This window comes from Microbacterium sp. Leaf320 (assembly GCF_001423485.1).
Taxonomy (GTDB): Bacteria; Actinomycetota; Actinomycetes; order Actinomycetales; family Microbacteriaceae; genus Microbacterium.
The window spans coordinates 1-110,043 of record NZ_LMOD01000003.1 but is presented as its reverse complement, the minus strand read 5'-3'; the positions used below and the strand labels follow the sequence as shown (position 1 = coordinate 110,043).

The 110,043-nt window shown below is 67.6% G+C and carries 128 protein-coding genes, 1 tRNA gene and 1 riboswitch (1 of these 130 only partly in view); of the genes, 102 read left to right on the top strand and 27 right to left on the bottom strand.

Features of this window, described 5'->3' with window-relative positions; translation table 11 throughout:
• Positions 1-1,177 carry the 3' portion of an ROK family transcriptional regulator gene (locus ASF63_RS10390; RefSeq protein ID WP_056513318.1) on the top strand. 23 nt of this gene lie to the left of the window's left edge, so the window shows 1,177 of its 1,200 coding nt (coding positions 24-1,200); its start codon lies off the left edge, out of view; its stop codon occupies positions 1,175-1,177.
• A 213-nt stretch (positions 1,178-1,390) separates the two neighbouring features.
• Here the strand turns inward: ASF63_RS10390 and ASF63_RS10385 are convergent, their stop codons facing one another.
• The 5 genes from ASF63_RS10385 to ASF63_RS10365 all read right to left on the bottom strand — a co-directional run bounded on the left by ASF63_RS10385 (position 1,391) and on the right by ASF63_RS10365 (position 5,941).
• Complete coding sequence (locus ASF63_RS10385; protein WP_082478057.1) at positions 1,391-1,636, bottom strand: acyl-CoA carboxylase subunit epsilon; 246 nt, start codon at positions 1,634-1,636, stop codon at positions 1,391-1,393.
• On the bottom strand, positions 1,633-3,222 hold the full coding sequence (locus ASF63_RS10380; RefSeq protein WP_396653427.1) for an acyl-CoA carboxylase subunit beta: 1,590 nt from the start codon (positions 3,220-3,222) through the stop codon (positions 1,633-1,635). Before ASF63_RS10380 ends, ASF63_RS10385 begins: the two co-directional genes overlap by 4 nt.
• Before the next feature lie 103 nt (positions 3,223-3,325).
• The gene (locus ASF63_RS10375; RefSeq protein WP_056513315.1) at positions 3,326-4,327 is read right to left on the bottom strand and encodes a hypothetical protein; all 1,002 of its coding nucleotides are present in this window, start codon (positions 4,325-4,327) and stop codon (positions 3,326-3,328) included.
• Between the two features lie 80 nt (positions 4,328-4,407).
• Positions 4,408-5,100 (bottom strand): NTP transferase domain-containing protein, encoded by a 693-nt coding sequence (locus tag ASF63_RS10370; protein WP_056312247.1) that lies wholly within the window; start codon positions 5,098-5,100, stop codon positions 4,408-4,410.
• A 280-nt stretch (positions 5,101-5,380) separates the two neighbouring features.
• Positions 5,381-5,941: a hypothetical protein gene (locus ASF63_RS10365; protein WP_157534311.1), complete on the bottom strand. Its 561-nt coding sequence runs from the start codon at positions 5,939-5,941 to the stop codon at positions 5,381-5,383.
• Between ASF63_RS10365 and ASF63_RS19440 the strand changes: the two genes are divergently transcribed.
• Genes ASF63_RS19440 through ASF63_RS10350 form a run of 3 tightly spaced genes read left to right on the top strand, consistent with a single transcriptional unit; the run spans position 5,901 to position 9,017 of the window.
• Complete coding sequence (locus tag ASF63_RS19440; protein ID WP_235560768.1) at positions 5,901-7,169, top strand: ABC transporter ATP-binding protein; 1,269 nt, start codon at positions 5,901-5,903, stop codon at positions 7,167-7,169. The two genes, ASF63_RS10365 and ASF63_RS19440, sit on opposite strands and share 41 nt — an antisense overlap.
• Positions 7,145-8,710, top strand: coding sequence for a hypothetical protein (locus ASF63_RS10355; protein WP_056513309.1), 1,566 nt, complete (start codon positions 7,145-7,147; stop codon positions 8,708-8,710). Before ASF63_RS19440 ends, ASF63_RS10355 begins: the two co-directional genes overlap by 25 nt.
• Before the next feature lie 40 nt (positions 8,711-8,750).
• Positions 8,751-9,017 carry a DUF3039 domain-containing protein gene (locus ASF63_RS10350; RefSeq protein ID WP_046013003.1) on the top strand — a complete coding sequence of 89 codons (267 nt, stop codon included), beginning with the start codon at positions 8,751-8,753 and terminating at the stop codon, positions 9,015-9,017.
• A 22-nt stretch (positions 9,018-9,039) separates the two neighbouring features.
• On the opposite strand, the gene ASF63_RS10345 is transcribed toward ASF63_RS10350, so the two are convergent.
• Positions 9,040-10,365: a nicotinate phosphoribosyltransferase gene (locus ASF63_RS10345; RefSeq protein ID WP_056513308.1), complete on the bottom strand. Its 1,326-nt coding sequence runs from the start codon at positions 10,363-10,365 to the stop codon at positions 9,040-9,042.
• Between the two features lie 75 nt (positions 10,366-10,440).
• Between ASF63_RS10345 and murI the strand changes: the two genes are divergently transcribed.
• The 5 genes from murI (at position 10,441) to ASF63_RS10320 (ending at position 14,292) form a co-directional block, all read left to right on the top strand.
• The gene (gene murI / locus ASF63_RS10340) at positions 10,441-11,274 is read left to right on the top strand and encodes a glutamate racemase (RefSeq protein WP_056513305.1); all 834 of its coding nucleotides are present in this window, start codon (positions 10,441-10,443) and stop codon (positions 11,272-11,274) included.
• Positions 11,275-11,323: 49 nt separating this feature from the next.
• Positions 11,324-12,058: a ribonuclease PH gene (gene rph / locus ASF63_RS10335; protein ID WP_056513302.1), complete on the top strand. Its 735-nt coding sequence runs from the start codon at positions 11,324-11,326 to the stop codon at positions 12,056-12,058.
• Entirely contained in the window at positions 12,058-12,651 is a 594-nt protein-coding gene (gene rdgB / locus ASF63_RS10330) for an RdgB/HAM1 family non-canonical purine NTP pyrophosphatase (RefSeq protein WP_056513299.1), read from the top strand. Before rph ends, rdgB begins: the two co-directional genes overlap by 1 nt.
• Before the next feature lie 61 nt (positions 12,652-12,712).
• A complete protein-coding gene (locus tag ASF63_RS10325) occupies positions 12,713-13,288 on the top strand; it encodes a dihydrofolate reductase family protein (RefSeq protein WP_056514836.1) in 576 nt (191 codons plus the stop codon).
• Positions 13,289-13,371: 83 nt separating this feature from the next.
• Positions 13,372-14,292 carry a cation diffusion facilitator family transporter gene (locus tag ASF63_RS10320; RefSeq protein WP_056513296.1) on the top strand — a complete coding sequence of 307 codons (921 nt, stop codon included), beginning with the start codon at positions 13,372-13,374 and terminating at the stop codon, positions 14,290-14,292.
• Positions 14,293-14,296: 4 nt separating this feature from the next.
• Here ASF63_RS10320 and ligD read toward each other — a convergent pair whose 3' ends face one another.
• A complete protein-coding gene (ligD, locus tag ASF63_RS10315; RefSeq protein WP_056513291.1) occupies positions 14,297-16,306 on the bottom strand; it encodes a non-homologous end-joining DNA ligase in 2,010 nt (669 codons plus the stop codon).
• A gap of 59 nt (positions 16,307-16,365) precedes the next feature.
• Between ligD and ASF63_RS10310 the strand changes: the two genes are divergently transcribed.
• The gene (locus ASF63_RS10310) at positions 16,366-17,220 is read left to right on the top strand and encodes a Ku protein (RefSeq protein WP_056513288.1); all 855 of its coding nucleotides are present in this window, start codon (positions 16,366-16,368) and stop codon (positions 17,218-17,220) included.
• 33 nt (positions 17,221-17,253) lie between these two features.
• Here ASF63_RS10310 and ASF63_RS10305 read toward each other — a convergent pair whose 3' ends face one another.
• Together ASF63_RS10305 and ASF63_RS10300 are read right to left on the bottom strand one after the other, a co-directional pair.
• Entirely contained in the window at positions 17,254-18,024 is a 771-nt protein-coding gene (locus ASF63_RS10305; RefSeq protein ID WP_056513283.1) for a DedA family protein, read from the bottom strand.
• Between the two features lie 66 nt (positions 18,025-18,090).
• Positions 18,091-18,172, bottom strand: a tRNA-Leu gene (locus tag ASF63_RS10300).
• A 119-nt stretch (positions 18,173-18,291) separates the two neighbouring features.
• Here ASF63_RS10300 and ASF63_RS10295 point away from each other — a divergent pair.
• The 3 genes from ASF63_RS10295 to ASF63_RS10285 are packed head-to-tail and all read left to right on the top strand — an operon-like array spanning position 18,292 to position 21,268.
• Positions 18,292-19,479 carry a CpaF family protein gene (locus ASF63_RS10295; RefSeq protein WP_056513280.1) on the top strand — a complete coding sequence of 396 codons (1,188 nt, stop codon included), beginning with the start codon at positions 18,292-18,294 and terminating at the stop codon, positions 19,477-19,479.
• Positions 19,476-20,333, top strand: a complete 858-nt coding sequence (locus ASF63_RS10290; RefSeq protein ID WP_056513277.1) for a type II secretion system F family protein — start codon at positions 19,476-19,478, stop codon at positions 20,331-20,333. Before ASF63_RS10295 ends, ASF63_RS10290 begins: the two co-directional genes overlap by 4 nt.
• Positions 20,330-21,268 carry a type II secretion system F family protein gene (locus ASF63_RS10285; RefSeq protein WP_056513274.1) on the top strand — a complete coding sequence of 313 codons (939 nt, stop codon included), beginning with the start codon at positions 20,330-20,332 and terminating at the stop codon, positions 21,266-21,268. Before ASF63_RS10290 ends, ASF63_RS10285 begins: the two co-directional genes overlap by 4 nt.
• 152 nt (positions 21,269-21,420) lie before the next feature.
• On the opposite strand, the gene ASF63_RS10280 is transcribed toward ASF63_RS10285, so the two are convergent.
• The 3 genes from ASF63_RS10280 to ASF63_RS10270 are packed head-to-tail and all read right to left on the bottom strand — an operon-like array spanning position 21,421 to position 23,702.
• Positions 21,421-22,809, bottom strand: coding sequence for a recombinase family protein (locus tag ASF63_RS10280; protein WP_268770563.1), 1,389 nt, complete (start codon positions 22,807-22,809; stop codon positions 21,421-21,423).
• Positions 22,810-22,865: 56 nt separating this feature from the next.
• Positions 22,866-23,324: an ImmA/IrrE family metallo-endopeptidase gene (locus tag ASF63_RS10275; protein ID WP_056513269.1), complete on the bottom strand. Its 459-nt coding sequence runs from the start codon at positions 23,322-23,324 to the stop codon at positions 22,866-22,868.
• Positions 23,325-23,702: a helix-turn-helix domain-containing protein gene (locus ASF63_RS10270; RefSeq protein ID WP_056513266.1), complete on the bottom strand. Its 378-nt coding sequence runs from the start codon at positions 23,700-23,702 to the stop codon at positions 23,325-23,327.
• 56 nt (positions 23,703-23,758) lie between these two features.
• Here ASF63_RS10270 and ASF63_RS10265 point away from each other — a divergent pair, with 56 nt between their 5' ends.
• The 12 genes from ASF63_RS10265 to ASF63_RS10215 all read left to right on the top strand — a co-directional run bounded on the left by ASF63_RS10265 (position 23,759) and on the right by ASF63_RS10215 (position 30,535).
• On the top strand, positions 23,759-24,016 hold the full coding sequence (locus tag ASF63_RS10265) for a transcriptional regulator (protein ID WP_056513263.1): 258 nt from the start codon (positions 23,759-23,761) through the stop codon (positions 24,014-24,016).
• The gene (locus ASF63_RS19225) at positions 24,013-24,177 is read left to right on the top strand and encodes a hypothetical protein (protein ID WP_162238882.1); all 165 of its coding nucleotides are present in this window, start codon (positions 24,013-24,015) and stop codon (positions 24,175-24,177) included. The genes ASF63_RS10265 and ASF63_RS19225 overlap by 4 nt, the downstream gene beginning before the upstream one ends.
• A gap of 32 nt (positions 24,178-24,209) precedes the next feature.
• Entirely contained in the window at positions 24,210-24,458 is a 249-nt protein-coding gene (locus ASF63_RS10260) for a hypothetical protein (protein WP_157534310.1), read from the top strand.
• Complete coding sequence (locus ASF63_RS10255; RefSeq protein ID WP_056513257.1) at positions 24,455-24,688, top strand: hypothetical protein; 234 nt, start codon at positions 24,455-24,457, stop codon at positions 24,686-24,688. The genes ASF63_RS10260 and ASF63_RS10255 overlap by 4 nt, the downstream gene beginning before the upstream one ends.
• Positions 24,685-25,422, top strand: a complete 738-nt coding sequence (locus tag ASF63_RS10250) for a phage antirepressor KilAC domain-containing protein (protein WP_056513254.1) — start codon at positions 24,685-24,687, stop codon at positions 25,420-25,422. Before ASF63_RS10255 ends, ASF63_RS10250 begins: the two co-directional genes overlap by 4 nt.
• 65 nt (positions 25,423-25,487) lie before the next feature.
• Positions 25,488-25,778: a hypothetical protein gene (locus tag ASF63_RS10245; protein WP_056513249.1), complete on the top strand. Its 291-nt coding sequence runs from the start codon at positions 25,488-25,490 to the stop codon at positions 25,776-25,778.
• Positions 25,775-26,752, top strand: a complete 978-nt coding sequence (locus ASF63_RS10240; protein ID WP_056513248.1) for a hypothetical protein — start codon at positions 25,775-25,777, stop codon at positions 26,750-26,752. Before ASF63_RS10245 ends, ASF63_RS10240 begins: the two co-directional genes overlap by 4 nt.
• Positions 26,739-27,551, top strand: a complete 813-nt coding sequence (locus ASF63_RS10235) for a hypothetical protein (protein ID WP_056513244.1) — start codon at positions 26,739-26,741, stop codon at positions 27,549-27,551. Before ASF63_RS10240 ends, ASF63_RS10235 begins: the two co-directional genes overlap by 14 nt.
• Complete coding sequence (locus tag ASF63_RS10230) at positions 27,551-27,985, top strand: hypothetical protein (RefSeq protein ID WP_056513241.1); 435 nt, start codon at positions 27,551-27,553, stop codon at positions 27,983-27,985. The genes ASF63_RS10235 and ASF63_RS10230 overlap by 1 nt, the downstream gene beginning before the upstream one ends.
• Complete coding sequence (locus ASF63_RS10225) at positions 27,982-29,619, top strand: DNA cytosine methyltransferase (protein ID WP_056513239.1); 1,638 nt, start codon at positions 27,982-27,984, stop codon at positions 29,617-29,619. The genes ASF63_RS10230 and ASF63_RS10225 overlap by 4 nt, the downstream gene beginning before the upstream one ends.
• Positions 29,616-30,128 (top strand): DNA N-6-adenine-methyltransferase, encoded by a 513-nt coding sequence (locus ASF63_RS10220; protein WP_056513236.1) that lies wholly within the window; start codon positions 29,616-29,618, stop codon positions 30,126-30,128. Before ASF63_RS10225 ends, ASF63_RS10220 begins: the two co-directional genes overlap by 4 nt.
• Positions 30,125-30,535: a hypothetical protein gene (locus ASF63_RS10215; protein ID WP_056513234.1), complete on the top strand. Its 411-nt coding sequence runs from the start codon at positions 30,125-30,127 to the stop codon at positions 30,533-30,535. The genes ASF63_RS10220 and ASF63_RS10215 overlap by 4 nt, the downstream gene beginning before the upstream one ends.
• A gap of 91 nt (positions 30,536-30,626) precedes the next feature.
• On the opposite strand, the gene ASF63_RS19535 is transcribed toward ASF63_RS10215, so the two are convergent.
• Positions 30,627-30,761, bottom strand: a complete 135-nt coding sequence (locus tag ASF63_RS19535) for a hypothetical protein (protein WP_268770562.1) — start codon at positions 30,759-30,761, stop codon at positions 30,627-30,629.
• 191 nt (positions 30,762-30,952) lie between these two features.
• Between ASF63_RS19535 and ASF63_RS10210 the strand changes: the two genes are divergently transcribed.
• The 6 genes from ASF63_RS10210 to ASF63_RS10185 are packed head-to-tail and all read left to right on the top strand — an operon-like array spanning position 30,953 to position 33,917.
• Positions 30,953-31,474 (top strand): hypothetical protein, encoded by a 522-nt coding sequence (locus ASF63_RS10210; protein ID WP_157534309.1) that lies wholly within the window; start codon positions 30,953-30,955, stop codon positions 31,472-31,474.
• Positions 31,461-31,685, top strand: coding sequence for a hypothetical protein (locus ASF63_RS10205; protein ID WP_056513227.1), 225 nt, complete (start codon positions 31,461-31,463; stop codon positions 31,683-31,685). The genes ASF63_RS10210 and ASF63_RS10205 overlap by 14 nt, the downstream gene beginning before the upstream one ends.
• The gene (locus ASF63_RS10200) at positions 31,682-32,077 is read left to right on the top strand and encodes a hypothetical protein (RefSeq protein ID WP_056513224.1); all 396 of its coding nucleotides are present in this window, start codon (positions 31,682-31,684) and stop codon (positions 32,075-32,077) included. The genes ASF63_RS10205 and ASF63_RS10200 overlap by 4 nt, the downstream gene beginning before the upstream one ends.
• Entirely contained in the window at positions 32,077-32,550 is a 474-nt protein-coding gene (locus ASF63_RS10195) for a single-stranded DNA-binding protein (RefSeq protein WP_056513221.1), read from the top strand. Before ASF63_RS10200 ends, ASF63_RS10195 begins: the two co-directional genes overlap by 1 nt.
• Positions 32,528-32,983: a hypothetical protein gene (locus ASF63_RS10190; protein ID WP_056513217.1), complete on the top strand. Its 456-nt coding sequence runs from the start codon at positions 32,528-32,530 to the stop codon at positions 32,981-32,983. Before ASF63_RS10195 ends, ASF63_RS10190 begins: the two co-directional genes overlap by 23 nt.
• The gene (locus ASF63_RS10185) at positions 32,976-33,917 is read left to right on the top strand and encodes a hypothetical protein (protein ID WP_200934010.1); all 942 of its coding nucleotides are present in this window, start codon (positions 32,976-32,978) and stop codon (positions 33,915-33,917) included. Before ASF63_RS10190 ends, ASF63_RS10185 begins: the two co-directional genes overlap by 8 nt.
• 206 nt (positions 33,918-34,123) lie before the next feature.
• Here ASF63_RS10185 and ASF63_RS10180 read toward each other — a convergent pair whose 3' ends face one another.
• Positions 34,124-35,017: a hypothetical protein gene (locus ASF63_RS10180; RefSeq protein WP_056513214.1), complete on the bottom strand. Its 894-nt coding sequence runs from the start codon at positions 35,015-35,017 to the stop codon at positions 34,124-34,126.
• Between the two features lie 81 nt (positions 35,018-35,098).
• On the opposite strand from ASF63_RS10180, the gene ASF63_RS10175 reads away from it, so the two are divergent.
• The 3 genes from ASF63_RS10175 (at position 35,099) to ASF63_RS10165 (ending at position 36,793) form a co-directional block, all read left to right on the top strand.
• Complete coding sequence (locus ASF63_RS10175; protein ID WP_056513211.1) at positions 35,099-35,920, top strand: hypothetical protein; 822 nt, start codon at positions 35,099-35,101, stop codon at positions 35,918-35,920.
• Positions 35,921-36,209: 289 nt separating this feature from the next.
• Positions 36,210-36,515, top strand: coding sequence for an HNH endonuclease signature motif containing protein (locus ASF63_RS10170; protein WP_056513208.1), 306 nt, complete (start codon positions 36,210-36,212; stop codon positions 36,513-36,515).
• Between the two features lie 2 nt (positions 36,516-36,517).
• Entirely contained in the window at positions 36,518-36,793 is a 276-nt protein-coding gene (locus ASF63_RS10165) for a hypothetical protein (RefSeq protein WP_056513206.1), read from the top strand.
• 51 nt (positions 36,794-36,844) lie between these two features.
• On the opposite strand, the gene ASF63_RS10160 is transcribed toward ASF63_RS10165, so the two are convergent.
• On the bottom strand, positions 36,845-37,084 hold the full coding sequence (locus ASF63_RS10160; RefSeq protein WP_056513204.1) for a DUF2188 domain-containing protein: 240 nt from the start codon (positions 37,082-37,084) through the stop codon (positions 36,845-36,847).
• Between the two features lie 223 nt (positions 37,085-37,307).
• On the opposite strand from ASF63_RS10160, the gene ASF63_RS10155 reads away from it, so the two are divergent.
• The 24 genes from ASF63_RS10155 (at position 37,308) to ASF63_RS10040 (ending at position 56,489) form a co-directional block, all read left to right on the top strand.
• Positions 37,308-37,844, top strand: coding sequence for a hypothetical protein (locus tag ASF63_RS10155; RefSeq protein WP_235560767.1), 537 nt, complete (start codon positions 37,308-37,310; stop codon positions 37,842-37,844).
• A gap of 76 nt (positions 37,845-37,920) precedes the next feature.
• A complete protein-coding gene (locus ASF63_RS10150; RefSeq protein ID WP_056513198.1) occupies positions 37,921-39,501 on the top strand; it encodes a hypothetical protein in 1,581 nt (526 codons plus the stop codon).
• Between the two features lie 14 nt (positions 39,502-39,515).
• Positions 39,516-39,725, top strand: coding sequence for a hypothetical protein (locus ASF63_RS10145; protein ID WP_056513195.1), 210 nt, complete (start codon positions 39,516-39,518; stop codon positions 39,723-39,725).
• Between the two features lie 13 nt (positions 39,726-39,738).
• Complete coding sequence (locus ASF63_RS18835; protein WP_082478047.1) at positions 39,739-41,889, top strand: phage portal protein; 2,151 nt, start codon at positions 39,739-39,741, stop codon at positions 41,887-41,889.
• An 8-nt stretch (positions 41,890-41,897) separates the two neighbouring features.
• Positions 41,898-42,659 (top strand): HK97 family phage prohead protease, encoded by a 762-nt coding sequence (locus ASF63_RS10135; RefSeq protein ID WP_056513192.1) that lies wholly within the window; start codon positions 41,898-41,900, stop codon positions 42,657-42,659.
• 38 nt (positions 42,660-42,697) lie between these two features.
• Positions 42,698-44,005 carry a phage major capsid protein gene (locus tag ASF63_RS10130; protein ID WP_056513189.1) on the top strand — a complete coding sequence of 436 codons (1,308 nt, stop codon included), beginning with the start codon at positions 42,698-42,700 and terminating at the stop codon, positions 44,003-44,005.
• Between the two features lie 118 nt (positions 44,006-44,123).
• Positions 44,124-44,414: a hypothetical protein gene (locus ASF63_RS10125; RefSeq protein WP_056513187.1), complete on the top strand. Its 291-nt coding sequence runs from the start codon at positions 44,124-44,126 to the stop codon at positions 44,412-44,414.
• A 15-nt stretch (positions 44,415-44,429) separates the two neighbouring features.
• The gene (locus ASF63_RS10120) at positions 44,430-44,960 is read left to right on the top strand and encodes a hypothetical protein (protein WP_056513185.1); all 531 of its coding nucleotides are present in this window, start codon (positions 44,430-44,432) and stop codon (positions 44,958-44,960) included.
• The gene (locus ASF63_RS10115; RefSeq protein ID WP_056513182.1) at positions 44,948-45,298 is read left to right on the top strand and encodes a hypothetical protein; all 351 of its coding nucleotides are present in this window, start codon (positions 44,948-44,950) and stop codon (positions 45,296-45,298) included. The genes ASF63_RS10120 and ASF63_RS10115 overlap by 13 nt, the downstream gene beginning before the upstream one ends.
• Complete coding sequence (locus ASF63_RS10110; protein ID WP_056513179.1) at positions 45,298-45,549, top strand: hypothetical protein; 252 nt, start codon at positions 45,298-45,300, stop codon at positions 45,547-45,549. Before ASF63_RS10115 ends, ASF63_RS10110 begins: the two co-directional genes overlap by 1 nt.
• A gap of 2 nt (positions 45,550-45,551) precedes the next feature.
• The gene (locus ASF63_RS10105) at positions 45,552-45,983 is read left to right on the top strand and encodes a hypothetical protein (protein WP_157534307.1); all 432 of its coding nucleotides are present in this window, start codon (positions 45,552-45,554) and stop codon (positions 45,981-45,983) included.
• A 64-nt stretch (positions 45,984-46,047) separates the two neighbouring features.
• On the top strand, positions 46,048-46,629 hold the full coding sequence (locus tag ASF63_RS10100) for a hypothetical protein (RefSeq protein ID WP_056513173.1): 582 nt from the start codon (positions 46,048-46,050) through the stop codon (positions 46,627-46,629).
• Positions 46,630-46,712: 83 nt separating this feature from the next.
• Positions 46,713-46,976, top strand: coding sequence for a hypothetical protein (locus ASF63_RS10095; protein ID WP_056513170.1), 264 nt, complete (start codon positions 46,713-46,715; stop codon positions 46,974-46,976).
• Between the two features lie 95 nt (positions 46,977-47,071).
• Positions 47,072-47,338 carry a hypothetical protein gene (locus ASF63_RS10090; protein ID WP_056513168.1) on the top strand — a complete coding sequence of 89 codons (267 nt, stop codon included), beginning with the start codon at positions 47,072-47,074 and terminating at the stop codon, positions 47,336-47,338.
• Between the two features lie 15 nt (positions 47,339-47,353).
• Positions 47,354-49,495 (top strand): phage tail tape measure protein, encoded by a 2,142-nt coding sequence (locus ASF63_RS10085; RefSeq protein WP_056513165.1) that lies wholly within the window; start codon positions 47,354-47,356, stop codon positions 49,493-49,495.
• The gene (locus ASF63_RS10080; protein ID WP_056513161.1) at positions 49,492-50,328 is read left to right on the top strand and encodes a hypothetical protein; all 837 of its coding nucleotides are present in this window, start codon (positions 49,492-49,494) and stop codon (positions 50,326-50,328) included. Before ASF63_RS10085 ends, ASF63_RS10080 begins: the two co-directional genes overlap by 4 nt.
• Positions 50,319-51,458 carry a hypothetical protein gene (locus ASF63_RS10075; RefSeq protein WP_056513158.1) on the top strand — a complete coding sequence of 380 codons (1,140 nt, stop codon included), beginning with the start codon at positions 50,319-50,321 and terminating at the stop codon, positions 51,456-51,458. The genes ASF63_RS10080 and ASF63_RS10075 overlap by 10 nt, the downstream gene beginning before the upstream one ends.
• Positions 51,459-51,467: 9 nt before the next feature.
• The gene (locus ASF63_RS10070) at positions 51,468-52,007 is read left to right on the top strand and encodes a hypothetical protein (RefSeq protein ID WP_056513155.1); all 540 of its coding nucleotides are present in this window, start codon (positions 51,468-51,470) and stop codon (positions 52,005-52,007) included.
• 11 nt (positions 52,008-52,018) lie between these two features.
• Positions 52,019-53,221 carry a hypothetical protein gene (locus ASF63_RS19220; protein WP_056513154.1) on the top strand — a complete coding sequence of 401 codons (1,203 nt, stop codon included), beginning with the start codon at positions 52,019-52,021 and terminating at the stop codon, positions 53,219-53,221.
• 1 nt (position 53,222) lies between these two features.
• On the top strand, positions 53,223-54,173 hold the full coding sequence (locus ASF63_RS10060) for a M23 family metallopeptidase (RefSeq protein WP_056513151.1): 951 nt from the start codon (positions 53,223-53,225) through the stop codon (positions 54,171-54,173).
• Positions 54,173-54,496 (top strand): hypothetical protein, encoded by a 324-nt coding sequence (locus tag ASF63_RS10055; protein WP_157534306.1) that lies wholly within the window; start codon positions 54,173-54,175, stop codon positions 54,494-54,496. Before ASF63_RS10060 ends, ASF63_RS10055 begins: the two co-directional genes overlap by 1 nt.
• A complete protein-coding gene (locus tag ASF63_RS10050) occupies positions 54,489-55,091 on the top strand; it encodes a collagen-like protein (protein WP_056513144.1) in 603 nt (200 codons plus the stop codon). Before ASF63_RS10055 ends, ASF63_RS10050 begins: the two co-directional genes overlap by 8 nt.
• Positions 55,088-55,351, top strand: a complete 264-nt coding sequence (locus tag ASF63_RS10045; RefSeq protein WP_056513141.1) for a hypothetical protein — start codon at positions 55,088-55,090, stop codon at positions 55,349-55,351. The genes ASF63_RS10050 and ASF63_RS10045 overlap by 4 nt, the downstream gene beginning before the upstream one ends.
• 91 nt (positions 55,352-55,442) lie before the next feature.
• The gene (locus ASF63_RS10040; RefSeq protein WP_056513138.1) at positions 55,443-56,489 is read left to right on the top strand and encodes an acyltransferase family protein; all 1,047 of its coding nucleotides are present in this window, start codon (positions 55,443-55,445) and stop codon (positions 56,487-56,489) included.
• Here the strand turns inward: ASF63_RS10040 and ASF63_RS10035 are convergent.
• Positions 56,479-56,802, bottom strand: coding sequence for a hypothetical protein (locus ASF63_RS10035; protein ID WP_056513135.1), 324 nt, complete (start codon positions 56,800-56,802; stop codon positions 56,479-56,481). The two genes, ASF63_RS10040 and ASF63_RS10035, sit on opposite strands and share 11 nt — an antisense overlap.
• 56 nt (positions 56,803-56,858) lie before the next feature.
• Between ASF63_RS10035 and ASF63_RS19640 the strand changes: the two genes are divergently transcribed.
• Together ASF63_RS19640 and ASF63_RS10025 are read left to right on the top strand one after the other, a co-directional pair.
• Positions 56,859-57,119: a DUF3263 domain-containing protein gene (locus ASF63_RS19640; protein WP_056513132.1), complete on the top strand. Its 261-nt coding sequence runs from the start codon at positions 56,859-56,861 to the stop codon at positions 57,117-57,119.
• 95 nt (positions 57,120-57,214) lie between these two features.
• Positions 57,215-58,156: a TIR domain-containing protein gene (locus tag ASF63_RS10025; protein WP_056513130.1), complete on the top strand. Its 942-nt coding sequence runs from the start codon at positions 57,215-57,217 to the stop codon at positions 58,154-58,156.
• 163 nt (positions 58,157-58,319) lie between these two features.
• Here ASF63_RS10025 and ASF63_RS19045 read toward each other — a convergent pair whose 3' ends face one another.
• Positions 58,320-58,784 (bottom strand): hypothetical protein, encoded by a 465-nt coding sequence (locus ASF63_RS19045; RefSeq protein WP_157534305.1) that lies wholly within the window; start codon positions 58,782-58,784, stop codon positions 58,320-58,322.
• Positions 58,785-59,131: 347 nt separating this feature from the next.
• On the opposite strand from ASF63_RS19045, the gene ASF63_RS10015 reads away from it, so the two are divergent.
• Genes ASF63_RS10015 through ASF63_RS10005 form a run of 3 tightly spaced genes read left to right on the top strand, consistent with a single transcriptional unit; the run spans position 59,132 to position 60,367 of the window.
• Positions 59,132-59,542 (top strand): TadE/TadG family type IV pilus assembly protein, encoded by a 411-nt coding sequence (locus tag ASF63_RS10015; protein WP_056513124.1) that lies wholly within the window; start codon positions 59,132-59,134, stop codon positions 59,540-59,542.
• A complete protein-coding gene (locus ASF63_RS10010; RefSeq protein WP_235560766.1) occupies positions 59,535-59,966 on the top strand; it encodes a TadE family protein in 432 nt (143 codons plus the stop codon). Before ASF63_RS10015 ends, ASF63_RS10010 begins: the two co-directional genes overlap by 8 nt.
• Positions 59,963-60,367 (top strand): hypothetical protein, encoded by a 405-nt coding sequence (locus ASF63_RS10005; RefSeq protein WP_056513118.1) that lies wholly within the window; start codon positions 59,963-59,965, stop codon positions 60,365-60,367. Before ASF63_RS10010 ends, ASF63_RS10005 begins: the two co-directional genes overlap by 4 nt.
• A 28-nt stretch (positions 60,368-60,395) precedes the next feature.
• Here the strand turns inward: ASF63_RS10005 and ASF63_RS10000 are convergent, their stop codons facing one another.
• Positions 60,396-60,950: an NUDIX hydrolase gene (locus ASF63_RS10000; protein ID WP_082478041.1), complete on the bottom strand. Its 555-nt coding sequence runs from the start codon at positions 60,948-60,950 to the stop codon at positions 60,396-60,398.
• Positions 60,940-62,178 carry an MFS transporter gene (locus ASF63_RS09995; RefSeq protein WP_056514828.1) on the bottom strand — a complete coding sequence of 413 codons (1,239 nt, stop codon included), beginning with the start codon at positions 62,176-62,178 and terminating at the stop codon, positions 60,940-60,942. Before ASF63_RS09995 ends, ASF63_RS10000 begins: the two co-directional genes overlap by 11 nt.
• Before the next feature lie 108 nt (positions 62,179-62,286).
• Here ASF63_RS09995 and prfB point away from each other — a divergent pair, with 108 nt between their 5' ends.
• Positions 62,287-63,396 (top strand): peptide chain release factor 2, encoded by a 1,110-nt coding sequence (gene prfB / locus ASF63_RS09990; RefSeq protein WP_056312213.1) that lies wholly within the window; start codon positions 62,287-62,289, stop codon positions 63,394-63,396.
• A gap of 7 nt (positions 63,397-63,403) precedes the next feature.
• Here prfB and ASF63_RS09985 read toward each other — a convergent pair whose 3' ends face one another.
• Entirely contained in the window at positions 63,404-64,555 is a 1,152-nt protein-coding gene (locus tag ASF63_RS09985; RefSeq protein WP_056513115.1) for a DUF2510 domain-containing protein, read from the bottom strand.
• A 23-nt stretch (positions 64,556-64,578) separates the two neighbouring features.
• Positions 64,579-66,045 (bottom strand): DUF2510 domain-containing protein, encoded by a 1,467-nt coding sequence (locus tag ASF63_RS09980; RefSeq protein ID WP_056513112.1) that lies wholly within the window; start codon positions 66,043-66,045, stop codon positions 64,579-64,581.
• A gap of 138 nt (positions 66,046-66,183) precedes the next feature.
• Here ASF63_RS09980 and ftsE point away from each other — a divergent pair, with 138 nt between their 5' ends.
• The 3 genes from ftsE (at position 66,184) to smpB (ending at position 68,734) form a co-directional block, all read left to right on the top strand.
• Positions 66,184-67,245, top strand: coding sequence for a cell division ATP-binding protein FtsE (gene ftsE / locus ASF63_RS09975; protein WP_056513109.1), 1,062 nt, complete (start codon positions 66,184-66,186; stop codon positions 67,243-67,245).
• On the top strand, positions 67,242-68,156 hold the full coding sequence (gene ftsX / locus ASF63_RS09970; RefSeq protein ID WP_056513106.1) for a permease-like cell division protein FtsX: 915 nt from the start codon (positions 67,242-67,244) through the stop codon (positions 68,154-68,156). The genes ftsE and ftsX overlap by 4 nt, the downstream gene beginning before the upstream one ends.
• 101 nt (positions 68,157-68,257) lie before the next feature.
• Positions 68,258-68,734 carry an SsrA-binding protein SmpB gene (smpB, locus tag ASF63_RS09965; RefSeq protein ID WP_056312202.1) on the top strand — a complete coding sequence of 159 codons (477 nt, stop codon included), beginning with the start codon at positions 68,258-68,260 and terminating at the stop codon, positions 68,732-68,734.
• On the opposite strand, the gene ASF63_RS09960 is transcribed toward smpB, so the two are convergent.
• A complete protein-coding gene (locus tag ASF63_RS09960; protein WP_056513103.1) occupies positions 68,735-70,594 on the bottom strand; it encodes a prolyl oligopeptidase family serine peptidase in 1,860 nt (619 codons plus the stop codon).
• A gap of 45 nt (positions 70,595-70,639) precedes the next feature.
• Positions 70,640-71,326, bottom strand: coding sequence for a transcriptional repressor LexA (gene lexA, locus ASF63_RS09955; RefSeq protein ID WP_056513101.1), 687 nt, complete (start codon positions 71,324-71,326; stop codon positions 70,640-70,642).
• A 282-nt stretch (positions 71,327-71,608) separates the two neighbouring features.
• Here lexA and ASF63_RS09950 point away from each other — a divergent pair, with 282 nt between their 5' ends.
• The 4 genes from ASF63_RS09950 to hisH all read left to right on the top strand — a co-directional run bounded on the left by ASF63_RS09950 (position 71,609) and on the right by hisH (position 74,391).
• The gene (locus ASF63_RS09950) at positions 71,609-71,971 is read left to right on the top strand and encodes a LysM peptidoglycan-binding domain-containing protein (RefSeq protein WP_056513098.1); all 363 of its coding nucleotides are present in this window, start codon (positions 71,609-71,611) and stop codon (positions 71,969-71,971) included.
• A 73-nt stretch (positions 71,972-72,044) separates the two neighbouring features.
• Complete coding sequence (locus ASF63_RS09945) at positions 72,045-73,139, top strand: histidinol-phosphate transaminase (protein ID WP_200934009.1); 1,095 nt, start codon at positions 72,045-72,047, stop codon at positions 73,137-73,139.
• Positions 73,136-73,753 (top strand): imidazoleglycerol-phosphate dehydratase HisB, encoded by a 618-nt coding sequence (gene hisB, locus ASF63_RS09940; protein ID WP_056513091.1) that lies wholly within the window; start codon positions 73,136-73,138, stop codon positions 73,751-73,753. Before ASF63_RS09945 ends, hisB begins: the two co-directional genes overlap by 4 nt.
• Positions 73,750-74,391, top strand: a complete 642-nt coding sequence (gene hisH / locus ASF63_RS09935; protein ID WP_056513088.1) for an imidazole glycerol phosphate synthase subunit HisH — start codon at positions 73,750-73,752, stop codon at positions 74,389-74,391. Before hisB ends, hisH begins: the two co-directional genes overlap by 4 nt.
• 27 nt (positions 74,392-74,418) lie before the next feature.
• Here the strand turns inward: hisH and ASF63_RS09930 are convergent, their stop codons facing one another.
• Positions 74,419-75,219: a MinD/ParA family protein gene (locus ASF63_RS09930; RefSeq protein ID WP_056513086.1), complete on the bottom strand. Its 801-nt coding sequence runs from the start codon at positions 75,217-75,219 to the stop codon at positions 74,419-74,421.
• A 307-nt stretch (positions 75,220-75,526) separates the two neighbouring features.
• Here ASF63_RS09930 and ASF63_RS19035 point away from each other — a divergent pair, with 307 nt between their 5' ends.
• The 4 genes from ASF63_RS19035 (at position 75,527) to ASF63_RS09915 (ending at position 78,426) form a co-directional block, all read left to right on the top strand.
• Positions 75,527-75,889, top strand: a complete 363-nt coding sequence (locus ASF63_RS19035) for a hypothetical protein (protein ID WP_157534304.1) — start codon at positions 75,527-75,529, stop codon at positions 75,887-75,889.
• A 550-nt stretch (positions 75,890-76,439) separates the two neighbouring features.
• Positions 76,440-77,186, top strand: coding sequence for a bifunctional 1-(5-phosphoribosyl)-5-((5-phosphoribosylamino)methylideneamino)imidazole-4-carboxamide isomerase/phosphoribosylanthranilate isomerase PriA (gene priA / locus ASF63_RS09925; RefSeq protein ID WP_056312186.1), 747 nt, complete (start codon positions 76,440-76,442; stop codon positions 77,184-77,186).
• On the top strand, positions 77,170-77,994 hold the full coding sequence (locus ASF63_RS09920; protein WP_056513083.1) for an SseB family protein: 825 nt from the start codon (positions 77,170-77,172) through the stop codon (positions 77,992-77,994). The genes priA and ASF63_RS09920 overlap by 17 nt, the downstream gene beginning before the upstream one ends.
• A 39-nt stretch (positions 77,995-78,033) precedes the next feature.
• Positions 78,034-78,426, top strand: coding sequence for a hypothetical protein (locus ASF63_RS09915; protein ID WP_157534303.1), 393 nt, complete (start codon positions 78,034-78,036; stop codon positions 78,424-78,426).
• 103 nt (positions 78,427-78,529) lie between these two features.
• On the opposite strand, the gene ASF63_RS09910 is transcribed toward ASF63_RS09915, so the two are convergent.
• Entirely contained in the window at positions 78,530-78,928 is a 399-nt protein-coding gene (locus ASF63_RS09910; RefSeq protein ID WP_056513077.1) for a DUF1844 domain-containing protein, read from the bottom strand.
• 232 nt (positions 78,929-79,160) lie between these two features.
• Between ASF63_RS09910 and infC the strand changes: the two genes are divergently transcribed.
• From infC to argH, 23 genes are all read left to right on the top strand, one after another.
• On the top strand, positions 79,161-79,811 hold the full coding sequence (gene infC / locus ASF63_RS09905) for a translation initiation factor IF-3 (protein WP_082478039.1): 651 nt from the start codon (positions 79,161-79,163) through the stop codon (positions 79,809-79,811).
• 73 nt (positions 79,812-79,884) lie between these two features.
• Positions 79,885-80,079 carry a 50S ribosomal protein L35 gene (rpmI, locus tag ASF63_RS09900; protein WP_017828564.1) on the top strand — a complete coding sequence of 65 codons (195 nt, stop codon included), beginning with the start codon at positions 79,885-79,887 and terminating at the stop codon, positions 80,077-80,079.
• A gap of 32 nt (positions 80,080-80,111) precedes the next feature.
• A complete protein-coding gene (rplT, locus tag ASF63_RS09895) occupies positions 80,112-80,498 on the top strand; it encodes a 50S ribosomal protein L20 (protein WP_029262486.1) in 387 nt (128 codons plus the stop codon).
• A gap of 102 nt (positions 80,499-80,600) precedes the next feature.
• Positions 80,601-81,413 carry a TrmH family RNA methyltransferase gene (locus ASF63_RS09890; protein WP_056514825.1) on the top strand — a complete coding sequence of 271 codons (813 nt, stop codon included), beginning with the start codon at positions 80,601-80,603 and terminating at the stop codon, positions 81,411-81,413.
• Positions 81,414-81,487: 74 nt separating this feature from the next.
• Complete coding sequence (locus tag ASF63_RS09885; protein ID WP_056513073.1) at positions 81,488-82,156, top strand: response regulator transcription factor; 669 nt, start codon at positions 81,488-81,490, stop codon at positions 82,154-82,156.
• Between the two features lie 6 nt (positions 82,157-82,162).
• Positions 82,163-83,539 (top strand): sensor histidine kinase, encoded by a 1,377-nt coding sequence (locus tag ASF63_RS09880; RefSeq protein ID WP_056513070.1) that lies wholly within the window; start codon positions 82,163-82,165, stop codon positions 83,537-83,539.
• Positions 83,536-84,516: a TAXI family TRAP transporter solute-binding subunit gene (locus ASF63_RS09875; protein WP_056513067.1), complete on the top strand. Its 981-nt coding sequence runs from the start codon at positions 83,536-83,538 to the stop codon at positions 84,514-84,516. Before ASF63_RS09880 ends, ASF63_RS09875 begins: the two co-directional genes overlap by 4 nt.
• A 356-nt stretch (positions 84,517-84,872) precedes the next feature.
• A complete protein-coding gene (locus ASF63_RS09870) occupies positions 84,873-85,619 on the top strand; it encodes an amino acid ABC transporter ATP-binding protein (protein ID WP_056514823.1) in 747 nt (248 codons plus the stop codon).
• Between the two features lie 46 nt (positions 85,620-85,665).
• Positions 85,666-86,574, top strand: a complete 909-nt coding sequence (locus ASF63_RS09865) for a glutamate ABC transporter substrate-binding protein (protein WP_056513064.1) — start codon at positions 85,666-85,668, stop codon at positions 86,572-86,574.
• Between the two features lie 60 nt (positions 86,575-86,634).
• Positions 86,635-87,291, top strand: a complete 657-nt coding sequence (locus tag ASF63_RS09860; protein ID WP_056513061.1) for an amino acid ABC transporter permease — start codon at positions 86,635-86,637, stop codon at positions 87,289-87,291.
• Positions 87,288-88,229 (top strand): amino acid ABC transporter permease, encoded by a 942-nt coding sequence (locus tag ASF63_RS09855; RefSeq protein ID WP_056514819.1) that lies wholly within the window; start codon positions 87,288-87,290, stop codon positions 88,227-88,229. The genes ASF63_RS09860 and ASF63_RS09855 overlap by 4 nt, the downstream gene beginning before the upstream one ends.
• 48 nt (positions 88,230-88,277) lie before the next feature.
• Entirely contained in the window at positions 88,278-89,318 is a 1,041-nt protein-coding gene (gene pheS / locus ASF63_RS09850) for a phenylalanine--tRNA ligase subunit alpha (protein ID WP_056513056.1), read from the top strand.
• Positions 89,318-91,822: a phenylalanine--tRNA ligase subunit beta gene (pheT, locus tag ASF63_RS09845; protein WP_056513053.1), complete on the top strand. Its 2,505-nt coding sequence runs from the start codon at positions 89,318-89,320 to the stop codon at positions 91,820-91,822. The genes pheS and pheT overlap by 1 nt, the downstream gene beginning before the upstream one ends.
• 128 nt (positions 91,823-91,950) lie before the next feature.
• Positions 91,951-92,667, top strand: coding sequence for a DUF402 domain-containing protein (locus ASF63_RS09840; RefSeq protein ID WP_056513051.1), 717 nt, complete (start codon positions 91,951-91,953; stop codon positions 92,665-92,667).
• Positions 92,668-92,731: 64 nt separating this feature from the next.
• Positions 92,732-93,697 carry an NAD-dependent epimerase/dehydratase family protein gene (locus tag ASF63_RS09835; protein ID WP_056513048.1) on the top strand — a complete coding sequence of 322 codons (966 nt, stop codon included), beginning with the start codon at positions 92,732-92,734 and terminating at the stop codon, positions 93,695-93,697.
• A gap of 23 nt (positions 93,698-93,720) precedes the next feature.
• Positions 93,721-93,814, top strand: a riboswitch (TPP riboswitch).
• On the top strand, positions 93,805-94,653 hold the full coding sequence (thiM, locus tag ASF63_RS09830) for a hydroxyethylthiazole kinase (protein WP_056513046.1): 849 nt from the start codon (positions 93,805-93,807) through the stop codon (positions 94,651-94,653). Its footprint overlaps the riboswitch before it by 10 nt.
• Positions 94,650-96,800: a bifunctional hydroxymethylpyrimidine kinase/phosphomethylpyrimidine kinase gene (gene thiD / locus ASF63_RS09825; RefSeq protein ID WP_056513043.1), complete on the top strand. Its 2,151-nt coding sequence runs from the start codon at positions 94,650-94,652 to the stop codon at positions 96,798-96,800. The genes thiM and thiD overlap by 4 nt, the downstream gene beginning before the upstream one ends.
• Before the next feature lie 274 nt (positions 96,801-97,074).
• Positions 97,075-98,127, top strand: coding sequence for an N-acetyl-gamma-glutamyl-phosphate reductase (gene argC / locus ASF63_RS09820; protein ID WP_056513040.1), 1,053 nt, complete (start codon positions 97,075-97,077; stop codon positions 98,125-98,127).
• A complete protein-coding gene (gene argJ / locus ASF63_RS09815; RefSeq protein ID WP_056513037.1) occupies positions 98,124-99,281 on the top strand; it encodes a bifunctional glutamate N-acetyltransferase/amino-acid acetyltransferase ArgJ in 1,158 nt (385 codons plus the stop codon). Before argC ends, argJ begins: the two co-directional genes overlap by 4 nt.
• On the top strand, positions 99,278-100,195 hold the full coding sequence (argB, locus tag ASF63_RS09810; protein WP_056513034.1) for an acetylglutamate kinase: 918 nt from the start codon (positions 99,278-99,280) through the stop codon (positions 100,193-100,195). Before argJ ends, argB begins: the two co-directional genes overlap by 4 nt.
• Entirely contained in the window at positions 100,192-101,403 is a 1,212-nt protein-coding gene (locus tag ASF63_RS09805) for an acetylornithine transaminase (protein ID WP_056513031.1), read from the top strand. The genes argB and ASF63_RS09805 overlap by 4 nt, the downstream gene beginning before the upstream one ends.
• A complete protein-coding gene (gene argF / locus ASF63_RS09800) occupies positions 101,400-102,329 on the top strand; it encodes an ornithine carbamoyltransferase (protein ID WP_056312147.1) in 930 nt (309 codons plus the stop codon). The genes ASF63_RS09805 and argF overlap by 4 nt, the downstream gene beginning before the upstream one ends.
• Positions 102,329-103,759 (top strand): argininosuccinate lyase, encoded by a 1,431-nt coding sequence (argH, locus tag ASF63_RS09795; protein WP_056513028.1) that lies wholly within the window; start codon positions 102,329-102,331, stop codon positions 103,757-103,759. Before argF ends, argH begins: the two co-directional genes overlap by 1 nt.
• A 111-nt stretch (positions 103,760-103,870) precedes the next feature.
• Here argH and ASF63_RS09790 read toward each other — a convergent pair whose 3' ends face one another.
• Positions 103,871-104,458, bottom strand: a complete 588-nt coding sequence (locus tag ASF63_RS09790) for a DUF1349 domain-containing protein (RefSeq protein WP_056513027.1) — start codon at positions 104,456-104,458, stop codon at positions 103,871-103,873.
• A gap of 59 nt (positions 104,459-104,517) precedes the next feature.
• Between ASF63_RS09790 and ASF63_RS09785 the strand changes: the two genes are divergently transcribed.
• The 4 genes from ASF63_RS09785 (at position 104,518) to ASF63_RS09770 (ending at position 108,290) form a co-directional block, all read left to right on the top strand.
• A complete protein-coding gene (locus ASF63_RS09785; RefSeq protein WP_056513024.1) occupies positions 104,518-105,162 on the top strand; it encodes a SatD family protein in 645 nt (214 codons plus the stop codon).
• Positions 105,159-106,034, top strand: coding sequence for a hypothetical protein (locus tag ASF63_RS09780; protein ID WP_056513021.1), 876 nt, complete (start codon positions 105,159-105,161; stop codon positions 106,032-106,034). Before ASF63_RS09785 ends, ASF63_RS09780 begins: the two co-directional genes overlap by 4 nt.
• Positions 106,035-106,095: 61 nt before the next feature.
• Entirely contained in the window at positions 106,096-107,397 is a 1,302-nt protein-coding gene (gene tyrS / locus ASF63_RS09775; RefSeq protein WP_200934008.1) for a tyrosine--tRNA ligase, read from the top strand.
• Between the two features lie 95 nt (positions 107,398-107,492).
• The gene (locus ASF63_RS09770) at positions 107,493-108,290 is read left to right on the top strand and encodes a DUF4184 family protein (protein ID WP_056513015.1); all 798 of its coding nucleotides are present in this window, start codon (positions 107,493-107,495) and stop codon (positions 108,288-108,290) included.
• On the opposite strand, the gene ASF63_RS09765 is transcribed toward ASF63_RS09770, so the two are convergent.
• Entirely contained in the window at positions 108,275-109,609 is a 1,335-nt protein-coding gene (locus ASF63_RS09765; protein WP_235560765.1) for a CoA transferase, read from the bottom strand. The two genes, ASF63_RS09770 and ASF63_RS09765, sit on opposite strands and share 16 nt — an antisense overlap.
• Positions 109,610-110,043: the final 434 nt, after the last annotated feature.

Genomic DNA, 110,043 nt, shown 5'->3' with positions numbered 1-110,043 from the left:
GATCCTCGAGGCCATCCGTCGCTCGGTCGAGGGGCTCAGTCGGATCGAGCTCGTCGAGGCGACGGGGCTCTCTGCCCAGACGATCACGAACATCACCCGGCGGCTGCTCGACGACGGCTTCATCGCCGAGGCGGGGCGGACGATCAACGGACCCGGCAAGCCCCGTGTCACTCTCCGCCTGGTGGCGGAGAGCCGCTTCTCGGTGGGTGTGCACCTCGACCCGGCGGTGATCACCTTCGTTCTGCTGAACATGTCGGGCGGCGTGGTCCACCGACTCGTGGTTCGGACGCCGGACAAGGATCCTCGCCGCATCGTCGAGACCATGGCTCAGACGATCGATGCGCTGATCGACGAGGCCGGAGTCGACCGCGCTCTCGTCGCGGGTGTAGGGGTGGCCGCTCCCGGTCCGCTCGACGCGCAGAAGGGCACGGTGATAGACCCGCCGAAGCTGCATGGCTGGCATCGAGTTCCGCTGCGTTCGGTTCTCGCCGAGGCCACCGGGTTCGACGTCACTCTCGAGAAGGACACGACGGCCGCGGCCGTGGGCGAGCTCTGGATGGGCACCGATTCCACCGAGGGCTCGTTCCTGTTCATCTATCTCGGAACGGGTCTCGGAGCCTCCGTGGTGCGCGAGGGCGGTGTCATCACGGGCAGTTCTCATAACTTCGGCGAGATCGGTCACATCATGGTCGATCCGGAGGGGCCGGCGTGCTCGTGCGGATCACGCGGGTGCGTGGAGGTGGTGTGCACACCGCAGGCGATCGTCGAGCAGGCGGAGACTGCGGGAGTGTTCGATGATGATCGAGACGCTGACGACGAGCATGCCGTAGAGGCGCGTTTCACCCTCCTCTGCGAGCGAGCCGGTGCCGGCGATTCGCCTGCGCTCGCGGTGCTGCGCCGGGCGGCGGGCCACCTCGCGGTCCTGATCTCGGCGCTGACCAACGTGCTCGACGTCGACCGTGTCGTGTTGGGAGGGCCGTTCTGGGGGCGCCTGGCCGAGGTCTATCTGCGCGAGCTCCCCGAGCAGCTGAACAGGCGAAGCGCCACGCGCGCAGTGCACCTTCTCCCTGTCGAGGGCACCGTGGTGGGAGACGATGTGGGTGCGGTCGGTGCTGCATGCGTCGTTCTCGACGCCGTTCTCACCCCGAGGGCATCCGATCTCTACCTCGACGACTGAACGATCCCCGAACTGCCATACCGGTATATCGGTTTTCGAAGTGGGTTGATAATTCCAATCGATGTACTATCGAAGGGATGCGCCGACTGGGGTGCTCCGATTGCTGGGACGACGGTCCCGCGTCGACCGGGGGAGACTGTCTGCGTGGCCCGGAAGCTGGGGGGCTCCGGGTCTCGCAGGCGCCTCACCCGCCTCGCGTTCAGCGACGAGCGATCAGCCCGAGAAACGGCCCCACGGGATGTCCCGTCGAAGAGGTCTCCGCAGCGGACGCTGCGTGCGAGTCCACGCGGAGACGCGGGGTACGTCGGCGACAGCATCCGCCGACTCCTGCGCGTACGCGTCGCTCACGACCGCGATGAGCGCGGCGAGCTCCTCTTCCGTGGCGGAGCCGCGCGTGATCTCGATCGTCGGCGGACGCTCTGCCCCCGCCGGCGTCTCCGGTGCGTCCTGCGCGCTCACAGGGGGATGTTCCCGTGCTTCTTGGGCGGCAGCTCCGCCCGCTTGCCGCGCAGGGCGCGGAGGGCCTTGGCGATGGAGACGCGGGTGTTCGCCGGTTCGATGATGCCGTCGATCTCGCCGCGCTCGGCCGCGAGGAACGGTGAGGTCACGCTGTACGTGTACTCGTTCGCGAGGCGCGTGCGCACGGCTGCGACGTCTTCGCCTGCCTCTTCAGCGCGCTTGATCTCGCCGCGATACAGGATGTTGACCGCACCCTGTCCGCCCATGACGGCGATCTCGGCGGTGGGCCAGGCGAGGTTCACATCGGCGCCGAGCTGCTTCGAGCCCATGACGATGTAGGCGCCGCCGTAGGCCTTGCGGAGGATCACGGTGACCAGCGGCACCGTGGCCTCGGCATACGCGTAGATGAGCTTCGCGCCGCGGCGGATCACACCGGTCCACTCCTGGTCGGTGCCTGGCAGGTAGCCGGGCACATCGACGAGCGTCACGATCGGGATCGAGAACGCATCGCAGAAGCGCACGAACCGGCTGGCCTTCTCGCCGGCTTCGATGTTGAGGGTTCCTGCCATCTGCGACGGCTGGTTGGCGATGATGCCGACCGAGCGGCCCTCGACGCGTCCGAAGCCGATCACGATGTTGGGCGCGAAGAGCGGCTGGACCTCGATGAAGTCCCCGGCGTCGACGACGTGCTCGATGACCGTGTGGATGTCGTACGGCTGATTGGGGGAGTCCGGGATGATCGTGTTCAGCGTGCGATCGGCATCCGTGGTCTCCCACTCGAAGCCGCTCTCGTAGCCGGGGATCTCCGCCATGTTGTTGTCGGGCAGGAAGCCCAGAAGCGTGCGCGCATAGTCGATCGCATCGTCCTCGTCTTCGGCGAGGTAGTGCGCGACGCCGGAGCGGGTGTTGTGCGTGAGGGCGCCACCGAGCTCCTCCATGCCGACGTCCTCGCCGGTGACCGTCTTGATCACGTCGGGGCCGGTGACGAACATCTGGCTGGTCTTGTCGACCATGATGACGAAGTCCGTCAGGGCGGGGCCGTACACGGCACCGCCGGCGGCCGGGCCCATGATGATCGAGATCTGCGGGATGACACCGGACGAACGGGTGTTCAGACGGAAGATCTCGCCGTATTTGCTGAGCGCGAGCACCCCCTCCTGGATCCGCGCGCCGCCCGAGTCGAGGATGCCGATGATCGGCATGCCGCCGGAGAGCGCGAACTCCATGATCTTGATGATCTTGTCGCCCGACACCTCGCCGAGCGAGCCGCCGAACGTGGTGAAGTCCTGCGAGTACACCGCGACTGTTCGTCCGTGGATCGTGCCGACGCCCGTGACGACCGAGTCTCCGTATGGCCGGTTCTTGTCCATCCCGAAGGCCGTGGTGCGGTGGCGCACGTACTCGTCGAACTCGACGAAGCTTCCTGGATCGACGAGCAGCTCGATGCGCTCGCGGGCGGTCATCTTGCCCTTGGCGTGCTGCTTGTCGTGCGCGACCTTCTCAGCGTCGACAACGGCTTCGTTGTAGCGAGCGCGGAGGTCTGCGATTCTGCCGGCGGTGGTCGAGAGTTCGGGCTTGTCCGTCACGGATTCCACCCTATCGTCGGCTCGGCCCCGTCCGTTGGATGCTCGCCACAACGGGTCGCCGGATCCTTTGGCGGCTCTCTCGGGTCCGGTGATCCACGCGGAGTCAGTCGCTCCGGCCGGGACGCGCGTCTGTGCCGAGCTCGCCCGACAGGTCATGGGTGCCCGACCGCTCGCCCGCGCCGCTTTCGATCTCGGACGTTCCGTGCTTGCGCCCACGACCCACCGACGTGATCTTCCGTCCGGCCCAGCCGACACCGCGCGCCGCGGAACCAGCCGCTCCCGCGATGGCCCCGCCGACGAATTGCGCGCCGTGCAGCATCCGCAGTTCGAGCTTCTCGGCACCGTCGACCGGTTCTAGGTCGAGGGGCAGATCCATGGGAGCCGCGCCGAACGCGCGGTGCGAGGTGGTGAGCACGCGGCGTCCGAGGATGTGGTTGCCCGCCCCGCCGACGGCTGCGCCGACACCGAACGGCAGTGCTTTGCCGATGAAGGAGGCGCCTCCCTTGGCGGCGAACTGCTTCACGAACATGCTCTTGAGCTGGTCGACCAGCGGTCCGACCGCGGCCCGGGGGAGCGACTTCGTCACCATCTCGCCCCAGTAGGACGAACGGGTGCCGCCCTTGCCCGTCGCCTCTCCGGCGAGCTGACCGACCAGCGCCACGCCCTCCTTGCCGAGCATGAGCGTCATGACGAGAGCTCGGGCCCTGTCGGGATTCGAGACCGCGATGCCGTGCACCTCGGCGACCGACTGAGCGAAAAGGGCGGTCGACTCGACGAAGCCGACGGTCTCGACGCCGGAGAGGGCGAGCGTGATGCCCGTGCCGATGCCGGGAACGACAGCCGTCGCACCGACGGCTGCGCCGCCCGTGGTGACCGCCGCGAGATAGCGGCGTTCGAGGATGCGGATGATCTGCTCGGGCGATGCGTGGGGGTTGCGCAGACGGATGCTGCGGATGTGCGCGAGCACGAGCGGTCGTTGGATCGCGAGGACGCGATCGAGGCCCCGCACCATGAACGGATGCTCGGTGGAACCCACCGGCGGCACGCCCCTGTCCCACGGGGAGTCATCGGGGAGCGAGTGGATCTTGTGCACCTTGGGGGCCATGGATCGATCCTAGGAACACAGCCCGCGAAAACGCCGAAAGCCCGGCACCCTTGACGGGGCCGGGCTTTCGTGAAACGAGATCAGACGAACAGGTTCGCCCGCTCCAGGTCTTCGGCGAAGTCGACCTCGACCGCGTAGAGGTCGGAGACGTCCATCGGCTCGAGCAGGAGGCCGTCCTCGGCGATCGCGAGTTCGAGTCCGCGCTCGAAGTAGTCCTGGTCCTCGACGCGCTGCAGCTGGCGCATGAACGCCTTCTTGTTCGCGGAGGAGATGTAGTTGATGCCCACGGCCTCTCCGAGTCCGCCCTTGACGGTCTTGGAGAGCTCATTGATGAAGCCCTCGGCCGTGACCGTGTACTTCACCTCTTCGTCGCTCACCTTCGAGGTGTTGACCGTGACGAACGACTGGTCGCGCTCGATGTAGGCCGCCGCACGGCCCAGGATCATCGGGTCGAAGACGACGTCACCGTTCATCCAGAGCACGCCGGACTTGCCGGTCGCGCCGAGCGCGCGCAGCAGGCTCTTCGACGTGTTCGTCTCGTCGTAGCGCTCGTTGTGCACGTAGTTGACGTTCGGGAAGGCCTCGATGATGGTCTCGGCGCGGTAGCCGACGACGGAGGTGATGCGTGCGTCGGTGCCGAAAGCGGCGCGGATGTTGTCGTGCTGCTGACGCATGATCGTGCGGCCGTCGCTGAGCTCGGTGAGCGGCTTCGGCAGCGCGCGGCCCAGGCGTGAGCCCATTCCTGCTGCGAGGATGACGGTCTGAAGAGTCACGAGTGCTCCTAAAGGAAGTATGTGTTCACGGTCGGTTCACCGACCAGACACTTCGTCGTGCCGAGAGCCATGCTAGCGATCCAGCCTGGGAACCCCCGGGGGTTGTCGCCCCTGTTGCCAATTCGTGATCCAGTACACACCCAACACTCAGATTCGTCCAGATCGGCCCTGTGCGGGGTCCGATCTGTGATTCCGGGGCCAATTGTTGCGGCGACCCTAAGAAAGTGGGTACCCGTTGATACCGTAGGACGGTGACTGCTTCCCCCGACGACCGCACCGATCAGGTGGCCGACGCCGCGCCCTCGACCGCCGAGAAGACGCCGGCTCGGAAGACGCCCGCCAAGAAGGCGACGAGCGCGCGAACGCCCGCGAAGTCAGCCGCAGACAAGGCTGCAGCGACGATCGAGGTGGTGGCGGAGCCCGCGCTGAAGATCGACCGGAGTGTCGAGGCTGCGGCGTCGCGTTCCACCGCGCCGAAGAAGACCACGTCGGCCGCGGCACGCACTGCCGCAGCGAAGAACTCGGCTCGCCCGACGAGCGCTCGAGGTGCTGCCGCGAAGACCACCGCAGCGCGATCGACGACGGCCAAGTCGAGTGCCGCGAAGACGACGGCTGCGAAGACGACGACCTCGAGGACGACTGCCCCGAAGACGACCGCGGCGAAGACGACCGCGGCGAAGACGACGGCCGCGAAGACGACCGCCGCGAAGACGGCTGCGGCGAAGGCCGCGGCCGAGAAGAGCGCCGCGGCGAAGTCCACTGCCCGCACGTCTGCCGCAAAGACGGCTTCGGCCAGGACGGTGGCTGCGAAGACCGCCGCTGCGAAGACGGCTGCGGCCAAGGCCGCCGCTGCGAAGGCTGCTGAGGCTGAGGCCGCGGAGGCGAAGGCCGCCGAAGCTCGGGCCGTGGAGGAGGCGGCGGCTGCGAAGGCCGCTGCGGAGGCGAAGGCCGCTGCGGAGGCGAAGGCCGCTGCGGAAGCGAAGGCCGCTGAAGCGACCGTGCCCGCTCCCGCCGTGACTGACCCCGTGGCGGGCGGCGCGGATGACGTTTCTTCCTTCATCGAGCGACCCCGCATCGACGACGTCGACGCGCCGTCGATCGAGTCCTCCACGGCTGACGCCGCTTCGATCGAGTCCCCGACAGCTGACGCCGCTTCGACCGATGGCGCGACCTCCGACGTCGTCGAGGTCCTCGAAGACGCTGCAGCGGATGAGCCCGCAGACGAGAGTCCGGCGTCCGACGTCGTCGACGCCGTCTCCGATGCGGATGCGACGGAAGAGGCCGTCAGCGGTGTCGAGGCGGCATCCGCCTCTGAGGCGATCCGCATCCGCGGCCTGGTGAAGAGCTTCGGCGACCACACGGCGGTCAACGGCATCGATCTGACCGTGCCCGCCGGGTCGTTCTATGGAATCGTCGGGCCCAACGGCGCGGGCAAGACGACGACGCTCTCGATCGTCGCGGGGCTTCTGCGCGCCGACGAGGGGAACGTCGTGATCTGCGGCATCGACCAGGCGGCCAAGCCGCTCGCGGCGAAGCGGATGATGGGTGTGCTGCCCGACCGGCTGCGCACGTTCGATCGCCTCACCGGCCGTCAGCTCCTCTACTACTACGGCCTGCTGCGAGGTCTCGCATCGAACGTCATCGAGAAGCGCGTCGGCGACCTCGCGCGCGCCTTCGACCTCGGCGAGGCGCTGAACCGCGTCGTCTCCGACTACTCGGCCGGTATGACGAAGAAGATCATGCTCGCGGGAGCGATGATCCACTCGCCGCGCGTCCTGGTGCTCGACGAGCCCTTCGAAGCGGTCGATCCCGTGTCGTCCGCGGTCATCCTCGACATCCTGCGCGCATACGTCGACCACGGCGGAACGGTCATCCTCTCCAGCCACGGCATGGATCTCGTCGCGCGCGTCTGCTCGCGCGTCGCGATCATCGTCGGGGGAGAGGTGCTCGCCGAGGGCACGATCGATGAGGTGCGCGCAGGGCAGACGCTCGAGGCGCGATTCGTCGAGCTCTCCGGTGGCATCAGCGAGGTGGAGGGGCTCGAGTGGCTGCACACGTTCTCCGACTGAGGGCGGCGCTCCTGATCGGATCGCTCCGCGGCGAACGTCGGGTGCGCACGTTGATCATGCTCGCCGTGATCGTCGTCCTCACGTCCGTGGTCTGCGCCGCGGTCCTGAGCCTCGACGACGCTCCGGTCGCCGTCGCGCGCACCGTCATCGTGCTCGGCAGCGCCGCGCTGCTGCTCGGATTCCTGGTCGGCCCGATCCTCGTGGGTGCCGTCGACCAACTCGACCCCCGGCGGTTCGCCGTGTTCGGGGTCGACGAGCGGCAGATGCCGTGGATCCTCGCCCTCGCCTCGTTCATCAGTGTCCCGAGTCTGGCGCTGCTCGCGGTGAACATCAGCGTCTGCGTCGTCGCGATCAGGCTGGGCGCCCCGTGGCTGCTCGCCGTATCGATGAGCTTCGTGAGCCTCATGTCGACGATCCTGGCGGCGAGGGTCGGAATGGCCGTCAACGCGCTGGTCCTGCCCGAACGCCGATCACGCGAGCTCACCGCCCTCTTCGCCCTGGCCGTGATCGTGATCGCATTCCCCGTGGCCGTCTTCCTCGCATCCCTGAAGTGGGACGGCGAGGTGCCCGCTGCGGTCGGCACCCTCGCGGCAGCCGTCGGTGTCACCCCCTTCGCGGCATCGTCGCGCTTCCTCTTCTCGTTCGCGACGGACGACAACACCGGCGCCTGGATCAGCGGTGTCGTGGCGTTCGCGACCGCCGCGGTCCTCTGGGCGCTGTGGACGTGGCTCGTGCGTCGACTGCTGACCACCACGGAACGGCCCGTCACATCGCGCGAGCGATCCGGACTCGGCTGGTTCGGTCTGCTCCCGTCGAACGCCTTCGGCGCGATCGCGTCGCGGAGCCTCGTCTACTGGCTGCGCGATCGTCGGTACATCATGAACCTGATCGTGGTCCCCGTCGCGGGCGTGCTCACGGTGCTCCCTCTGCTCGTCGCAGGGGTGCCGCTCGAGATCGCGGCGCTCGTCCCGGTCCCGGTGATGGCGCTGTTCTTCGGATGGCTTCCGCACAACGACGTCGCGTACGACTCGACCGCGCTGTGGACGCATGTCGCGAGCGGTGTGCGCGGTGTCCCGGATCGCCTGGGACGATTGGTGCCGGTCGTGCTGGTCGCCGTGCCCGTGCTGGCGATCTCCGTGCCGCTGACGCTGCTGTGGATCGACGACTGGCGTCTTCTGCTCCCGCTCACGGGACTCGGGGCCAGTCTGCTGCTGTCGGCGCTCGGGTTCTCGAGCATCGTGTCGGTGATCGCGCCCTATGCGGTGTCTCGCCCGGGAGACAGCCCGTTCCAGCAGCCGCAGCGACCGACCTCGAGAGGCGCCTACGGCCCGGCCGCGGCGTTCCTCGGCGCCATCGTCGTGAGCATCCCGACCATCTGGCTTCTGGTGCTCACGATGCTCGAGGGCTCGCAGTTCGCTCCGGCGACGTTCTGGGCCGGAATCGCCACGGGCCTGGTCGTGCTCGCCGTCGGCGTGACGGTCGGCGGTCGGATCTTCGAGCGTGGGGGCGAGCGCCTGATGGAGTTCGTCGAGACAGCGTGACAGCCGCCCACCAGCGGCTGTGCACGGCTAGACTCTCGGCATGAGTACTCCGCTGGACAGCCCCGATCAGGGCGGCGTGGCAACGCTTGATCGCGAACTGGAAGAGCTCCTCCGGGAGGAGAATCTCGAACCGGGCGACCACGAGCGCTTCTCGCATTACGTGAAGAAGGACAAGATCCTCGAGTCCGCCATCACCGGCAAGCCGGTGCGCGCGCTGTGCGGCAAGAAGTGGACCCCGGGTCGCGACCCGGAGAAGTTCCCGATCTGCCCCACGTGCAAGGAGATCTACGAGTCGATGATCAGCTGAGCCGCACAGGTTCAGCGGCGCATCAGCTCGCGTCGACGAACACGGTCGGGATGGCCGGGTCGGATTTGCTCAGGGCGAGGGCTCTGACCGGAAGCTCTTCGCGCACGCGCAGGTGATGCGCCCGAGCGGATGCCGTGCCCTCGGGCCCTTCGAAAGCGGTGTCGATCTCGCCGGCCTCGACGAACGTGGTCTGCAGCGCACGACCCTCCGGGTGCTCCGCCGGGGTGTCCAACTGCTCGAAGCCGTCCGACACCACGACGGTCTCGGTCTCTGCCACGCCGTCGACGAGCGTGCGGAAGGCCGCCTTGCGCCCGCCCTGCGATGCCTTGTCGGTCGAGGCCTTCGCGACTCCGATCCATGCTCCGGTCGGGTCCTGCCGTGCGACGAGCTTGTAGACCATGCTCGCAGTGGGATATCCGGAGCCGGTGACGACCGAGGTGCCGACGCCGTACGCGTCGACCGGTGACGCCGCCAGCGCAGCGATGGCATACTCGTCGAGGTCGCTCGTGACCGTGATCCGCGTGCTCGTCGCTCCGAGCTCGTCGAGCTGAGCGCGTACCTCCGCCGCGACGATCGGCAGGTCGCCGGAGTCGATCCGCACACCGCCGAGGCCGGTACCGGCCACGCGAACGGCTGTCTCGACGCCGGTTCGGATGTCGTAGGTGTCCACGAGCAGGGTCGTGTCGGTACCGAGGCTGTCGATCTGCGAGCGGAAGGCCTCTTCCTCGGTCTCGTGCAGAAGGGTCCACGAGTGCGCCGCGGTGCCCATCGTCGGGATTCCCCATCGGCGTCCGGCCTCGAGGTTGCTCGTCGCACGGAATCCGGCGATGTAGGCCGCGCGGGCGGCAGCCACGGCGGACTGCTCGGCGGCGCGGCGGGAACCCATCTCAGCCAGCGGGCGCTCGCCGGCCGCGATGCTCATGCGCGATGCGGCGGTGGCGACGGCCGAGTCGTGGTTCAGGACGCTGAGCGCGAGGGTCTCGAGCACGACCGCGTCGGCGAACGTGCCCTCGACGGTCAGGATGGGGGAACCGGGGAAGTACAGCTCGCCCTCGCGGTAACCGCGGATGGAGCCGGTGAAGCGGTAGTTCTCCAGGTAGGTCAGCGAGTCGGAACCCACCACGTCGTTGTCGCGCAGGAAGCGCAGCTCGTCGTCGCCGAAGCGGAACTCGCGCAGCAGTGAGAGCAGGCGCCCCGTGCCGGCGACGACGCCGAATCGGCGCCCGCCGGACAGCCGCCGTGAGAAGAGTTCGAACACGCTGGGCCGTGAGGCTGTTCCGTCGCGCAGCGCAGCGGCGAGCATCGTGAGTTCGTAACGGTCGGTCAGAAGCGCCGTGGACGTCGTCATGCGCTCAGCTTAGTGACGACATCCACCCGGGTTGCTGAGCGTGACGCTGGGTGCGCGCGGGTAGGCTGGTGAGTCATGAACGACGCCCCGATCGGAATCTTCGACTCCGGTGTCGGCGGACTCACGGTGGCCAGGGCCATCCGAGCCCAGCTGCCCCGGGAATCGTTCGTCTACATCGGCGACACCGCGCACTCGCCGTACGGCCCGAAGCCGATCGCCGATGTGCGTCGCTACAGCCTCGAGGTGCTCGACACGCTGGTCGATCAGGGCGTCAAGATGCTCGTGATCGCCTGCAACACGGCATCCGCGGCCATGCTGCGCGACGCACGGGAGCGCTATGACGTCCCCGTCGTCGAGGTCATCGGCCCTGCCGTGCGCCGCGCCGTGTCGACCACGCGCAACGGGCGGGTGGGCGTCATCGGCACTGTCGGGACGATCGGCTCACGTGCCTACCAGGACATGCTCGAGGTGAACGAGCGTCTCGAGGTCTTCACCGCGGCGTGCCCTCGCTTCGTCGAGTTCGTCGAGGGCGGCATCACCGGCACGCCCGAGGTCCTCGCCACCGCCGAGGAGTACCTCGCGCCGCTTCGAGACGCAGGTGTCGACACCCTGGTGCTCGGATGCACGCACTACCCGTTCCTCCGGGGTGCGATCAGCTACGTGATGGGGGAGGGGGTCACGCTCGTCTCCAGTGACGACGAGACTGCGGGCGACGTATACCGCCAGCTGGTCCGCGGTGACCTCCTCGCTTCGCCCGATGCCACAGCGTCCTATGTCTACGAGGCGACGGGCGACTCGACCACCGAGTTCACCGCGCTCGCCAACCGTCTGATGGGCCGGGAGGTGCGCGACGTGCAGCTCGTGCAGACCGGTGTCATCACGCTTCCGGAGTCGGCCGCAGGGCTCTGACTCCTCCGCAGCATCCATCCGCTTCTTCCACCCCCACCGAAGGAACCCCATGACCAGCATCGTCCGCGCCGACGGCCGCTCCACCGACCAGCTCCGTGAGATCACGATCGAGCGAGGCTGGAGCAGCCACGCCGAGGGGTCGGCACTGATCAGCTTCGGCGGTACCAAGGTGCTGTGCACCGCATCGTTCACGAACGGCGTGCCCCGCTGGCTCACCGGCAAGGGCAAGGGATGGGTGACAGCCGAATACTCGATGCTTCCTCGTGCGACCAACAGCCGCAACGACCGCGAGAGTGTGAAGGGTCGCATCGGCGGACGTACGCACGAGATCTCGCGCCTGATCGGCCGCGCGCTGCGCGCCGTCGTCGACACCAAGGCACTCGGCGAGAACACGATCGTGATCGACTGCGACGTGCTGCAGGCCGACGGCGGAACGCGCACCGCCGCGATCACCGGAGCCTACGTTGCCCTGGCCGATGCGATCGAGTGGGGCAGGGAGAAGAAGTTCATCGGCAAGAACTCGACGCCGCTGGTCGACTCCGTCGCCGCCGTCTCGGTCGGGATCATCGACGGTGAGCCCATGCTCGATCTCGCATATGTCGAGGATGTCCGCGCCGAGACCGACATGAACATCGTCGTGACCGGTCGTGGTCTGTTCGTCGAGGTGCAGGGCACCGCCGAGGGAGCGCCTTTCGACAAGCGCGAGCTCGACGCGCTGCTCGATCTGGGCGTCGCGGGCTGCGCCGACCTGAAGGACCAGCAGCTGAAGGCGCTCGCGGGCTGATGAAGGTCGTCCTCGCCACGCACAATCCGCACAAGGTCGCGGAGTTCCAGCAGATCGTCGCGGCCACGCGTCCCGATCTCGAGGTCGTCGGATACGACGGCCCGGAGCCGGTCGAGGACGGCGTGACGTTCGCTGCGAACGCGCTCATCAAGGCGCGCGCCGCCTCGCTGCACACCGGACTCGCGGCGCTCGCCGACGACTCCGGCATCTGCGTCGATGTGCTCGGAGGGTCGCCCGGGGTGTTCTCCGCCTACTGGGCGGGGCAGAAGAAGGATGCTGCGGCCAACCTCGAGCTGCTGCTCGACCAGCTCCGTGACATCGCGGATCCGCACCGCGCCGCCCACTTCAACTCGACCATCGCGCTGGTGACGCCAGACGGTTCCGAGCATGTGGTCGTGGGGAGATGGCCGGGGCGCCTGGCCGCCGAGGCATCAGGCGGGGGCGGGTTCGGCTACGACCCCATCTTCATCCCGGACGGCCAGCCGGAGGGTGCCGAGCGCACCGTGGGGGACTTCACCGCCGACGAGAAGCAGACGCAGTCGCACCGCGCCCGTGCGTTCGCAGATCTGGTGCCATTGCTCGCCGATCTCTGACCTGCAGATACTTGACCACTACGCTTGACGTACTTCATGCGTAGTGGTTACTGTGATCGGCATGCGAGAACTCACCTACTACATCGGCGTCACCCTCGACGGCTTCATCGCGGGCCCTGCCGACGAGGTCGACTTCTATCCCGTGACCCCGGCGTTCGCCGAGATGATGGGAACCGAGCTCGCCGACATCCAACCCGCATTCGTGCGCGCCGACCGCGGAGGCGTCGACGAGCCGCTGACCCGATTCGACACCGTGCTGATGGGCCGTCGCACCTACGAGCCAGCGCTGCAGGTCGGCATCACCGATCCGTACTCGCAGTTGCGGACCGTCGTCTTCAGTCGCTCGCTGGACGACACGGACGAGCCGAACGTCGAGATCGTCCGCACGGATCCCGTCGCGCGGGTGCGTGAGCTCAAGGCGGAGCCCGGTCTCGGCATCTACCTGGCGGGCGGTGCCGTGCTCGCCGGCGTGCTGCTCGACGAGATCGATCGCCTGATCGTCAAGAAGTACCCGGTGATCGCCGGATCAGGGATCCCGATGACGAGCCATCCCTTCGCCCCGACGCAGTTCGGCCTCGATCAGGTGCGCTCGTTCGACAACGGCTGCGTCGTGCTCGAGTACACCCGAGTGCGCTGAGGGCGCGGTTACTGAGAATCATCACCATTCCCGACTGCGCGCAGACCCGCCGACCGGCACGATCGCCGGTCTAGCCTGGAAGCATGCACGATCATGCGCCCGCCGCCGGCGGCATCCGCTCTGCGAGTCATCGCCGTCTTCTGGCGATATCGCTGAGCCTGACCGCGACCATCATGGTGGTGCAGGTCGTGGGCGCAGTGCTCACTGGATCCCTCGCGCTGTTGGCTGACGCCGCACACATGTTCACCGACGCTTCAGCGCTCGTGATCGCGCTGATCGCCGCTGCGGTCGCCGCGCGACCGGCCGACGACCGCCGTACCTTCGGGTATCAGCGCGCCGAGGTGTTCGGGGCGCTGATCAACGCGATCATCCTGATCCTCCTCGCCGGATGGGTCGGCATCGAGGCGGTCGGCCGGCTGATCGACCCGGGTGAGACCGAGGTCGCCGGAGGGCTGATGCTCATCGTCGCGATCGTGGGCCTCGTGGCCAACGCGATCTCGATGTGGCTGCTGAGCCGTGCCCAGCGCACCAGCATCAACGTCCGCGGCGCGTACCTCGAGGTGATGGGCGACCTGATCGGCTCGGCGATGGTGATCATCGCGGCGATCGTGATCGTGACGACGGGATGGATGCCGGCAGACGCGCTCGCGTCGATCATGATCGCCGTGCTGATCATCCCGCGCGCGATCGCGCTGCTTCGTGAGGTCTTCTCGGTGCTCTCCGAATCGGCTCCGGAGGGCACAGCGGTCAGCGACATCCGGCAGCACCTGCTCGACTACGACGGCGTCGTCGGAGTGCACGACGTGCACGTGTGGCAGCTGACCCGCGGTGCTCCGGTGTTCAGCGCGCACGTCAGCGTCGAACCGACGCTCCTCGCCGACGGGCGATCCGCGAAGCTGCTGAGCGATCTGCAATCGTGTCTCGCGCACCACTTCGACGTGGAGCATTCGACGTTCCAGATCGAACCTGCCGAGCAGTCGGACTGCGAACCGCATCACGCGTGACCGGTCAGCTCTCGACCACGACCTCGTCGGGTGACTTGTCGGGGCGGAGGCCCCGCCAGCGGGAGTGACGGAGGACGCCGTCGGGGGTCCAGTTCGCGAACTCGACCTCTCCGACCAATTCGGGTTCCACCCACAGTGCGTCCGAAGCGTCGAGAGCGGGAACCCCGCCCAAAGGGGCTGATTCGACGCGCAGCGGAGCGAGGCGTGCGAGCAGATCGCGCAGCATCCGGTCGGTGAAGCCGGTGCCGACGCGTCCCACGTATCGAAGCCGCCCGGAGTCCGGAACCGCGAGCAGCAGCGACCCGAACGTGCCCTCGCGGTCGCCTCTGCCCGGACGGATGCCGACGATCACGACCTCCTGCATCCGGGTCAGCTTGAGCTTGAGCCAGGCGGGGGAGCGCTGCCCTGCGCGATAGCGGGACGCGGGATCTTTCACGACCACGCCCTCGAGTCCGAACTCCTCGCTCGCGGCCAGCGCGGCATCCACGTCGTCGAACACGGGCGGCACCTGCATCGGGGCCTCCAGATCCGAGACCACCTCTTCGAGCAGCGTGCGTCGCTGCGACAGCGGCATCGAGGTGAGGTCGTGCCCGTCGAGGCGCAGCAGGTCGAAGACCATGTAGACGATCGGGGTGCGCACGACCTCTCGTTCTATCTCGCGGGGCCGCGTGAGGTGCATCCGATTCTGCAGCAGCGAGAAGCTCGGCCTGCCGTGAGAGTCGAACGCGACGATCTCCCCGTCGACGATCGCGTCGCCGACCGGGAGGAAAGGAGCACCGTCCGCGGTGAGCTCGGGGTAGCGGGCGGTGATATCGGTGCCGCTGCGCGCATGCAGCAGCATCCGCCCGTCCGCCCAGGTGCCGATCGCCCGGATGCCGTCCCATTTCACCTCGACCCAGGAGGGCGAGCTGAGCCCGCGGGCGATCGCGGGTGTGCCGTTCTCGGCGAGCATCGGCGATACGGATGCTGCAGACACGGACGCGGGGGAGACGGGCGCCGAGGACGCGGATGCCGGGGCACTCGCCGCGCCGGAGATCCTCGGGCGGTGCCGGGTGCGCTCGACGCGCTGCGCGGCGATCTCCTCATCGGATGCTGCGCGTCTCGCCGTATGCACGTGCGGTGCATGTTCGGTGCGCAGCGGTGCGATCGGGTCGATCCCTGATTCCGCGCGTTCCCGCACTGTCGCGAAGTCGAGTTGCGCCAGGTCGGGGTCGTCGAGCTCTTCCCAGGTGCGGGGTGCAGCCACCCAGGGCTGTGCTCGGCCACGCATCGAGTACGGCGAGATGGTCGTCTTCTTGCCGTTGTTCTGGCTCCAGTCGAGAAAGACCTTGCCGCCGCGGGCAGCCTTGGCCATGGTGCTGGTGGCGAGGTCGGGGTGCTCGGTCTCGATGAGCCGGGCGATCTCCTTCACGACCGCGGAGATCTCGTCGCTGGTCTGCTGGCCGGGCAGAGCGGCGTAGAGGTGGATGCCCTTGCTGCCGCTGGTGACGGGAACGGGGTCGAGCCCGATGTCGGTGAGCAGACCACGGGCGATGCGCGCGACCTCCGCGCACTGGGCGAGGCCGACGCCGGGGCCGGGGTCTAGGTCGAGCACGAGACGGTCGGGGTTGCCCGGGAGGCCGTCCGGTGCGAAGCGCCACTGCGGCACGTGCAGCTCGATCGCGGCGACCTGAGCGAGCCAGACGAGGGTCGGCACGTCGTCGACGAGCGGGTACTCCTTCGGGCCGTCGGAGTGGCGGATCTCGTGCCGCGGGATCCAGTTCGGCGCTCCGGGCTCGAGCTGCTTCGTGAAGAAGGAATCAGCGGGATGCTCAGCGGTTCCGACCCCCTCGACCCAGCGCTTGCGGGTGACCGGGCGACCCTCGAGGAGGGGGAGGATGTGGGGCGCGATCGCTGTGTAGTAGGCGATGATCTCGCCCTTGGTCGTGCCTGTCTCGGGGTAGACGACCTTGTCGAGGTTGGTGATGCGCAGGCGGCGGCCGTCGATCTGCACGTTCTGCGCCTCGGCAACCATGACGCCCAGCGTAGTCAAGGTACTGGCCCCGGACCGGGCGCCTGGTGTTCACTGAGCACATGAGAACGATCTGGAAGGGCGCGCTGACCTTCGGCCTCGTGAATGTGCCGGTCAAGGTGTACTCGGCGACGGAGGACCACGACGTGCCGCTGCATCAGGTGCATGAGAAAGACGGCGGCCGCATCCGCTACCAGCGCACCTGCGAGGTGTGCGGCGAGACCGTGGCGTACGCGGACATCGATCGCGCCTACGTCGATGAAGGCCAGACCGTCGTGCTCACCAAAGACGACCTGGCGGCGCTGCCCGCCGAGAAGAGCCGTGAGATCGACGTGGTCGAGTTCGTGCCGTCGGATCAGGTCGATCTGCTCACCCTCGACAAGCCGTACTACCTCGAACCCGACTCGAAGTCCCCCAAGGCCTATGTGCTGCTGCGCAAGACGCTCGAGCAGACCGATCGCACCGCGATCGTGCGGTTCACCCTGCGGCAGAAGACCCGTCTCGCGGCACTCCGCGTGCGCGGCAAGGTGCTCGTGCTGCAGACGCTTCTGTGGGCCGATGAGGTGCGCGAGGCGGAGTTCCCGGCGCTGGATGAGGATGTGCGGATCTCGAAGAAGGAGCTCGAGCTCTCGGCATCCCTCGTCGACAGCTACTCGGCCGATTTCGACCCGGAGTCCTTCGTCGACGAGTACCAGAAGGAGCTGCGCACCCTGATCGACGCCAAGATCGAGGCGGGTGACACGTTCGACGTGTCGGAGACGTTCGGCGAGGCAGAGGGCGACGCCAAGAGCGGCGAGGTCATCGATCTCATGGAGGCGCTGCGAGCCAGCGTCGCGCGCACGAAGGCCGCGCGTTCCGAGTCCGCCGACAGCAAGGCGAGCACCAAGAAGAGCCCGAGCAAGAAGAAGGCGGGCTGAGTCCTCAGCCCGCCTTGTCTCACTCGCTCGAGGTCAGTGCTTGCCGTCTCCGTCGAAGTCGGGAGCGCGGTCGAACACCTCGGGGTCGAGCGTGAGCTCTTCGGCCTCGGCGGCGTCGGTCTCGCCCTCACCGGCGAGGGCTTCCTTCTTCGCTTTGTGACGCTCGGACAGGTAGTGCCAGAGGGTCACCAGCGCGGTGCCGCCGACGGCCGCGAGCAGGATAAGGTCGATGTAGCTCTCGACGAATTCCGCGATCGGCGGGATGAACCCGATCGCGTAGCCGAACATCGTGAGGCCGAAGCCCCAGAGGATCGCGCCGATGAGGTTGTAGAGCGTGTAGCGGCGCCACGGCATATGACCGACGCCGGCGGCGACAGGCGCGAACGTGCGGACGATCGGCACGAAGCGGGCGAGGATGACGGTGATGCCGCCGAAGCGCTCGAAGAACGCGTTGGTGCGCTCGACGTTCTTCTTGCTGAAGAGGCCCGATTCCTTGCGTTCGAAGACCGCGGGCCCGCCCTTGTGCCCGATCAGGTATCCGACCTCGCCGCCGACGAACGCGGACAACCCGATGAGCAGAGCGACGATCCACACGTTGATGCCGAAGACGCCGTGCTCGGAGCCGGCGATCGGGTGCGACAGCAGACCCGAGATCACGAGCAGCGTGTCGCCCGGCAGCAGGAAGCCGACCAGCAGGCCGGTCTCGGCGAAGACGATGAAGCACACCACGAGCAGCGCCCAGGGGCCGGCCGAGCCGATGATGGTGGCGGGGTCGAGCCAGGGGATGAGAGCGGCGTGATGCATGGATTTCCCGTCGTAGTGCGCTGTGCGGCGGTCAAGTCGTCGGCCGCACGGCATGCGACTGATCGGTGCGGAAGGTGGGACTTGAACCCACACGCCCTGGGGCACAGGAACCTAAATCCTGCGTGTCTGCCAATTTCACCACTCCCGCGCGGTGAAATCAGTCTACTGACCGGGGGATCGTGCGTAGCTGAGGATCCGCCCGCAGGCGAGCGGGCACGCTGTGGATAACTCCGGCGGCGGGAGCGGGATCCTTGCGAGGATGCTCGGGTGATCCACCCCTCCGTCCTCGTCGTCGAGCGTGTCCGTCAGCGCCTCCGCGCCGAGGGGACGGACCCGTCGCTCGATACGGAGATCGCTCGCGTCGTCGCGCTCGCCGAGGTGCGCCGTTTCAACGATGTCGCGCTCGCCCGGGGTGAGACTCCGATCAATGACGAGGCCGGATGTGTGCGAGATGTCCTCGCCGCTGTGAGCGGATTCGGCGTGCTTCAGCCGCTGCTCGACGATCCCGAGATCGAGGAGATCTGGCTCAACGGCCCCGAGAGCATCCATGTCGCGCGGGGTGGCGTCTCGCAGCGACTCGCACTGCGGGTGAGTGACGTGCAGCTGCGCGACCTCGTCGAGCGGATGCTGCAGTCGACCGGTCGCCGGGTCGACATCAGCCAGCCGTTCGTCGACGCATCGCTGCCGGACGGGTCGCGGCTGCACGTGGCCATCGCGGATGTGGTGCGCGGCTCCTGGTCGGTGAACATCCGTAAGTTCCTACCTCGCTACCGATCGCTCGACGCCCTCGTTGCGCACAGCGCACTCCCCGCCGACCTCGCGGCCACTCTGCGTCAGGCGATGAGAGAGGGGAAGAGCGTCGTCGTGTCGGGTGCAACCCACGCGGGCAAGACCACGTTCCTCGGTGCTCTCCTCGCGTCATGTGCCGATCAGCAGCGCATCATCACGGTCGAGGAGACGTTCGAGCTCGCCGTCGACGGCCCTGACGTCGTCTCGTTGCAGGGACGTCAGGCGAGTCTCGAGGGAACGGGCGAGATCACTCTGCGTCGTCTGGTGAAGGAGGCGCTGCGGATGCGTCCCGATCGCCTCGTGGTGGGCGAGGTCAGGGATGCCGAGGCGCTCGACCTGGTCCTCGCACTCAACACGGGCGTGCCGGGTGCCGCCACTGTGCACGCGAATTCCGCAGCCGACGCGCTCGACAAGCTGACGCTTCTGCCGCTGCTGGCAGGCAGGAACATCGACCGCTCGTTCATCGCCCCCGCTCTCGCCGCCGCAGTCGATCTCGTGGTGCACTGCGTGCGCGGCACGGACGGTGTCAGACGAGTGCATGAGGTCATCGCGCCGACGGGGGACATCCTCGACAGCCGACTCGTCACCCGGTCGGTGTACGCGCACGGCACGGATACGAACGCGGGTCGGCGCGGCGATCTCCGACGGGTCGGAGGCGACGCGTGACGGCTCTGCTCGGTGCCGTGCTTGCGGCGGGCCTGCTCCTGTGCGTGGCGCCTTGGCTCTGGCCTCCGCGGCCCGAGCAGGAAAAAGCCAGGCGGCGGGGAGCCATCGTCCGGATGCTCGAAGAGGCGGGTTTCGGGCGCATCCGCCCTCGCTCATTTCTGGTCATCGTGGTTCTGGCCGCGCTCGCCGCGACATCCGCCGTCTGGCTCGTCACCGCGATTCTTGCCCTCGCGACACTGGCCGGCGCGACTGCGGCGGCCGCGCCGGTCGTGTTCCTGCGGTCGCGTCGCCTGAGGCTGCGCAAGCTGCGCCGCCAGCTCTGGCCCGACGTCTGCGACCTGCTTATCGCATCCATCCGCGTGGGGCTGTCGCTGCCCGATGCGGTGGCGAGTCTCGCTGAGTCCGCCCCCGCGATGATGAGGCCGGCTTTCATCGTGTTCGCGCGTGATCTGCGGGCGACGGGGCGATTCGAGACGAGCCTTGATCGGTTGAAACTGTCGCTGGCCGATCCGATCGCGGACCGCATCATCGAGACGCTCCGCATGGCGAGGCAGGTCGGCGGCACCGAGTTGGTCGGCGTCCTGCGGGCGCTGTCGTCGTCGGTGCGTGCGGATGCGGCCCTCCGAAGTGAGGTCGAGGCGCGTCAGTCGTGGATCCGCGGCGCGGCCGTCCTCGGTTCCGTCGCGCCGTGGGTCATCCTCGGCCTCCTGGTGCTGAGGCCGGAAGGTGCCGCCGCCTACGGCACGCCCGAGGGTGTGCTGGTGATCTGTCTGGGCGCGGCTGTGTCCGTCATGGCATACCGGATCATGATCCGGATCGGGCGCTTGCCGGAACCGGGGCGGTGGTTCGGGTGAGTGTTCTGTCCGGGCTCGCCGTCGCAGTGCTCGGCGGTGGGGCGCTGTCTGCCGGCCTGCTGTGCATCCTCGCGGCGCTCCCGCGGTGGTCGGCGGCGTCGTTGACCCTGCGGATAGCTCCCTACGTGCGTGACGCCGTCGCCGACGAGCGGCTGCCGGAGGTCGTCCTCCCGTGGGCAGGAGTTCTTCCCGCTGCTGACCGAACGCTCTGGGGCCGTTCATCGGCGGTCTTCGAGAGACTGCTCGGCGGTGGCGGGGCGCTTCAGGGGAAGATCGCCCAAGCGGGTCTCGCGATCGACCCGTCGACCTTCCGCGGCCGACAACTCGGTTGGGTGCTCGGCGGGGTCATCGCCGGCGCACTCGCTCTCATCGCGCTCGCGATCTCCGGACGGATGGGCCCTCCGATCGCTCTGCTCCCCGTCCTGCTCGGAAGCTGCGCCGGGGTCGCGTACGACATGCATCTCACCGCTCGCATGCGGTCGCGTCGAGCGCGGCTCACCGATGAGCTGCCGACGACACTCGAGTTCCTCGCTCTCTGCCTGTCGGCGGGGGAAGGGTTCCTCGATTCTCTTCGCCGCGTCGCGGCGGTCGGATCGGGTGAGCTCACCGTCGAGTTCCGCACAGTCGTGCTGGCCGTCGGAACGGGATCCTCGCTTGCCGACGCGCTCGGAGAGATGGCGAGCCGTCTGCAACTGCCCGGACTCGCGCGTGCGATCGATCAGGTCGTCGCCGCGCTCGAACACGGTGCTCCACTGTCGGCCGTGTTGCACGCACAGGCCGGAGACGCCCGTGAGGACGCCAAGCGGGTGCTGATCGAACAGGCCGGCCGAAAGGAGATCCTGATGCTCCTTCCGCTCGTGTTCCTGATCCTCCCGCTTTCCGTGCTCTTCGCCATCTATCCGGGACTCTTCATCCTGCGACTCGGCATCGGCTGAGCGCCCCACGAAAGGACGACATGAACACTCTTCGACACAGGCACGGAGGCGGCCTGTCCGTCGCACGCGAACTCCTCGACGACGAGCGAGGCGACGTGCCCGGATGGGTGCTCGTCACACTCGTGACTGTGTCCTGATCCCATCGCGGGACATCAGGACTCGTGCGGGATGATCTCGATCCGGGCATGTGGTCGACCAGGGGTGGCCTCGATGCGCGAGATGAGCGCGCGTAGGTACTCGCGGCGCTCCTCGACAGTGAGGTCGTGCCACCGTTCCAGGAGGACGGGGAGCACACGCAGCGGCGCGGACTGCTGAACCTCGGTCGTCCGGAGCTCCTGCTCGAGTGCGGTCGCCTGCGCCGCATAGCGGTCGCGCAGCGTCTCGTAGGCTGCTTGCGGCATGCCCATGCTGAGACGTTGCTCGGCGAGCATCACCTGCCGATTGGCGATGTCCGCGAGTTGCCGCTTCAAATCGGCGGTGGGGTCCTTGGCGACTCTGCGAGGCCGCCGCTCGATGCCGGCGCGAACCTCGGCGCGGACCCGTGCCTCGTGCTGGCCCAGCCACTCGCGCACCGCGTAGTCGATCAGCGACTGGGCGACGTAGCCGCCGTCGTGCGTGCCTTTCTCTTTGCCGTCCTTGCACCGGTAGGACTGGGCGCGATCCTGGCCGTGGGTGCCGCCGTGCATCTTCGATCCGCACGCGCACCAGACCATGCCCGAGTAGGCGTAGGTGGAGCGCTCCGACCGGCGGTAGACGCGTCGGCGCCCGCGAGCCTCAAGGTACGCGTTCCACTCGTCATCGGTGATGAGCGGCTCATGGATGCCGCGCTTCTGTTCGCCCTGATAGGTGATGATCCCGGCGGCGAAGCCGGAGTCGAGCACGCGCCGGAGAGTGCGCTCTGACCATAGGCCGTCGCCCTTGCCGCCGTAGCCGCCGACCGGGCGCGTTGGGCCAAAGTTCAGCCATCGCACAAGGGCGTAGACGCTCTCGCCAGAGACATATCGACGGTAGGTCTCGGCGAGCACGGAGGCAGCGATCGGGTCGGGTGTGAAGCCATCAGCGGGGGAGTAGGTGTATCCGAACCGGGGCTTGCCGTTGATCGGCTTTCCTTCCCGGAATCGCCGGGCGTGCGCCTCGCGCCAGGTGTCTCCGATGAGATCGGCCTGGTAGGCGTTGAACTCGCCGACCATGCCGCGGGCGAGGCGCCCGTGTGAGGTGCGATCGTCGATCGGCTCTGTCGCGGAGAGCAGACCGCCGCCGAGCGCGTCGACCCGATCGAGGGCCACCGCCCACCGCAGGCGGTGCCGCGCTGTGCGCGAGAACTTCCAGACGACGATGACTTCGAAGTCGCCGGCCTCGAGTCGCTCGATGGATTGGTCGAGCCGGGGCCACCATGCCGACCGTGCACGCGAACCGGTCTCGTCGATGCCCTCGACCCAGTCGACGATGTCGATACCGTTCGAAGCGGCATACGACTCGATCGCATGACGCTGCACTTCAGGCGAGGTCATGCCGTCGCGTTCGCGGGAGACGCGGATCATCCCGAGTCCGCGCCGTCGCGACGGTGCCGCGGCGAGCCGGCTGCGGGCGTTCGGCACTATGCCACCCCGATACGGTGCGCCCATTGTCCGGCACCCATCTTCGGCGCGACGTAGACGTCCTCTCCGATGCGGACGAGCACTCGGCGGAATGCGTCGACGAGATCCGTCGTGACGTGCAGCGCGATCGCCATTGCTTCGAGATGTCCCTCGTGCCGCGCTTCTTCGACGCGATAGTCATGGGGGTCGATCAAGCGCAGTGCCGCCCATTCGTCTGCCCGCCGCTCCTGCTTCGCGTTGAGCGGGCCGAACATCGACGGCGTGTCTCCAAACGCAGCGTGACAAGCCTCGTGCGCGAGCGTGCTCACGTAGCGTCGGAACCGCAAATTGTGCTGAATGCGGATCAGTCGCTCGTCGTGCAGGTACTCGCCGTCGCGATCGTCTGGCAGGTCACAGAACTCGACGCGCACGCCGATCGAGTCGAGCCCGTCGTACAGCTCGAGAATCTTCGAGTCCATTCAGAACTCCCCCTCGTCCCCTCCGGGGTCGCGCGACTTCTTCTTCGCGACCGCTCTCATATCCTCCGTTGATCCACCGACACTGAACGGGCCGTGGATGAGTTCTCCGGACTTCGGCAGCGGGCGAGACTTCGTCGCCGTATCGGCTGCGCTGATGATCTCAATGAGGTCTACGCCTATGACCGCGCATACGGCGTCGAGCTGGTCGAGCGTGAAGACCTTCTTGCCGGTGAGGACTCTCGACAGCTGAGACGGAGAGATCCCCGTCTCGTCCGCGACGCGGGCCTGCGCAAGCCCGCGATGGGCGATTGCATCGCTGAGCAGCAGGCCGACGTGCTGGCTCAGGGGGCTGGGCAGCGGCTGGGTTCCGGTAGGCACCTGCCAATTGTGGCAGGTGGCTTGCCATTTGGCAATGATCGTCGCATGATTGCCATATGGCAACGCAGCCGATCAGCGCAAAGGTGACCGCAGTCGTCCGCATGGCGCTCGACGAGCGGGGACTCACACAGGAGTGGCTCTCGGACGAGACCGGGATTCCGATGCGGACACTCGCTCGCCGACTGCACAAGGTCAACCCGTCGAGCTTCCCTCTTGACGAGGTTGAGGTCATCGCCTCGGCGCTCGGGAGTGATCTCGTCTCGCTGCTCACGGCAGCTCGCCAGCTGCAGCCGGTGCTGGCGGTGGCATCGTGAGCGCCGCTGCCGTCATCGCCCGCACCGAGCCCTCCGATGCCGCATGGCGTCGGTCAGGTGACGTGGCAGCGCGCATCCTCGAGAGCCTCGCTCAGCGCGACGCTCGGGCGGCGGCGGGAGCAGTCGACCGGATCGCTGACGTGCTGGCGGTGGCATCGTGATCCGCGTCATCGTAGCCGCGAAGTGGGCCGGGATGTCTGTCGCTGCGCTCGCGTTCGGCTGGACCGTCGGTGGTCACCTGGATCTGTTCACCTTGGCCGGCTTGCTCGGCCTCATCATCTGGCGGCTCGCGCAGCTGCTCATTGACTCCGGCCGCTGGGGTGCCGGACTGCCCGCTGGGGAGTCGGGTTTCGTCGGTCGGGGCACCGTGGGGACGGATGCCCCGACCGAGCAGGACCTCAGCCGCCTCGACCGCCTCGACGGAGTGGGGAACGGGCGATGAGCGCCCTGGTCAAGGGTCGGCGGTACGTCGGAACGACAACTGGCACGCGGAATGGTGAGCGCATCTACCGCGACGTCGTGTTCACCGCGTCCCGCGATCAGGAGGTCGAGCCGTTCATCCGCGACCGTGCGAGCACGCCAGACCAAGACCGTGTGTTCCGCGAGTACGACAAGTTCGGATCGGTTCCGATGCTCGTCGTCGCAGGTACGGTGCGCGAGGTCGCGGCGTGAGCGCGCTCGAGGTGTTCCGCTACGAGGATGCCGAACTCCGCACGATCCTGATCGACGGCCAGCCGTGGTTTTCGGCGATCGACGTATGCGATGTGCTCGAGATCGGGAACGCGTCGCAGGCGTTGACTCGTCTCGACGCCGACGAGCGCACCCTCATTTCAAATGAGGGTCGATCCCTGAACGTCGTGAGCGAGGCGGGACTGTTCTCGCTGATCCTCGGAAGCCGGAAGCCGGAGGCGCGCGCGTTCAAGAGGTGGGTGACGCACGAGGTGCTGCCGAGCATCCATCGCACAGGCGCCTACGTCGTCCCCGAGAGCCCTGAGCAGCTGATGGCGCGTGCGGTGATCCAGGCGCAGGAGCTGATCGCCCGCAAGGACGAGCAGATCGCCGCGCTTGCGCCCCGTGCCGAGGCGTGGGACGAGCTCGCATCCGCTGAGGGTGACTACGAGGTCGGCGACGCGGCGAAGATCCTCGCCCGCGCCGGCGTCGAGACCGGCCGCCAGCGCCTGTTCACGCAGCTCGCCGACCTCGGCTGGATCTACCGCGGCGCTCAGGGGAAGTGGAAGGCACGTCAGACCGCCGTCGACTCCGGATGGCTCGCCGAGAAGCCGCAGTCCCACCATCATCCGCGATCGGGCGAGGTCGTCCTCGATCCTCCGCAGGTCCGGGTCACCGTCCGCGGTATCGAGCGACTGCGTGTCTGCCTCGGCCGCCTCGAGCTCGCAACCCTCTGACCCACACACACGAAAGCGGGGCGCCCGTTGCACCGGACGCCCCACCGAAAACGAAAGGCAAGCACATGCCTCAGACACAGGATACCGACGAGACGCCCGTCGCGGTGAGCGGCTTCGCACCGGTCACCGCAGACATGCACGTGGGCGACGCGATCCGCACCGACTCTGTCGTGCCCGAGCGCCGCGGCATCTGGCCGCTTGCTCCGTGGCGGTGGCTTCTGCTGCTGGCCGCGATCCTCCTCGCCGCGCTCTGTGGCCCGTTCGCGCCCGCGCCGGGCATCACGGGGGCCGAGCTCGGCATCCTCATCAGCCTCGGCGCGTTTGTCGCCGTCTTCACTCCCGGGAGGAACTCATGACCCCGCAGATCACTGCCGCACGCCTCGTCGTGCCGGATGACGCACCTCGCACTGTCTGGATGCTCGAGCGCGGGGAGGGCGTTACCGCCTCTGACGCGTGGAGGGTCGCCCGCGCCGGCATCAAGGCCCGCCGCACGATCGTCGAGCAGAAGATGAACGGCTCGACGTTCCGTGGCAATAAGGCCACCGACGCCGGACACGCTCGCGAGGCCGCGCTGCTCGACGAAGCCGCCGACCACCTCGCATCGCTCACCCCCAACGGCGCGCTGTGGGCTTCCGCCGAGAATGACCTGCTCCGTGCCACCCCGGACGCGATCGGTATCGACCAGGACGGCGCTCTCGTCGTCGTCGAGGTGAAGTCGCACGAGTTCGGCTGGGAGTCCGACACGATCCCGATCGAGCACATGGCGCAGATGCAGTTCCAGATCCACGTACTCGGTGCGGAGTACGCGCTGTACGGCTTCGAGGTCCGCGACGAGGACGACATGCCGCCGGTCAACGGCGCGACGTGGATCCCGGTCACGCGCGACGACGAGATGATCGCCTACCTCGTTGAGCGCGCCGAAGACTTCATCGCCTGGCGCGACGCCGGATGCCCCGATGTCGACGACCTCCCGGAAGAGGTCACCGCCGCGATGGCCGAGTGGGCACCGCTGAAGCGCGACCTCGACGCCGCGGCCGCCGCTGAGAAGAAGGCGAACGCCGTCGTCAAGAAGGCCACCGCGAACCTGCCCCACGCCAAGCGTTTCGGCGCCGTCGGCATGACCGAGCACGGCGGATTCCAGGTCTCCGTCTCCGAGTCCACAGGGATCGACGAGGCCGCGTGGAAGGAAGCAGAGCCCGGCCTCCACAACCACGCCGAGATGCTCCGCGTCGAACTCGCGCTCATCGAAGCGACCGCCGCCCGTCAGTACCCGAAGACCAACCGGCGCTCGTCGCTGCGATTCCAGGAGACCGAGAATGTCGACGACTGAACTCATCGAGAAGAAGACCATCGGCGAGGTCGAGCACATCGTGCACGCCTCGGGGGAGTGGGACGGCACCGGCCCAGTCGAGTTCTCCGACGACGGCGAGACATGGACCGAGGCGTGGGCGCCAACGATCATCACCGGTGCGAGCGGCGAGGAGATCCGCGTCGAGGTCGCTCACCCGGAGTTCGCGCGCGTCGAGGTGTACCGCAAGGGCGTCCGGATCCCGACGAAGGTCACGATCCGCTGGTCCGAGCAGTACCCCGCAGCCTCTGAAGAGTGGTCGGGCAAGTGGGACCGCTCGCCGATGCGCCACCTCGGCCGCACCGTCCGCATGGTCGCGTTCCGGCAGACTTTCCGCGACCTCCTCGGCGACATCCGCATCGAGGAGGAGGTCGACGAGCGCGACCTGCCGACCGCGCCGACCACCGACGCCGCGCCGAAACCGGATGCCGAGCCGAAGCCCGATGCCGCGCCCGTCGTCGAGCGCGACTGGGCTGCCGAGTTCCTCGCCGCGACGACGATCGAAGAGATCGACGTGATCGAGAAGGACGCCCGCGCCGTGCGCGCCTTCACCCCGGACAAGGCCGGCACCGACCTGCACCGCACCGCCCGCAACCAGCGAAAGGCGATCGCCGAATCCGCCTGGGCCCTCGATCACACCCCGGAGCCCGCCGCGACGTTGTCCGACGCGGCCGCCGAGGACGCACCTGCGACCGAGCGGCCCGCGCCGCGCGACTACCTGCCGCCGCAGAACCGCGCGGGGCGCCGCGCCGCTTCTCGCAAGAAGAAGGGCCGCCGCTGATGTACACCAACCCTGCCACCGGCGAGGTGATGACCACCGAGGCCGCGACGTTCACGATCAAGACGGGCGCGCAGCTGCTCGAATACCGACCCACGAACCCGACCGAGATGGAGTACTTCATCCGCGAGACCGTCGGCCTCATGGAGAAGCTGCCCGACGTGATGCTCGAGATCAACGGACGCCGCTACGAAGCCGAGCGCGCCTACATCGCGAAGAAGCAGACGCAGCTCGCCCACTACGGCCGCAACAACGTGCCCGCCACCTTCGCCCGCGCGATGGCCGACACCGACGCGCAGGACGAACTCGAGGCCTGGCACAACGTCAAGGCCGAGTACCACTACGCCGCCGGCACCGAGCGCGCTCTGCGCACGAAGGTCAACTCGATGCTGAACATCAATCGCGCGATCGCCGCGCAGTTCGGGGCTCACCGATGAACGCACTCACCGGATACCAGCACCCCGAGGTGGCGTGGAACGGCCTGACCGTGACCGACCTGTTCTGCGGAGCGGGCGGATCGAGCAGTGGGCTCGTCGCCGCAGGATACCGCGTCGTGATCGCCGCGAACCACTGGGCGCTCGCGATCGAGTCGCACCAGATCAACCACCCCGAGACCGACCACTCCCAGGCCGACATCTCGCAGGTCGACCCGCGCTACTTCCCGAAGACGCACGTGCTCTGGGGATCGCCGGAGTGCACGAACCACTCGATCGCGAAGGGCATCAAGCGGCAGCGCCAGCAGGATCTCGCACTGTTCGAGATCGACGGCACCATACCTCTCCCAGACGAGGCAGCGAACCGGTCCCGCGCGACGATGTGGGACATCCCGCGCTTCGCCGAGCACCACCGCTATATGGCGATCATCCTCGAGAACGTCGTCGACGCGTACCGGTGGGACCAGTTCCCGGCCTGGCAGCTGGCGATGGAGAGGATCGGCTACCGCATGCAGTTCGCGTGGCTGAACAGCATGCACGCGCAGATCGGCGGACTCCCAGCGCCGCAGTCCCGCGACCGCATGTACATCGTGATGTGGCGCGAAGATCTCGCATCGAAGAAGAAGGGACTGACCGGTCCGAACGTCGCGAAGTGGACCAGCCCGATGGCGCTGTGCATGGAGCACGGCGAGATCCAGGCCGTGCAGGCGTTCAAGAAGACCGAGCAGTGGGGCCGCTACCGGGCGCAGTACCTCTACCGGTGCCCGAAGTGCTGGCAGGTCGTCGAGCCCGGATGGCTCCCGGCCGCGTCGATCATCGACTGGTCGATCCCCGCGCCTCGCATCGGCGACCGCGCGAAGCCGCTCGCCGAGAAGACCGTCGAGCGCATCCGCCGAGGCATGGAACGCCACTGGACGCCGTTCATCGCGAAGGCGGCGGGCAATACGTACGACGGTGTCACCACGGGATCCGGGTATCTCCGCATCGCCGAGATCGGATCGCCGATGCCCGTGCAGACCGGCAGCGCCGAGCACGGCCTCGCGGTCCCGCCGCTCATCGTCAACCACGTCAGCGGCGCCGACGCGACGCGCTCCGAGCCGATCACGCGCGAGCTGCCGTCGATCGTCGCTGGTGGGCTTCACGCTTCGCTGCTTGTGCCGGTCGAAGGCCGCGAGGGAAAGAGCGCAGCATCTGCCGCGGACCCGATGCGCACCCAGTCGACACGTAACGAGACGGGCCTGCTGGTGCCGCTTCGGAATCACGGAGTCGCGAAGCCCGCCACGCACCCGATCGACACGGTCAGCGCCGAGGGCAACCACCATGCCCTCGTCATGCGGAACAACCTCGGCGGCGCCGAGATGTCCACACCGATCACCGAACCGATCCGCACGCTCACCACGGGCGGTCATCAGTCGCTCATCGAGCCGAGCGCGCCGATCAGCCTCGACGTGGATGACGCCGGATTCCGGATGCTCGAACCGCACGAGATCCAGGCGGGCATGGGCTTCGCGTCCGACTACCTGCTGCTCGGATCGAAGCGCGACAAGGTCAAGCAGGCCGGGAACGCGGTCACGCCGCCCGCGGCGCGCGACCTCGGCCACGCCGTCGCCGAGTTCCTCCTGGCGGTGGCCTCATGAACACGCTGCCCCTGTTCGAAGAGAAGGTGCCGCGCACAGAGACCGACGAGCGGTTCACTCCGAAGTGGATCTTCGACGCGCTCGGAGAGACCTTCGATCTTGATCCGGCGAGCCCGGTCGATGCGATCACTCATGTGCCCGCAAGCCGGGTACTCACCAGGATCGACGACGGACTCGTGCATCCGTGGGAAGGGTTCGTCTGGTGCAACCCTCCGTTCTCCAACACCACGCCGTGGGCGGATCGATTCATCGCTCACGCCGAAGTGCACGAGGGCGGCCTATTCCTAGGGCCCTTTGCGAACGCACGTTGGACTCAGTCCATGCTTCGTGCGGCATCCGCGGTGTGGCTCATGCGGGATTTCCCCTTCGATCATCCGACTCACGCGGGCAAGAGATCGAGTATGCCCCTCGCGATGTACGGCTTCGGAACGCGTGCTCTCGTCGCGATGCAACGCGCAGCTCGGCTGTGCCCCGACGCGGGGACTCTCGTGAAGGCGGTGGCATCGTGACCAAGCCGACCGAAGAGACCCGCCGGGGCGTCTACCTCCGCGATGGCTACCGCTGCGTGATGTGCGGTGCGCTTGAGCTGACCTTCCAGCACCGCCGCGCGGTGGGGCAGGGCGGCTCGAAGAACATCCCGACGGCTGTGGACGGCCTCAGCCTCTGCATGATCTGCAACGCCGCCTGCGAAGCCGAGCTGCAGACGAAGGCCCTCGCGAACGGCTGGAAGGTCCGCCGCTGGGTGACCTGCCCCGAGCGGGTGCCGGTCTACTTCCCGCACGAGTTCGCCTGGTATCGCCTCGAGGGGCTGCGCCGGATCCGGATCTCGGCCGCCGTGGCGATGGAGATGGGGTGCTCTGTCTACGGAGACGAGTGGATGCAGTGGCGGCTCCGCGCGATCGCGGGTGTCGCATGAAGCGCCCGACGATCGGGACGGTCTACGCCGTGTACTGGCCTGCCGAGCAGGTGCTGAAGGTCGGCATCATGTGGCGCGACTCCCGGATCCGTCACATGGTCGACACCGGCGGCGAGGTGCTCATGATGATGCGCGACAGTCCCGCCGCCTGGGAGCCGTACGCGCTCCGCGAGCTCGCGAAGACCTGGCCGCGCGCCTTCGCCTCCGCCGACGATTCCGAGATCATCCTGCGCCGCGGCCGCGGGTACACCGAGTGCTACCGGATTCCGCTCAACGAACTCCCGGCAGCAGTAGACGCAATCCTGAGGGGCACGATTCGCCATGACGCTGAGCAGACCAAGAACGATGACGGTCGAGGCGTTCCGGCAGATCCGACGCCTGCCACCGGCGCTGAGAGCGACAGCCGAGGGGCTTCGGATGCATGCCGACGACCACGGCCGAGGCCGCGTCGAGCTGCGCCAGATCCTCGCCGACGTCTATCCGGAGCAGTCCGACGTGACGGAGTCCGTGCTGGTGGATCACCTGCTCGAGCTGGCCGAGGCGGACGTCCTGACCCTGTACGAGGACCGCGGCGTCTCGCTGTACGTGTTCACGCACTGGGGCCGTATCGACCGGCCAACGAAGTCCGAGCTGCCGGAGCCGCCGCCATTCGCGAGGCGCTCGCGAGAGCCTCGCGAGTCACTCCTGGCGGGGGAGAGAGGGAGCGAGCGGGAGAGCGAGAGCGAGGGTGCGCGGGCGAGCGTGCGTGCGGGCGAGACTCCGTCAGCCCGCATGTCGCGAGAAGTGCTCCCACCGAATCCATTCTGCGAAGACCATCCCGGGGGAGTGCTGGAACCCTGCATCGCCTGCCAGAACGCGCGGCTACGCAACAAGCACTTCCTGGATATTCGCCGCTGGGACATGCGAAACGGAGAGGGGTGGAGCGATGAGACCTTCTGATCCGTGGACGTCAGCCGACTACTGGTTCGCCGACTTCATCGAACACCTCGAAGACTCCCGACCGCGATTGCTGAAGCTGCAGCGCGAGCGGGTCGAGATCCCGGAGGCCGTCGAAGCGGCACGGGACTACGAGCACGAGACAGAGCAGTTGCGGCGAGTGATCGTCGTGGAGCGCGAACGGTGGTTCGCAGAACAGGGGAAGACAGCATGAGCACGATCAAGGAGCTGCAGCAGCGGGTCGGCGAGATCAACGCCGCGAACGGCTGGCGCACGACGAATGAGGCAGAGCTCGATGGGAAGGCGCGCGTGAACTCACAGATCACGCGTCTCGCTCTCATCACCACCGAGGTGGCCGAGGCGATCGAGGAGATTCGGAACGGGCACGCGGTCGACGAGACCTACTACCCGGACGCGCACCCGTTCGCGGTTGGAACCGGCGCGGCACCGTTCAAGCCGGAGGGCGTGCCCTCGGAGCTGGCGGACATCGTGATCCGAGCCCTCGACGCTGCAGGCGCGTGGGGGATCGACCTCGAAGCGATCATCGAGGAGAAGCTCGCCTACAACATCACCCGCGGTCACCGCCACGGCGGGAAGGCTGTCTGATGGCCGGCGAGACCGTGATCACCGTCGTCGGCAATCTGACCGCGGACCCCGAGCTGCGGTACACGCAGAACGGCCTCCCGGTGGTGAACTTCACGATCGCGAGCACGCCTCGCACCATGAAGGACAGCGAGTGGAAGGACGGCGACCCGCTATTCCTCCGTGCGTCGTGCTGGAGGGAGTTCGCCGAGCACGTCGCCGGCAGCCTGTCGAAGGGCATGCGCGTGATGGCTCAGGGTCGTCTCCGTCAGCGCTCGTATCAGGACCGTGAGGGCAACCAGCGCACGGCGATTGAGTTGGAGGTCGATGAGATCGGCCCGAGTCTCCGTTACGCGACTGCACAGGTCACTCGTGCGGCCTCGAGCGGCGGCCAGAAGAGCCCGGCGGCATCCGCCCCGGGGCAGGAACAGCAGTGGGCGACGAGCGAGGCGCCCACGGATGGGGGATGGACCTATGGCGACGACACACCGTTCTGACCTAACGACCGAGATCGAGAAGGCGCTGACGGATGAGGCGTACGACGGCGGCTCCGGCGCGCTGACTGAAGAGCACTTCTCGCGGTACGTGCGCAGGCTCGCCGAAACGGCCGTGGAGGTAGTGCGCGAGCACGAGGCGGCATGGACGAAGGTCGCCGAGGCCGCAGCCACTACGTCGGCGGAGATCCAGAAGCTGGCAGAGGCGGCGGAATCGACGCGGCCGGTCTGCCCTGAGTGCAGGGATGGGAAGCACAGCATCTGCATACACCAGTCACTCTCTGACGGTGACGAGTTCATCGACTGCGCGTGCGGGTGTGAACCGTCGCGCACGTGCCCGAGCTGCAAGGACGTCGTGCCGATCGGCTGGACGCTCGAATTCCACCTGAACTGCAACTGGCCTGAGGACTTCGAGGAGGCGCAGAAGCATGTCTGATCGCTACTGCATACGTGGGTGCACCGTGCGCGGCGAGCACTATGCCGCGTGCCCTCACAGTGAGCAGGACTACTCGGGTCCGACGGTCTGCATGGGATGCGTGCAGGTCGAGGCCCGCGACGCTGTGTTGCTGTGTGAGTCCTGCTACCGACGCCTGCGTCGTCACCTTGAGGATGCCGCAGATCTCGTCGGTCACCTGCGCTCGATCGCGGACCCGACGAAGGCCGCGGCGTACGACCGGGTGCGTGTGCAGTCGTCGTCGATCGAGATCCCGGCACCCGTGGCCGCTGACCTGATCGACGCGTCAAACGACATCACGACGACTCTGAACATGTGGGCGAATCACGTCGCGGGGGAGGACCGCCCCGGCGCCGGCCTCCCCGCCGGGGTTATGGCGGATGCCGCGCACCACATCGTGCAGCTCGCGGTCGACGTCATCCTCGAGGATCTCGATGCCCTGGCGAACGACTCGCATCAGATCGGCGCGCTCTGCGATGGCGTCGTCGTCGTCAACGGGGGAGCGCCGGAGGTGTGGACGGTCGCGGATGCCGCTGTCCGGTGGCCGCTCGAGGACTCGCCTCGGTGGGCGCACGCAGCATGCCCGAAGTGCGACCTGATGGCCGTGCGGGTGCAGCCCGGACGCAATGGCCGCCCGGCCCGGTATCGCTGCTCGACGGAGGGCTGCGACTGGGAGGCGAACTCGAACGATGACGGCGGTTTGTGGGCGTCGGTGTTCGCGGAGCCTGCGCCGGCCGAGGTGCGACCGCATGACCCGCGCTGGCTGACCCTGGTGGACGCTGCGCGCCTCGTGGAGCGCACGACAGGCACGGTGCGGCGTTGGGTGCAGCAGAACCTCCTCGAACCACAGCTCGGCCGCTACTGGCAAGACGACGTGCTGGCCGTGGCCGCGCTGAAGAAAGGTGAGGCAGCGTGAGAACCTGGATCACACTCGCAGAGGCCGCAGCGCGCGTTCAGGGTGATGCGGCGCTTTCATCGGCCGAGCGCCGCATCCGCAGGTGGGTGGCCTCCGGAGAGCTCACGCCTCTCGCAGGCCGATTCCGCGTTGATGACGTGCTAGATACCGAGAGAAGAATGCGTTCGCGCAGGGGGCGCCCACGGAAATCCAGCTAGCCAGACAACCTATTCATGGAGGGCAGACGTGGCTCTGTTGCGGCGCAGGTTGTCAGTCTCGTCGAGGCTCAGCCAGAAGTTCTCGTCGCTTCGTCCGAGTCTCACCAACTCGTAGCCGTGTGACCTTGCTTCTTCGGTGAGGCCCTCTGTGTCCACGTCGCCCACGGTCGGCGGGTAGAACAGGCTGATATCGAAACCATCTTTGTAGAACGAGTACGACAAGAGAGGTGCGCCAATAAACGGTGCGAGTCCTTCTGCTAGAAACTGGACCACGGCTGGCGCATTGGCTACGGCGCTGCTCCGAATTGCCGCAGTGGCGATCACGCGTTTCAGGCTGCTCAGATCTTCTTGGATCAGTTGAAGCTTGGCGTCAGTGATTGACCCTTCCGGGTCGGGCTGTGCAGCGGTGATGGTCAATCCGAAATGGCGCCAGAGCGGATTGGTCCCTGCGCAGCTTGCCTCACTAGCACGCAGGTGAGCCGCGAGCTTCGATACCTGTTCGCCCACTGACCATCCGCGAAGAGAGGAGTCGTACTCGTGAGTGTTCAGGCCAGATGTGTCGAAGGGGAGGGTGGTGTGTTCATCTCGTACAAGCGCGACCGGCTTGTTCAGGGAGGTGCGTACCCCAAGCTCGAAGAACACATTCGGATTGTGTGTGGAGAGGTCGCAGAGCACCATGTCGGCAGTCGACAGGTGCTTGATGATCTCGCCGTGAATCATATGGGAGCCCTGCGTAACCGGTCGGATCGCCTCGTAGCCAGCTTTTTCGACCGCAGGAACGAAGATCGTTTCCATCACGTGTATCCAGTGGTCTGAATCGCCGTCGAACCGACCGACGTCATCGGCCCGCGTGGTGATCGGCATTGCGATGAAGCATCGCGGCTTTCGGACGTCCACTGTCATGGGGGAACTCTATCGGCGGGCGACCAATGCGCCGCAAGTCGGAGGCGTCCTATCGGCCGGGTGCGTGCGAAGATGTGAGCCATGTTTGATTGGCTCTATGGGCCGCGCTTGCCCGCGGCGGACCTCGGTCCTGTTTCGCTGCGCAACGTGACGCTGGACATCGACACGTTCTTCGACCTCGCGGAGGAGATTCCGGAGATAGTGAAGAGCGCCGGGGTCTTCACCGAGATGAATCCGGATCTGCTGACCACGCAAAACACAGTGCGGTACGAATCGAACGCGGTCTACAAGCTTCGGGACCGGGTCGTCGATCAGGACCGCATCCGGGGATTAGGTGTCCCCGACAGGAACCAACTGCAGCTCGAGGTGACCGTGAGCGTCTGGGAAGACAAGCCGGAGGTCTCGGACAAAGTCTCCGAAGTGAGCGTCCAAGTCGTGGCACCCCAGGCGATGGTATTCGTCAACGGGCAGGTGATCTTCGGGAGAACGACAGGAGCCATCGCGCGTGAGGTAGCCCGATATGTCTACGCGAACGCCACGCATCATCCCGACTGGCCAGCACTTCGCTGGGCTTGGTGGTTGATTCCGATTCCGATCGCCGTCGCCGCCTGGGTATGGGTTGCGCTGACAGTCGAACTGCCCGTGCCGGTCCATGCGCTGATCCTTGCGGTGATAGCACTTGCCAGCTTCAGCTCGATCCAGAGAGCGGCCGCAGGGATTCGTTCTGCTCAACGTCAAGATAACGCCCCACATCACCGCATCAGGTTCCGTGGCGAGTCTCGAGTCGAGACCCAGCAACGGCGCGCCGACACTCGTCAGAATGTCCGAGTAGCCCTCGTCACCGCGCCGATCGCAATTGGCATCGGTGTGGTCGGAACACTGATGAGCACTTGGAGCGGATGACTACAGAAATGTGTCAAATGTGTCCATTTCTTGTGTTAAGCTGTGCTTGCACTTGAACCATGACCAAAAGCCTCGCCGTTCGATCGGCGGGGCTTTCGTCGTATCCGGGTGCGCCCCGCCGCCACACGCTCACATCCCTCTGCCGAGCGACGTTGCTGCCATGACGTCACGTCGGTAGTCCCGCTTTGGATCGGGTCGACGGTCGAGTGAGCAGTCGGAGATGGTCGCATGATGCACACACTGAAGCGGTGATGCGCAGCGGGGCGCAGTCTTCTCGCGAGAGGCGATCGTGTCTGACGTCATCCACTCGCGTGCGTACAAGGATCTGCGGGCGGCGCTCAAGGCCGAGTGGCGGGCACGCAACGCAGCGTGCGCCCTCTGCGGTCAGGCCGACATCGAGTACGACGGTCCACGCAACGCATCGAACAGCTTCGAGCTCGATCACAAGATCAGCCGGAAGCGTTGCCTCGCGATGGGGAAGCCCGAGCTGCTCCTCGATCCCACCAACTGTCAGCCATCGCACACGCGATGCAACCGGTCGAAGCAGGCCGGTGAAGCGAAGCCCACGATGGGCGAGACCAGCGAGGAGTTCTGACCATGGACAACATGCGCAGGATCGCGATCACCGACGGACCCCTGAAGGGCAAGACCGTCGAGGTGCACGTCAACGAGACCACCTTCACCACGCACGCAGGCCATGGTCACTACGAGGTGACGAAGGACGGCGCGACCTGGCACCGCACGCACGCCGTCGCGGCGACCACCGAGAAGCAGGCTGCGAAGCCCGTCCGCAAACGCACTCCGAAGCCGACAGCACCGAAGCCGTCTGCATCTGCCCCAGTGGACGCGCCGATTGAGGCGAAGGCTCAGTGACATGACGGGAGCCGGTGGCACTTCCCCTGCCACCGGCTCCCGCACTTCAGATCAGCCCTTGCTGCTGCGAGGATCGTTCCCCTTCGGGATCGTGTCCTTCGCCCGGATCTGCCCATCGCGGCCGTGGATGTTCAGCTCTCCACCACCAGCGTTGCCGATGATGTCGCGTCCGCGATTGATCGCATCAGCCTGAGTGTCGTGATGTGAGGAAGCCCGGCTTGCACCCGGAGCCTTCACATCCCATCCGCCGTCCGAGTTCGGTACGACGTGCCTGCTGTTGTCATTGCCCATGTCTGTCACCTCCTCTCATCTCGTTGAGGGAACAGTGACACGTACATCGGACTAGCGGCCGACTCGACACGCGGGCACCCCGTTACGTCGAGCGGGGTAGGGGCGTCTCAAACTCTACAGACTGACGACCGAGGCCACTTCTCCGGCAGTGATCTCTCTCCCCCCGCACCGTGAGGAGGGGGTCGCGCGCGGTAAAGGAGTATCCCTAATGCGAGTGATCGTCATGGCCGCCACGAAAGCGTCCGGATTGATGGAGGCGAACAACCTCGACATCGACCCCGTAGCGATCGTGACACCGCGTTCGCCGGATGCTGCTCGAGGCGTGATCGCCGACCGCATCATGGAGGCGTCGTCGCTGACGCCCGAGATGCGCGAGAAGCTGATCGACGGCGTGACGCCCTCGATCGTCACGACCCGAGACGCGGTCGACATGGTCGCCGCGACCGAGAAGTCGCTCGACGCCGCGTCGAAGATCCTGACCGATATGGATGCCGGCGCGGTCGAAGCGCTGCGCGCGCTCGCGCGGAAGATCGACGCGTGGGATCAGATCGTCGACTGGGCTCTCGAAGATGCCGCCGAGACGAAGGGCGGTCGCCCGACGGTGCCGCAGAACGACAACGTCTCGATCTCGGCGTACCTCAAGTACTGCGATCAGCTCGGCCTCACTCCGACCGGCCGGAAGGCGCTCGGGGTGAAGGACGGGGGCGAAGGTGGCAAGAAGGCTAAGCTCACCGCCCTCCGCTCGGGCCGCTCGGCGTAGCGCGACCAAGGGGCCGGGCGCCGCATACCTCAAGGCCGTCGGTGGGCCGACGCGCACCGAGTCATTCCGCCGACGCGTGGGATGCACCGAGCCGCGCATCTGCACGCCGCCTCTGCGCGAGCTCACGCCGGAGACGTCGAAGGGCTTCGCCTGCATCGAGTTCGCCGAGGACATCCTCGAGATCGAACTGCTGCCGTGGCAGCGCGCGCTGCTGATCCGAGCGCTCGAGCTGAATCCCGACGGAACCTACCGTTTCAAGACCATCCTGTTGCTCGTCGCTCGCCAGAACGGCAAGTCGACGCTGATGCAGGTGCTCGCCCTGTGGCGCATGTTCGCCGAGGGCGCCCCGCTCGTCATCGGCACCGCGCAGTCGCTCGACATCGCCGAGGAGCAGTGGTCGGGCGCAGTCGAGATCGCCGAGGGCATCCCCGAGCTCGCCGAGCTCATCGAGCACGTCGACCGCACGAACGGCAAGAAGGCGCTTCGCCTCGACTCCGGCGAGCGGTACAAGGTTGCGGCGGCATCGCGGCGCGGCGGCCGTGGCCTCTCGGGCGACCTCGTGCTGCTCGATGAGCTGCGCGAACATCAGAACTGGCAGGCGTGGGGCGCGGTCACCAAGACCACGATGGCCCGCAAGCTCGCACAGATCTGGGCCGCATCCAACGCCGGCGACATGGCATCCGTCGTCCTCCGTCGTCTCCGCTCGCTCGCGCACCGCGCGCTCGGCTGGCCGGACGGCAAAGACGGCATGGACGACCTCGACAAGCTCGGGGATTCACAGGACGAGACGACCGAGGTCGACGACTCGCTCGGCATCTTCGAGTGGTCATCGGCGCCCGGCCGCGGCGTGTGGGATCGCGAAGGCTGGGCCGAGGCGAACCCCTCGCTCGGCTACACCATCGACCTGCGCTCCATTGCTGCCGCCGCTTCGACGGACCCCGAGTGGGTGTTCCGCACCGAGGTGATGTGCCAGTTCGTGAACATGCTCGGAACCGGTCCGTTCCCGACCGGCTCATGGGCGGCGACGCTTGACGCGAAGAACGACCGCGTCGAGCGGGAAGTCACCCGCGACCCTGACCGGCCTGCGTGCTACGGCATCGATATGTCGCATGACCGCACGATGGTGTACATTGCGCTCGCGTTCTGGGACACCGAGGGGCGGATCCGCGGTGAGATCGTCGCACAGCGCGCCGGTCCCGACTGGGTGCTGCCGTGGCTGCTCTCTCCGGCGAGGAAAATCGCGCCGACGCACGTCGCATTCCAGCGACGAGGCGCGCCGATCTCGTCGATGTGGGGCGAGTTCGAGGACGCCGGCATCGAGGTCACGCCGTGGGGCGAGGACAAGCTCGCCGGATGGCACGGCGCCGTCTACGACATGATCCGCAAGGCCGCGACCGACGAGTCGCCGAAAGACGAGACCGAGGACGAGTTCCGCGATCGCGTCCGCATCTCGCACGGCGCGCAGCCGGTGCTCGATGTCGCCGCATCGACCGCGCAGATCAAGGCCGTCGGTGACGGTTGGGTAATCGACCGCAAGGCATCCCCGGCGGACGCCTCGCCGCTGCTGGCGTTCATCGCCGCGGTGGGCCTGCTGCAGACGAACCCGGCGCCGACTTCGGCATCGGCCTACGAGAGCAACGACCTCATGGTCGTCTGACGAGAGGTGCTGACATGGGCGCATTCCGCAAGGTGCTGCTGCACCGAACCGTGATCGTGAACCTCACCGACGGATCATCCATCTCGGGTGTGCTGTACCGCGACCCGGGGAACCTGATCGTCCTGAAGAACGCGACCTACTTCGAGCAGGGCACGGCACCGGCACCGCTCGATGGCGACACCGTCATCGACCGCGCGCAGGTACTTTTCGTGCAGGCACCGTAGGGGAGGGGCCACGATGGTTTTCACCTTCTCCGAGGGCAAGCTCCTCGCCGTCCAGAAGCCGACCTATCAGGCGCCGACAGCGCTGCGCATCAGCGACAACCTGTCCCAGGACTACTCCGCGATCTACCGGCAGCAGCCGTCGGTGCGCACGGTCGTCGACTTCCTCGCCCGAAACGTCGCGCAGCTCTCGCTGCACACGTTCCGCCGCCTGGACGACTCGGACCGCGAGCGTGTGACACATCATCCGTTCGCGAAGATGATGCGCGCACCGAACCCGTACACAACGGGCTACCGCCTGATCTTCTCGCTCATCGCAGACCGCGGCATCTACGACCGTGCACTGTGGGTGAAGACGTTCCAGGGCGGACGGTCGATGCTGGTACGGATTCCGCCGCGCCTGTGGACGATCAAGGACGACGACAACTGGCTCGCGCCGACACGGTTCGAGATCAAGGGCAACCGCGGAACGACGACTCTGGACGCGAAGGACGTCGTCTACTTCCGGGGTTACAACCCCGAGGACGAGCGCTACGGGCTCTCGCCCATCGAGTCGCTCCGGCGTGTGCTGTCCGAGGAGTACGCGGCCGGCCAGATGCGCGAGCAGGCCATGCGCAACGGTGCACGAATCGGCGGGTACATCCAGCGCCCGGTCGGCGCACCCGACTGGTCAGACCCTGCCCGGCAGCGCTTCGCGACAGGATGGCGCTCTCAGTACGCCGGACAGACCGCGACCGAGGGCGGCGGAACGCCCGTGCTCGAGGACGGCATGACGTTCGTCGCCGCCGGCCACTCCGCGAAGGACATGCAGTACATCGAAGCGCGCAAGCTCTCCCGCGAGGAAGCCGCCGCGGCGTACTTCATCCCGCCACCCATGGTCGGAATCTTGGATCACGCCACGTTCGGCAACATCGAAGAGCAGCACAAGATGCTCTACCAGGACACCCTCGGGCCGATCCTGCAGGAGGTGCAGCAGGAGATCGCGCTGCAGATCCTGCCCGACTTCGGCGACGCCGACGACCTCTACAACGAGTTCAACATGATGGAGAAGTTGCGCGGCTCGTTCGAAGAGCAGGTCTCGCAGCTTCAGACGTCCGTCGGCGCACCGTTCCTCACCCGGAACGAGGCACGCGCGAAGGTCAACATGCCGCGCATCGAAGGCGCCGACGATCTCGTCGTACCGCTGAACGTGCTTGTCGGCGGCCTTGCCTCTCCCACCGATCAGGCTTCGGCGGGATCGGGTGGCGGTTCGCTGCCCGAGCTCGAGGCGACGACCTCCGATGCGCTCACCGCAGATGAGATTCAGACCCTCGTGAACGCCGCGGCCACGCTGATTCGCTCGGGCTTCGACCCGGTCGAGGCGCTCGTCGCTGTCGGCCTGGATCCGATCAAGCACCTCGGGCTACTGCCCGTCACCGTGCAGCGCCCGCAGGAACCGGAGAACGTCGACCAGGAAGCGGTCGACGATCTCAAGGCCAGCCGGTGGGTGCGCCCAGTCCCGCGTGCGAAGGCACGCGCGACAGAGCCTCAGATCGCGAAGGCGACTCAGGTGCTCTCGGACTTCTTCGCCCGGCAGGAGCGCTCGGTGCGTTCCGCGCTCGGCGCGAAGGCGGCCGAGTGGTGGGACGGCGAGCGGTGGAACCGCGAGCTCGGCGACACTCTCCTGGCGCTGTCATCGTCGATCACGGTCGACGTCGCTCGCAAGCAGCTCGAGCAGCTCGGTGTGGACCCGGACGAGTACGACGTCGACAAGACCGTGGCGTGGATGCGCACGGTGTCGACGTCCAACGCGAAGAGCATCAACGCGGCGACCGAATCATCGATCGTCGCGGCGCTCGACACTGACGACGGGCCAGGCGCTGTCGATCAGGTCTTTGAGGTCGCCAAGTCGGCCCGCGCACAGCAGGGGGGTCAGACCCTCGCAACGTCGCTCGCCGGCTTTGCCTGCGTCGAAGCCGTCAAGCAGGTGCGCGGTTCCCGCGGGGCGACGAAGACGTGGATCGTCACGTCCAGCAACCCGCGCGCCTCGCACGCCCAGATGTCAGGCGAGACGGTCCCGATCGATTCCGTGTTCAGCAATGGCGCCAAGTGGCCGGGCGACAGCTCGGCGCTCGACGTCGACGAGGTCGCCGGGTGTTCCTGCGACGTCGATATCAAGTTCGAGTAGGAGGAGCCATGTTCACCAAGGCATGCGACGTGCGTGTCAAAGCGGTCGGCGTCGATGACAACCTCGACGACGGCGTCTTCGAGGCGATCGTGTCCGTGTTCGGAAACGTGGACAGCTACGGCGACCGCGTCGTCAAGGGCGCATTCGCTGACACCCTCGCCGAGTGGGAAGCCTCCGGCGACCCGATCCCGGTCTACTGGTCGCACCGCATGGACGACCCGGACTACAACATCGGGCACGTGCTCGAGGCGAAGGAAACCGACGACGGCCTCTGGGTGAAAGCCCAGATCGACCTCGAAGGCCCGAAGGCGCAGCAGGTGTACCGCCTGCTGAAAGGCCGCCGCGTCACTCAGTTCTCGTTCGCGTACGACATCGAGGCGTACACGATCGTGAAGACCGAGGGCGACCCGGACTCGGTCTGGGAGCTCACGAAGCTGAAGCTCTACGAGGTCGGCCCGACGCCCATCGGAGCCAACCAGGAAACAGAACTGCTCAGTGTGAAGTCCGCGGCGCACCACGCCGACCGGATCGCCGCTGAGGTCAAGGCTGGCCGAGTCATCTCGGCCAAGAACGAGAACGAGCTGCGCACCGCACACGAGTCCATCGGGCGCGTGCTGGCTTCTCTCGAACCCGACGAGGACAGCAAGGCCAGCGCGCCTGCACCGGTCAAGGCAGCCGAGGAGCCCGCAGGGGCCAAGGCCGCCCACGAACCCGCGCAGATGTCGTCCGCCCGCGCCCGTCAGCTCATCGAACTCGAACCCGAGTTCTAACCCCTCTGATCCCCTGCGGGGGAGGAAGGAGAGACGTCATGTCGACGACTCTCGAAGAGCAGATGCGCACGGAGCTCAAGGCTGCGCGCGACATCTCGCTGAAGTACGGCGATGGCGACATCGTCGGCGACGACCTCGCGGCCGTCACCACCCACCTGAAGGCCTACCAGGATCTGAAGGTGAAGTTCGAGAAGGGCAAGGAGTCCGCGGACGTCAAGGCACGCCTCGACGCGATCGGCTTCGACCTCGGCCTCGAGCGCACGCCCGACGGCGAGAAGCAGGCACCCGGTGCGTTCCACCAGCCGACCAAGCTCAAGAGCATCGGCCAGATGTTCGTCGAGTCCACCGAATACAAGGGCCTGATGAGCCAGTTCGGTGGCGGCCACATCAACGAGAAGGCGCGAGTGCAGTCCTCGCCCTTCGGCCTGAAGAGCCTCGTCACCGGCGCCGCAGACGCGTCGGCCGGCGCGTTCGTGAACACGGACCAGACCGGAATCTACGAGTCCCTCGGTCGCCGTCCGCTCACGATCCGCGACCTCGTCTCGATCCGCCAGACCGAGTCCGACACCGTCGAGTACGTGCGGCAGCTCACGCAGCCGTCGAGCGCGGCCGTCGTCCCGGAGGCCACCACGGCCGCCGGACCGACCGCACCCGGCACCGCTGGTGCACTTGTGCCGGCCGCCGGTGGCGGCTACAAGCCCGAGGGCTCGATGACCTTCGAGAAGGTCACCGCGGCGGTGAAGACGATCGCCGAGTGGATCCCCGCCACGAAGCGCGGCCTCGCCGACGCGAAGCAGCTGCGTGGTCTGATCGACGACGAGCTGCGCGCCGACCTGGCCGAGGAGGAAGAGGACCAGATCCTCAACGGCAACGGATCCGGTGAGAACTTCACCGGCATCCTGAACACCTCCGGCACCCAGGCGCAGGCGTACTCGGCAACGGTCGCAGGTCTCGACCCGCTGATCGAGACCACGCTCAAGGCGAAGACGAAGGTCCGCACCGGCGGCCGCGCCGTCGCATCCGGCTACATCTTCAACCCGGAGGACTGGGAGAAGATCCAGCTCGCCCGCCTGGCGAAGAACCCGAACAACGAAGCGGTCGCGGGTGCCGTGCCGACGCTGCACGGCCTGCCGGTCGTCGAGTCGGAGGCGATGCCCGCGGGCACCGGTCTCACCGGTGACTACCGCAAGGCGGTCATCTGGGACCGTGAGCAGGCGTCCATCACCGCCACCGACTCGCACGCGGACTTCTTCATCCGCAACCTCGTCGCCATCCTCGGCGAGCAGCGCGAGGCGTTCGGCGTCACCCGACCCTCGGCATTCGTCGAGATCGATCTGAGCGCGTAAGTCGAGAGGGATCATCGTGGCGAAATGCAAGGTCTGCGGTGCACCGCACCGGTCCTGCGGACCAAGCACCACGGTGATCCCCGTCGATGAACGCATCGAGACAAGGGAGCAAGGGGACATGAGCCTCAAGCGATACACGATCACCTCAGGGCGTCGCGGTGAGCACACCGTCACGGTCAAGCTCAGCGACGACGAAGCGAAGCGCCTCGGCGTGTTCGACCAGTCGACGTCGCCCGAGGGGAAGCCGGCCGCCAAGAAGGTGCCGGCGAAGACGGGCGCGCCCCGCAAGGCGCGCACGCCCCGCAACAAGGCTGCGAAGCCCGCAGCCGACAAGGCCGCTGAGCCGGCAGCCGTGACGCCGCCCGCGGGCAGCGTCGAGGACGCGTCCGACCCGGACGCAAGCGAGTAGCAGGGGGTGGCGGGGATGGTGCTTCAGACCGAGTCGTTCGCGACAGCGCAGGAAATGGCTGATCGGTCGCAGGGCGCGATCCCCGTCAACCACCCGTTCCTCGACAAGGAACTCAAAGCCGCAACGGAGACGATCCGCAACGCGTGCGGCTGGCACATCGCGAAGGTCGAGGCGCTCACGTTCGAGCGCGTCGGCCCGTTCGCTGAGCACGTCTGGCTGCCCGCGATGGCGATCGCATCCATCACCGCCGCGACGATCGACGGCACCGTGCTCGCCGTGGACTCGATCGAGTTCGACAAGACGACCGGGTGGACGAACCTCTGCGGTCGTCGCCGGTCCGTGACTTTCACCGCAGGCTTTGCCGCGGTGCCGGCGGATCTCGTGACGCTGACGCTCGAGCTCGCCGCCGGCGCGCTCGGCTCGCCGACGGGCATCACCCGCGAGCAGGCAGGCGGCGTCTCTGTCACCTACGCCCGCAGCTCCGGAGCCCTGCAGGCAGCTGACCACGACCGACTCGCCGCCTACAAGATCGGGTGGCTGCCGTGATCGGCGGCGTCGTCGCACGGCACACGCTCGTGCGCGAACGACCGGACATGGTCGACAACGGCCGCGGCGGCACCGAGGCAGACTTCACAGACGCGACCGCCGTCGACCTGGCAGGGTGGGCGCTCGACGCCGGCAACACCACCGCCGACATGCAGAACCGCGACGGCGCATCGATCCGCTGGACCGCTCGAGGACCGTTCGACGCCGACGTCGAACGCCATGACCGGATCCTCGTGTTCGGCGAACAGCTCAAGATCGAGGGTGCCGTGGTCCGCCAACCCGGACCGTCGCTGCGCACCTCGCACACGATCCTGCTGCTTGTCGCCTGGGAGGGCTGATGGCTGTCAAGGGCATGCGCATCAAGGTCAACCGCGACGCGATTCGGAAGCTGCTCGCCTCGCAGGAAGTCGCCGACAACCTTGCGCCGCGCGGTGAACGCATCGCGACCGCCGCCGGTGAGGGCTTCGAAGCCTCGACGACGAAGAACCGCGACCGTGTCGTCGTGTTCGTGACATCGCGGACGACGGAGGCGAGACGCGCGGAAGCCGAGGATCGTGCGCTGACACGCGCCATCGATGCCGGGAGGTGACCGTGGAACTTCTCATCCCCGCAGACCCCGAGGTGCGTGCGCTCGCGGAGCTGTCGACCATGCTCCCGCTCCACGGATTCCCCAGCGTCACGACGGCCGCCCGGAGCCTCGGAACGAAGATCCCCACACAGAACCCCAAGCCGGACGTGTTCGGACGCCTGATCGCCTCTGGCGGGTCTGGCCGCGACATCGTGACGGACTCGCCGACTCTCGCGATCGAGGGATACTCCGTGAAGGAACAGCAGGCACGAGACCTGTGCGCGCTCATGCTCGCGATCATCGAGGCCGCCGCCCGAGCGGGCTCTCTCGGCGGGGCGACCGTCTACCGGTCTCGCACAATCGCGCTCCCGCAGAACCTGCCGAACCCACTGGTGCCGGATCACTTCCGGTTCACCGCCCTGATCTCCGTCGACCTCCGCAGGGTCACGGCCTGAGTTCCCACTCGCGCACCGTCCCGACCGGGGCGGCGCTCATCCATGCCTGAAAGGGGCAACTGCGATGTCAGTGAACAGCAAGAACGTGTTCGTCGGTACGCCCGATCAGGCGACGACCGGAGCGATCCTCACCGGTCCGGAGACGGACGTCATCCCGGAGACGATCGACGACTTCGTCTTCACCGGCCTGAAGGACTCCGGTTACGTCGGCGAGGACGGCGTCACCGTCACGCCGACGGAGTCGACCGAGTCGATCAAGGACTGGTCGCTGAAGACGATCCGGAAGATCCTCACCGAGTTCGACGCGACGCTCGCCTGGGCTCACCTCGAACTGTCGGAGGAAGCGCTCAAGAACTACATGGGCGACGACAACGTCGAGGTCACCGCCGCGACCGCATCGACGGGCAAGCTCACCCGCGCCGCGATCGCCGGCGAGGCTCGCCCGATCAAGGCCTGGTACATCAAGGTCAAGGACGGCGACCGCCGCGCGCTGATCTTCGTTCCCCACGGCCAGGTCACCGAACGCGGCGAGATCTCGCTGCTCGCCTCCGCCGCGATCACCCTTCCGGTCACGCTCACCACGTACCCGGATGCCGCCGGCAAGAACGTCTACATCTTCCTGGACGACGGCGTCGTCTCGGCCTGATCTGTCAGACCGTCGCGGCCGGGCGCCGGGAACCCGCCCGGTCGCGACGTACCACCCCACCGGTTCCCAGAAAGCAGGTTCCCATGTTGGAGAAGTTCCACTACACGATCGACGAGACCGAGATCACGCTGCCCCGCTTCGAGGACATCGAGGTCGGAGTCATCCGCAAGATCCGCAAGCTGGGGCAGGTCGACCAGATCCTCACCCTCATCGAGCACTACCTCGACGAGGAGCAGCTCACGGCGTTCGACACCCTCACACGCGAGGGGCTCGAAGAGTTCGCGACGGCCTGGCGCACCGGGTCGAGCGTGACGCTGGGGGAATCCTCGGCCTCCTCGACCTCGTAGACGAGCATCAGGAGGCTGTCGAGTTCGAGCTGATCGCCGCCGGGATCCGCTGGCGTGACATCGGCTCTGAAGCCCTCAACTGGCGCGACCTCTTCGTGCTCGTGCGGCGGTGGCAGAAGCTCCCCGGCAACGCGCTGGGTGCCGCCGTTCACGGGCACGAAGTCCCGTCGTGGAATCAGCAGGTGCTCGCCGTGCTCGTCGACCAGCTGCAGGCGGCGAACTTCAACCTTCGGCGCGGCAAGGGCGCGCGCCCGAAACGGTTCGCCCGTTGGTGGGAGAAGCGCAAGCAGCAGAAGTTCGGGCGCGACCCGATCCCGATCTCGCAGTTCGACGCCTGGTGGGAGTCCGCCGGCCGCCGATGATTCAGGAGGTGCACGATGGGCTCTGAGGGTGTCGAGCTCGCTACCGTCTGGCTCCGCATGGTGCCGACGATGGAGGGCGCTACCGAGAACATCACGAAGGCGCTCGCGCCTGGTGAGAACGCGGCAGGGGAGTCCGGGAAGCGTGCGGGCTCCGAGTGGGCGGCGAAGGCGAAAGGTGCCATCGGTGTCGCCGCCATCGGGGCCGCCGTCGTCGGCACGTTCAAGGGTCTCTACGAGGTCGGCTCGATCTTCGACGACGTGACAGACACCATCCGTGTCGGCACGGGCGCGCAGGGTGAAGCGCTCGACGGTCTCGTCCAGGTGGCGAAGAACGTCGGTGCGAACGTCCCCGCGCAATTCGACAAGATCGGGTCGACAGTCGCCGACCTGAACACCCGGCTCGGCCTGAGCGGCGAGACCCTGACCACGGTCTCCGCACAGTACCTCGAGGCCGGTCGCATCCTCGGCGAAGACGTCGACATCAACGCGACGTCCGCCGCATTCAACGCCTTCAAGATCGAGGGCGAGGGCGTCTCGTCCGCGATGGACACCCTGTTCCAGGTGTCGCAGGCCACGGGCGTTGGCATCAACCAGCTCGCGTCCGGCGCGCAGTCCGCGGCACCCGCGCTGCAGAACCTCGGCTTCTCGTTCGAGGACTCGGTGTCGCTGCTCGGCTCGCTCGACAAGGCGGGCCTCAACTCCCAGCAGGTGATGGCGTCCCTGTCGAAGGGTCTCGTCACGCTCGCGAAGGACGGCGAGGAACCGCAGGCCGCGTTCCAGCGCGTCACCGGCGAGATGCAGTCGTTCGTCGACAAGGGTGAGACGGCCGCCGCGCTCGACCTCGCCTCGCAGATCTTCGGCACCCGTGGCGCCGCACAATTCGTGGGCGCGCTGCAGTCCGGCGTCGTGAACCTCGACGACCTGCAGGCGTCCGTCGGCGCGACCGGCGACACGATCCTCGGAGTCGCGGACGAGACCGCCGACTTCGCCGAGCAGTGGATGGTCTTCAAGAACCGGGCACTCACCGCTCTCGAACCGGTTGGCACGGCGATCTTCAACGGGCTCGGCTCGGCGATGAAGTTCGTCAACGGTCTGTTCGAGGACATGCCCGACCTTGGGACCACGTTCGGTCCGATGCTCGCCACGTTCGGTGAGATCGCGTCCGTGATTTGGGAAGCGCTCGCGCCGGCGTTCGAGCAGGTGTGGCAGGCGATCAGCCCGCTGATCCCAATGCTCCTCGATCTGTGGATGTCGGTGTCGCCGGTCATGCTGATCTTCCAGGCGCTCGAGCCGATGCTGCCGATGATCGCGTCGATGTTCGGCCAGCTCGCGTCGATCATCGGCCAGACGCTGATGTCGGCGCTGCCGCCGATCGTGTCGCTGATGACCACCCTCGGCGGCATCCTCGGCACACTGTTCGAGGCGCTCATCCCCGTGGTGAGCACCCTCGTATCGGCGCTGTTCCCGATCATCGAGGCGCTGATCCCGGTCGTCGTCGGACTGATGGAGGCGTTCGCGCCGCTCATCACCGCGCTCGTCGAAGCCCTCGCGCCAATACTCACCACCGTCGCCGAGATCATCGGCATGATCCTCGTCCCTGTGTTCAACATCATCGGGGCCGTGATCACCGCTCTCGCAGGGATCATCACCTGGCTGGTGAACACGATCATCGTGCCGCTGTTCAACGGCTTCGTGATCCCCGTCGTGAAGGAAGTCGGCCGGATCTTCGAGTCCGTGTTCAGCGGTCTCGGGAGCTTCTTCGAGGGCATCTGGACCGGCATCAAGAACACCTTCAAGACGTTCATCAACTTCATCATCGACGGGATCAACGGCTTCATCGGCGGGCTGAACGAGGTCGGCAACTTCGTCTCTGACGTCACGGGCGGAACGATCGACTTCTCGATCGGGAAGATCCCACGGCTCGCTGACGGCGCGACGATCCTCCCGCGCTCGGGCGGCACTCTCGCGGTGCTCGCCGAGGCCGGGCGGGCGGAGTCCGTCGTCGACACCGGGCTGATGAACCAGGCACTCGAAGAGGGCATCTCCGGCAACCAGTCCGGGACGGTGAACCAGCACATCACGCTCAAGACCAACGACCCGCGTCTCGCGATTCGGCAGCTGGGGCGTGAAGCGCAGAGGGGGCTCGCGGCATCATGACGACACTGCAGCTCGGACCCCTCACCTTCGCCGAGACCGGATCAGCCGGTTGGGTCTTCTCGGACCTGATCGACTGGTTCGGTCAGACCGACAACAAGGAGGACGAGGAGGAGCGGCCGCAGGGGCACGGCGCGTTCGCATCATCGAAGGCGCTGCGCACCTCGCGCGCGATCAGCTTCAACGCCTCCTACCTGGGCGGCTCAGCCGCCGAAGTCGAAGACGCGTACGACACTCTCGCCGCCGTCGGCGCCGAAGGGCCCGTGTACGCCATCCTGGCGACGACGGCTGGGCGGTCGGCTCGCCGGGTGAAAGTGCAGGTGTCCAGCGCGGCAGACCACCACGGTCGCACGACGGGGAAAGCCGCGGTCGACATGATCGCGGCCGACCCTCGCCGCTATCAGGTCGAAGCCGACGTGCCGTGGGTGTCCACTGAGCCGCCGTCTGCGGGGCTCGGCCTCGTCTGGCCCGCCGTCTGGCCGCTCATCTGGCCCGCCGGTGGATCGTCGGGGCGCATCACGCTCTCGAACACCGGTAAGGCGCCGTCCGCGCCGATGTTCCAGATGCTCGGCGGCTTCTCCTCGGCTCTCATCACGACCGTGGAGACCGGCGCGCGTATCGGCTTTGATCGCCTCGTCCCGGATGGGTCGTTCGTGGACATCGACACTGCGCTGCACCGCGCGACGATCGACGGCCAGTCCGATGTATCCCGGTGGCTGCGCTGGCGCGAATGGGCGCTCATCCCGCCGGGGGAGTCCCGGTCGTACCAGTTCGATGTGACCGCACCGGTGGGGACACCGATACTCAGAGGGCGGGTGCTTTCGGCATGGTGGTGAACGCGTACGTCTTCGAGACCCGCGGTGGAGCTCTGCTGCAGCAGGTCGAGCCCTCGGACCTGCAGTGGTCCGAGAACGCCAACCAGGCCGAGACCATCGACATCACCTTCAATCTGAAGGCGGAAGCGGAAGGCGCGCGCGACTGGCGCAACCTCGGCACCCCGTGGAAGCACTCGATCGCGGTCGACGTGAACGGTCGCCTCGAGGGTGGGCCGATCCTGCCTCACGATTTCGCCGATGCGAACGGCACCCTCAAGATGACCGCCCGCGGTGGGCGCATCCTCTTCTCGCGCCGATCGATTCTCCCGCCTGCCGCGCTCACGACGCCGCTGGTGCTCCCCACCGGGGCGCCGGACACGACGCTCGACTCGGCGTGGAGCGGACTGGACTACGGGACGATCGCGAAACGCATTGGACAGCAGGCGTGCGCGTGGCCCGGATGCACAGATCTTCCGATTGTTTGGCCTGCGGACCGCACTGGCACCCGCGAGAAGTCGTACGACGCGATCGAACGGAAGAAGGTCGACGACGCGTGGGCGGATCTGTCGGCGCTGCAGCACGGGCCCGACATCCGGATGCGCCTCGAGTGGGACGGTCCTGACCGGTTCCGCTGGGTGTTCGAGACCGGGACCGAAGCGCAGCCCCGACTTCAGGGACTCGACGTCTTCGACTGGGAAGTCGGCAGCGACGGGTCAGGTCTGACCGTGCAGCGCGACCCGTCCCGGATGGCGTCACTCGCCTGGTCCGAAGGTGGCCGCTCTGACGACACGACTCTCGTGCGTTCGCTCTACGACCCGACGCTCATCGACAGCGGCTTCCCTCTGCTTGAGATCGAGACCGAGGCGTCGTCCAACATCGTCGACCCCGACACCCTCGACGCGTGGAACGCGGAAACCCTGCGCACCGCGAAGAAACCGTGGGAGTTCTGGTCGTTCAACGTGCGCGCCGATCAGACCCCGTTCCCGTACGAGTACGGGCCGGGCTCGCTGATCAACGTGATCGTCACGGAAGACACCCCCGTGACCGGTGGGTACGTGCCTCCCGGCACCTACCCGAGGCGCATCGCGGGACTGTCCGGGGCGATCTCGGACTGGATCACCGTCACCTGTGGCGAGGTCTACGACGACTGAGGGAGAGACATGGCCGATCCCACCCCCGCACCCGGCGGAGATCTCGGCCCGATCCTCGAGGAGTTCCGAAAGCTGCGCCGCGAGGTCGCCGATCTCAAGACCGCGACCGGCACACAGCGCGCTCAAGCGGTGAAGCGCCTGCCCTTCCAGGACTTCCAGGTCGGGCAGGCATCACCGATCGGGCTCGCCGCCGGATGGAACACATACGCGACCGTGTCGCTCGTCGTTCCCGAGGACCGCACCCGCCTGCAGGTGCTCGGGATCGGCACCGCGGCAGTGCTCGATCAGACCAGTGGCGGCCTCACGACGAGCTACGGCCGCATTCTCATCGATGGCGTGCCCTCGCGAGACTTCCCGGCGTCGAAGGATGCAGGCGCAACTCTCGTGAACAACGTCGTCACCGCGACCAGCGCGGCAGTGATCAACGTCGCCGGGAAAACGTCGATAGCTGTCGCCTTCCAGCTGCAACCGCTTAACCCGGCTGCGTTTCCTTCGCACCCGCAGAACTTCGCACAACTCGCCGTCATCGGCAGCTTCACCATCGCCTGAGGAGGCTCATCGTGGCACTGACCCGCTCGCTCCCCACACAGCACCCCTCGGGTCTGCCTATCACCGACACCCGTCGAGTGCTCGCTGGCCTCGTCGCCCGAAACTCGGACGGCACTCCGCGCGCGGGCGTGCTCCCCGCCCACGCAAACCCGCTCGTCGCAGGGCGTGCGTCGATGGGTTACGACGTCGCCCCGTTCATCGCAGCGACATCCCGCATCAACACGGGAGTTGAGCTGATCGCGAACGACGCTGTCACTACCGTCGCCACCACTGCGGCCCCGGCAGCGAACTCGCGCATCGATGTCATCTGGGTGCGGTCGCAGTTCGTGCAGCACGCCGACGCGAACAACGACGTCGTCTTTGGAGTTACGCAGGGAACGGCTGCCGCTGTCCCGACGAAGCCCGTCATCCCCACCGGTGCGCTCGAGCTGGCAACGGCGACGATCCTCTCGACGACCACCACCACGGCCACGGTCGTAGTCACGCAGACCCACCAGTACACGGCGGCCGCGGGTGGCACTGTCCGCTTCCGCACCGACACCGACGCCCTGGCGTGGGATGCGATCGACGGATCGCGCGCCTACAGCGCTGCGTCGGGCTCGACATTCGCTCGGGTGGGTGGAGCGTGGAGCGTCGCCGACACAGGGTTCCTGATCCCGAGCGCCTCCCAGATCTCCGCTGAGGGCGGTGGCACGATCACCGTCGCCTCCGACGGAACGATCTCGTTCTCCGGGGCGACAGCGATCAACCTCGACGGCATCTTCGACGGCCGTGGCATGGACGCCTACGAGATCATCTTCGACGTCGGACGCGTTGGCTCGACAGGAACCGGCGACTGGCGCGTACAGTACCGCGCGGGCGGCGTGACGAGCACAGCTTCGAACTACGTCACCGACCGTGTGAGCTACCAGAACCAGGGGGCGTCCGGATCGGCGGCCGCGACCGGCTACAGCGATATCCAGGGCTTCGGCATCATCATGCGCGGCAACTCCGCCTCCGCGCGCGACAGCGGAACGATGCGAGTTCACTCCCCGAAGCTGCCGCGCTCGACCGCGCTGATTGCCGATGCGCTGCACCTTGCGGCTGGCGCGGCCTCGACGATCATGCACACCTCGGTCGAGTTCGCCGGGTCGAACTTGTTCGACGGCATCCGGCTCCTCACTGCTGGCGCAGGATCGAGCAACGGCACCCTGCGCATCCGGAAGGTTGCGTGACATGGGCGGTGGACCTGGATACGTGATCCCTGCTCCGTACACGGGCATGTCGACGCGCGATGCGCACCTCAAGCGGCGACCCCCGTCGTCCGAACCGGGCACCGACTACTACATGCCGCGAGGGACGCCCCTGGTAGTCCCGTCGGCCTGCAGGGTTGTCGCCGTCGGCGGAGGCCTCGGACCGGCGACAGGCCGTTTCGTGATGCTCGACAATGGCGCCCGATGGATGCGATTCCTTCACCTCCTCGAGTCTCACGTACGCGTGAACCAGGAGCTTCCCGAGGGGACGGTGTTCGGTCTGTCAGGCGCGTCGGGCTACGGCTCGGAGCACTTCGGTGCGGCGTCGGACACTGACGGCGCGATGATCGCCCGCACGGGGGGACCGCATGTGCACGTTACGGCGTTCCGTGGGCGTGCGTTCACTCTGGGATCCGGCGGGACCGTCGACTTCCACGCACTGACCGGCGGCGCCGTCGCGGGCAACGTGACAGCGAAACCTGAGATCGAGGAAGAGAAGGAAGAAGACATGACTCAACTGATCGGCAACTCGAAGGACGGGTACAAGCTGGTCGACGAGCTCGGCGCTGACAACTGGGCATCGTTCGCATACACGGGTCCGGGGTCGACGTTCGAGGCGAACTGGGAAGCGGTGAACATCCTGGGCGACCGCGTCGACATGGAGGGCGGCTGGGGCCTCGAGACTCTGCGGCACATGGCGAACGCGCGCTGGGATCAGAAGCGCTCGCAGATCGCCGCGGAGGTCATCAAGGGAATCGCGCCTCTGCTGGCCGCGACGGCGTCGGGCGGCGGTCTCACGGAGGAGCGGTTCGCGCAGCTCCTCGAGGAAGGCCTGAACAAGCTGAAGCTGAACGGTCCGCAGATCAGCGAAGCAGATCAGGATGCTCTCGCGGAGGCTGTGCGTCAGAAGTTCCGCGAAGACCCCCTCGCCTGATGCCAGACCTGATGGGGCCGATCGGGGTCGCGCTGGTCGGCGTCATCGGCATCATCGTCGGCGGGCTGCTGCGACTCATCCCCACCAAGGGCAGCGTCGAGAACGCTCGAATCGACCAGCTGCAGGAAGACCTCGCCGCCGAGCGTCAGGAACGCAAGGAATTGTCGGGTCGGGTCGATCTGATGGATCGGAAGCTCGATCACTATCGGAGACGTGACCTCGCGTGGATGCGGCACTACGCGCTCATTCAGCGAGGCGTCGAGGACGGAACGATTCCGCCTTGGCCCGATCTACCCGAGGTTCTGAGAGGTGACTATGAATGAGTCCGACGCAGTTCTGATCGCGGCGACGAAGGAACGACGACGGCTGATTCTGGTCTTCACATCGCTCTTGATCGTGATGTCGTTCACCCTGCTCGCAGGGTGGCTATCGGCCTGGAACGGGCGCGAGGCGTGGCACGAACAGGCGATGACCTGGCAGGACCGGTACATCGAGCTCTATGAGGAGTACACGCTCGCAACGGGTGAGGAGCCCTCAGCGCCGGATCCCGAGAACGTCGCGAGCGAGTCACCTCAGGGGGAGCAGGGCGCGCCCGGTCCTGTCGGACCTTCTGGTCCAGCTGGCAAGGATGGGCGTCCGGGTCTCGACTCGACGGTTCCGGGACCGATCGGTCCTCCCGGCGCGGACTCGACGACTCCCGGCCCGCAAGGATCCACTGGTCCTGCGGGTCGCGACGGACAGGACTCAACGGTCCCCGGCCCGCAAGGTCCGCAAGGGCCGGCAGGCGCAGACGGTCGCGGCATCCAGTCTCTCTTCTGCGACGACACCACCGGCCGCTGGACGGTCACCTATACCGACGCCACGACCGCAGACGCGGGCGTGTGCATGACACCCATCATCGAAGGAGAGATCCCATGAGCACCCCCACCGAGACGCCGAACGTCGTCGTCCAGAACCCCACCGTCCGCAAAACCGCCGGCATCGTCCTTGGTGCCGTCGGTATCGCCCTCGGCACGGTCGTCGTCGTGGACGGGGCGGCACCCGCCTTCGACCTCACTGAGTACACCGGGCCGATCACTGCCGGTTACCTGTACTTGTCGAGCCTGTTCGGTCTGGCGGTCACCGTGCCGAACGTCCCCGCCTCGCCGCGCTCGCTGCTCCGACGAGACCTGCGATGACATTTCCCGAGACATGAACGAACCCCCATCCAGCCTCCGGGCCGGGTGGGGGTTCTTCTGCGTTTCGGCGCTGTCCTGGCAGGATGGCCAGGTGCCCACCTTCGATGTCCGCGCGAACAGCTTCGGATTCCTGCGACTGATGTTCGCCGTGCTCGTGATCGTCTCCCACTCGTGGCCGCTCGGCGGGTTCGGGAAGGATCCGGGGCGTCTAGACAATAACCTCGGGATCTTTGCCGTCGAGGGCTTCTTCGCACTCTCCGGGTTTCTCATCACGATGAGCGGATCCCGGCTGAGCATTGGCCGATTCCTCTGGCACCGGATCCTCCGCATCTTCCCGGCCTACTGGGTGTCCCTCCTGCTCGTGGCGGTCGTGTTCGCGCCGATCATCTGGCGCACCATGCGCGGCCTCACCGAGTACCCGTTCGCATCACCGCCACCGACCGGTTTCATCTTCCTGAACGCACTGCTCTTCCAGAACCAGATCACCATCGGCGACACCCTCACCGGCATCCCCGCCGCGCTCATGTGGAACGGTCCGCTCTACACCCTGCCGATGGAGTTCGCCTGCTACCTGCTCATCGCGGTACTCATGGCCGGCCGCGTCCTCACCGCGCGCATGGTGGCCGTCCTCGCGGCCGCAGCATGGGGGTGGGTGCAGCTCGCCCAGATCGGTGCCCTCGGTGTCTACGATGACCGGCAGGCGAAGTTCACGCTCTGCTTCCTCGTCGGATCGCTCATCTACTTCCTGCGGGAGCGCCTCCTCACACTGAAGCTGTGGCTTCCCCTCGGCGCGCTCGTCATCCTCGTCGTCACGTATCTCACGTGGGGCTTCCACATCTTCGGCATCGTGGCGTTCGCGTACCTGGTGCTGTGGATCGCGTACCACCTCCCGTTCCGCGCCGTTGGACGGCGGCACGACTTCTCCTACGGCCTCTACATCTATGGGTGGCCCGTGCAGCAGATGGCCGCGTACTTCGGAGCGACGCAGCTCGGCATCGTGGCGTACATCCTGATCTCGCTCGCAGGCGCAGCAGTTCTCGCGGTCGCCAGCTGGTACCTGATCGAGTCGCCTGCTCTCAGGTGGAAGAGCGCGGATCCGATGGCGTGGTTCCGCAAGAAGCAGACGGTCAACGCGTAGAGCGCTGGGGCCAGGATGCTCCCGCGTGTGCCGTGGGTGTCCGGTGATCGGCCTGCGATCGTCGCTCGACGCCGAGGGCAATCCATGGTTCAAGACCGGGCAGCTCGCGCAGCGCCGTGCAGAGGGTGATCGTATAGGCGTCCTCGTAATAGCCGACCCACGAACCCACCGACTGCTTCAGGATCTCTGACCGATCGCCGGCGGTGGCTAGAAGCTCATCGACCACAGGTGCCGGGTCGGAGGTGTAACGGGTCCGCGAGCAGATCGATCCAAGGGTGATGCTCAACATCGTGTCGGGGGAGAGTCGGGACATGGCATGATGCCTTTCTCCGGCCGAGACGACGAGTCTACGACGCCGTCCCGACGTCGGTGGTTGGGGACAGGATCGGGATCGTGAAGCCTGCCGACATCCTCGCTTTCGAAGCCGCCAACCCGCACCACACGCCGACCCGCGCTGAGCGTATCCGGCGCGAGCTCGGCATCACCGAGATCAGGTGCTCCGTGCTGCTCTCGCGAGCTGTGGAGTCGCGCGAGGGCATTGCCGTGCATCCGAGGACAGCCCGAGTCGTGAGGGAGCGGGCCGAGCAGCGGGCACTAGCGCGGGAGATCAGACACCACTCACGTTCGTGACTGGGGTCAGATCCTGAGAGGGGATCAGGCACCATTCACACTGATGACGGGTGCCGCGCCCTGGACGTCTTTGTGCGACCCGGTAGGGTCCACCTATGGCGACATATCGGAACTTCATCTACGGAGTTCGTCTGACCGAAGAGGCCACCTCGCGCCTCAAGGAACTCCTTCGGCCGAAAGCCCAGAGGGCCAGCGAACTTTGGCTCGAGGACCTCAACAAGCCCGGCTGGGAACAGTTGGTGATGCCGGGAGCTCGGGACAGCATGGTTCGTGGCGCCGAACTTGACGTGGAGCGAGGCGGTGAGTCTCGACTGAACTGGCGAGAGTGGCGAGTAACTGGCAGTGACGGGATCGAACGCTCGGTGTCTCAGTCTCCGTTCGAGCAGAACGCTGCGGCGCCACGATTGGACGGGGCGAGATCAGCGCGGCTCCTCCTCGAACTGAGCGACGAGCGAGGCAATCTAACGAAAGTCTCGCTCGACCTGATGAGCGCGGGTTGCGATCTATCTATCGATACGAGCGATGCCGAGATCGAATCGCTCGTCTCTATGGTCACCGACCTGCTCAACGAGTATGTGGACCCCGCTCTCACTCCTCCGCCGCCGGCGTTCAAGGTCTTCATCGGGCACGGTGGGGATCCGCAATGGAAGTATCTGCACCGCATTTTGAACGACTCGCACGGCATGGTTGCAGAGGCGTTCGAGTCTGCTGAACGCGCGGGTTTTCACACGCTCGTCGTCGTTGACCAGATGGTTAGGAGTAGCTCTGTCGCTGTGGTCGTCATGACAGGTGAAGATCGAGATGCAGATGGTGGCCTGCGTGCCCGAGAGAATGTGGTTCACGAAGTGGGGTTCTGTCAGGGAGCGCTCGGGATCGAGAACACGATCGTCCTGCTGGAAGACGGCGTGAGCGAACCGTCGAACATCACGGGGCTGACACAAATCCGCTTTCGGAGGGGCGCGCTCATCGATGTGGAAGATCGAATAGTGGAAGTCCTGAATCAGCGACGCCAAGTGTTCGAGTATCGTCTCGGCTAGCACTCGAGACGCTCGCTCGTGAGCGAGCCCTGATTTCCGTGAACGGGATCAGGACGCATTCACACTGATGACGGGAGCTGCGCCCTGGTCGACGTCACACCGCTGCAGGAGGGCTCTCTTGGTCGTCGCTCTACACCCGCGACTACGTTGCGTCTCGTCGAAGTCACACGAACGAGACTGTCGTGCCGAGGTGAGCGGCAGCGCCCGTCGCGGTCCGTCGAACAATCCGTCGAAGAAAGGCCACGCACTGCTCCGCGTCCGTGAGGCGGATGGTGGGATTGCTGGTGACTCCGTCGAGCCGAACTGCTTCGAGCGCCTGCACGACAGGCAGCTCGTCGTGCCCGTGCGCAACTGCATGCCGCAATAGGAGCCATTCATTGAGCCTCGCGTCAACCATGGCGGGCGTCCAGGTCACTCGTTGACGCCCGCGTCCACCGGGTATGGTCCACGACCAGAGGGGGCGAGGATCGAAGCCCGCGCTTTGCATGAGACGGCGGGTGTTCTGCGCGTTCGGTGTGGCGAACTTATGGATGCTCTCAATAACATGTCCGCAGCGCGCCATGTACCGTGCGCGCTTGCGGGGCTTCGATGCGCTGGGGGCGGCTGTCTCGATTACGGCGAGGGTCATGTCCTGCACAGCAGCTTGCCAAGCCGCGACTGCTAGCACTACGACCGCTCGATCTAGTGACGTCTCTCGGTAGCGTCTTCCGCCGCTACCGCCGCCATGAGCGCGATGGACAGCGATGATGTTTGCGCAGTGCTGCAATGCGCCCTCGAAGTTGTCTGACGCCGTCTGTAGGTCCATGCGCGCGATTCTAGACGGCCGTGATCGCTCGTCATTCGGGATCAGGACACGTTCACACTCATGACCGCCGGACTCGTCGTGCTGATCTGGGCGGTCGCGGGTCCCGCACTGAGCACCCTGTTCGAGCAGGCGATCCAACGCGTGTCGGGCATCTGACGGGCGAGTGCTTCATGCCCAACCCGACGATTCGTCGCCGACTTCTCGACGAACGCGGTTCGAGCCCTGTCGAGTTCGTGATGGTGGGGACCCTGCTCACCCTGCTCACCCTCGCCGTGATGCAGCTCGCTCTCGCGGTGTACGTCCGCAACGTCGTGCACGATTCGGCCGTCGAGGGGGCGTATCACGCTGCACTCGCCGACACGAGCCTCGAGGACGGCGCAGAGCGTGCGCGTGCACAGATCGTCCGTGCCGTCGGAGACGCGTATGCCGAGGACGTGACCATCGGGCGCTCGACGTCGCTCGGGCAGCCGACGATCGACGTGCGCGTGCGGACCACACTGCCGGTGATCGGGCTGATCGGCATCCCCTTCGCGCTGGAGGTGGAGGCCCATGCTCCGGAAGAGTCGTTCGGCGATGGATGACGACGGGTCCGCGGCTCTCGAGTTCATCGCTGTCGGAGTGGTGCTGCTCGTGCCGCTCGTCTACCTGATCATCGCGCTCGGCGCGATCCAGGAGCAGACGCTCGGCGCGGAGGCGGCAGCCCGACACACGGCTCGGGCCATCGCCCTCGCGTCGGATGCGGACAGCGCGGAGCTGAGCGGAGAACGCGTGCTCGCCAGCGTCGCAGAGCAATACGGCATCGACCCCGACTCGGCCGATGTGACCGTGACCTGCGGTCCCGAGATCGCGGCTTGCCCGTCCGCGGGTGCGACGATCACGGTCGTGGTCGCAGCGAGGGTCTCGCTGCCGTTCATTCCGGCGATCTTCGGGCTGGATGAGGCGGCATCCGTCTCCGTCGAGGGAACTGCGGTGCAGAAGGTCTCCCGGATGTGGGGTGCGGGATGAGTGATGACGACGGGAGCGTGCTGCTCCTCACGCTGGGATACGCGTTGCTCGCTCTCGCACTGATATTCGGGAGCGTGTGCGCCACCGACCTGTACATCTCCCAGAAGCGGCTCGACGCGCTCGCCGACGCGGCCGCGCTCGCCGGAGCCGACGGGTTCACGCTGGTCGTCGACGGGGCGACAGCGCGCGCCGACCTCTCTGACGAGGGCGTCAGAGAGCAGGCGATCGCGCTGGTCGTCGCGTGGCCAGGCGAAGCGAGTGTCGTGTCAGCCACCGCGCCCGACGGGCTCTCGGCCCGGGTGACGGTCGCCGCCGAGTGGAATCCGCCGCTGCTGTCGCTGTTCGTCCCCGACGGTGTGCGGCTCGAGGCGACGGGGACGAGTCGCACGGCGCTGAGATGATGCCCGGCCCGGCAGAGCCTGTCACCCGTCAGCGGAGAAGCCGGTCGTGCAATCGCCGCACGCGGTCGTCGAACCCCGGCGGAACCTGATCGGGGAGCGCATCGATCGGCCACCACCGCACATCCTCCGACTCGTCGCTCACGATCAGCGCCGCGTCTTCCGAGACGACGACGGCGACGCCGATGTCGAGATGCGAGGAACACCGGCCGAAAGCGGAGGAGAGCCCGTGATGATCGAGGTCGTACGCGAGAGGCTCGACCAGGCCCGACACGACGACACCGGTCTCCTCCCGCAGTTCGCGCAGCGCGGCATCCGCTATAGACGCATCGCCGGACTCGAGATGCCCGCCGGGCTGGACCCAGAACTGCCCCTTGGCATGGAACACGAGCAGCGTGCGGGTGAGTGTCGGATCGAACACGAGGGCCGACGCCGTGGCGTGGTCGGGGCCGTCGTCGCGAGATACGGGGCCATGCTCGTCGGGGAAGAACGTCGTGAAGTCGGCCCGCGCGGCCCGCTCATGGTCGGAAACCGCCGCGGCCCCGAGCACCAGACGACGTACATCTGCGGCAAGCTCACCGCTCATGAGGGTCCTCCTTCGTGCGGGGCACGAACCGGGGGATCCAACGGATGAACCCTCCGGCGCCGACCAGTCCGATCACGCCCATGGCCGCCGCCGCTATCGGCAGCGAGGCGATCGCGATGATCCCCGACACCATCAGCGGAGCGATGGCCCCACCGGCATCCGTCAACGTGCGCCATGAGCCGAGGAACGCGGCGGGTTCGGTCTTCGGAGCGACGTCGGCCCCGAGGGTCAGGAGGATGCCGCTCGAAAGTCCGTTGCCCACGCCGAGCACCGCGGCGAACATGCCGAACCACAGCACCGCGGCATCCAGGTCGTGGGTGAACGACATCGCGAGGAATCCGGCACCCATGAGGACCATCGCCGGCATCGCCGCCCAGAGGCGACCGAATCTGTCCATGACCTGCCCGCTCGCATAGAACAGGGCGAAGTCGATCGCTCCCGAGATTCCGACGACGAGGGCGATGGTCGACGCGTCGAGGCCGAGCGAGAGACCCCACAGCGGGAGCACGACCTGCCGCGCCGATCGTACGGCTGACAATGATGCGGCGGCGAGGCCGAGGCGGCCGAGCACGGCGCGCTGCTGCCACATCGTGCGGAAGATGCCCGTACGGCCGACGGCCGGAATCGAGCCGGTGACCGGCTCGCCGGAGTCCTCCGACAGGGGAGCGGTGCGAACAGGGGTGGTCGGCGCGATCGTCTTCTCGGGATCCGGACCGAACAGCACGAGAAGCACCATGACGACCAGGCAGCCGAGGAAGAACCAGATCGCTGCGGTTTCGGATCCGAACAGCTGCAGCAGCCCCGCGGCGACGAACGGGCCGACGAAGATTCCGAGACGGAAGCTGCCGCCCAGCAGCGAGAGCGCGCGGGCGCGGAACGCGATCGGCACCCTCGTCGTCATGAAGGCGTGACGGGCGAGACCGAAGGCGGCGGCGCAGAAGCCGAGGAGGAACACGGATGCCGCGAGGACGCCCAGCGACGGCGCGAAGACCATGCCGACACCCGCGCCGATCGCGATCACTCCCGCGATGACCATCGTGAACCGCTCGCCGATGCGCGATACGGCCCAGCCGGCGGGGAGGTTTCCGCAGAGCTGACCCACGACCAGCGCCGAGGCGACGAGCGCGGCGAACGCGACATCTGCCCCCATGCGCGCCGCGATCACGGGGATCAGCGGGATGACCGCGCCCTCGCCGAGCGAGAAGAGGACGGTGGGGAGGTACACCATCGGTCCGAATCGCCTCAGGACCGTGGATGCGTTGCTCACTCGTTTCACGCTACTCCCGTTCGAACGCCGTACCCGGCCGCACAGGCGGCACGTTAGGCTGGACGCGACATGCTCGAACTCGATCTCTCCGCCGACATCCAGGCCCTGCGACTCACCTACGGTGACATTCGCGAGGTCATCGACGTCGATACGCTCCGTTCCGACATCGCACGTCTCAGCGAGGAAGCCGGCGTGCCGGACCTCTGGGACGACCCTGAACGTGCTCAGAAGGTGACCAGCGCGTTGAGCCACCGCCAGTCGGCGCTCGCGAGGGTCGAGGGCATCGGCTCGCGACTCGACGACCTCGAGGTCCTGGTCGGGCTCGCGAACGAGATGGGCGATGAGGAATCGGCCGTCGAGGCGCGCGCCGAGCTCAGCGCTCTCACCGAGATCATCAATCAGCTCGAGGTCCAGACGCTGATGGACGGCGAGTACGACGAGCGCTCGGCCATCATCACGATCCGCTCGGGTGCCGGTGGCGACGACGCCACCGACTTCGCCGAGATGCTCATGCGCATGTACCTGCGTTGGGCCGAGCGCCACAAGTACCCCGTCAAGGTTCTCGACACCTCATACGCCGAGGGCGCCGGCATCAAGTCGGCGACGTTCGAGATCGACGCGCCCTACGCGTTCGGCACCGTCTCTGTCGAGGCCGGCACGCACCGCCTGGCCCGCATCAGCCCGTTCGGCTCTGCCGACAAGCGTCAGACGTCGTTCGCCGCTGTCGAGGTCATCCCGCTCATGGAGGAGGCGACCGAGGTCGACATCCCCGAGAACGACATCCGCGTCGATGTGTTCCGCTCGTCGGGCCCTGGTGGCCAGTCGGTCAACACCACCGACTCCGCCGTGCGCCTCACACACCTCCCGACCGGCATCGTCGTGTCGATGCAGAACGAGAAGTCGCAGATCCAGAACCGCGCCGCCGCCATGCGCGTGCTGCAGACCCGACTCCTGCTCCTGCAGAAGGAGGAGGAAGCCGCGAAGAAGAAGGAACTCGCCGGCAACATCACGGCGAGCTGGGGCGATCAGATGCGCTCGTACTTCCTCTACGGACAGCAGCTCGTCAAGGATCTGCGCACCGGACACGAGTCGGGCAACCCCGCTGCCGTGTTCGATGGCGATCTCGACGGCTTCATCTCGGCGGGCATCCGCTGGCGCAAGCGCAAAGACGAGGACTGAGCTCGTCTCAGCGGGCGGCGCCTTCGAGCGTTCCCGTGACCTCTTCGTAGTCGAACACGATGCACTGGATGGCGCGGTCGTCCATGCGCTTCCACGAGGTCTCCGTGGGCACGAACCAGTAGTTGTCGAGCACCGAGTCCGCGTACGGGATGCCGATGAACTCTTCGAAGGCGGCGTCGCAGCCTTCGGTCGCGAGGGTCTGCAGCTCGGCGTCACCGGGGAAGTCGCCGTCCGGCGCATCGAAGATGAAGTAGACCTCGTCGGTGTGCGGCTGATCGCACGGGACGACCGGAAGGTCGTAGACCTCGTCCTCCCACTCGACCAGGGGGAGGCAGTGTCCGACCTCGAGGTCGTTGATGTAGACCCTCTCAGTGCCCTCGGCCGCCGACTCGTCGGGTTCCTCGCCGTCCGATGAGGAGCCGGGCGATGATGTCGGTACTGTCGCGCCCGGGGCAGCCGTGCTGAGCGACAGGAGCATCACCGCGATCGCGACGATGCTTCCGAGCACACTCATGCTCATGCCGACGATCCCCGGCCACTTCGTTCCGCGGAGGAACACCGACACCAAGGAGACGACGAAACCGACTCCCAACAGCACCCAGCCTGCGATCGCGATCGAGGGGAAGCAGGACAGGATGAGTCCGATCACCGCGACGGCGAGACCGATGATGCCGAGAACAGAGAGCTTCGGCTTCGCCGGCGGGGGAGCCAGCACTCCGAAGGGAGCGGTCGCTCCCTGCGCGAGGTAGGCCGTGCCCTGCTGGCCGTGCATCGGCGCCTGACCCCAGACGGGCGCACCTGCAGGGCCCCCGGGGTGCGCATCGGCCGAATTCGCCGTCTGCAGAACGTACGGCGGCTCGAACGTCGCAGACTCGGTCGCGTGGGATGCCAGGCTGCCGACGACCGGATCCACGCCCGCCGTCGACTGCCCGGAGGCGTCGACAGCGGGCGTGGCGATGCCGTCAGCGGCGGTGTCCTGCGGTGCTACCTGCTGCTGTGGGGAATCCGGCTGCTGCGTGGAAACCTGCTGCTGAGTGGTGGCAGAAGCCGTCGCGGTGGTCTGAGCCTGCGCCGTGACGGTGTGCTCCGTCCACGCGACTCCGTCCCACCAACGCTGACGGCCTGAACCGTCGTCATACCACCCCGCCGGGGTCGTCATGCCTGGTGCTCCGTGCTCGAAGCTCAGCCGGCTGACGGAGTGAACGAGACGCGTGCGACCTCCTGCAGGAGCTCATCGGTGAAGATGATCTCGTACGAAGAACTCTGCGCGACGTCGAAGGTGATCTTGCCGTTGACGGTGTCACCGGCGGCGAGCTCCTCCGCAACGATTCCGTCGACGTAGTAGTCGTAGGTGCCTTCGGCACCTTCGGCGGTCTCGAGTGCGAAGTAGAACGGGTTGATGTAGCTCGTGCCCGAGATGCCGGTGAACGTGACGTCGAGGATCACGTAGCCGCCGTTGGTCGAGGGGATGCTCGATCCGTCCGACGTCGCCCACGTGGCCGAGTTGATCGTGACCTCGCTCGTTCCCGACATCTGCTGGATCGTCACGGGAGAGCCGAGCTCACCCTCGACGACATCCGTGGGGCCGGTGTCTCCGTCGTCTGTGCCGTCATCGGTACCGGGGTCGGTGCCGTTGTCGGTGTCGGAGTCGCTGGACGGCGGAGCGGTAGGCAGATCGCGCACCACTTCCGAGACCGTCGCGAACACGATGACGAAGAACATCACGATCGCGATGATCGCGCCGACCACGGAGAGGATGAGGCCCGAGATGCCCGGCCACTTCTTGCCCTTGAGGAAGAGGGAGATCAGCGACACGATGAATCCCGCGGCGAGCAGGAGCCATCCGAACCCGAAGATCACGGGGATGCACGACAGGATCGTGCCGAGGGCTGCGAGCCCGAGACCGACGATGCCGAGGATGGACGGCTTGGTGGGTGCTGCAGGTGCGGTGCCTCCGTACGCGGGCGGGTAGCCGCCGGCGACGCCGTAGGCCTGACCGGCCGGCGCGTAGGGGCTGGCGCCGGGGTGGCCGGGGGCCGCTCCCGGGTAGCCGGGTGCGGGATAGGCCTGCGTCTGACCTGCATCCGCGCCAGGGTAGGCGGGCGCGTTGCCGGGGTAGGCGGGCGCGGCGTTCGCGTACGGCGGGACGTTGCCGTCGAGCGGCGTGGTGGCGCCGGGCGCGGTGTATTCCGTCGACGATGCGTCGGAAGGAGCCTCGGGGGCTGACCACGATGCGGCGGAGTCGGGAGCTGCGACCTCGTCGACGGGCGACGAGGAGTCGGAGCCCGAGTCGGCTGCGACGGACTCGCCGGCGGGCGCGTTCCACGAAGGGCTCTCGACGGCCGCCACGGAGTCGAGCGAGGCCGCGGTCTCGGCGGCTGCTGCGGACTCGGGGGTCGTATCGACAGCGGGGGATTCATCGGCTGCGGCGGCGCCGTCATCGGTCGCTGCCGTGTCATGGCCGGCGGATGAGGACTCGGAGAGGGAAGGCTCTGCCTCGATCGCGGAAGGCTCTGCCTCGGTCGCGGAAGGCTCTGCCTCGGTCGTGGAAGGCTCTGCGATCGGAGCGAAGTGCTCTGTCCACTGCGTGCCGTCCCACCAGCGCTGACGCCCGGATCCGTCGTCATACCAGCCTGCAGGCGTCGTCATGGTTCCCCCTCGGAGTTGTGGTCCACGCAGACGGCATGGATCGGCACCTCCATGTATAGCAGTGCGGGACGACACTCCGGGGGTGCGCGGGGTGTCGCTCGCGAGCAGGAGACACGGCGCGCTTAGGCTCGAACAGCCATGATTCGGTTCGAGAACGTCACGAAGCGCTATCGCGGGACCTCACGCCCCGCTCTGTCCGCTGTCGACTTCGAAGTGCAACGCGGGGAGTTCGTCTTCCTCGTCGGTGCATCGGGGTCTGGCAAGTCCTCCTGTCTGCGACTGATCCTCCGAGAGGACGTGCCGACGACCGGCCGCGTCGCCGTACTCGGACGCGACCTGCGATCGCTCGCGAACCGCAAGGTGCCGTACTTCCGTCGCCACATCGGCTCCGTGTTCCAGGATTTCCGCCTCCTGCCCTCGAAGACCGTCTACCAGAACGTCGCATTCACCCTGCAGGTCACGGGCTCCTCGCGCGGATTCATCCAGCAGGCGGTGCCGGAGGCGCTCGCTCTGGTCGGACTCGACGGCAAGCAGAAGCGCATGCCGCACGAACTCTCCGGCGGAGAGCAGCAGCGTGTCGCGATCGCCAGGGCACTGGTGAACAGGCCCCAGGTGCTGCTCGCGGACGAGCCCACGGGAAACCTCGACCCTGCGACCTCGGTCGACATCATGCAGCTGCTCGCCCGGATCAACGCCGGTGGCACCACCGTTCTCATGGCCACGCACGAAGCGGCCTTCGTCGATCAGATGCAGCGTCGAGTCATCGAGCTCCGTGACGGCGAGATGGTTCGCGACGAGGTGCACGGCGGGTACGGTGACACCTCCAACATCCCCCGTCTCGTGCCCGAAGAGATCCGAGGAGCTGCGGCAGCCGCTGCTCTCACCGCAGTGCAGGAGGTGCAGCGCCAGACCGCCGACCTGTCCGTGGTCCGCGCCGCGCTCGCGGAAGAGCTCAGCGCACAGCGCAAGGCCGCAGCCGCATCCTCCGACGCCGTGCCCACCGCATCCGAGACCCCGGAGGCCCAGGCTGCTCCCATCGAGCCGCCGATCGCCGACGAGAGGCCCGCCGAAGCGCCGGCATCCGTCGGTCCGCTCACGCATCCCATCCTGCTTCCGCAGGTCGACGTCGCCGAGCTCGGTGTGGCAGATCGGCTGGGCCTCTCCGACGACGGTGCCGAGGAAGTGGGGCCGACCTCATGAGAATCGGACTCATCCTCACCGAGGCCCTCGGAGGCCTCCGCCGCAACATCTCGATGGTCATCTCGGTCGTTCTCGTCACCTTCGTGTCGCTGACGTTCGTCGGCGCCGCGATCCTCATGCAGGCCCAGATCGGCACGATGCGCGGCTACTGGACCGAACGCGCGCAGGTGGCCGTCTACATGTGCTCCGACCTCTCGGAACAGAAGACGTGCGTCGACGGCGGTGCCTCGGAAGAGCAGGTGAATGCCGTGCGTGCCCAGCTCGAGGGCGAGGCGCTCGCACCGCTGATCAGCGAGGTGAGCTACGACTCCAAGGAGGACACGTACGCGAAACTCGTGGAGCAGCTGGGCGAGGATCAGGCGAGCGTCATCACTCCGGAGCAGGCCTTCGAGGTCTTCTTCGTGACGATGAAGGACCCAGGGCAATCCCAGGTCATAGCCGAGGCGTTCAACGGCGTGGCAGGTGTCGAGCAGGTCACAGACCAGCTGCAGTATCTCGAGCCGCTGTTCTCCGCGCTGACGGTCGCCACGTACATCGCCGTCGGCATCGCCGTGCTCATGCTGATCGCCGCCATCCTTCTGATCGGCACGACCATCAGGCTGTCGGCGTACGCCAGACGCAAGGAGATCGGGATCATGCGCCTGGTGGGAGCCTCGAACCGCTTCATCCAGACGCCGTTCGTGCTCGAGGGCGTGTTCGCCGCCTTCCTCGGCTCTGTGCTGGCGAGTGCCGCGGTGGTCGCTGGTGTGCACTTCGGTGTGAACGGCTATCTGCGAGGGCGGGTCCCGTTCATCACCACCTGGGTGACGATGCAGGATGCCGCGGTCGTCGTGCCCGTACTGATCGGTATCGGCGTCGTCCTGGCCGCGCTGTCGGCCGGCTTCGCGATCCGCCGCTGGCTGCGCACCTGACCACGTCGCCTGCGGGTGCGTCGTCGGTATAGACTGACAGGCTGTCGTGCGCCCGGCATCGGGCTCTTGAACCATTGCACGACGCGGATCAGGAGAGAATCATGCCCAGGGAACGCGGGGAGAAGGTCATCGCGACCAATCGTCGCGCACGTCACGACTACAACATCGAGAAGTCGTACGAGGCGGGGATGGTGCTCACCGGCACCGAAGTGAAGTCGCTGCGTCAGGGGCGCGCGAACCTGAGCGACGGATATGCGTTCGTCAAGGGGAACGAGGTCTTCCTCGATTCCGTGCACATCCCGGAGTACTCGCAGGGCCACTGGACGAACCACTCCGCCAAGCGCATCCGCAAGCTGCTTCTGCACCGCGAGGAGATCGCGAAGCTGCAGCATGCCGTGTCGGCCGGCGGCTACACCCTGATCCCGCTCAAGCTGTACTTCTCCGACGGGCGTGCCAAGGTCGAGATCGCTCTCGCGAAGGGAAAGCGCGAGTTCGACAAGCGTCAGACCCTGCGCGAACGTCAGGACACGCGCGAGGCCGAGCGGGCGATGCGCCTGCGCAACCGCACCGGAGACTGATCAGCTCGACGGGGTGAACCCGAACGCACGCCCGAGGAACGCGAGCTCGCGCTCGAGGGCGTCGACGATCGTCTCGGTCGACCGGAATCCGTGTCCCTCGCCCGGGTACAGGACATACTCGTGATCGATGCCTCGGGTGTCCAGGGCGTCGCGTACGGCCTCCGACTGCGCAGGCGGCACGACACGGTCATCTGCGCCCTGCATGAGCAGCACCGGCACGTCGATCCGATCGACACGCGTCAGCGGTGAGCGGTCGACGTACAGCGCCTCAGCGTCGGGCATAGGGCCGACAAGGCCCTCGATGTAGTGCGCTTCGAAGTCGTGGGAGTGCTCGGCCAGCATCCGGAGGTCCGTGACCCCGTACCGGCTGATCCCCGCGGCGAAGGTCCCGCCGCGCACGAGAGCGGAGAGCACGGTCCAGCCGCCGGCGGAGCCACCACGGATCGCGATGCGCGCAGGATCCGCGACACCCGTCTCGGCGAGGCCTCTCGCGGCCGCGATCACGTCGTCGACGTCGACCACGCCCCACTCTCCGTCGAGTCGTTCGCGGTATGCGCGCCCGTACCCGGTCGAACCGCCGTAGTTCACGTCGAGTACACCGATACCCCGGCTCGTGTAGAAGGGGATCATGGCTGACACGGCTCCCGTCACGTGCGCTGTGGGACCGCCGTGGACGAGCACCACGTAGGGCGGAAGCTCTCCCGCCGGGGCCGAGGCTGTGGGGTGGGCAGGCGGATACGCGAACGCATGTACCGGTCCGTGCGCGCCGTCGATGAGGATCGGTGATGCCGGGGGCATCCATGCCGGGTCGGTCGGCTCTGCTCCGGTGACCGCGGTCACCTCGTCGGAGTCGACGTCGACGCACCACACGCCGGGTGTCGTGGTCGAGCTGTTGCCGGAGAGAAGGACGCGGGATCCCGAGACGTCGTCGACGCTGACATGGCCGTCGGCGGGTACGGCGAGCGTGCGGGCACTTCCGTCCGCGTCGAGCACGACGACCTCGTCACGTCCGTTCGTGCGCACCGCGATGATCCGGCCGTCGTCGAGCGGGCGGTACCAGCGGTTGCCCAGCACCCACAGGCCGTATCCCGTGTCCGCGTCGACGTCGTCGACACGGACGGCAGGCGCAACGCCGTCGAGACGGTCCAGCTCCTGGCGATGCAGAGCCCATCGGCCGCTCGGGTCGTCTGCGTACAGCAGCTCGTCGATGCCCGTCCACTCGGGTTGCAGGGCCGCACGCGTGGGCAGCTCGAGAGTTTCGACCCCATCGGAGATTGCGAGCGTGGCGCGCTGCCACGGCATCTGCGCGCCCGTCCACTGCACCCAGGCGGTCCGTGATCCGTCGGGCGAGAGCGCCGGATGCGCGTAGAAGCCCTCGCCCTCGACGACGGTCCTCACCAGCGTCGGGTCCGCCGCGGCGGAGCCGTCGACGGGGATCTCGACGATGCCGCGACGATGAGGCATGACGGTGAGGTCCTCACGGACGGCGAGGAGTCGCCCCTGCTGCAGTCTCAGACCGCCGTGGGCGGGGCCTGCGGGTGTCAGCGGCTCGGGCTCGTCTCCGCGGCGCATCCGGTGCACCCGCTGATCCTTCGCGTCGACGAAGTAGAGCGTGCCCTCGGCATCCGCAGTCCAGGCTCCACCGCCGTACTCGTGGACGCGGGAGCGGGCGCTCCACGGAGCCGGGAGGATCTCGACACCGATCGAGCTGCGCACGGTGAATCGCCCGCCCTCGGAGGGTACCGATTCACCCCACCAGATCTCCTCGCCGACGAAGGCCGAGCCGTCGATTCTGGGAGAGGATGCCGCGATTCGGGCCGCGGAGAAAGGGGAGGGCCAGGTACCGAACGGCGATGACATGATCCGAGCCTAGGCGTGACGCCTGCGTCGCGCGTTCGGGGGCTGTCAGACTGCGCGCAGTACCGCGACGATCTTTCCGAGGATGACGGACTCGTCACCGAGGATGGGCTCGAATGCCGAGTTGCGCGGCAGCAGCCAGGTGTGGCCGTCACGGCGGCGGAGCACCTTGACCGTCGCCTCGCCGTCGAGCATCGCCGCCACGATCTCGCCGTTCTCCGCGCTGCCCTGCGAGCGGACGACGACCCAGTCGCCGTCGCAGATGGCAGCGTCGATCATCGACTCTCCGGAGACCTTCAGCATGAAGAGATCGCCCTTGCCGACGAGCTGGCGCGGGAGCGGGAAGATCTCCTCGACCTGCTGATCGGCGGTGATCGGAACGCCGGCGGCGATCCGGCCGACCAGGGGAACCAGGGCGGCATCGCCCACGGGAGTCGCGACGTCTGCCGGGTTCTCGCCGCTCGTGCCGGGAAGATCGATCAGGACCTCCATGGCGCGGGTCTTGCCGGGGTCGCGGCGCAGGTAGCCGCTGAGTTCGAGCTGACCGAGCTGATGCGTCACGCTCGACAGCGACTTGAGTCCCACCGCGTCTCCGATCTCGCGCATGCTCGGCGGGTAGCCGTACCTGCTGATCGACGTCTGGATGACCTCGAGGATCGCCATCTGCTTGGGGCTCAGGCTCTTCCGGCGACGGGTGCGCGGGACCTCGGCGTCGGTGGCGGAGTTGTCGCTCATGGTGCTCCTCAGGTGTGCGACTCCGGCGTCTCAGTTCGAATGTCGGAGGCCCGTGGTGGGGTGTTCGTATCGAAACCGTATCCGAGAATCGGCCAGATGTGGAAGATCTGTTCGAGCGTGTCTTCTGATTCGCGGGTGAGTTTTTCGAAGAACGCTTGACAGATGTTCGAATTCGAAGATAACTTCGGAACGTAGCTTCGCATTCACGGCTCCCGGCCGAGGCGCGAATGCGAACGCTACGCCAACTTCACCGCTCACGCGGTAGATGCAGAGGAGTACGACATGAGCACCATCGCCTTCAGCAACGCAGCAGTCCTCCCGGCACGTCCGGCGACGAAGCTCCGCCTGACGGTGCGCGGTCGCCGCGTCGTGCTCGCGCTGGCCGCAGTCCCGCTCGCGGTGGGCATCGCTTTCGCCGCGCTGAGCGGCGGCAGTGCGATGGCCTCGGGTGAGCAGGTCACGACGGCTTCCTTCGCAACCGTGACCGTGATGCCGGGTGACACGCTCTGGTCGATCGCCGAGGGCATCGCACCCGGTGCAGACCCGCGCGAGGTCATCGGCGACATCACCCGCCTGAACATGCTCCGTGGCGGCGCTCTCCAGATCGGCCAGGAACTGGCGATCCCCGCGCAGTACTCGGAGTGAGCGATCGGCGCGGGCGACGAGCGGGCTTCATTCTCTGTCACCGCGCGCATCCGTGGGGTTCACGGCGCTTACCATGGGAAGGGTGACTGCATCACTCGCTGACCTCCCCCTTCGCGACGACCTCCGAGGGCTCACGCCGTACGGAGCTCCCCAGGCGCCGCTCCCGATCGCCCTCAACGTCAACGAGAACACGCATCCGGTTCCGGATGCCGTAGCAAGCGACATCCTCGATGACATCGCGGTCGCGCTTCGCGACGTCAACCGCTACCCCGACCGCGAGTTCACCACACTGCGCGAGGGCTTCGCCGAATACCTCGGTCACGGCCTCGACGCCAGCCGGATCTGGGCGGGCAACGGGTCGAACGAGGTGCTGCAGCACATCCTGCAGGCATTCGGCGGCCCTGGTCGTACGGCCTTCAGCTTCGCACCGACCTACTCGATGTATCCGCTGATCTCGCAAGGCACGGGAGCGCGATGGATCGCGGGCACCAGACAGCCCGACTACACGATCACACCGGACGAGGCGGCCGCACAGGTCGCGGAGGTCGACCCCGACGTCATCCTGATCTGCTCGCCGAACAACCCGACGGGCACGCCGCTCGGTCTCGACGTCGTCGAGGCCGTCTATGAGGCATCCCGCGGCATCGTCGTGGTCGACGAGGCGTACCAGGAGTTCGCTCCGCGCGACGCAGCCTCCGCGCTGACCCTGCTCGAGGGACGCCCGCGGCTCGCGGTCTCGCGCACGATGAGCAAGGCGTTCGCGTTCGCGGGCGCCCGCGTGGGTTATCTCGCCGCCGACCCGGCCTTCATCGATGCGCTGCGCCTCGTGCGGCTGCCTTACCACCTCAGTGCGCTGACGCAGGCCGCAGCCGTCGCAGCGCTGCGCAATTCCGAGATGATGCTGGGCATGGTCGAGGAGATCGTCGAGCAGCGCGATCGCATCTCGGCGACCCTCGAGGCGCTCGGCTACACCCCGCACGAGTCGTGGTCGAACTTCGTCCTGTTCGGGGGAGTTGCAGAGCCTCAGAAGGTCTGGCAGCAGCTGTACGACCGGGGAGTGCTGATCCGTGACGTCGGGATCCCCGGACACCTCCGCGTCACCGCCGGCACCGAGGCCGAGACCACCGCGTTCCTCGATGCCCTCGCCTCGATAGGATCGGCTTCATGAGCACCCCAGCCCAGACCTCGCGCACCGCCACGCGTGTGCGCAGCACGTCGGAGTCCACCGTCGAGCTCGAGCTGAACCTCGACGGCACCGGTGCGAGCCGTATCGACACGTCTGTGCCGTTCTTCGACCACATGCTGACGGCGTTCGCGAAGCACTCGCTCACCGACCTCACCGTGCGCGCATCCGGCGACACGCAGATCGATGCGCACCACACGGTCGAGGACATCTCGATCGTGCTCGGCCAGGCCATCAGAGAGGCGTTGGGGGACAAGTCCGGGATCTCCCGCTACGGCGACGCCCTCGTCCCGCTCGACGAGGCGCTGGCACAGGCCGTCGTCGACATCTCCGGCCGCCCGTACCTCGTGCACACCGGGGAGCCTGCAGGCTTCGAGCACCACCTCATCGGCGGTCACTTCACCGGCTCCCTCGTGCGGCACTCGTTCGAGGCCATCACGTTCAACGCCGGTCTGACGGTGCATGTGCGTGTGCTCGGCGGGCGTGACCCGCACCACATCGCCGAGGCCGAGTACAAGGCCTTCGCACGTGCGTTCCGCCAGGCCAAGGCGCTCGATCCTCTGGTCGACGGCATCCCGTCGACCAAGGGTGCGCTGTGAGTGCAGCTCCTCGGGTCGCCGTCTTCGACTACGAGTCCGGCAACGTGCACTCTGCGGTGAAGGCTCTCGTCGCGGCGGGGGCCGATGCCGTGCTCACGCGCGACCGCAAGGAGGCGCTCGAGGCCGACGGTCTCGTGGTTCCCGGCGTGGGCGCCTTCCAGGCCGTTCGTGACGCGCTGCACGCCCATGGCGGTGACGAGATCATCGATCGGCGGCTCGCCGGTGGACGACCTGTCCTCGGCATCTGCGTCGGCATGCAGGTGCTCTTCTCCCACGGCGTCGAGCGCGGCCACGATTCGGAGGGCCTCGGTGAATGGCCGGGAGCCGTCACCGAGTTGAACGCTCCGGTGCTGCCGCACATGGGCTGGAACACGGTCGAGTCCGGCCCCGACTCGGTTCTCTTCAAGGGGATCGAGAACGAACGCTTCTATTTCGTGCACTCGTACGCCGCGCAGTCGTGGGAACTCGACGTCATCCCGCCGTTCCCACAGCCGGTGCTGACGTGGACGACGTACGGCGACCCGTTCCTCGCTGCCGTCGAGAACGGCCCGCTCTCGGCCACGCAGTTCCACCCGGAGAAGTCCGGTGAGGCCGGTATCCAGCTGCTCCGCAACTGGGTCGACAGCCTGCGTTCCTGAGGCGAGACGTGCGCTGGTCGCTGCGCGTTAGAAACCGCGCGCGACCGCGGCTGCGGCCGACAGCCATGCCTGCTGAGTGGGTGCCGAGAGCGCACGAAGACGGAGGTGTCCGTCGACCATCTCGCGATCGAACGGGATGTCGACGACTTCACGCGCCAGCGGCCGGTACCCCGCGACGACATCTGCGATCTCCGCGGATGAGGCCTTGGGGTCGGCCTGGCTGACCACGACCACGGATTCGCGCGCGAGGCGCGCTGAGCGTTCGTCGCGGTCCTCGAGCGCTTCGAGAAGAAGCGCTCCGGCCTCGGCGTGGTCGTCGCGCGTCGTCGTCGCGACGACGATCTGATCCGCGAGGTCGATCATGCGCAACCACATCGGATCGGATTCGTCGTTGCCTGAATCGATGATGATCAGTCGGTAGAACTTCGCAGCGACCGCGTGGATCGAATCCACATCCGCCGGGCTGAGACGATTCTCATGTGCCAGTCGTATGGGCTTGGACCGCAGCACGTCGTACTTCTCCTGCGGCTGGTGGTGCACGAAATGCGCCAGATCGGCCGACTGGCCCTGGGCGCCGAGCAGGCGCTGCGTCTGCGGCAGGAGCTCGAGCAGGGTGCGGTCGTGAGCGCCGGTCTCGGTGCGCCATCCGAGCGTGCCTCGGGTCTGATTGTTGTCCCAGGCCAGCACGCCGGCGCCGCCGTACTGGGCGAACACGGCCGACAACAGCACCGTGGCGGGAGTCTTACCAGCCCCGCCCTTGCCGTTGACGACAGCGACGGTGCGCGGACCCGGCCAATGGCGGCTGACCTCGTGCTCGTCGTCGCGCATCGCACGCTCACGCGCATTGGGGCCGAGGGAGAACCCGACACGATTGAGGAATCCGCGACCGCCTCGGCGCGCAGGCTCCTCCCGTCGTTCCTCCTGCAGGAAGGAGCGGCGTTCGACTCCCTGCTCCCGTTGGCGGCGACGAGAGGAGGCTGCTGCTTCCGTCTGCGTCGGTGCGGTGGCGCCGGGTGCGAGCGCGGCGGGTGGGATCGGCGTCGCTGCGGCAGGGCCTTGTGCCTGGACCGGCCCCTCCGCCTGGAGGATCGCGGTGGGGCGAGTGTCCGGAGCACCCGGATTCGGAGCCGACGGGATGGTTGCCGCGGGAGCGGAGAAGCTCGGTGATGCCGGTGATGCCGGTGCTGCCGGTGATGCCGGTGCTGCCGGTGATGCCGGTGCTGCCGGTGATGCCGGTGATGCCGCTGCGGTGGAGGGGCGGAGTGGCGTTGTCGCCGGCTGTGCAGGTGGCGCGGGGGCCCCCGGCACGATCGGAACGACCGGCACGGCTGCACCGGTCGTCTGCGGAACCTCGGCGGGCTGCGAGGCGGAAGGGGACGCGGGCGGAGTCGCCGGAGCCGATGCTGCCGGTACAGCCGAAGGCCCCCCGGTAGGGGGCGTCCTGGCAGGTGCGGGCGGGACAGCGGGAAGCTGCGGCTCGGCGCGCGTGGTCTGCTGAGCAGGGGGAGGCGTCAGAGGAACGGGTCGTCCGGCGTCCGAGGATGCGGAAGTCACCGGTGCCTGCGCCGGGGCGTCGGGGTGAGGGAGGGCAGGTGCTGCCGCCGCGGCAGCCGCTGCCGCAGCGCGTGTTCCCGGCGCAGGAGTACTCGACGCCGCACTCGCTGCAGGGGATCGCGGGGGCGTCGGAGCCGACCAGTCCACGGCACCGCCATCGTTCGCGGTGGGGGCGTTCGCGGTGTCTGCTGCGGGGATCGACGGGTGCGGAGTTCTCGGGCTCTGCTCGGCATCCTCCTGCGGGCTCGGCTCGGGCTTGCCGCTCTCCGGAACCTCGGGAGGCATCGGATTGCCCCGACGCAGGGGTCCGCTTCCACGCGCTTCCGCATCGCGCACCATGGAACATCTCCTCACCGACCGAACAGGGGCGTCTTCGAGGCTACCGCGTGGCGTCCGTCGTTCTCTGCCGTCATCATTTTGGAGCGGGCGGATACGCGGGCTAGTGTCGACTCTCGTGCCGACGAATCGGCCCTCCCATCTCACCTGAGGACGTCATGAACGACTTCGCGCAGTCCCCTTCTCTCACTCTGCTCCCCGCTGTCGATGTCGCGGGTGGCAAGGCCGTCCGCCTCACGCAGGGCGAGGCAGGCACCGAGACCAGCTACGGCGACCCGCTGGACGCGGCAGGGGAGTGGGTCGCGCAGGGCGCGAAGTGGATCCACCTCGTCGACCTCGACGCGGCGTTCGGTCGCGGCAGCAACGCCCCGATCCTCCGCAAGGTCATCAAGCAGTTCAAGAACGTCAACGTCGAGCTGTCGGGCGGGATCCGTGACGACGCGACGCTCGAGGCCGCTCTCGAGAGTGGTGCGACGCGCATCAACCTCGGCACCGCCGCGCTCGAGAACCCCGAGTGGGCGGCTGACGTGATCGGTCGCTTCGGCGAGGCGATCGCCGTGGGGCTCGATGTCCGCGGCACCACCCTCGCCGCACGCGGCTGGACCAAGGAGGGCGGCGACCTCTGGGAGGTCCTCGAGCGCCTCGAGGATGCCGGCTGCAGCCGCTACGTCGTCACCGACGTCACCAAGGACGGCACGCTCAAGGGCCCGAACCTCGAACTGCTCCGCGAGATGACCTCGCGCACTCCGAAGCCTGTCGTCGCATCGGGTGGCATCGCGAACCTCGACGACATCGCCGCGCTCCGCGAGCTGGTGCCGCTGGGCGTCGAGGGCGCGATCGTGGGCAAGGCCCTGTACGCCGGGGCGTTCACGCTGGCTGAGGCTCTGGATGTCGCGGGGGACTGACGACGCCTGCGGCCACGGCCCCGAGGGCCATGGCGCGCACGATCACGCCGCGGGGAACCGAGGCGACTCCGCAGGTGTGCCCTGGGAGGGGCGCAGCTTCGAGTCGAACCCGCATGCGGGCGATGATGGCTCTGCCGACCCCGGACTCCTCGACGCGCTCCTGCGCTTCCGTGCAGGATCCGGCGCCCAGGCCGAGGTGGTCGACGCGTTTCGCGCCGCCCGAGTGCTGATACCGCTGATCGCCGAGAAGGGCGAAGAGGGGGTGGCGCCCAGCGGGCTCGCGGTCGACAAGACTCAGGAGCTCTCGATCGTCACTGTGGCCGCTCCTGACGGACGCCGCGTGCAGCCCGTGTTCTCCTCGGTCCAGGCGATGCAGCGCTGGGATGCGACCGCGCGGCCGATTCCGGTCGAGGCCACGCGCGTGGCACTGTCGGCTTCCGCAGAGGACACCGATCTGATCGTGCTCGATCCGACCTCCGAGACCGAGTTCGTGTTTCGTCGCCCCGCTGTATGGGCGATAGCGCAGGGGCACCGGTGGGAGCCGAGCTTCCTGTCTCCCGAGGTCTTCAGTGCGCTGCAGGAGAGCGTCGCGCATGAGCTCGCGGTCATCGACGTGGCGGTCGCCGCCGGGGATCCGGATGCGCGCCTGCGGGGACCCGAGCTGATCGTCGTCCTCGAGCTCGTCGACGGTCTCGAGCGTGAGGTTCTCGACGCGGTGCTCGCTCGGCTGGCTCAGCGCTGGGCGGCGGATGACCGCATCGCGGTGCTCGCGGATTCGCTCACCGTGAAACTCCGTCGCTCCACCTGAGCCTCGCGGCCGCGGTATCCGCGTCGCTAGGGTGGCGGCATGCACAGGGCAGCAGTGGCGGTCATCGGACTCGTCGTCGCGCTGCTGTTGCCGGGATGCGCGACCACGTGCCCTGCGATCGGGTGGTCGAACGGCGTCGAGATCGACGCGTCCGCATACGGCTCCGATGTCTTCCTGCAGGTCTGCTCGGATGCGGGATGTTCGGCGGGTCCCGGGGTTACACCGACTCTGGAGACGGATCTGTCCGTGCCTGCGCAGGGTGACGCCGGGACCTTCCACTTCGGCTTCGCCGCCCCGGACGACATCACGGTGCGCGTCTACGACGACTCCGGCGCCCTGATCGCGGAGACGCAGGAGGCCATCGCGTGGACGCATTCGTCGGACCCCTGCGGCGGCCCGTCCACGGCTCCGCCCGTCGTCCTGCATCCCTGAGACTCGTTCTGCCTCGGACCGCTCGCGCGACGACCGGGCGATACTCGGTACGACGCGAAGACCCACCCGGAGCCCGGACCAACAGATCCGAACGGAAGACCGCTTAGTTGACCGGCCCCGTCCACTTCTCGCCGGGTCCCTTGCCGATCGGATCGGGGATCGTGGAGGCTTCGCGGAACGCGAGCTGCAGAGAGCGCAGGCCGTCGCGGAGCGAGCGGGCGTGCATGTCGCTGATCTCGGGTGCGCCGGCGGTGATGAGGCCGGCCAGGGCGTTGATGAGCTTGCGTGCCTCATCGAGGTCGAGCTGCGCCGCGGCATCCGGGTCGTCGGCGAGGCCGAGCTTCACTGCCGCGGCGCTCATGAGATGCACGGCGGCGGTCGTGATGACCTCCACTGCTGGCACGTCGGCGATGTCTCGGGTGGCGGAAGAAGCCGCCTCCTCCTGTCGGGCCCAGCGCTCTTCGCGCTCACGTGCAGCCTCGTCCGATGCCTGGTTCGTCACTTCGCCTTGCCTTCTGTTAGACTTTGTCGGGCTCCGGAGCGTAATGCTCCGGCACGAAAGAGGATTCACTTCCCACCCGCGCTTGCCGTTCCAGGCTACCGGGTCTTGCACTCCACCGGATCGCGTCGTCAGATGCATCCGGCAGGCAGGGTGCAGAGCCGGCGTCTGAATGCCGGCGGGTGGGGGACGATTCTGATTTCGCCCGGGATGCTGACTGCGTTCTGGTGGCCGAATCCACTCGTCTAAGGAGTTACGCATCAGCGATCCCCGCACCAATGAGCGCATCCGCGTCCCCGAGGTCCGCCTCGTCGGCCCCGCGGGTGAGCAGATCGGCGTCGTCCGCATCGAGGCGGCGCTGCGCCTTGCGCAGGAAGCCGACCTCGACCTCGTCGAGGTCGCACCCAACTCGAAGCCGCCTGTAGTCAAGATCATGGACTACGGCAAGTTCAAGTACGAAGCTGCCCAGAAGGAGAAGGAAGCTCGCCGCAACCAGGCGAACACCATTCTCAAGGAGGTCCGTTTCCGCCTGAAGATCGAGGCGCACGACTACACGACCAAGCTCAAGCGCGCCGAGGGCTTCCTCAAGGCGGGCGACAAGGTGAAGGCCATGATCCTCTTCCGCGGTCGCGAGCAGTCGCGCCCGGAGCAGGGTGTGCGTCTCCTCCGCAAGTTCGCAGAAGATGTCGCTGAGCTCGGAACCGTCGAGTCGAACCCGACCATCGACGGTCGCAACATGGTCATGATCGTGGCTCCGCTCAAGAGCAAGTCCGAGGCCAAGCAGGAGCAGAACGCGGTTCGCGACGCACAGCGCGCGGCGAACAAGCAGGCCGCTCGTGAGGCCAAGAGCGACACAGACGCACCGGCCGAGGCCGCAGCGGAGTAACTCCCGCCCCCAAGACTCCCGCACCGCGGGTTGACACCGTCGCCTGAGAAGGCGCCATACGAAGGAAGAGAAGATGCCGAAGCAGAAGACCCACTCGGGTGCTAAGAAGCGCTTCAAGATCACCGGCAGCGGCAAGCTGAAGAAGCAGCAGGCCGGAATGCGCCACAACCTCGAGCACAAGTCGAGCCGTCGCACCCGCCGCCTCAACCAGGACCAGGTGCTGTCGAAGGCTGACACCAAGGTCGCGAAGAAGCTTCTCGGTCGCTGAGCGCCCGAACGCACGAATAGGAACACAGGAAAATGGCAAGAGTCAAGCGGGCGGTAAACGCCCACAAGAAGCGCCGGGTCATCCTCGAGCGCGCAAAGGGTTACCGCGGTCAGCGTTCGCGCCTGTACCGCAAGGCCAAAGAGCAGGTCATCCACTCGCTGGTCTACTCGTACCGTGACCGTCGCAAGCGCAAGGGTGACTTCCGTCGCCTGTGGATCCAGCGCATCAACGCTGCTGCACGCCAGAACGGCATCACGTACAACCGCTTCATCCAGGGCCTCGGTCTCGCGGGTGTCACCGTCGACCGTCGCATGCTCGCCGACCTCGCGGTCAACGACGCAGCGACCTTCACGACGCTGGTCGAGACGGCCAAGAAGGCTCTGCCCTCTGACGTCAACGCTCCGAAGTCGGCCGCGTAAGCAGCTCTTCACCACAGAGGACGCTCTCCTTCGGGAAGGCGTCCTCTGTTGTTTCCCCGGTGTGTGCGCAGCGAGGTGCCTGCGGTTCTCTAGACTGTGAACGTGCTGGAGAACCCCCGTTCGCCCCGAGTCCGAGCCGTCGCGAAGCTGACCAAGCGCAGCGCGCGCAGTGAGACGGGTCTGTACCTCCTCGAAGGTCCGCAGGCCGTCCGTGAGGCGCTGACCTACAGCCCCGAGGCCATCGTCGAGCTCTTCGCGACCCCGACCGGGTGGGAGAAGCATCCCGACATCCGGTCGAAGGCGGCCGACGCCGACGTCGAGGTCGAGTACGTCACGGAATACGTGCTGAATGCGATGGCCGACACGGTGACGCCACAGGGACTCGTCGCGGTCGTCCGGCAGACCCCGACCTCGGTGCGCGACGTCTTCGCGTCATCTCCTCGTCTCGTCGCGATCTGCGAGGAGATCCGTGACCCGGGCAACCTCGGCACGATCATCAGGGCCGCCGATGCGGCGGGCGCCGATGCCGTGATCCTCACCGGCCGGACCGTCGATCCATACAACCCCAAGGTCGTCAGGGCCACCACCGGCTCGCTGTTCCACCTGCCGGTGTCTGTGGGCGCCGAGCTCGACGACGTCGTGAAGAAGGCGCACGCCGCCGGACTGCGGGTGCTGGCTGCTGATGTGAAGGGCGATGATCTGCTGCGGGCGCGTGCAGACGGTGTCCTGGCGGAGCCGACCGCGTGGCTGTTCGGCAACGAGGCACGGGGTCTTGAGGACGAGGCGCTGGCTCAGGCCGATCAGGTGCTCAAGCTCCCCATCTTCGGCCGCGCCGAGTCGCTGAACCTCGCGACGGCGGCGAGCGTGTGCCTCTATGAGAGCGCCTTCGCCCAGCGGGCGGAATCCCTCTCCTGATCGCCGCATCCGAGGTGAGCCCGCGCGACTGATAGGTTTGTGCCTGCTCGAGCGGAGAAGGGGACCCGGAATCGATGCGGATTCTGATCGTGGAGGACGACGAGCGCGTCGCCGCTGCGCTCGAGGCCTTCCTCGCGCGATCGGGGTATGCCACGGCGAGGGCAGCCGACGGCGCGTCCGCCTTGGAGATGCTGGGTGCCGATACCGAGGTCGTCCTTCTCGACCTGGGACTGCCTGACGTCGACGGCATCGATCTGTGCCGTCGTATCCGGGGTCGCTCGGAGGTCCCGATCGTCATCGTGACCGCACGCAATCAGGTCGCGGAGCGGATCAGAGGTCTGCGGGCCGGTGCCGATGACTTCGTCGTCAAGCCCTACGACGTTCACGAGCTCCTCGCCCGCATCGAGGCGGTCACCCGCCGTTCGAGGCCGGTGCGCCCGGAGTCGGAGGCTCACGTGCGACTCCAGGACGGAGATGTCGAGATCGACCTCATCGCCCGCCAGGTCCTCATCGACCGAGTGCCGATCGAGCTCACCCGGAAGGAGTTCGACATCGTCGCGGTCCTGGCCAGATATCCGGGCGTCGCAGTGCCGAAGGAGCGCCTGATCCGCGAGGTGTGGAACACCGACTGGCGAGGCTTCGGACATTCGCTGGAGGTTCATGTCGGCGCGATCCGGCGCAAGGTCGGCCAGGTCAGCCTGATCGAGACCGTGCGTGGCGTCGGCTACCGGCTGGTGGGGTAGCGTCCGATGCGCAGGCGTCTCATCGTGGTGTTCCTCGTTCCTCTGGTGGCGATCCTGCTCTCGCTCGGCGGAGCGGCGGCCTGGAGTGCCACCCGCAGCATCCAGCAGGCGTTCTACACCGAGCAGCTCGGGGATGTCGGGTACTTCGTGACCAGCGCGCGGCAGGCGCTGCGCTCGGGGAGCGCCACCGTGATCGACGCCGAGGTCAGGCGATTCGAACAGGTCTACGGCATCGATGTGATGGTGTTCGATCTGACGGGAAGTGTCTGGGCGTCGGGGAACAGCGACGCCGAGGTGATCGCCGAGGACCAAGCGGCCAGGGTCCGGCTCGCCCTCTCCGGACGTCGAGCAGAGGCTCCTGAACCTGTCTTCCCCTGGGGCACTGCGGACTCCTCGATAGTCGAGCCGGTCTTCGACGACGGCGACGTCATAGGAGCGGTCATGGTGTCGGCCGATGTCGAGGCGCCGCGCACCGAGATCGTGCAGCAGGTCTTCGTGCTGGCGCTCGTGTCGATCGTGTCGATCGGGCTCGGAGTGCTTCTCGTCTTCCAGCTCGCGCGATGGGTGCTGTCTCCCGTGCGTCGCCTGGACGAGGCCATGATCGCGATCGAACGCGGAGAGATGGACGCTCGGGTCGCGGAGGACACGGGCCCTCCGGAGCTGCGCCGGATGACCCGAGTGTTCAACGGCATGGCGGATGAGATCGAGAGAGTGATGACGCGACAGCAGGAGTTCGCGCTCAACGCCTCGCACGAGCTGCGCAATCCGCTCAACGCGCTGCTGCTGCGCGTCGAGCACCTCTCGACGGGCCTCGACCGTGAGTGGGACGACGACGTCGAGGAGACGAGGGAGGAGGGGAGGCGGATGGCGCGGATCCTCGAGACTCTGCTCGCCCTTGCTCGAGGAGGACGTGCGGACACCACGATCTCCGCCGTCGACCTCACGACTCTCGCGACCAGACGGGCCGATGCGTGGAGCGAGGTGGCATCCCAGCGGAGGATCCGCACGCACGCGGTCGGGAGCGACCCTGTGCTGAGCGTGACAGATCGCACGATCGTCGAGAGCGCACTCGACGCGGTCATCGACAACGCGGTCAAATTCTCGCCCTCGGGTGCGGTCGTCGAGATCGGTGCGGGACGTGACGGCGATGTGTGTCGCCTGACCGTCCGCGATCACGGACCGGGCCTCACCCCCGAGCAGGCGACGAACGCAGCCGACCGATTCTGGCGCAGCGACGACAGCGGCGAGACATCGGGATCGGGACTGGGGCTCGCGATCGCCACCGACCTGCTCGGGTCGATCGGCGGCGAGCTCCGGGTCGAGTCGCCCGAGGGCGGCGGCCTGCTGGTCACGCTGCTGCTCCCGGACGGAGCTGCCCGATGAGTGGGCGGGGCAGCGCTCGCCGGACCTGGACGCGGATCTCCGCGGCGATCGCCGTGCTGGTCGTCGTCGGGGCGTCGAGCGCGTGCAGTACTCGAGCGAGCGAATGGGACGACTCGAGGTACGAGATCGCGAGCGGAGGATCCGACGGGGTCTATTTCGCGTACGGTTCCGCGCTCGCAGACGAGCTCTCAGCGTCGCTCGACGTCGACATGGTCGCGGAGGAGTCGGCGGGCTCGGTCGACAACCTCTTGCGGGTGAGCGCGGGAGACGCGCTTCTCGGCTTCGCCCAGGGCGATGCGGCTGCGGACGCGGTCGCAGGTGCGGGAGCCTTCGACGATCCCCTGCCGGTGCGGGCCGTCGCCCGGCTCTACGACGAGTACCTCCATGTGGTCGTCCGCGCGGATTCGGACATCGACGAGATCGGCGACCTCACGGGGAGGACGGTGTCGCTCGGCGCGGAGAACTCCGGGGTCCATGTCATCGCTGCTCGGGCGCTGGATGCGGCCACCGTCGACATCACGTCGATCGGTGACCCGCAACTCGGCCTTCGCGACTCCATCGGCGCGCTGGAACGCTCCGAGATCGACGGCTTCTTCTGGGTCGGCGGCATCCCCACGCCGGGTATCGCGGAACTCGCACTGACGACCCCCGTGCGTCTGCTCCCGATCGATCAGACCTGGGTGAACACGATCAATGCACGCTACTCAGACGCCTATCGGCCGTCGGACTTCCCCGTCGGCCTCTACGGACTCGACGAATCGCAGCCCACGATGGCGGTTCCGAACTACCTCGTCACGGCAACGGGCACCCCGGATGCCGTCGTCCACGACGTCCTCACGGGCCTGTTCGGCGCCCGAACCCGGATCGCGCAGGGCGTCCCCGCGGCCGCTCTCCTCGACCGTAGGCAGGCCATCTTCACGGGGCCGGTCGAGCTGCACCCCGGAGCGGTCGAGTACTACCGGGGCCAGCGGGACTGAGCCCTCAAGAAATCCTCAAGAAGTCCGCTCGCGCACGCGGGGCTCTGCCAATCTGGGGGTCGATCGCGATCGATTCGACGGAGAATTCAGATGTCACAGAGCCCACGCCACTCATGCAGGCGCGGGCTTTGTCCATCCCTCGGGTCGTCTCGTGATCGGATCCGATCGGAGGCTTGCCGCTTCGTCCCGCCTGGGGGAGGAACGCAGCGGCAGGGACGCCCCCACGGCTCGCGGGGGCGGGCCGTGGGGCACTCCGATGATTCCGAGCGATCGCGCCCTTGTCGTGGTTACGAACGTGTAAATGTCGACGCGACTGTATGGAGCCACGTGACCGACCTGGCTAGTTTGGAGAAATGATGACCTCTGGTAAGCCTCTCGTCGTGGTCGACAACGTCCAGAAGCACTATGGCGACTTCCAGGCGCTCACGGATATCGATCTCACGGTGAACGCCGGTGAGGTCGTCGTCGTGATCGGCCCCTCCGGCTCGGGGAAGTCGACGCTGTGTCGAACGATCAACCGGCTCGAGACGATCACGAGCGGCACGATCAGCATCGACGGCAAGGCGCTTCCCGCCGAGGGCAAGGGACTCGCGAACCTGCGCGCCGACGTCGGCATGGTGTTCCAGTCGTTCAACCTCTTCGCGCACCTGACGATCCTCGAGAACGTCACCCTCGGCCCTATCAAGGTGAGAGGCATGAAGAAGGCCGACGCCGACAAGGAGGCCATGACGCTCCTCGAGCGCGTCGGGGTCGCCCAGCAGGCATCGAAGCTCCCCGCGCAGCTCTCGGGCGGACAGCAGCAGCGCGTCGCGATCGCACGTGCTCTCGCGATGCAGCCCAAGGTCATGCTCTTCGACGAGCCGACGAGCGCGCTCGACCCCGAGATGATCAACGAGGTCCTCGACGTCATGGTCGAGCTCGCCCACGACGGCATGACCATGATCGTCGTCACCCATGAGATGGGCTTCGCCCGCAAGGCCGCCAACCGCGTGGTCTTCATGGCCGACGGGCGCATCGTGGAGGAGGCGACTCCCGAGGAGTTCTTCACGAACCCGAAGAGCGATCGCGCCAAGGACTTCCTCTCCAAGCTCCTCACGCACTGACGAGCTTCACAGACCTTTGCACACACAGCACACGAAGGAGACGCACATGCGACGCACACGCACACTGGCAGGAATCGGGATCGCGACGGTGGCACTGTTCGCGCTGACCGCCTGCAACAGCGGCAGCCCGTCCAGCCCCGGCGCCGGAACCGGCAGCGACGAAGGCGAGGACTCCACCTGGTTCGAGGTCGCCGAAGACGTCCAGCTCGAGGGCAGCCCGACGTTCGACGCCATCCAGGAGCGCGACAAGGTCATCGTCGGCGTCAAGGAAGACCAGCCCGGTCTCGGCTACCTGGATGTCACGACGGGGGAGCGCACCGGCTTCGACGTCGACATCGCCCGCTGGATCGCGGCCTCGCTCGGCTACGACGAGGACAAGATCGAGTTCAAGCCGATCGCCTCGGCGAACCGCGAGCAGGCGATCACCAACGGTGACATCGACTACTACGTCGGCACCTACTCGATCAACGACAAGCGCAAAGAGCTCATCGACTTCGCCGGCCCGTACTTCATCACCGGACAGGGGCTCCTGGTCGCTGCGGATGCGGATGACGCCGAGGCGCTCGAGGACTTCAACGGCAAGACCGTCTGCTCTGCGACCGGATCGACGCCGATCCAGAACATCAAGGCGAACTTCCCCGACATCAAGACGCAGGAGTACGACCTGTACTCCGCCTGCGTCCAGGATCTGATCGACGGCAAGGTCGACGCGGTCACCACCGACCAGGCGATCCTGATCGGATATGCGGCTCAGTACCCGGATGACGTGAAGGTCACCGGCGGCCTCTTCACCGAGGAGCGCTACGGCGTCGGCCTCACCAAGGGCGACGACGCACTGCGCACGCACATCAACGAGCTCTTCACCGACGGTGGCGACATCTGGCAGGCGATCTTCGACGCGAACCTCGGTTCCAGCGGCATCGAGGTCGAGCAGCCCGAGGTCGACGCGTACTGATCTGACCTGGGCGGCCTCCTTCGGGGGGCCGCCCACACAGTCTGAAGAAGGGAGGGTGGCGTGGACGTCATCTTCGGCAACCTCGATCTCTGGGGAGAGGCGATCAGCAACACGCTGCTCGTGTTCTTCGCCGGCGGGGTCATCGCACTGATCCTCGGTCTCATCGTCGGAGCGATGCGCGTGTCGCCGGTGCCGATCGCCCGGGGCGTCGGCACCGTGTACGTGAACACCGTGCGCAACACCCCGCTCACCCTCGTGTTCTTCTTCTTCATCTTCGGGTACCCGCAGCTGGGCCTCCCCGAGCTGTCGAACCTGGTGCTCGGCATCCTCGCGATCGGCATCTACACCGCCACCTACGTGGCGGAGGTGCTGAGGGCGGGAATCAACACCGTTCCGGTCGGCCAGGCCGAGGCCGCACGAGCGATCGGCCTGCCTTTCGGACAGGTGATGGGTCTCGTGATCCTCCCGCAGGCGTTCCGCTCGGTCGTCCCACCGATGATGAGCGTGTTCATCGCCCTGCTGAAGAACACCACCGTCGCTGCCGGGTTCTCGGTCGCCGAGCTCGCGGCTCTGCGCTCGACGGTCAACGACTCAGCCGACCGACCCGGCAACCCCATGGAGGTCCTGCTCTGGGTCGCTGTGGTGTTCGTCGCCCTCGTGCTGCTGTTGAGCTGGCTGCAGCGATATCTCGAGAACCGATGGAGGATCGCGCGATGAGTTCCGTACTGTACGACGTCCCGGGCCCCCGGGCGATCGCCCGCAACCGCATCATCGCCGCCCTCACGGTCGTCCTCGTCCTCGTCGCCGTCGGATTCGTGGTCCTCCGGATGGTCGAGACCGGCCAGTTCTCGGCGGAGAAGTGGTACGTCTTCACGTTCTCCAACGTGTGGATGGGCATCCTCAAGGCGCTCGGCAACACACTGGCCGCTTTCGGGTTCGCCGCGCTCCTGAGCGTGATCCTCGGATTCCTGCTCGCGATCGGGCGGCTGTCCGATCATGCGTGGATCCGCATCCCCATCACTGCGATCACCGAGCTGTTCCGAGCGGTCCCGGTTCTGGTCTTCATGATGCTGCTCTACTACGGGCTACCCGTGGTCGGCATCAAGATGGATCCGTACTGGGCCGTCGTGCTCGCCCTCATGGCCTACAACGGGTCGGTCCTCGCCGAGGTGCTTCGCGCCGGCGTCGAGTCGCTGCCCCGCGGACAGAAAGAAGCCGGGTACGCCATCGGTCTCCGCAAGAGCGGCGTCATGCGACTGATCCTCCTGCCGCAGGCGATCCGGGCGATGCTCCCGGTGATCGTCGCTCAGCTCGTCGTCACCATGAAGGACACCGCCCTCGGGTTCATCATCACGTACCCCGAACTGCTCTACTACGCGAAGCAGCTCACGTCCCAGCAGGGGCGTCCGATCCTGCAGTCGGCATTCGTGATCGGTGGCATCTACATCATCATGTGCCTGATCCTCTCGGGCATCGCCCGGTGGGTCGAGATCAGCACCCGGCGTTCGCCGAAGGTGCAGGCCATCCACGCCGCAGAGGATCCTCGCCAGCACGGCGATGGAACGGACACCGAGCTGATCACCCTGCAGCGCGGAGGCAGCGGGTTCGGCGGTGCCGGCGGTGTAGGCGGGTTGGACAGCTCCGATCCGAAGTGACCTCTACCGGCGCGGGGCGACCGCCCCGCGCCGGTAGACTCCTGTCTCGTGTCTGAGTCTCCCGAAATCACCCCGGAAGCAGTCGAGGCCGCAGTCGCTGCGGCGCTCGAAGCGATCGCCTCAGCCGTCGACACGGCTGAGCTGAAGGCCGCCCGTGCCGCTCACGTCGCAGAAGGATCGCCTCTGGCGGTGCTGAACGCGTCGATGCGCCAGGTGGCTCCTGAGAACAAGGCCGCGTTCGGCAAGCTCGTCGGCCAGGGCCGCGGCCAGGTCACCCAGGCGCTCGCCGCCAAAGAGGCCGAGCTCGCGACCGCGGAGGTCGCCGCGCGCCTCGAATCCGAGCGTGTCGACATCACGGCGGTGCCTTCGCGCACCCGCGTCGGCGCACGGCATCCGCTGACCCTGCTCAGCGAGCAGATCTCCGACATCTTCGTCGGCATGGGGTGGGAGATCGCGGAGGGACCCGAACTCGAGCACGAGTGGTTCAACTTCGACGCCCTGAACTTCGACGTCGATCACCCGGCCCGCCAGGAGCAGGACACCTTCTACGTCGACCCTCCGTCGCGCCACCTCGTGATGCGCACGCACACGAGCCCCGTGCAGGTGCGCTCGATGCTCGAGCGCGATGTGCCGATCTACGTGCTGTGCCCCGGTCGCGTGTACCGCACCGACGAGTTCGATGCCACGCACCTCCCCGTCTTCACGCAGTTCGAGGGCCTCGTCGTCGACAAGGGCATCTCGATGGCGCACCTCAAGGGCACGCTCGACCACGTCGCGCGCCAGCTCTTCGGGCCCGAGGCGAAGACGCGCTTCCGCACGAACTTCTTCCCCTTCACCGAGCCGTCGGCCGAGCTCGACCTGTGGCATCCCACCTTCAAGGGCGGCGCCCGATGGATCGAGTGGGGCGGCTGCGGAATGATCAACCCGAACGTGCTGCGGGCGGCCGGGATCGACCCCGATGTCTACAGCGGCTTCGCCTTCGGGATGGGCGTCGAGCGTGGACTGATGTTCCGCAGCGATGTGCAGGACATGAGGGACATGGCAGAGGGCGATGTCCGATTCAGCGAGCAGTACGGGATGGTGGTGTGATGCGCGTCCCGCTTTCGTGGCTGCGTGAGTACGTCGATCTGGCAGCGGATGCGACGCCTGAGGACGTCCTGGCGGCGATGGTCACCGTCGGCTTCGAAGAGGAGGACGTTCACCGCTTCGAGATCTCCGGTCCCGTGGTCGTCGGTCAGGTCGTCTCTCTCGAGGGGGAGCCCCAGTCGAACGGCAAGACGATCAACTGGTGCCAGGTCGACGTCGGAGAGGCGAACGGCGGCATCCGCGGGATCGTCTGCGGTGCGCACAACTTCGTCGCCGGCGACAAGGTCGTCGTGACCCTGCCCGGCGCCGTACTGCCAGGCCCGTTCCCGATCGCCGCGCGCAAGACCTACGGTCATGTGTCCGACGGCATGATCGCGTCGGCGCGCGAGCTGGGTCTCGGTGACGAGCACAACGGCATCCTCGTGCTCGCCGACCTCGGCATCGACGCGCCCGTCGGCACCGACGCCATCGCCCTGCTCGGGCTCGATGATGTCGCGGTCGAGATCAACGTCACCCCTGACCGCGGGTACGCGTTCTCGCTCCGAGGTGTCGCTCGCGAGTACTCGCACGCCACCGGTGCGGCCTTCCGCGACCCTGCCGAGCGCGACTTCGCCGAACTCCAGCCCGGTACCGGGCACACGGCGGTCGTCGACGACACAGCTCCCATTCGCGGACGCTCCGGTGCGAGCGAGTTCGTCACCCGGGTGGTCCGCGGGGTCGACCCCTCGCGGCCGACCCCGCCCTGGATGATCGCTCGTCTGTCGCTCGCAGGCATGCGCTCGCTCGGCATCCTGATCGACATCACCAACTACGTGATGCTCGAGCTCGGCCAGCCCCTGCACGGTTACGACCTCGACAAGCTCGCAGGGGGAATCACGGTGCGCCGTGCGGCCGTCGGCGAGAAGATGACGACGCTCGACGGTCAGGAGCGCACGCTCCATACCGAAGACCTGCTCATCACGGATGAGTCCGGTCCGATCGGGCTCGCCGGTGTCATGGGCGGCGGCACCACCGAGATGAGCGACACCACGCATAACGTGCTCATCGAGGCCGCGACGTTCGACCCGATCACGATCGCGCGCACCGCGCGTCGTCACAAGCTGCCGAGTGAGGCCTCCAAGCGCTTCGAGCGCGGAGTCGACCCGCTCGTGCCGTTCGTCGCCGCACGGCGCGCCGCCGACCTGATGGTCGAGCTCGCCGGTGGCACGCTCGCCGACGAGGGCGGCGCACTGTTCGCCGAGATCTTCGTCGCCGACATCGAGCTCCCGCGCGGATTCGTCCAGGGCCTGATCGGCGTCGACTACACCGACGCCGAGATCGAGGGTGCGCTGACGACGATCGGTGCGGAGGTCACCGAGGCGGATGCCGGCTGGACCGTCATCCCGCCGACCTGGCGCCCCGACCTCACCGACAAGTGGTCGCTCGCCGAGGAGGTCGCCCGCATCCACGGGCTCGACCGGATTCCCTCGGTGCTGCCAACGCCGCCATCGGGTCGCGGCCTGACCGCACACCAGCAGGGTCGTCGCCGCGTCGCCGACGCGCTGGCCGCCGCCGGACTCGTCGAGACGCCTTCTTTCCCGTTCACCACCGAGTCGGAGAACGATCTGCACGGTTCGGCGTCGGGCGAGCACGTGCCCAGCATCCGCATCGCCAACCCGCTCGACGGGTCCGCACCGTTCCTGCGTCGCTCGCTCATCCCGGGGCTCCTGCAGACCGCGCATCGCAACATCTCCCGCGGTCTCACCGATCTCGCCCTGTTCGAGACCGGCGTCGTCTTCCTGCCGCAGCCGGGTGTCGAGTACGGCACCGACGAGGTGCCTCCGCTCGGGGCGCGTCCGTCGGACGAGACGCTCGCCGCCCTGAACGCATCGATCCCGCCGCAGCACCGGCACGTGGCGGTGCTGCTCACGGGCAACATCATCGCGCGCCAGCCCGGCCGCGCCGCAGAACCGGCAGGCCTGTCCGAGGCACTCGACGCTGCTCGCGTCATCGCCGCGGCTGCGGGCGTCGACATCGACGTCGTCCAGGGGCAGCGTGCGGCGCTGCACCCCGGGCGCACCGGCGTCCTGTCGGTGGGCGATGTCGAGGTCGGCTATGTCGGCGAGCTCCACCCCGACGTCGCCGCCGGCGCCGACCTGCCGGGTCGCGCGACAGTGCTTGAGATCGACCTCGACGGCATCCTGGCGCTGGCTGACTCCCGCGCCGTGGCCGCCTCCCTGTCGACGTTCCCCGCCGCCACGCAGGACGTCTCGCTCGTGCTCGGCGCCGACGTGCCGGCGGGCGCTGTCCGCGCCGCGCTGGTGGAAGGTGCCGGTGCGCTGCTCGAGGCGATCCGTCTCGTCGACGACTACCGCGGAGAGGGCCTCTCCGAGGGGGAGAAGAGCCTCACATTCGCGCTGCGGTTCCGCGCCGACGACCGCACGCTCACGGCTGCCGAGGCCACCGAGGCGAAGCTCGCCGGCGTCGCCGTAGCCTCCGAGCGCTTCGGCGCGACGCTGCGCGACTGACCCATCGCTTCGCGAGCCGCGCCCCAGGGCAAGCGGTTCGCGAAGCGATGGTCGCGGCGTCGGATCCGGATGCGATCGCCCCGCCGAGCCGACCCGAATCCCGCGGGTGCCCGAGGTAGCGTGTCGTGATGAGCATCCTTCCTCACAGCACCCCTGCGGCGGTGCCGGACGGCGTCAGAGCGATGGGCGAGGGGCCCTTCCTGCAGCCCGGCGATCAGATCGACTGGCACTACCGCAAGCCGGGCTGGCAGCCGGGTGACGCGTCGACGATCACGCCCATGCGCGTGGTGCGCGACGACGAGCGCGGGCTCGTGGCGTGGCTCGCGCCAGGGACCCTCCAGGAGGGGCAGGGGACGCCCGAGGGCGAGCGGATACGCACGGTTCCACTGGAGCGGCGCTGGCTCGACCCGCGGACGAGGATCGTCGAGGAGTGGTGGGGCAACGGCATCCTCCGCATCGCCCCGGCGGGCGCCGCGTGGTCGGTGTGGTTGTTCTGGAGTGAGGTGAGCGGATCGGACTGGCAGTTCGCCGGATGGTACGTGAACCTCGAGAACGCTCATCTGCGCACCGACCGCGACACCTACTCGTCGGATCACATCCTCGACGTCGAGATCGAACCGGACGGCCGCGTGCACCTCAAGGACGAGGACGAGCTCGTCGCGGCCATCGCGCAGGGGCGCCTCACGCGCGAGCAGGCCGCGCAGATCGAGCGACACGCGGACGCCGCGATCGAGTCGTTCCATGCGGGCGAGTGGCCGTTCGATCCGGAGTGGCGGCAGTGGCGCCCTGACTCCTCGTGGACGGTGCCGGTGCTTGCCGGGCTGGGCGACCTGCGCAGGTCGTGAGCACGGCATCCGCCCTGAGCGGAAGACCCTTCCGCTCGTGGACGGATGCTGATGGCATGGGTGCATGACAGACGTACTGATCCTCGGCGGAACGGGCTGGCTGTCGGGCCGGATCGCCCGACGGATGCTGGTGAACGGGGCGACCGTGATGTGCCTCGCACGGGGAGGACGCCCGTCTCCCGAGGGAGCGAGCCTCGTGCTGGCCGACCGGGATGACCCTGCGGCCTACGACGCCGTGGCGGGTCGCGACTGGGACCACGTGATCGATGTCTCATCGAATGCGGCCCACGTCGAGGCGGCGGTGACCGCGCTCGGGCAACGGGCCGCCCGCTGGACGTATGTCTCGTCGATGTCGGTGTACTCCGACGACGCGACGGTGGGAGCCGACGAGACGGCTCCCGTGCATGCAGCGGCGAAGCCGGGCGACGAGTACGAGTACGGCGCGCAGAAGGTCGCGGCCGAGAACGCCGTGCGTACGCTCGGTGAGCGAGCGCTGGTCGTACGCCCCGGGCTTATCGTCGGCGAGGGGGACCCGAGCGATCGCTTCGGATACTGGGCTGCGGCCTTCCTGCGCGCGGTCGACGGGCCCGTTCTGCTGCCGAATGCCGAGGGGCGCAGTGCGCAGGTGATCGACGTCGACGATCTGTCGGAGTTCGTCGCCACGACGCATGCCGCCGGCGTGGTCAACGCGATCGGCGACCGGCACCCGCTCGCCGAAGTGCTCGCGACCGTGCGGCGGAGCGCCGCGTACGGGGGTGACACGGTGACGGCCGATGACGAGTGGCTGGTCGAGAACGGCGTCGGGTACTGGGCGGGGGAGCGCTCGCTGCCCCTCTGGCTGCCCGCCGAGATGGCCGGCTTCATGACCCGCACCAACGCCCGGTATCGCGCCGCGGGCGGCACCCTGCGACCGCTCGACGAGACCGTCGCGGCCGTCATCGCCGACGAGCAGGAGCGCGGAATCGACCGTGACAGGCGCGCGGGGCTCACCCGCGCCGACGAGCTGGAGCTGCTGCAGCGGCGAGGGTGATCTCCGGTCGTCGCTAGACTTCGAGCAGTGACACGGGGTGCCGCATCCGCGGCTGAGAACAGACCCGTCGAACCTGATCTAGTTCGTACTAGCGAAGGGATGTCGCAATGAGCGATCGTCTGCGTCCAGAATCCGAATCGACCCTGGTGGCCTCGGCCGCCGAGCTGCTGTCCGCGCTCCGTGAGTCACCACCGCTGACTCACTGCATCACCAATTCCGTCGTCACCGGCTTCACGGCCAACGTGCTCCTGGCTCTCGGGGCAGCACCCGCGATGGTCGACATCGTCGACGAGGCGGGTCTCTTCGCGGGCGTCGCGTCCGGAGTGCTGATCAACCTCGGAACTCCGACCCCCGAGCAGCGGGCCGCGAGTCTCGAAGCCGTCGCGGGTGCTACGGCGGCGGGCACTCCCTGGGTGCTCGATCCGGTCGCGATCGGTTCGCTGCCCGTGCGCACCGCGCTCGCGCACGACCTCGTCGCCTCGCGCCCCACGGCGATCCGCGGGAACGCCTCCGAGATCCTCGCACTCGCAGGACTCAGCGCCGGAGGGCGCGGGGTCGATGCCACCGACACCACCGATGCCGCCTCCGACGCCGCCCTCGCACTCGCCGCCCGTCACGGCTCGGTCGTCGCCGTCTCGGGGCCCGTCGACCTGATCACCGACGGGCTGCGCGTCGTGCGGATCGCGAACGGCGACGAGCTGCTCACCAGGGTCACCGGTGGCGGGTGTGCACTGGGCGCCGTGATGGCCGCCTTCCTGGGGGCCGCCCGCACCGCCGGGTCCGATCCGCTGACCGCCGTCGCGTCGGCGAGCCTGGTGTACACGATCGCCGCGGAACGCGCCGCCGCACGGGCCTCGGGTCCTGGCAGCTTCGCGGTCGAGTTCCTCGACGCGCTCGCATCCGTGGAGCCGCACGACATCGGCGCTGCGGCACGCGTCGAGGAGCGTGCGCTGTGATCGCGGACCTCTCGCTGTATCTGGTGACGGACCCGGACCTCTGCGGGGAACGCGGTGTCGTCGAGACCGTCCGCCGTGCCGTCGACGGGGGAGTGCGCATCGTGCAGCTGCGAGACAAGAGCGCGACGGATGCCGAGACCGCCGATCAGCTGGTCGAGCTGTCGCGCGTGATCGCCGGCCGTGCGCTCCTCCTGGTGAACGATCGCCTGGATGCTGCCCTCGCCGCGCGTGAGCAAGGAGCGCGGGTCGACGGCGTGCATCTCGGGCAGGGCGACGCATCGGTGCTGCGAGCACGCGAGACACTGGGGCCCGAGGCGCTCATCGGCCTCACGGCGAACAGCCTGGAGCATTTCGAGGCTGTGCGCGCGCTGCCGCCCGGCACGGTCGACTATCTGGGCGTCGGCGTCATCCGCCCCACCACCACCAAGCCCGACCACCCGCCGGCCCTCGGCGTCGAGGGCTTCCGTGCCCTCGTCGAGACGACCGTGCTCCCGTGCGTGGCGATCGGAGGTGTGGGCATCGACGACACCGAGCGGCTGCGGAGTGCGGGTGCGGCCGGCCTCGCGGTGGTCTCGGCGCTGTGCGCGGCTGCGGATCCGGCCGAGACGGCAGAGGCGTTCGTGCGTCGCTGGCGCGAGGCGGGCACGCCGCGGGTGCTCAGCATCGCCGGGAGTGACCCGTCCGGTGGGGCGGGGATCCAGGCCGACCTCAAGTCGATCGCCGCGAACGGCGGCTATGGCATGGCGGCGCTCACCGCGCTGACCGCCCAGAACACCACCGGCGTGCGTGGCGTGCATGTGCCGCCTGCGGCCTTCCTGCGCGAGCAGCTCGATGCGATCTCCGACGACATCGTCATCGACGCGGTCAAGATCGGGATGCTCGCGAACGCCGACGTCATCCGCACGGTCGCCGACTGGCTCGATGCCGTTCGGCCGCCGATCGTCGTCGTCGACCCGGTGATGGTCGCCACCAGCGGCGACAGGCTGCTCGATCAGGACGCCGAGGCGGCACTGCGCGGGCTCCTCCGCCGTGCACACGTCGTGACCCCCAACCTCGACGAGCTCGCCGTGCTGGCCGGGCGGACGATCGCCGGATGGGGCGACGCGCTCGCCGCAGCAGAGGAGCTGTCGACGGCGATCGGGGCGGCGGTGCTCGTCAAGGGCGGGCACCTCGCCGGGGACGACGTCCCCGATGCGCTCGTGAACGCCGCCGAGGGAGTGCGACGGGAGTACCAGGGCACTCGGATCCGCACCGCGAACACGCATGGCACGGGGTGCTCGCTCTCCTCTGCACTGGCCACCCGTCTGGCTCGCGGCGAGACGGCCGTCGACGCCGTCGCCTCGACCCGGGCGTGGCTGCGCGAGTCACTGCGCGAGAGCGAGCCACTGCACGTCGGACGCGGTCACGGACCGGTCAGCCATCTCGCAGGACTGTGGGAGCGCGGCGGGCTCGAGACGAGACCGACGCCGGAGCAGATCCGCGCCACGTTGTGGGCGCGCACAGCCGACGTGAGGGCGGGGATCGACGACCTCCCCTTCATCCGCGGACTGGCCGACGGCACTCTCGATCGGGAGCCGTTCCTGTTCTACCTCTCTCAGGATGCCCTGTACCTCCGCGAGTACGCCCGTGTGCTCGCCGAAGCCTCACTCCTCTCTCCCACTCCGCACGAGCAGGCGTTCTGGGCGCGCTCCGCCGAGGGGGCGATCATCGGCGAACTCGAGCTGCATGCGTCGTGGCTGACTCCGGGTGAGGGAGTGGACGCGGCGATGTTCTCGGTTGCTCCCGCTCCTGCGACTGTGGCCTACCTCGACCACCTGCGCTCCGTGGCCTTCGGTGGCGACTACGCCGAGCTCATCGCCGCGGTGCTGCCGTGCTTCTTGCTCTACACCGACCTCGGCCAGCGTCTGCACGCGGGGGAGTTCGGCGAATATGCGCGGGATCCCCGGCATCCGTACGCCTCCTGGCTCGCAACCTACGCGGACCCGGGGTTCGAGGACGCCACGGACCAGGCGATCGCCCTGGTCTCGGACGCAGCGGCGACCGCTGCCCCGGCCACCCGGGAACGGATGCTTCGCGCCTTCGAGGTGTCGAGCGCCCACGAGCTCGCCTTCTTCGCCGCACCGTTCGCTTCTGCCGCCTCTGCGTGACGGATCGGATTTGCGCATGCCGCGACGAGCGCGCTATCGTCGCGGCATGTCCTCGCCCGCCTTCGCTCCCGCCACGCGGTTCCTGAGCGAGCGCAGCGAGTCGAAGGGCGCTCCGAGCGTCATCGCCGTGCGCCGACGCCGCAGCGGCCGCCGACTCTAGGCGACCCTGCGCTTCTGCCTGCACACGCACGGCGGTCGAGTGCCGGTGTCGCCGCCCCGGTTCCCGACATTGCACCCCGAGTTCGACACGGGGCCTGACCGTTAAGGTAGAAGCATGACGTACTCCGTCGCCGTCTCCGGCGCATCCGGCTACGCGGGCGGCGAGATCCTGCGCCTCCTCGCGTCGCATCCCGACATCGAGATCCGCACCGTCACGGCGCACTCGAATGCAGGCCAACCGCTGGTGCAGCATCAGCCGCATCTGCGTTCTCTCGCCCACCTCACGCTGCAGGACACGACCCCAGAGATCCTCTCAGGGCACGACATCGTCTTCCTCGCCCTCCCGCACGGTCAGTCCGGCCAGTACACGGACGCGCTCGGCGACACCCCGCTCGTGATCGATGCGGGAGCCGACCACCGACTCACCTCCCAGGACTCATGGGATTCGTTCTACGGGGGCGACTTCCACGAGCCCTGGGCGTACGGCGTGCCCGAGCTGCTCGTCGGCGGCATCAAGCAGCGGGAGACGCTGCGCGGCGCGACACGGATCGCTGCCCCCGGCTGCAACGCCTCGACGGTGAGCCTCAGCCTGGCCCCGGGAGTCGCGGCCGGTGTGATCGATGCCAGTGACATCGTCTCGGTGCTCGCGGTCGGTCCCTCGGGCGCAGGCAAGAGCCTCAAGACGAACCTGCTCGCCAGCGAGATCCTGGGCAGCGCCAACCCCTATGCGGTCGGCGGGACCCATCGGCACATCCCCGAGATCCGCCAGGCGCTCGCCGCGGCGTCCGGAGCCGCGCCCGACGGCATCCGCATCTCGTTCACGCCCGTGCTCGTGCCGATGTCGAGGGGGATCCTCGCCACGTCGACCGCACCGATCGTCGATGGCGTCAGCGACGCGGAGATCCGCGCCGCATGGGAGGACGCATACGGTGACGAGACCTTCGTGCAGCTGCTGCCGGCCGGTCAGTTCCCGCGCACGGCAGATGTTCTCGGCGCCAACACCGCGCTGATCGGTCTCGCAATCGACCGTGCCGCGAACCGCGTGACCGTGGTCACCGCCGTCGACAACCTCGTCAAGGGCACCGCAGGCGCTGCCATCCAGTCCATGAACCTCGCGCTGGGGCTGCCCGAGTCCCGCGCCCTCTCAGTGAACGGAGTCGCGCCGTGAGCGTCACCGCCCCCGCAGGATTCGAGGCGGCCGGAGTCGCCGCCGGCCTCAAATCGACCGGCAAGCCCGATGTCGCCGTGGTCGTCAACCGCGGCCCGCGCAAGGTCGGCGCCGCAGTCTTCACGAGCAACCGTGCCAAGGCCAACCCGATCATCTGGTCGCAGCAGGCGGTGGCCGACCGCGTCGTAGAGGCCGTCGTGCTCAACTCCGGGGGAGCGAACTGCTTCACCGGCAGCTTCGGCTTCCAGACGACGCATCAGACCGCCGAGAAGGCAGCCGAGCTGCTCGGCGTCAGTGCCGGCGACGTGTTGATCTGCTCGACGGGCCTGATCGGCGTGGGCGACGAGGTCTTCCGCGCCAAGGTGCTCTCGGGCACCGAACAGGCGATCGCCGAGCTGTCGACCGACGGCGGCGAGGTCGCGGCCGAGGCCATCATGACCACCGACAGCGTGTCGAAGACCGCCGTCGTCAGCCGCGACGGCTGGAGCATCGGCGGAATGGCCAAGGGCGCGGGCATGCTCGCCCCCGGCCTTGCGACCATGCTGGTCGTCATCACCACGGATGCCGTGCTCGAGCCGCTCGAGGCGGATGCCGCGCTGCGCACCGCGACCGGAACCACGTTCGACCGGCTCGACTCCGACGGATGCATGTCGACGAACGACCAGGTCACCCTGCTCGCGAACGGTGCGTCCGGCGTCACTCCCGACCTCGAGGAGTTCTCGGCCGCACTGCGGGAGCTGTGCCAGCAGCTCGCGGTCAAGCTGCAGGGCGATGCCGAGGGGGCGAGCCACGACATCACCATCGAGGTGCAGCACGCGGTCTCCGAGAGTGAGGCGGTGGAGGTCGGCCGCTCGGTCGCCCGCAACAACCTGTTCAAGGCGGCGATCTTCGGAAACGACCCCAACTGGGGCAGAGTGCTCGCCGCGATCGGCACCACGAACGCCCAGTTCGACCCATACGACGTGGATGTCTGGATGAACGGCGTGCGCGTGTGCAGCGAGGGCGGCCCCGATCGCCCCCGCGAAGAGGTCGACCTGACGCCCCGTGCTACGCACCTGGTGATCGACCTCAAGGTCGGCGACGACACGGCCACGATCCTCACGAACGACCTCACCCACGATTACGTGCACGAGAACAGCGCCTACGCCTCATGACCGACATCCAGGACACCACGCCAGACGTCGCCGCGGTCAAGGCCGCGACGCTCATCGAGTCGCTTCCGTGGCTGAAGAAGTTCCGCGACCAGATCGTCGTGGTCAAGTACGGCGGCAACGCCATGGTCTCGGACGAGCTGCAGGAGGCGTTCGCGCAGGACATCGCCTACCTGCGCTACGTCGGCGTGCAGCCGGTGGTCGTGCACGGCGGTGGGCCGCAGATCTCCGACATGCTGCAGCGGCTCGAGATCCCGAGCGAGTTCAAGGGCGGTTACCGCGTCACGAACACCGAGGCGATCAGCGTCGTGCGCATGGTGCTCACCGGTCAGGTGAACCCGCAGCTCGTCTCGAAGATCAACTCGCACGGTCCGATCGCGACCGGTCTCAGCGGGGAGGACGCGGGGCTCTTCGGAGGTCGTCGTCGAGGCGTGGTGATCGACGGCGAGGAGATCGATCTCGGACGCGTCGGAGACGTCGTCGAGGTCGACCCGACGCCCGTGCTCGACCACCTGGCGGCCGGCCGAGTGCCGGTGGTCTCCAGCATCGCGCCCGATCTCGACCACCCCGGTCAGTCCCTCAACGTGAACGCGGATGCCGCGGCTGCAGCCCTCGCCGTGGCGCTGAACGCACGCAAGCTCGTCATCCTCACGGATGTCCCCGGGCTCTACGCCGACTGGCCCAACCGCGACTCGCTCGTCTCGCACCTCACCTCGGAGGCGCTCATCGAGATGCTCCCGACACTCGAATCCGGCATGATCCCGAAGATGAAGGCCTGCCTGGATGCGATCCAAGGCGGCGTCGACGCCGCCGCCATCATCGACGGACGCGTGCCGCACTCGGTGCTCGTCGAACTCTTCACCAGCAAGGGAATCGGAACAGAAGTGGTCATGGGAAGCGCAGGGACGAACGCATGAGCAATTGGCAGGATGACGCAGCGAGCGATCTGGTCCTCAACGCCGGGCCCCGCCTGGCGATGCTCACGCGCGGCGAGGGCTCGTACCTCTGGGACTCCGAGGGCAAGCGCCACCTCGATTTCCTCGCCGGCATCGCGGTGACGTCGCTCGGGCACGCGCATCCGGTGTTCGTCGAGGCCGTCTCACGGCAGGCGGCGACTCTCGCACACGTGTCGAACTACTTCGCCACCCCGTCGCAGCTCGCGCTCGCCGCACGGCTGAAGCGCCTCGCCGGCGCCGGCATCGACGGCCGCGTCTTCTTCTCGAACTCCGGAGCCGAGGCCAACGAGGCGGCGTTCAAGCTCGCCCGTCTCCACGGCGGCACGGAGAAGCCGCGCATCATCGCCCTCGAGAACGGGTTCCACGGGCGCACCATGGGCTCGCTCGCGCTCACTGCCAAGGCTGCGATGCGCGCGCCCTTCGAGCCGATGCCCGGCGGCGTCGAGCACATACCGGCGACGATCGAGGCTCTCGAGGCAGCGATCGACGATCGGGTCGCCGCCGTGATCGTGGAGCCCATCCAGGGTGAAGCCGGCGTCGTCGAGCTGCCGGAGGGCTACCTGCAGGCGGCGCGGTCGCTGACTCTGAAGCACGGAGCACTGCTCATCGTCGACGAGATCCAGACGGGCGCGGGACGAACCGGAGCCTGGTTCGGATTCAGCCACGAGGGCATCACCCCCGACGCCATCACGCTCGCGAAGGGCATCGGCGGCGGCTTCCCGATCGGCGCACTCGTCACCTACGGTGCGGCGAGCTCGCTCTTCACCCCCGGTTCGCACGGCTCGACGTTCGGCGGCAACCCGCTGGCGACCGCCGTGGCCGACGCGGTGCTCACCGAGATCGAGAACGCGGGCCTCGTCGACAACGCCGCGCGTCGGGGTGAGGAGCTCCGTGACATCATCACCGGGCTCGACTCGCCCCTCGTCACCGGCATCCGCGGTCGCGGACTCCTCATCGGCGTGGCGCTCAGCGCCCCCGTCGCGAACGACGTGGTCGCCGCCGCCCAGGAGCGCGGGCTGATCGTGAACGCCGCGAACCCCGAGACCGTGCGCATCGCGCCGGCGCTCACCATCGGAGACGCCGAGCTCGCCGAGTTCCGCGAACTCTTCGCCGCATCGCTCGCCGATGTCCAGGCATCCCTCACCGAATCCGGAAAGGCCCTCGCATGACCCGCCACCTTCTGCGTGACGACGATCTGACCCCCGCCGAGCAGGCGGAGATCCTCGATCTCGCCATCGAACTGAAGAAGGACCGCTGGGCGAACAAGGCGCTCGCCGGTCCCCAGACGGTCGCGGTGATCTTCGACAAGTCATCGACCCGCACCCGCGTCTCGTTCGCGGTGGGCATCGCCGATCTCGGCGGCTCGCCGCTGATCATCTCGACCGCCAGCAGTCAGCTCGGCGGCAAGGAGACTCCGTCCGACACGGCTCGCGTTCTCGAGCGTCAGGTCGCGGCCATCGTGTGGCGCACCTACGCGCAGGCGGGGCTCGAGGAGATGGCCGCGGGCACCACGGTCCCGGTCGTCAACGCGCTCTCCGACGACTTCCACCCGTGCCAGCTGCTCGCCGACCTGCTCACGATCCGCGAGCACAAGGGAGACCTGAAGGGGCTCACGCTGACGTTCTTCGGGGACGGGCAGAGCAACATGGCGCACTCCTACGCGCTGGCCGGCGTCACCGCCGGCATGCATGTGCGCATCGCGTCGCCCGCCGACTACGCGCCCCGCGCCGACGTCGTCGAGGCGGCCGACCGCCGTGCCGCCGAGACCGGTGGGTCCATCACGCTCTACACCGACGCCGTCGAAGCCGCAGCCGGTGCCGACGTCGTGGTCACCGACACCTGGGTGTCGATGGGCAAGGAGGAGGAGAAGCTCGCGCGCATCCGCGATCTCGGTGGCTACAAGGTGACACCCGAGACGATGCAGATCGCCGATTCCGAGGCGATCTTCATCCACTGCCTCCCTGCCGACCGTGGCTACGAGGTCGACTCCGAGGTGATCGACGGCCCGCAGAGCGTCGTCTGGGACGAGGCCGAGAACCGTCTGCACGCACAGAAGGCGCTGCTCGTCTGGCTGCTCGGCAAGAAGGACGCGTGATGGTCGACTCGAAGAACGAAGGCACCAACGAGGGCGCGCTCTGGGGTGCTCGTTTCGCGAGCGGACCCTCGCCCGAGCTGGTCGAGCTCAGCCGCTCGACGCACTTCGACTGGGTGCTCGCACCGTACGACATCGCCGGCTCCCACGCCCACGCGACCGCGCTCGCGGCGGCCGGGTATCTCGAGCCCGACGAGGCGGCCCGGATGCACGAGGGACTGGATGCCGTCGCGCGCAAGGTCGCGGACGGCACCCTGCAGCCCGTCCCATCCGATGAGGACGTGCACGGTGCTCTCGAGCAGGCTCTCATCGCCGAGCTCGGGCCGGAACTGGGTGGGCGTCTGCGTGCAGGGCGAAGCCGCAACGACCAGATCGCCACGCTCGTGCGGATGTACCTGATCGATCATGCCCGCGTGATCGCCCGTGACCTGCTCCGCGTCATCGATGCGCTCGTCGCCCAGGCGGAGGCGCACCCCGATGCGATCCTCCCCGGACGCACGCACCTGCAGCACGCGCAGCCCGTGCTGCTCGCCCACCACCTGCAGGCGCACGGATGGCCCCTCGTGCGCGAGCTCGAGCGTCTCGTCGACTGGCGTCGTCGTGCCGGCGTCTCGCCGTACGGCGGGGGAGCGCTCGCCGGTTCGACGCTCGGCCTCGATCCGGCTCTCGTCGCCACCGAGCTCGGCCTCGATCGTCCGGCCGAGAACTCCCTCGACGGCACGGCCGCACGCGACGTGGTGGCGGAGTTCGCCTTCATCACCGCGATGACCGGCGTCGACATCTCGCGTCTGAGCGAGGAGATCATCCTCTGGAACACGCGTGAGTTCGGATTCGTGACGCTGCACGACAGCTACTCGACCGGGTCGAGCATCATGCCGCAGAAGAAGAACCCCGACATCGCCGAGCTGGCTCGCGGAAAGTCCGGGCGTCTGATCGGAAACCTGTCGGGTCTCATGGCCACGCTCAAGGGCCTCCCGCTCGCGTACAACCGCGACCTGCAGGAGGACAAGGAGCCGGTATTCGACTCCGTGCAGACGCTCGAGGTCGTGCTCCCCGCATTCGCCGGAATGATCGCGACGCTGCGCTTCGACACCGAGCGGATGGCGGCGCTCGCGCCTCAGGGCTTCTCGCTGGCGACAGATGTCGCCGAGTGGCTCGTCAAGCGGCGTGTCCCGTTCCGTGATGCGCACGAGATCTCCGGCGCCCTCGTCCGGGCCTGCGAGGAGCAGGGGATCGGCCTCGAGGATGCCTCCGACGAGCTGCTGCTGTCGGTCTCGCCGCACCTGATCCCGGATGTCCGTGAGGTTCTCACGATCGAGGGGTCGGTGGCATCGCGCACCGGAGCCGGAGGAACCGCACCCGTGCGGGTGGCGGAGCAGCGCGCAGAGCTCGTGGCCCGCGCTCAGGCGGCCGCGCACGCGCTCGGCCTCTAGCCGGCGTCCCGGCGACGCGACGACTCGCACCACGCAGAACGGCCCGCGGACACTCTCGACGAGAGTCTCCGCGGGCCGTTCGATTCTCCGCGGGTGGTCCGCTGGTGAGACTCAGTGCAGGGCGGCGTCGGCGGCCGAGCGCGTCCAGCGGATGAAACGCACGACGAGCCCGGAACGGGTGGGGCCTGCGAGGAACGGACCGGCGTATGCGGCGGCGTCGCCGTCGAACGGAGCGACCCGGACGAGGCGCCATTCGCCGTCATCCGCACGTGCGCGCACGACCACGGCATCCGGCCAGCGGCTCACGCGGACGGTGATCTCGCTGCCGTGCCAGTCATCGACGTACCCGACCGACCAATCGGATCGGATGTCGGTGACGACGGCTCCGAGGCCGAGGTGCTCGTCGGCGTATTCGATGCCCGCCTTGATCCAGTGCTCGTCATCGATGCGCACGAAGACTCCGGCCTGGTCGAACTGGCCGTCCCACGGTGCACGGAAGGTGACGTCCATCGCCTCGCCCACCGCCAGGGGAGCGAGGAGCGCGTGCTCGGTGTCGTGCACGAAGCCGTAGGCGGTGTGCCGCCAGGCGTCGCTGCCCTCCACCGCGGTCACGTCGAGGTTCTCGCCCTCGGTGGAGAGAGCGACGGGTGGGTGGGTCCAGGAGCCTTCGGCCCAGGGGATGATTGCTGATTCAGGCATGTTCCGAGACTATAGCCAAATAGGGCATAAATGGAAGTTATTCGTGATACGGTTATCACATGGTCATCGCCGTACTCGCCGACATCGTGGGCTCCCGCCAGCTCGACGATCGGTCTGCGGCGCAGCGCATCCTCGACGACACCATCAGGCGGGTGGAGGGCGATCTGCCTCTCGCGCACCAGTCGCTGACGCCCACGGTAGGGGACGAGCAGCAGGGCGTCTACCTCGCGCTCGACGATGCGATGGTGTCGCTTCTGATGATCCAGCTCGCTCTTCCCGACGGCATCGCCTTCCGCTTCGGGATCGGCGTCGGCGACGTGCGCGCGGTCGACTCCGTGCACGGCGAGCTCGCCGACGGCCCCGGCTGGTACGCCGCGCGTGCCGCGATCGAGACCGTGCATGCGAGGGAGGGCCGCACCGTGCCGCGTACGCGCACATGGATTGTCGGTGCTCCAGGGCAGGATGAGGTCATGAACAGCGTGATCGCCGCATCGAACGCCTACCTCCTCGTCCGTGACGAGCTGGTCGGCGCGATGAACGAGCGTGAGCGCCGTCTCACCTACGGGCGCTTGATCGGCAGATCGCAGCATGAGCTGGCGGCCGAGGAGGGCATCTCGCAGCCGAGCGTCTCGAAGTCGTTGCGCAGCGCGGGGAGTGCCGCACTGATCGAGGGCGTGGCCGCCTTGAGAGGATCGAACGCATGATCGTCGCCGGTTTCCTGCTGCTGGCGGTGGGCGCCGCCGATCTCGTGCGGCAGTTCGCGCCGCGTCGGTGGATCGGCTACCTCGCGGTGGCCGTCATCCTGCTGCTGCTCGGCAGCGTGAGCGATGCGCTGCTGCCGATGCTCGCAGGTCTGGTCGTCGGCGCCCTGTGGGTCTGGTGCATGCCGTCGGAGCGATCGGCGCCGCTCGGGTTCTGGCCCGCCGTACTCCTCGGCGTGCTGAGCATCGGTGCCGTGGTGTGGCTCGGTGCTCGGTCGGATGCCGGTCTGATCGGTTCGGTATGGACCCTGCGTTCGCCCTTCGGCGACGTCCCGTTCGATCTCGCGATCCTCACCCTGGGCGCGGCGGTCTTCCTGCTCGAGTCCTCGAACCTCGTGGTGCGCGCCGCGCTCGACGGCGAGCACACCTGGCGGCCCGCCGAGCTGCGGCTCGTCGCGTCCGACACCGCGGTCTCGATCCCTGCTGCCGCCGACGGCGTCGCCGCGGAGCAGGGGCAGGATGCCGGCGCTGCAGAATCCCCCATCGAGGGCGCGTCTGTCGAGGGCGCGGCCGCAGAAAGCGCGTCTGTCGAAGGGATGACCGCCGATGCCCCGGTGTCCGACCCGCGGGCCGGATTCAAGGGCGGGCGCCTGATCGGCCCGCTCGAGCGCATCCTGGTGATGATCCTCACGCTGGCCGCCGCCTACCCGATCCTCGCGGCGATGCTCGCGGCCAAGGGCATCGTGCGATTCCCCGAGATCTCGCGCGACGGCGAGACCGGGGCGCGGGCCGAGTACTTCCTGGTGGGCAGTCTCGTGAGCTGGGTGATCGGGCTGGGGGCGGCGTTCCTGGTGTGGTGGGCAGCCCACAGCTGACAGCAGCATCCGTCCGTGCCGCGGCGAATGGCGGGCGCCCACCGCTGATAGCCTGGAGCGCGTGTCGAATACCGATCTGACGACCGCCCCGCCGGCGATCGACCCCACGTTCGAGAACGTGTGGGACGAACTCCTGTGGCGCGGCCTCGTCCATGTGTCCACTGACCAGGAGGCGCTGCGCGCCCTTCTCGCCGGGGATCCGATCACGTATTACTGCGGTTTCGACCCGACTGCTGCCAGCCTGCACCTCGGCAACCTGGTGCAGCTGCTGACGCTGCGTCGCATCCAGCTCGCCGGGCACAAGCCGCTCGGCCTGGTCGGCGGCTCGACCGGCCTCATCGGCGATCCGCGGCCCACCGCCGAGCGCACGCTCAACACGCGTGAGACCGTCGAGGAGTGGGTCGGGCGCCTGCGGACGCAGGTCGAACGGTACCTCAGCTTCGAGGGCGACAACGCCGCGCGCATCGTGAACAACCTCGACTGGACGGCGCCGCTGTCGGCGATCGACTTCCTGCGCGAGATCGGCAAGCACTACCGTGTGGGCACGATGCTCAAGAAGGATGCGGTCGCCGCGCGCCTGAATTCGGATGAGGGCATCAGCTACACCGAGTTCAGCTACCAGATCCTGCAGGGCATGGACTTCCTCGAGCTGTACCGCCAGTACGACTGCGTCCTGCAGACGGGCGGCTCCGACCAGTGGGGAAACCTCACCAGCGGCACCGATCTCATCCGTCGGTCCGAGGGCGTAGCCGCGCACGCGATCGGCACGCCGCTGATCACGAACAGTGACGGCACCAAGTTCGGCAAGAGCGAGGGCAATGCGATCTGGCTGGATGCGGAGATGTGCAGCCCGTACCGGATGTACCAGTTCTGGCTCAGCACTGCGGATGCCGACGTCATCGAGCGGCTGAAGGTCTTCACGTTCCTGACACGCGCCGAGATCGAGGAGTACGAGGTGCTCGTCGAGTCCGAGCCGTTCCGGCGTGCCGCGCAGAAGCGCCTGGCGCTCGAGGTCGTCGCGACGGTCCACGGGATCGACGCGACGGCCGCCGTGATCGCGGCATCCGATGCTCTGTTCGGCCAGGGTGACCTGACCGCATTGGACGCATCGACGCTGCGCACCGCGCTGGAAGAGCTTCCGAATGCCACGGTCGATGCGGGCTCGTCGGTCGTCGACGCGCTCGTCGCGACGGGGCTGGTCTCGAGCCTGTCCGAGGCTCGCCGCGCGATCGGTCAGGGCGGCGTGTCGCTCGACGGCGAACGCGTCGACGACGAGGCAGCCACCGTGCAGGGAGCCCTTCCCGGAGGCGTCTCCGTGCTCCGCCGCGGCAAGAAGACCCTCGCGGGAGTCTTCCTCACGTGACGATCGCGGTCTGATCGCGTGACGGCGGTCGCCTGGGCTGTTCTCAGGCGGCCGCCGTCACGCTTCACGCCGGCCGAACCGACAGGAGACATCGGATGCCGTTCACACCGAGCCACGCCCTGGTCGCCCTGCCCTTCATCCGCACCCCGCTGGTGCCGGCGGCGATAGCGATCGGCGCGATGACCCCGGACCTTCCGCTGTTCCTGCGCGGTGTCGGCCTCGACTACTCGTTCACGCACACGTTCGGCAACGTGGTGTGGACGGCGCTGGTCGCTTTCGTGCTGTTCGTCATCTGGCGGGTCGTACTGCGTCCGGCCGTCGGTGAGCTCGCCCCGCTGTGGCTGGCGACGCGGATTCCTGCCGAGTGGTCCCAATCGGGAGTGGAGGCGGCACGACTCTCTGTGGGTGCCGGGTCGAAGCGCCGGCTGTATCCAGTGCTGCTCGCCGTCTCGCTGATCCTGGGGGTGCTGTCGCACATCGTCTGGGATCTCTTCACGCACGAGGGGCGCTGGGGCGTCGATGCCTTCCCCGCGCTCGACGAGATGTGGGGCCCTCTGACCGGCTACAAGTGGCTGCAGCACGGGTCGAGCGTGATCGGGCTCGTGGTGATCGCGATCTGGGCGGCGCTCCGACTGCATCGAACCGAACCGCGGGGCGACGTGCCCAGGACACTGCCTGCGGGAGTCCGGATCTCGTGGTGGCTGTCGCTTCCGGTGGTGCTGGTGACGGCCACGGTCATCGGATACCTGGCGTACGGTCCGTTCACCGAGGAGTTCACGTATCAGCACCTCGCGTATCGGATGCTGCCTCCGGCCTGCGCACTATGGGGCGCGCTGACCCTGGCGCTGTGCCTGGCCCTGCCGCTCTTCCGCCGGCATCACCAGCGCGGCTGATCCGACCCCCACCGATGCGGCGCCGCGAACTCGAGCCCGGGAAGTGCGGGACTCGCCGTGGTGACCTGCCGCCCGGCGACGTCGAACGTCGTGGAGTGAGCACTGGCGTCGAACTCGCGCAGCGGTTCCGGCTCATCGGCGCGAGGCATCCCGAGCAGCTCAGCGGCCACCCGACGCAGTGACGTGCGCACCGTCCAGCTGCCGCCTTCGCGCTGACGCCGTTCGAGCAGCGCGATGACAGCGGTCGCGAGCAGGTAGCCGGCACTGTGGTCGAGCGCCTGGGCAGGGAGCGCTCCTGGCCGATCAGCGTCGGGCGACTCGATCAGCGAGATCCCCGATGCGGCCTGCACCAGGCTGTCGAAGCCGACGCGATCCGGCTCATCCACGCCCCAGGCGCTGAGCTGGGCGATCACCAGCCCCGGATACTGCTCGGTCAGTGCGGATGCAGACATGCCGAGGCGGTCGAGCGATGACGGCCGGTACCCGAGCACGACGACATCCGCGGCGGCGAGGAGTTCGCGGAAGCGCTCGCTTCTCGCTTCGAGCAGCGTCGTCCTCTTGCCGTGGCCGGTGTCGAGGTGCTGCCACTCGGGCTCTGCGAGGTCGGGCGGATCCACTCGGAGCACATCGGCGCCGAGCAGCGCGAGAGTGCGGGTGCACACGGGGCCCGCGATCACGCGCGTGAGGTCGAGGACGCGAATGCCGGTGAGCGGTGCACCGCGGTCCTGCGCGAGCGGAGTGCTGCGGAGATGAACGCGGGAATCCTCGACATCCGGTCGTGTGACCTCGAGCAGGGGAGTGGAGCGCCACCGCGCATCGAGGTGAGGATCCTCGCGGAGCACGGGGACGGCGAGGCCACGTTCTGCGGTGATGAGTCCGACCGCTTCGACTGTCGTGCACTCGAGGATGGCTGCACGCATGTCGTCGCCACTCGCGCCGGGATCGAGTCCGAGCCCCGCGAGGAGTCGGTGAGCGTGGTGCGGATAGTTGCCGTGGGTACGCACCCATCCGTCGGCAGAGCGCCAGAACCCCGAATACGCAGACCACACGCCGGGTGCCTTGCCATCGATCGTGAGAACGCGGTCGCTCCTGTAAGCGATGGAGATGCGATCCGGATCGGGCAGCCCGCGGACGCCGGCCACCAGGCTTACGGCTCGAACGCTCGCCCACGCGAGATCCGCGGTGGCCAGACGCGAGGGGAGGGGGACGGGACACGGTGGCCCGGCGTCGAAATCCACGGTGTGGTCCGTCATGCCGAGATCGGAGAACACCCGCTCCAAGAGCGCTGCTGAGGGGGAGGGAATCGGGGGCTGGGTCACGCTGCGATCGTACTCGTGACGCCGATCCGAGACGATAACCGGCCCTGGACTGGGGAAATCCTCGAGCGGACTGGGTGCGACACGCCCGGGGGTGGTGCCTCGATTTGCCAGAACCCCGGAACCCACGTAACTTATTACTTGTTCGCCCCACAGGGAAGCGGAGAGGCCGAGAGCTTCACCCCCCTCAAGCGGAGAACCACCTCCACTCCACTCACTTGCGAGAACAGGCGCCTGCGTCTAGGATGGGAGATCCACCCCTTCTGCGGCTGTCATAAGCTGCGCAGCGGATCCAAGATCTGCACGGCGCGCTGATTTGACAAGCGAGACAGGGTGGCTAAGATAGAGAAGTTGCCCTTCGGGCCTGGTTGTGATGACTGGGTCGTGGGAGCATCCGATCCTTGAGAACTCAACAGCGTGCACTTGTCAAATGCCAA

Coding starts and splice junctions, on each gene's coding strand:
- ASF63_RS10375 (WP_056513315.1), bottom strand. CDS start 4,327: ATGGCCCCCAAGGTGCACAAGATCCACTCGCTCCCCGATGACTCCCCG.
- ASF63_RS10350 (WP_046013003.1), top strand. CDS start 8,751: ATGAGTACTCCGCTGGACAGCCCCGATCAGGGCGGCGTGGCAACGCTT.
- ASF63_RS10345 (WP_056513308.1), bottom strand. CDS start 10,365: ATGACGACGTCCACGGCGCTTCTGACCGACCGTTACGAACTCACGATG.
- murI (WP_056513305.1), top strand. CDS start 10,441: ATGAACGACGCCCCGATCGGAATCTTCGACTCCGGTGTCGGCGGACTC.
- rph (WP_056513302.1), top strand. CDS start 11,324: ATGACCAGCATCGTCCGCGCCGACGGCCGCTCCACCGACCAGCTCCGT.
- rdgB (WP_056513299.1), top strand. CDS start 12,058: ATGAAGGTCGTCCTCGCCACGCACAATCCGCACAAGGTCGCGGAGTTC.
- ASF63_RS10325 (WP_056514836.1), top strand. CDS start 12,713: ATGCGAGAACTCACCTACTACATCGGCGTCACCCTCGACGGCTTCATC.
- ASF63_RS10320 (WP_056513296.1), top strand. CDS start 13,372: ATGCACGATCATGCGCCCGCCGCCGGCGGCATCCGCTCTGCGAGTCAT.
- ligD (WP_056513291.1), bottom strand. CDS start 16,306: ATGGTTGCCGAGGCGCAGAACGTGCAGATCGACGGCCGCCGCCTGCGC.
- ASF63_RS10310 (WP_056513288.1), top strand. CDS start 16,366: ATGAGAACGATCTGGAAGGGCGCGCTGACCTTCGGCCTCGTGAATGTG.
- ASF63_RS10305 (WP_056513283.1), bottom strand. CDS start 18,024: ATGCATCACGCCGCTCTCATCCCCTGGCTCGACCCCGCCACCATCATC.
- ASF63_RS10280 (WP_268770563.1), bottom strand. CDS start 22,809: ATGATCCGCGTCTCCCGCGAACGCGACGGCATGACCTCGCCTGAAGTG.
- ASF63_RS10275 (WP_056513269.1), bottom strand. CDS start 23,324: ATGGACTCGAAGATTCTCGAGCTGTACGACGGGCTCGACTCGATCGGC.
- ASF63_RS10265 (WP_056513263.1), top strand. CDS start 23,759: ATGGCAACGCAGCCGATCAGCGCAAAGGTGACCGCAGTCGTCCGCATG.
- ASF63_RS10260 (WP_157534310.1), top strand. CDS start 24,210: ATGTCTGTCGCTGCGCTCGCGTTCGGCTGGACCGTCGGTGGTCACCTG.
- ASF63_RS10255 (WP_056513257.1), top strand. CDS start 24,455: ATGAGCGCCCTGGTCAAGGGTCGGCGGTACGTCGGAACGACAACTGGC.
- ASF63_RS10245 (WP_056513249.1), top strand. CDS start 25,488: ATGCCTCAGACACAGGATACCGACGAGACGCCCGTCGCGGTGAGCGGC.
- ASF63_RS10240 (WP_056513248.1), top strand. CDS start 25,775: ATGACCCCGCAGATCACTGCCGCACGCCTCGTCGTGCCGGATGACGCA.
- ASF63_RS10235 (WP_056513244.1), top strand. CDS start 26,739: ATGTCGACGACTGAACTCATCGAGAAGAAGACCATCGGCGAGGTCGAG.
- ASF63_RS10230 (WP_056513241.1), top strand. CDS start 27,551: ATGTACACCAACCCTGCCACCGGCGAGGTGATGACCACCGAGGCCGCG.
- ASF63_RS10225 (WP_056513239.1), top strand. CDS start 27,982: ATGAACGCACTCACCGGATACCAGCACCCCGAGGTGGCGTGGAACGGC.
- ASF63_RS10220 (WP_056513236.1), top strand. CDS start 29,616: ATGAACACGCTGCCCCTGTTCGAAGAGAAGGTGCCGCGCACAGAGACC.
- ASF63_RS19535 (WP_268770562.1), bottom strand. CDS start 30,761: ATGATCTCGGAATCGTCGGCGGAGGCGAAGGCGCGCGGCCAGGTCTTC.
- ASF63_RS10210 (WP_157534309.1), top strand. CDS start 30,953: ATGCATGCCGACGACCACGGCCGAGGCCGCGTCGAGCTGCGCCAGATC.
- ASF63_RS10205 (WP_056513227.1), top strand. CDS start 31,461: ATGAGACCTTCTGATCCGTGGACGTCAGCCGACTACTGGTTCGCCGAC.
- ASF63_RS10200 (WP_056513224.1), top strand. CDS start 31,682: ATGAGCACGATCAAGGAGCTGCAGCAGCGGGTCGGCGAGATCAACGCC.
- ASF63_RS10195 (WP_056513221.1), top strand. CDS start 32,077: ATGGCCGGCGAGACCGTGATCACCGTCGTCGGCAATCTGACCGCGGAC.
- ASF63_RS10190 (WP_056513217.1), top strand. CDS start 32,528: ATGGCGACGACACACCGTTCTGACCTAACGACCGAGATCGAGAAGGCG.
- ASF63_RS10185 (WP_200934010.1), top strand. CDS start 32,976: ATGTCTGATCGCTACTGCATACGTGGGTGCACCGTGCGCGGCGAGCAC.
- ASF63_RS10180 (WP_056513214.1), bottom strand. CDS start 35,017: ATGACAGTGGACGTCCGAAAGCCGCGATGCTTCATCGCAATGCCGATC.
- ASF63_RS10175 (WP_056513211.1), top strand. CDS start 35,099: ATGTTTGATTGGCTCTATGGGCCGCGCTTGCCCGCGGCGGACCTCGGT.
- ASF63_RS10165 (WP_056513206.1), top strand. CDS start 36,518: ATGGACAACATGCGCAGGATCGCGATCACCGACGGACCCCTGAAGGGC.
- ASF63_RS10160 (WP_056513204.1), bottom strand. CDS start 37,084: ATGGGCAATGACAACAGCAGGCACGTCGTACCGAACTCGGACGGCGGA.
- ASF63_RS10155 (WP_235560767.1), top strand. CDS start 37,308: ATGGCCGCCACGAAAGCGTCCGGATTGATGGAGGCGAACAACCTCGAC.
- ASF63_RS10145 (WP_056513195.1), top strand. CDS start 39,516: ATGGGCGCATTCCGCAAGGTGCTGCTGCACCGAACCGTGATCGTGAAC.
- ASF63_RS18835 (WP_082478047.1), top strand. CDS start 39,739: ATGGTTTTCACCTTCTCCGAGGGCAAGCTCCTCGCCGTCCAGAAGCCG.
- ASF63_RS10135 (WP_056513192.1), top strand. CDS start 41,898: ATGTTCACCAAGGCATGCGACGTGCGTGTCAAAGCGGTCGGCGTCGAT.
- ASF63_RS10130 (WP_056513189.1), top strand. CDS start 42,698: ATGTCGACGACTCTCGAAGAGCAGATGCGCACGGAGCTCAAGGCTGCG.
- ASF63_RS10125 (WP_056513187.1), top strand. CDS start 44,124: ATGAGCCTCAAGCGATACACGATCACCTCAGGGCGTCGCGGTGAGCAC.
- ASF63_RS10120 (WP_056513185.1), top strand. CDS start 44,430: ATGGTGCTTCAGACCGAGTCGTTCGCGACAGCGCAGGAAATGGCTGAT.
- ASF63_RS10110 (WP_056513179.1), top strand. CDS start 45,298: ATGGCTGTCAAGGGCATGCGCATCAAGGTCAACCGCGACGCGATTCGG.
- ASF63_RS10100 (WP_056513173.1), top strand. CDS start 46,048: ATGTCAGTGAACAGCAAGAACGTGTTCGTCGGTACGCCCGATCAGGCG.
- ASF63_RS10095 (WP_056513170.1), top strand. CDS start 46,713: ATGTTGGAGAAGTTCCACTACACGATCGACGAGACCGAGATCACGCTG.
- ASF63_RS10085 (WP_056513165.1), top strand. CDS start 47,354: ATGGGCTCTGAGGGTGTCGAGCTCGCTACCGTCTGGCTCCGCATGGTG.
- ASF63_RS10080 (WP_056513161.1), top strand. CDS start 49,492: ATGACGACACTGCAGCTCGGACCCCTCACCTTCGCCGAGACCGGATCA.
- ASF63_RS10075 (WP_056513158.1), top strand. CDS start 50,319: ATGGTGGTGAACGCGTACGTCTTCGAGACCCGCGGTGGAGCTCTGCTG.
- ASF63_RS10070 (WP_056513155.1), top strand. CDS start 51,468: ATGGCCGATCCCACCCCCGCACCCGGCGGAGATCTCGGCCCGATCCTC.
- ASF63_RS10060 (WP_056513151.1), top strand. CDS start 53,223: ATGGGCGGTGGACCTGGATACGTGATCCCTGCTCCGTACACGGGCATG.
- ASF63_RS10055 (WP_157534306.1), top strand. CDS start 54,173: ATGCCAGACCTGATGGGGCCGATCGGGGTCGCGCTGGTCGGCGTCATC.
- ASF63_RS10050 (WP_056513144.1), top strand. CDS start 54,489: ATGAATGAGTCCGACGCAGTTCTGATCGCGGCGACGAAGGAACGACGA.
- ASF63_RS10045 (WP_056513141.1), top strand. CDS start 55,088: ATGAGCACCCCCACCGAGACGCCGAACGTCGTCGTCCAGAACCCCACC.
- ASF63_RS10035 (WP_056513135.1), bottom strand. CDS start 56,802: ATGTCCCGACTCTCCCCCGACACGATGTTGAGCATCACCCTTGGATCG.
- ASF63_RS10025 (WP_056513130.1), top strand. CDS start 57,215: ATGGCGACATATCGGAACTTCATCTACGGAGTTCGTCTGACCGAAGAG.
- ASF63_RS19045 (WP_157534305.1), bottom strand. CDS start 58,784: ATGACCCTCGCCGTAATCGAGACAGCCGCCCCCAGCGCATCGAAGCCC.
- ASF63_RS10015 (WP_056513124.1), top strand. CDS start 59,132: ATGCCCAACCCGACGATTCGTCGCCGACTTCTCGACGAACGCGGTTCG.
- ASF63_RS10010 (WP_235560766.1), top strand. CDS start 59,535: ATGGATGACGACGGGTCCGCGGCTCTCGAGTTCATCGCTGTCGGAGTG.
- ASF63_RS10005 (WP_056513118.1), top strand. CDS start 59,963: ATGAGTGATGACGACGGGAGCGTGCTGCTCCTCACGCTGGGATACGCG.
- ASF63_RS10000 (WP_082478041.1), bottom strand. CDS start 60,950: ATGAGCGGTGAGCTTGCCGCAGATGTACGTCGTCTGGTGCTCGGGGCC.
- ASF63_RS09995 (WP_056514828.1), bottom strand. CDS start 62,178: ATGGTGTACCTCCCCACCGTCCTCTTCTCGCTCGGCGAGGGCGCGGTC.
- prfB (WP_056312213.1), top strand. CDS start 62,287: ATGCTCGAACTCGATCTCTCCGCCGACATCCAGGCCCTGCGACTCACC.
- ASF63_RS09985 (WP_056513115.1), bottom strand. CDS start 64,555: ATGACGACCCCGGCGGGGTGGTATGACGACGGTTCAGGCCGTCAGCGT.
- ASF63_RS09980 (WP_056513112.1), bottom strand. CDS start 66,045: ATGACGACGCCTGCAGGCTGGTATGACGACGGATCCGGGCGTCAGCGC.
- ftsE (WP_056513109.1), top strand. CDS start 66,184: ATGATTCGGTTCGAGAACGTCACGAAGCGCTATCGCGGGACCTCACGC.
- ftsX (WP_056513106.1), top strand. CDS start 67,242: ATGAGAATCGGACTCATCCTCACCGAGGCCCTCGGAGGCCTCCGCCGC.
- smpB (WP_056312202.1), top strand. CDS start 68,258: ATGCCCAGGGAACGCGGGGAGAAGGTCATCGCGACCAATCGTCGCGCA.
- ASF63_RS09960 (WP_056513103.1), bottom strand. CDS start 70,594: ATGTCATCGCCGTTCGGTACCTGGCCCTCCCCTTTCTCCGCGGCCCGA.
- lexA (WP_056513101.1), bottom strand. CDS start 71,326: ATGAGCGACAACTCCGCCACCGACGCCGAGGTCCCGCGCACCCGTCGC.
- ASF63_RS09950 (WP_056513098.1), top strand. CDS start 71,609: ATGAGCACCATCGCCTTCAGCAACGCAGCAGTCCTCCCGGCACGTCCG.
- ASF63_RS09945 (WP_200934009.1), top strand. CDS start 72,045: ATGGGAAGGGTGACTGCATCACTCGCTGACCTCCCCCTTCGCGACGAC.
- hisB (WP_056513091.1), top strand. CDS start 73,136: ATGAGCACCCCAGCCCAGACCTCGCGCACCGCCACGCGTGTGCGCAGC.
- ASF63_RS09930 (WP_056513086.1), bottom strand. CDS start 75,219: ATGCGCGACGACGAGCACGAGGTCAGCCGCCATTGGCCGGGTCCGCGC.
- ASF63_RS19035 (WP_157534304.1), top strand. CDS start 75,527: ATGGTTGCCGCGGGAGCGGAGAAGCTCGGTGATGCCGGTGATGCCGGT.
- priA (WP_056312186.1), top strand. CDS start 76,440: ATGAACGACTTCGCGCAGTCCCCTTCTCTCACTCTGCTCCCCGCTGTC.
- ASF63_RS09920 (WP_056513083.1), top strand. CDS start 77,170: ATGTCGCGGGGGACTGACGACGCCTGCGGCCACGGCCCCGAGGGCCAT.
- ASF63_RS09915 (WP_157534303.1), top strand. CDS start 78,034: ATGCACAGGGCAGCAGTGGCGGTCATCGGACTCGTCGTCGCGCTGCTG.
- rpmI (WP_017828564.1), top strand. CDS start 79,885: ATGCCGAAGCAGAAGACCCACTCGGGTGCTAAGAAGCGCTTCAAGATC.
- rplT (WP_029262486.1), top strand. CDS start 80,112: ATGGCAAGAGTCAAGCGGGCGGTAAACGCCCACAAGAAGCGCCGGGTC.
- ASF63_RS09885 (WP_056513073.1), top strand. CDS start 81,488: ATGCGGATTCTGATCGTGGAGGACGACGAGCGCGTCGCCGCTGCGCTC.
- ASF63_RS09880 (WP_056513070.1), top strand. CDS start 82,163: ATGCGCAGGCGTCTCATCGTGGTGTTCCTCGTTCCTCTGGTGGCGATC.
- ASF63_RS09875 (WP_056513067.1), top strand. CDS start 83,536: ATGAGTGGGCGGGGCAGCGCTCGCCGGACCTGGACGCGGATCTCCGCG.
- ASF63_RS09870 (WP_056514823.1), top strand. CDS start 84,873: ATGACCTCTGGTAAGCCTCTCGTCGTGGTCGACAACGTCCAGAAGCAC.
- ASF63_RS09865 (WP_056513064.1), top strand. CDS start 85,666: ATGCGACGCACACGCACACTGGCAGGAATCGGGATCGCGACGGTGGCA.
- ASF63_RS09855 (WP_056514819.1), top strand. CDS start 87,288: ATGAGTTCCGTACTGTACGACGTCCCGGGCCCCCGGGCGATCGCCCGC.
- pheT (WP_056513053.1), top strand. CDS start 89,318: ATGCGCGTCCCGCTTTCGTGGCTGCGTGAGTACGTCGATCTGGCAGCG.
- ASF63_RS09840 (WP_056513051.1), top strand. CDS start 91,951: ATGAGCATCCTTCCTCACAGCACCCCTGCGGCGGTGCCGGACGGCGTC.
- ASF63_RS09835 (WP_056513048.1), top strand. CDS start 92,732: ATGACAGACGTACTGATCCTCGGCGGAACGGGCTGGCTGTCGGGCCGG.
- thiM (WP_056513046.1), top strand. CDS start 93,805: ATGAGCGATCGTCTGCGTCCAGAATCCGAATCGACCCTGGTGGCCTCG.
- argC (WP_056513040.1), top strand. CDS start 97,075: ATGACGTACTCCGTCGCCGTCTCCGGCGCATCCGGCTACGCGGGCGGC.
- argB (WP_056513034.1), top strand. CDS start 99,278: ATGACCGACATCCAGGACACCACGCCAGACGTCGCCGCGGTCAAGGCC.
- ASF63_RS09805 (WP_056513031.1), top strand. CDS start 100,192: ATGAGCAATTGGCAGGATGACGCAGCGAGCGATCTGGTCCTCAACGCC.
- argF (WP_056312147.1), top strand. CDS start 101,400: ATGACCCGCCACCTTCTGCGTGACGACGATCTGACCCCCGCCGAGCAG.
- argH (WP_056513028.1), top strand. CDS start 102,329: ATGGTCGACTCGAAGAACGAAGGCACCAACGAGGGCGCGCTCTGGGGT.
- ASF63_RS09790 (WP_056513027.1), bottom strand. CDS start 104,458: ATGCCTGAATCAGCAATCATCCCCTGGGCCGAAGGCTCCTGGACCCAC.
- ASF63_RS09785 (WP_056513024.1), top strand. CDS start 104,518: ATGGTCATCGCCGTACTCGCCGACATCGTGGGCTCCCGCCAGCTCGAC.
- ASF63_RS09780 (WP_056513021.1), top strand. CDS start 105,159: ATGATCGTCGCCGGTTTCCTGCTGCTGGCGGTGGGCGCCGCCGATCTC.
- ASF63_RS09770 (WP_056513015.1), top strand. CDS start 107,493: ATGCCGTTCACACCGAGCCACGCCCTGGTCGCCCTGCCCTTCATCCGC.